The 97,199-nt window shown below is 73.6% G+C and carries 84 protein-coding genes, 1 tRNA gene and 4 pseudogenes; 42 read left to right on the top strand and 47 right to left on the bottom strand.

Annotated elements, in window-relative coordinates:
* The first annotated feature begins 119 nt into the window (after positions 1 to 119).
* Positions 120 to 386, top strand: coding sequence for a ferredoxin (locus tag ACW69E_RS03860; RefSeq protein WP_457496726.1), 267 nt, complete (start codon positions 120 to 122; stop codon positions 384 to 386).
* 61 nt (positions 387 to 447) lie between these two features.
* Entirely contained in the window at positions 448 to 1,503 is a 1,056-nt protein-coding gene (locus ACW69E_RS03855; protein ID WP_457496725.1) for an Rv2578c family radical SAM protein, read from the top strand.
* A gap of 83 nt (positions 1,504 to 1,586) precedes the next feature.
* On the opposite strand, the gene ACW69E_RS03850 is transcribed toward ACW69E_RS03855, so the two are convergent.
* The 8 genes from ACW69E_RS03850 to ACW69E_RS03815 are packed head-to-tail and all read right to left on the bottom strand — an operon-like array spanning position 1,587 to position 11,024.
* On the bottom strand, positions 1,587 to 3,317 hold the full coding sequence (locus ACW69E_RS03850; RefSeq protein WP_457496724.1) for an MFS transporter: 1,731 nt from the start codon (positions 3,315 to 3,317) through the stop codon (positions 1,587 to 1,589).
* Between the two features lie 29 nt (positions 3,318 to 3,346).
* Positions 3,347 to 4,654 (bottom strand): lipopolysaccharide biosynthesis protein RfbH, encoded by a 1,308-nt coding sequence (gene rfbH / locus ACW69E_RS03845; protein ID WP_457496723.1) that lies wholly within the window; start codon positions 4,652 to 4,654, stop codon positions 3,347 to 3,349.
* Positions 4,651 to 5,802: a nucleotide disphospho-sugar-binding domain-containing protein gene (locus tag ACW69E_RS03840; RefSeq protein ID WP_457496722.1), complete on the bottom strand. Its 1,152-nt coding sequence runs from the start codon at positions 5,800 to 5,802 to the stop codon at positions 4,651 to 4,653. The genes rfbH and ACW69E_RS03840 overlap by 4 nt, the downstream gene beginning before the upstream one ends.
* Before the next feature lie 54 nt (positions 5,803 to 5,856).
* Positions 5,857 to 6,873 carry a Gfo/Idh/MocA family protein gene (locus ACW69E_RS03835; RefSeq protein ID WP_457496721.1) on the bottom strand — a complete coding sequence of 339 codons (1,017 nt, stop codon included), beginning with the start codon at positions 6,871 to 6,873 and terminating at the stop codon, positions 5,857 to 5,859.
* Positions 6,870 to 8,318 (bottom strand): NDP-hexose 2,3-dehydratase family protein, encoded by a 1,449-nt coding sequence (locus ACW69E_RS03830; protein WP_457496720.1) that lies wholly within the window; start codon positions 8,316 to 8,318, stop codon positions 6,870 to 6,872. The genes ACW69E_RS03835 and ACW69E_RS03830 overlap by 4 nt, the downstream gene beginning before the upstream one ends.
* Positions 8,315 to 9,319: a dTDP-glucose 4,6-dehydratase gene (gene rfbB, locus ACW69E_RS03825; protein ID WP_457496719.1), complete on the bottom strand. Its 1,005-nt coding sequence runs from the start codon at positions 9,317 to 9,319 to the stop codon at positions 8,315 to 8,317. Before rfbB ends, ACW69E_RS03830 begins: the two co-directional genes overlap by 4 nt.
* Positions 9,316 to 10,380 carry a glucose-1-phosphate thymidylyltransferase gene (locus ACW69E_RS03820; RefSeq protein ID WP_457496718.1) on the bottom strand — a complete coding sequence of 355 codons (1,065 nt, stop codon included), beginning with the start codon at positions 10,378 to 10,380 and terminating at the stop codon, positions 9,316 to 9,318. The genes rfbB and ACW69E_RS03820 overlap by 4 nt, the downstream gene beginning before the upstream one ends.
* 44 nt (positions 10,381 to 10,424) lie before the next feature.
* Positions 10,425 to 11,024 (bottom strand): malonic semialdehyde reductase, encoded by a 600-nt coding sequence (locus ACW69E_RS03815; protein WP_457496717.1) that lies wholly within the window; start codon positions 11,022 to 11,024, stop codon positions 10,425 to 10,427.
* A gap of 236 nt (positions 11,025 to 11,260) precedes the next feature.
* Between ACW69E_RS03815 and ACW69E_RS03810 the strand changes: the two are divergent.
* Positions 11,261 to 12,265, top strand: a pseudogene (locus ACW69E_RS03810) (acyltransferase family protein); the annotation flags it as partial.
* Between the two features lie 81 nt (positions 12,266 to 12,346).
* Here ACW69E_RS03810 and ACW69E_RS03805 read toward each other — a convergent pair.
* Positions 12,347 to 13,477, bottom strand: coding sequence for a CaiB/BaiF CoA transferase family protein (locus ACW69E_RS03805; RefSeq protein ID WP_457496716.1), 1,131 nt, complete (start codon positions 13,475 to 13,477; stop codon positions 12,347 to 12,349).
* 109 nt (positions 13,478 to 13,586) lie between these two features.
* Positions 13,587 to 14,810, bottom strand: coding sequence for a cytochrome P450 (locus ACW69E_RS03800; RefSeq protein WP_457496715.1), 1,224 nt, complete (start codon positions 14,808 to 14,810; stop codon positions 13,587 to 13,589).
* Between the two features lie 168 nt (positions 14,811 to 14,978).
* Between ACW69E_RS03800 and ACW69E_RS03795 the strand changes: the two genes are divergently transcribed.
* The 6 genes from ACW69E_RS03795 (at position 14,979) to ACW69E_RS03770 (ending at position 21,648) form a co-directional block, all read left to right on the top strand.
* The gene (locus tag ACW69E_RS03795; RefSeq protein WP_457496714.1) at positions 14,979 to 16,100 is read left to right on the top strand and encodes an epoxide hydrolase family protein; all 1,122 of its coding nucleotides are present in this window, start codon (positions 14,979 to 14,981) and stop codon (positions 16,098 to 16,100) included.
* Positions 16,101 to 16,188: 88 nt separating this feature from the next.
* Positions 16,189 to 17,304 (top strand): winged helix DNA-binding domain-containing protein, encoded by a 1,116-nt coding sequence (locus ACW69E_RS03790; RefSeq protein WP_457496713.1) that lies wholly within the window; start codon positions 16,189 to 16,191, stop codon positions 17,302 to 17,304.
* 30 nt (positions 17,305 to 17,334) lie between these two features.
* Entirely contained in the window at positions 17,335 to 18,528 is a 1,194-nt protein-coding gene (locus ACW69E_RS03785; RefSeq protein WP_457496712.1) for a GDSL-type esterase/lipase family protein, read from the top strand.
* 59 nt (positions 18,529 to 18,587) lie between these two features.
* Positions 18,588 to 19,796, top strand: a complete 1,209-nt coding sequence (locus ACW69E_RS03780) for a cytochrome P450 (RefSeq protein ID WP_457496711.1) — start codon at positions 18,588 to 18,590, stop codon at positions 19,794 to 19,796.
* Positions 19,797 to 19,818: 22 nt separating this feature from the next.
* A complete protein-coding gene (locus tag ACW69E_RS03775; RefSeq protein ID WP_457496710.1) occupies positions 19,819 to 20,841 on the top strand; it encodes an MDR family NADP-dependent oxidoreductase in 1,023 nt (340 codons plus the stop codon).
* A 48-nt stretch (positions 20,842 to 20,889) separates the two neighbouring features.
* A complete protein-coding gene (locus ACW69E_RS03770) occupies positions 20,890 to 21,648 on the top strand; it encodes an SDR family NAD(P)-dependent oxidoreductase (RefSeq protein WP_457496709.1) in 759 nt (252 codons plus the stop codon).
* Positions 21,649 to 21,928: 280 nt separating this feature from the next.
* On the opposite strand, the gene ACW69E_RS03765 is transcribed toward ACW69E_RS03770, so the two are convergent.
* On the bottom strand, positions 21,929 to 23,437 hold the full coding sequence (locus ACW69E_RS03765) for an alpha/beta fold hydrolase (RefSeq protein WP_457496708.1): 1,509 nt from the start codon (positions 23,435 to 23,437) through the stop codon (positions 21,929 to 21,931).
* Positions 23,438 to 23,454: 17 nt separating this feature from the next.
* Positions 23,455 to 24,951: an MFS transporter gene (locus ACW69E_RS03760; protein ID WP_457496707.1), complete on the bottom strand. Its 1,497-nt coding sequence runs from the start codon at positions 24,949 to 24,951 to the stop codon at positions 23,455 to 23,457.
* A gap of 147 nt (positions 24,952 to 25,098) precedes the next feature.
* On the opposite strand from ACW69E_RS03760, the gene ACW69E_RS03755 reads away from it, so the two are divergent.
* The gene (locus tag ACW69E_RS03755) at positions 25,099 to 25,422 is read left to right on the top strand and encodes a 2Fe-2S iron-sulfur cluster-binding protein (protein ID WP_457496706.1); all 324 of its coding nucleotides are present in this window, start codon (positions 25,099 to 25,101) and stop codon (positions 25,420 to 25,422) included.
* Positions 25,422 to 26,669 carry an NAD(P)/FAD-dependent oxidoreductase gene (locus tag ACW69E_RS03750; protein WP_457496705.1) on the top strand — a complete coding sequence of 416 codons (1,248 nt, stop codon included), beginning with the start codon at positions 25,422 to 25,424 and terminating at the stop codon, positions 26,667 to 26,669. The genes ACW69E_RS03755 and ACW69E_RS03750 overlap by 1 nt, the downstream gene beginning before the upstream one ends.
* 58 nt (positions 26,670 to 26,727) lie before the next feature.
* Here ACW69E_RS03750 and ACW69E_RS03745 read toward each other — a convergent pair whose 3' ends face one another.
* Together ACW69E_RS03745 and ACW69E_RS03740 are read right to left on the bottom strand one after the other, a co-directional pair.
* Entirely contained in the window at positions 26,728 to 27,960 is a 1,233-nt protein-coding gene (locus ACW69E_RS03745) for a cytochrome P450 (RefSeq protein WP_457496704.1), read from the bottom strand.
* A 2-nt stretch (positions 27,961 to 27,962) separates the two neighbouring features.
* Positions 27,963 to 29,087, bottom strand: a complete 1,125-nt coding sequence (locus ACW69E_RS03740; RefSeq protein ID WP_457496703.1) for a hydrolase — start codon at positions 29,085 to 29,087, stop codon at positions 27,963 to 27,965.
* A gap of 475 nt (positions 29,088 to 29,562) precedes the next feature.
* Between ACW69E_RS03740 and ACW69E_RS03735 the strand changes: the two genes are divergently transcribed.
* Positions 29,563 to 30,036: a nuclear transport factor 2 family protein gene (locus ACW69E_RS03735; RefSeq protein ID WP_457496702.1), complete on the top strand. Its 474-nt coding sequence runs from the start codon at positions 29,563 to 29,565 to the stop codon at positions 30,034 to 30,036.
* A gap of 141 nt (positions 30,037 to 30,177) precedes the next feature.
* Here ACW69E_RS03735 and ACW69E_RS03730 read toward each other — a convergent pair whose 3' ends face one another.
* Positions 30,178 to 30,645: an SRPBCC family protein gene (locus ACW69E_RS03730; RefSeq protein WP_457496701.1), complete on the bottom strand. Its 468-nt coding sequence runs from the start codon at positions 30,643 to 30,645 to the stop codon at positions 30,178 to 30,180.
* Between the two features lie 211 nt (positions 30,646 to 30,856).
* Between ACW69E_RS03730 and ACW69E_RS03725 the strand changes: the two genes are divergently transcribed.
* The 4 genes from ACW69E_RS03725 (at position 30,857) to ACW69E_RS03710 (ending at position 33,436) form a co-directional block, all read left to right on the top strand.
* The gene (locus ACW69E_RS03725; protein ID WP_457496700.1) at positions 30,857 to 31,642 is read left to right on the top strand and encodes an SDR family NAD(P)-dependent oxidoreductase; all 786 of its coding nucleotides are present in this window, start codon (positions 30,857 to 30,859) and stop codon (positions 31,640 to 31,642) included.
* A 98-nt stretch (positions 31,643 to 31,740) separates the two neighbouring features.
* Entirely contained in the window at positions 31,741 to 32,259 is a 519-nt protein-coding gene (locus ACW69E_RS03720) for a flavin reductase family protein (RefSeq protein WP_457496699.1), read from the top strand.
* 59 nt (positions 32,260 to 32,318) lie between these two features.
* Positions 32,319 to 33,278 carry an MBL fold metallo-hydrolase gene (locus ACW69E_RS03715; protein ID WP_457496698.1) on the top strand — a complete coding sequence of 320 codons (960 nt, stop codon included), beginning with the start codon at positions 32,319 to 32,321 and terminating at the stop codon, positions 33,276 to 33,278.
* Between the two features lie 35 nt (positions 33,279 to 33,313).
* Positions 33,314 to 33,436 carry a hypothetical protein gene (locus tag ACW69E_RS03710; RefSeq protein WP_457496697.1) on the top strand — a complete coding sequence of 41 codons (123 nt, stop codon included), beginning with the start codon at positions 33,314 to 33,316 and terminating at the stop codon, positions 33,434 to 33,436.
* A gap of 92 nt (positions 33,437 to 33,528) precedes the next feature.
* Here ACW69E_RS03710 and ACW69E_RS03705 read toward each other — a convergent pair.
* The 3 genes and pseudogenes from ACW69E_RS03705 to ACW69E_RS03695 form a co-directional block, all read right to left on the bottom strand.
* A pseudogene (locus ACW69E_RS03705) lies at positions 33,529 to 33,804 on the bottom strand (nuclear transport factor 2 family protein); the annotation flags it as partial.
* A 239-nt stretch (positions 33,805 to 34,043) separates the two neighbouring features.
* Positions 34,044 to 36,842, bottom strand: coding sequence for an AAA family ATPase (locus ACW69E_RS03700; RefSeq protein ID WP_457496696.1), 2,799 nt, complete (start codon positions 36,840 to 36,842; stop codon positions 34,044 to 34,046).
* 398 nt (positions 36,843 to 37,240) lie between these two features.
* The gene (locus ACW69E_RS03695) at positions 37,241 to 39,016 is read right to left on the bottom strand and encodes a S8 family peptidase (protein WP_457496745.1); all 1,776 of its coding nucleotides are present in this window, start codon (positions 39,014 to 39,016) and stop codon (positions 37,241 to 37,243) included.
* A gap of 764 nt (positions 39,017 to 39,780) precedes the next feature.
* Between ACW69E_RS03695 and ACW69E_RS03690 the strand changes: the two genes are divergently transcribed.
* The 4 genes from ACW69E_RS03690 to ACW69E_RS03675 all read left to right on the top strand — a co-directional run bounded on the left by ACW69E_RS03690 (position 39,781) and on the right by ACW69E_RS03675 (position 42,944).
* Complete coding sequence (locus ACW69E_RS03690) at positions 39,781 to 39,963, top strand: hypothetical protein (RefSeq protein WP_093657563.1); 183 nt, start codon at positions 39,781 to 39,783, stop codon at positions 39,961 to 39,963.
* 103 nt (positions 39,964 to 40,066) lie between these two features.
* Positions 40,067 to 40,852, top strand: coding sequence for a hypothetical protein (locus ACW69E_RS03685; RefSeq protein WP_457496695.1), 786 nt, complete (start codon positions 40,067 to 40,069; stop codon positions 40,850 to 40,852).
* Positions 40,849 to 41,784: a DUF6895 family protein gene (locus ACW69E_RS03680; protein WP_457496694.1), complete on the top strand. Its 936-nt coding sequence runs from the start codon at positions 40,849 to 40,851 to the stop codon at positions 41,782 to 41,784. The genes ACW69E_RS03685 and ACW69E_RS03680 overlap by 4 nt, the downstream gene beginning before the upstream one ends.
* Before the next feature lie 5 nt (positions 41,785 to 41,789).
* Positions 41,790 to 42,944: a serine hydrolase domain-containing protein gene (locus ACW69E_RS03675; protein ID WP_457496693.1), complete on the top strand. Its 1,155-nt coding sequence runs from the start codon at positions 41,790 to 41,792 to the stop codon at positions 42,942 to 42,944.
* On the opposite strand, the gene ACW69E_RS03670 is transcribed toward ACW69E_RS03675, so the two are convergent.
* Entirely contained in the window at positions 42,899 to 43,462 is a 564-nt protein-coding gene (locus ACW69E_RS03670; RefSeq protein ID WP_457496692.1) for an ATP-binding protein, read from the bottom strand. The two genes, ACW69E_RS03675 and ACW69E_RS03670, sit on opposite strands and share 46 nt — an antisense overlap.
* 101 nt (positions 43,463 to 43,563) lie before the next feature.
* Here ACW69E_RS03670 and ACW69E_RS03665 point away from each other — a divergent pair, with 101 nt between their 5' ends.
* Positions 43,564 to 44,409 (top strand): helix-turn-helix domain-containing protein, encoded by an 846-nt coding sequence (locus ACW69E_RS03665; protein WP_457496691.1) that lies wholly within the window; start codon positions 43,564 to 43,566, stop codon positions 44,407 to 44,409.
* On the top strand, positions 44,406 to 44,576 hold the full coding sequence (locus ACW69E_RS03660; protein WP_457496690.1) for a DUF397 domain-containing protein: 171 nt from the start codon (positions 44,406 to 44,408) through the stop codon (positions 44,574 to 44,576). The genes ACW69E_RS03665 and ACW69E_RS03660 overlap by 4 nt, the downstream gene beginning before the upstream one ends.
* 62 nt (positions 44,577 to 44,638) lie before the next feature.
* Here ACW69E_RS03660 and ACW69E_RS03655 read toward each other — a convergent pair whose 3' ends face one another.
* From ACW69E_RS03655 to ACW69E_RS03645, 3 genes are all read right to left on the bottom strand, one after another.
* Positions 44,639 to 45,937 carry an RNA polymerase sigma factor gene (locus ACW69E_RS03655; RefSeq protein ID WP_457496689.1) on the bottom strand — a complete coding sequence of 433 codons (1,299 nt, stop codon included), beginning with the start codon at positions 45,935 to 45,937 and terminating at the stop codon, positions 44,639 to 44,641.
* 15 nt (positions 45,938 to 45,952) lie between these two features.
* Positions 45,953 to 46,372 carry a YciI family protein gene (locus ACW69E_RS03650; RefSeq protein ID WP_457496688.1) on the bottom strand — a complete coding sequence of 140 codons (420 nt, stop codon included), beginning with the start codon at positions 46,370 to 46,372 and terminating at the stop codon, positions 45,953 to 45,955.
* Between the two features lie 166 nt (positions 46,373 to 46,538).
* Positions 46,539 to 47,345 carry an aminotransferase class IV family protein gene (locus tag ACW69E_RS03645; RefSeq protein ID WP_457496687.1) on the bottom strand — a complete coding sequence of 269 codons (807 nt, stop codon included), beginning with the start codon at positions 47,343 to 47,345 and terminating at the stop codon, positions 46,539 to 46,541.
* Positions 47,346 to 47,519: 174 nt separating this feature from the next.
* Here ACW69E_RS03645 and ACW69E_RS03640 point away from each other — a divergent pair, with 174 nt between their 5' ends.
* Positions 47,520 to 47,864 (top strand): MerR family transcriptional regulator, encoded by a 345-nt coding sequence (locus tag ACW69E_RS03640; protein ID WP_101255192.1) that lies wholly within the window; start codon positions 47,520 to 47,522, stop codon positions 47,862 to 47,864.
* Positions 47,865 to 47,890: 26 nt separating this feature from the next.
* On the opposite strand, the gene ACW69E_RS03635 is transcribed toward ACW69E_RS03640, so the two are convergent.
* Both ACW69E_RS03635 and ACW69E_RS03630 read right to left on the bottom strand, forming a co-directional pair.
* On the bottom strand, positions 47,891 to 48,397 hold the full coding sequence (locus ACW69E_RS03635; protein ID WP_457496686.1) for a hypothetical protein: 507 nt from the start codon (positions 48,395 to 48,397) through the stop codon (positions 47,891 to 47,893).
* Between the two features lie 199 nt (positions 48,398 to 48,596).
* Positions 48,597 to 49,436: a class I SAM-dependent methyltransferase gene (locus tag ACW69E_RS03630; protein WP_457496685.1), complete on the bottom strand. Its 840-nt coding sequence runs from the start codon at positions 49,434 to 49,436 to the stop codon at positions 48,597 to 48,599.
* Between the two features lie 181 nt (positions 49,437 to 49,617).
* Between ACW69E_RS03630 and ACW69E_RS03625 the strand changes: the two genes are divergently transcribed.
* Together ACW69E_RS03625 and ACW69E_RS03620 are read left to right on the top strand one after the other, a co-directional pair.
* Positions 49,618 to 50,163, top strand: coding sequence for a GNAT family N-acetyltransferase (locus tag ACW69E_RS03625; RefSeq protein ID WP_457496684.1), 546 nt, complete (start codon positions 49,618 to 49,620; stop codon positions 50,161 to 50,163).
* 359 nt (positions 50,164 to 50,522) lie between these two features.
* Complete coding sequence (locus ACW69E_RS03620; RefSeq protein ID WP_457496683.1) at positions 50,523 to 51,515, top strand: hypothetical protein; 993 nt, start codon at positions 50,523 to 50,525, stop codon at positions 51,513 to 51,515.
* A gap of 49 nt (positions 51,516 to 51,564) precedes the next feature.
* Here ACW69E_RS03620 and ACW69E_RS03615 read toward each other — a convergent pair whose 3' ends face one another.
* Positions 51,565 to 52,245 (bottom strand): enoyl-CoA hydratase-related protein, encoded by a 681-nt coding sequence (locus ACW69E_RS03615; RefSeq protein ID WP_457496682.1) that lies wholly within the window; start codon positions 52,243 to 52,245, stop codon positions 51,565 to 51,567.
* 270 nt (positions 52,246 to 52,515) lie between these two features.
* Between ACW69E_RS03615 and ACW69E_RS03610 the strand changes: the two genes are divergently transcribed.
* The gene (locus tag ACW69E_RS03610; RefSeq protein ID WP_457496681.1) at positions 52,516 to 53,904 is read left to right on the top strand and encodes a PP2C family protein-serine/threonine phosphatase; all 1,389 of its coding nucleotides are present in this window, start codon (positions 52,516 to 52,518) and stop codon (positions 53,902 to 53,904) included.
* 66 nt (positions 53,905 to 53,970) lie between these two features.
* Here the strand turns inward: ACW69E_RS03610 and ACW69E_RS03605 are convergent, their stop codons facing one another.
* Entirely contained in the window at positions 53,971 to 54,639 is a 669-nt protein-coding gene (locus ACW69E_RS03605) for a lytic polysaccharide monooxygenase auxiliary activity family 9 protein (protein WP_457496680.1), read from the bottom strand.
* Between the two features lie 222 nt (positions 54,640 to 54,861).
* On the opposite strand from ACW69E_RS03605, the gene ACW69E_RS03600 reads away from it, so the two are divergent.
* Positions 54,862 to 55,515: a class I SAM-dependent methyltransferase gene (locus ACW69E_RS03600; RefSeq protein ID WP_457496744.1), complete on the top strand. Its 654-nt coding sequence runs from the start codon at positions 54,862 to 54,864 to the stop codon at positions 55,513 to 55,515.
* A 40-nt stretch (positions 55,516 to 55,555) separates the two neighbouring features.
* Here ACW69E_RS03600 and ACW69E_RS03595 read toward each other — a convergent pair whose 3' ends face one another.
* Complete coding sequence (locus ACW69E_RS03595) at positions 55,556 to 57,112, bottom strand: AAA family ATPase (protein WP_457496679.1); 1,557 nt, start codon at positions 57,110 to 57,112, stop codon at positions 55,556 to 55,558.
* Positions 57,113 to 57,272: 160 nt separating this feature from the next.
* On the opposite strand from ACW69E_RS03595, the gene ACW69E_RS03590 reads away from it, so the two are divergent.
* The 5 genes and pseudogenes from ACW69E_RS03590 to ACW69E_RS03570 all read left to right on the top strand — a co-directional run.
* Entirely contained in the window at positions 57,273 to 57,770 is a 498-nt protein-coding gene (locus ACW69E_RS03590) for an archease (protein WP_457496678.1), read from the top strand.
* Between the two features lie 217 nt (positions 57,771 to 57,987).
* Positions 57,988 to 58,428 (top strand): DUF2267 domain-containing protein, encoded by a 441-nt coding sequence (locus tag ACW69E_RS03585; RefSeq protein ID WP_457496677.1) that lies wholly within the window; start codon positions 57,988 to 57,990, stop codon positions 58,426 to 58,428.
* Between the two features lie 61 nt (positions 58,429 to 58,489).
* Positions 58,490 to 59,914 carry an RtcB family protein gene (locus tag ACW69E_RS03580; protein WP_457496676.1) on the top strand — a complete coding sequence of 475 codons (1,425 nt, stop codon included), beginning with the start codon at positions 58,490 to 58,492 and terminating at the stop codon, positions 59,912 to 59,914.
* 790 nt (positions 59,915 to 60,704) lie between these two features.
* Positions 60,705 to 60,887: a hypothetical protein gene (locus ACW69E_RS03575; RefSeq protein WP_457496675.1), complete on the top strand. Its 183-nt coding sequence runs from the start codon at positions 60,705 to 60,707 to the stop codon at positions 60,885 to 60,887.
* 199 nt (positions 60,888 to 61,086) lie between these two features.
* Positions 61,087 to 61,218, top strand: a pseudogene (locus tag ACW69E_RS03570) (DNA-binding protein); the annotation flags it as partial.
* Positions 61,219 to 61,436: 218 nt separating this feature from the next.
* Here ACW69E_RS03570 and ACW69E_RS03565 read toward each other — a convergent pair.
* The 5 genes from ACW69E_RS03565 to topA form a co-directional block, all read right to left on the bottom strand.
* Positions 61,437 to 61,510, bottom strand: a tRNA-Thr gene (locus ACW69E_RS03565).
* 82 nt (positions 61,511 to 61,592) lie between these two features.
* Entirely contained in the window at positions 61,593 to 63,197 is a 1,605-nt protein-coding gene (locus ACW69E_RS03560) for an alpha/beta hydrolase (RefSeq protein ID WP_457496674.1), read from the bottom strand.
* Between the two features lie 75 nt (positions 63,198 to 63,272).
* Positions 63,273 to 64,535 (bottom strand): DNA polymerase III subunit delta', encoded by a 1,263-nt coding sequence (locus tag ACW69E_RS03555; RefSeq protein ID WP_457496673.1) that lies wholly within the window; start codon positions 64,533 to 64,535, stop codon positions 63,273 to 63,275.
* A gap of 203 nt (positions 64,536 to 64,738) precedes the next feature.
* Complete coding sequence (gene tmk, locus ACW69E_RS03550; protein WP_457496672.1) at positions 64,739 to 67,876, bottom strand: dTMP kinase; 3,138 nt, start codon at positions 67,874 to 67,876, stop codon at positions 64,739 to 64,741.
* Between the two features lie 132 nt (positions 67,877 to 68,008).
* Positions 68,009 to 70,858 carry a type I DNA topoisomerase gene (topA, locus tag ACW69E_RS03545; RefSeq protein ID WP_457496671.1) on the bottom strand — a complete coding sequence of 950 codons (2,850 nt, stop codon included), beginning with the start codon at positions 70,856 to 70,858 and terminating at the stop codon, positions 68,009 to 68,011.
* A gap of 393 nt (positions 70,859 to 71,251) precedes the next feature.
* On the opposite strand from topA, the gene ACW69E_RS03540 reads away from it, so the two are divergent.
* The 3 genes from ACW69E_RS03540 (at position 71,252) to ACW69E_RS03530 (ending at position 72,681) form a co-directional block, all read left to right on the top strand.
* Entirely contained in the window at positions 71,252 to 71,725 is a 474-nt protein-coding gene (locus ACW69E_RS03540) for a TM2 domain-containing protein (protein ID WP_237881243.1), read from the top strand.
* A gap of 5 nt (positions 71,726 to 71,730) precedes the next feature.
* Positions 71,731 to 72,219, top strand: a complete 489-nt coding sequence (locus ACW69E_RS03535; RefSeq protein WP_457496670.1) for a DUF2752 domain-containing protein — start codon at positions 71,731 to 71,733, stop codon at positions 72,217 to 72,219.
* A gap of 216 nt (positions 72,220 to 72,435) precedes the next feature.
* Positions 72,436 to 72,681: a TM2 domain-containing protein gene (locus ACW69E_RS03530; protein ID WP_457496669.1), complete on the top strand. Its 246-nt coding sequence runs from the start codon at positions 72,436 to 72,438 to the stop codon at positions 72,679 to 72,681.
* A gap of 119 nt (positions 72,682 to 72,800) precedes the next feature.
* Here the strand turns inward: ACW69E_RS03530 and ACW69E_RS03525 are convergent, their stop codons facing one another.
* The 6 genes and pseudogenes from ACW69E_RS03525 to bldG form a co-directional block, all read right to left on the bottom strand.
* Entirely contained in the window at positions 72,801 to 72,998 is a 198-nt protein-coding gene (locus tag ACW69E_RS03525) for a hypothetical protein (protein WP_457496668.1), read from the bottom strand.
* 108 nt (positions 72,999 to 73,106) lie between these two features.
* Positions 73,107 to 74,687, bottom strand: a complete 1,581-nt coding sequence (locus tag ACW69E_RS03520; RefSeq protein ID WP_457496667.1) for a DUF7059 domain-containing protein — start codon at positions 74,685 to 74,687, stop codon at positions 73,107 to 73,109.
* 169 nt (positions 74,688 to 74,856) lie between these two features.
* A complete protein-coding gene (locus tag ACW69E_RS03515; protein ID WP_457496666.1) occupies positions 74,857 to 75,435 on the bottom strand; it encodes a small secreted protein in 579 nt (192 codons plus the stop codon).
* A gap of 410 nt (positions 75,436 to 75,845) precedes the next feature.
* Positions 75,846 to 78,180 (bottom strand): annotated as a pseudogene (locus ACW69E_RS03510) (sodium-translocating pyrophosphatase); the annotation flags it as partial.
* A 494-nt stretch (positions 78,181 to 78,674) separates the two neighbouring features.
* Positions 78,675 to 79,106, bottom strand: coding sequence for an ATP-binding protein (locus tag ACW69E_RS03505; RefSeq protein WP_457496665.1), 432 nt, complete (start codon positions 79,104 to 79,106; stop codon positions 78,675 to 78,677).
* A 130-nt stretch (positions 79,107 to 79,236) separates the two neighbouring features.
* Positions 79,237 to 79,578, bottom strand: coding sequence for an anti-sigma factor antagonist BldG (gene bldG / locus ACW69E_RS03500; protein WP_093657489.1), 342 nt, complete (start codon positions 79,576 to 79,578; stop codon positions 79,237 to 79,239).
* 162 nt (positions 79,579 to 79,740) lie between these two features.
* Between bldG and ACW69E_RS03495 the strand changes: the two genes are divergently transcribed.
* Complete coding sequence (locus ACW69E_RS03495; RefSeq protein WP_457496743.1) at positions 79,741 to 82,206, top strand: DEAD/DEAH box helicase; 2,466 nt, start codon at positions 79,741 to 79,743, stop codon at positions 82,204 to 82,206.
* Here the strand turns inward: ACW69E_RS03495 and ACW69E_RS03490 are convergent.
* The 7 genes from ACW69E_RS03490 to ssd all read right to left on the bottom strand — a co-directional run bounded on the left by ACW69E_RS03490 (position 82,130) and on the right by ssd (position 87,336).
* Positions 82,130 to 82,510: an Rv3654c family TadE-like protein gene (locus tag ACW69E_RS03490; RefSeq protein WP_457496664.1), complete on the bottom strand. Its 381-nt coding sequence runs from the start codon at positions 82,508 to 82,510 to the stop codon at positions 82,130 to 82,132. The genes ACW69E_RS03495 and ACW69E_RS03490 overlap by 77 nt on opposite strands.
* Positions 82,494 to 82,841, bottom strand: coding sequence for a TadE family type IV pilus minor pilin (locus tag ACW69E_RS03485; protein ID WP_457496663.1), 348 nt, complete (start codon positions 82,839 to 82,841; stop codon positions 82,494 to 82,496). Before ACW69E_RS03485 ends, ACW69E_RS03490 begins: the two co-directional genes overlap by 17 nt.
* A complete protein-coding gene (locus ACW69E_RS03480) occupies positions 82,828 to 82,965 on the bottom strand; it encodes a DUF4244 domain-containing protein (RefSeq protein WP_241713936.1) in 138 nt (45 codons plus the stop codon). Before ACW69E_RS03480 ends, ACW69E_RS03485 begins: the two co-directional genes overlap by 14 nt.
* 234 nt (positions 82,966 to 83,199) lie before the next feature.
* Positions 83,200 to 84,087, bottom strand: a complete 888-nt coding sequence (locus ACW69E_RS03475) for a type II secretion system F family protein (RefSeq protein ID WP_457496662.1) — start codon at positions 84,085 to 84,087, stop codon at positions 83,200 to 83,202.
* A complete protein-coding gene (locus tag ACW69E_RS03470) occupies positions 84,084 to 84,917 on the bottom strand; it encodes a type II secretion system F family protein (protein WP_457496742.1) in 834 nt (277 codons plus the stop codon). The genes ACW69E_RS03475 and ACW69E_RS03470 overlap by 4 nt, the downstream gene beginning before the upstream one ends.
* Before the next feature lie 80 nt (positions 84,918 to 84,997).
* Positions 84,998 to 86,185 (bottom strand): TadA family conjugal transfer-associated ATPase, encoded by a 1,188-nt coding sequence (locus tag ACW69E_RS03465; RefSeq protein WP_457496661.1) that lies wholly within the window; start codon positions 86,183 to 86,185, stop codon positions 84,998 to 85,000.
* A gap of 50 nt (positions 86,186 to 86,235) precedes the next feature.
* Positions 86,236 to 87,336, bottom strand: coding sequence for a septum site-determining protein Ssd (ssd, locus tag ACW69E_RS03460; RefSeq protein WP_457496660.1), 1,101 nt, complete (start codon positions 87,334 to 87,336; stop codon positions 86,236 to 86,238).
* A gap of 452 nt (positions 87,337 to 87,788) precedes the next feature.
* Here ssd and ACW69E_RS03455 point away from each other — a divergent pair, with 452 nt between their 5' ends.
* On the top strand, positions 87,789 to 88,625 hold the full coding sequence (locus ACW69E_RS03455; protein ID WP_457496659.1) for an HAD family hydrolase: 837 nt from the start codon (positions 87,789 to 87,791) through the stop codon (positions 88,623 to 88,625).
* 425 nt (positions 88,626 to 89,050) lie between these two features.
* Here ACW69E_RS03455 and ACW69E_RS03450 read toward each other — a convergent pair whose 3' ends face one another.
* Positions 89,051 to 89,875, bottom strand: a complete 825-nt coding sequence (locus tag ACW69E_RS03450) for an oxidoreductase (RefSeq protein ID WP_457496658.1) — start codon at positions 89,873 to 89,875, stop codon at positions 89,051 to 89,053.
* A gap of 104 nt (positions 89,876 to 89,979) precedes the next feature.
* Here ACW69E_RS03450 and ACW69E_RS03445 point away from each other — a divergent pair, with 104 nt between their 5' ends.
* Positions 89,980 to 90,981: an ATP-binding protein gene (locus ACW69E_RS03445; RefSeq protein ID WP_457496657.1), complete on the top strand. Its 1,002-nt coding sequence runs from the start codon at positions 89,980 to 89,982 to the stop codon at positions 90,979 to 90,981.
* A 118-nt stretch (positions 90,982 to 91,099) separates the two neighbouring features.
* Here ACW69E_RS03445 and ACW69E_RS03440 read toward each other — a convergent pair whose 3' ends face one another.
* Entirely contained in the window at positions 91,100 to 92,350 is a 1,251-nt protein-coding gene (locus ACW69E_RS03440) for a hypothetical protein (protein WP_457496656.1), read from the bottom strand.
* 805 nt (positions 92,351 to 93,155) lie between these two features.
* Here ACW69E_RS03440 and acs point away from each other — a divergent pair.
* From acs to ACW69E_RS03420, 4 genes are all read left to right on the top strand, one after another.
* Complete coding sequence (gene acs / locus ACW69E_RS03435; protein WP_457496655.1) at positions 93,156 to 95,120, top strand: acetate--CoA ligase; 1,965 nt, start codon at positions 93,156 to 93,158, stop codon at positions 95,118 to 95,120.
* Positions 95,121 to 95,307: 187 nt separating this feature from the next.
* Complete coding sequence (locus ACW69E_RS03430) at positions 95,308 to 95,790, top strand: phage holin family protein (protein WP_457496654.1); 483 nt, start codon at positions 95,308 to 95,310, stop codon at positions 95,788 to 95,790.
* Positions 95,791 to 95,930: 140 nt separating this feature from the next.
* Positions 95,931 to 96,821: an alpha/beta fold hydrolase gene (locus tag ACW69E_RS03425; RefSeq protein WP_457496741.1), complete on the top strand. Its 891-nt coding sequence runs from the start codon at positions 95,931 to 95,933 to the stop codon at positions 96,819 to 96,821.
* An 82-nt stretch (positions 96,822 to 96,903) separates the two neighbouring features.
* On the top strand, positions 96,904 to 97,098 hold the full coding sequence (locus tag ACW69E_RS03420; protein ID WP_093657465.1) for a hypothetical protein: 195 nt from the start codon (positions 96,904 to 96,906) through the stop codon (positions 97,096 to 97,098).
* Positions 97,099 to 97,199 lie beyond the last annotated feature (101 nt).

Genomic DNA, 97,199 nt, shown 5'->3' with positions numbered 1-97,199 from the left:
ACAGTTGCGGGTGGACGCCGGTCCGCCCTGGCGGCGAACCGGCGTTCCCTGCCCTGCTCCGCAGGAGCTTCGTTTCCTCCCCGCCCTAAAGGACGGGGTATCCACGAAGGAGAGCCCCGATGACAACGACCGGAAAGGGCGGGAAGGTGGAGGGGAAGGCGGAGGAGATGTGGCGGATCGAGGTCGACGGGAGTGCCTGCGCGGGCACCGGGCTGTGCGTGGGCGCGGCCCCGGAGCACATGCGGCTCGACGGCGGCCGGGCCCGTCCCGTCGCACGGGACACGGCTCCGGACCAGCGGGTCGCGGACGCCGCGGAGACCTGCCCGATGGAGGCCATCAGGGTCCGGGACGCCGCCACGGGCGAGGTGCTCGCGCCGGAGTTCTGACCGGCGCGGCACGACGGAGAGCGGAACGGCCCGCGCGGCGCGGGCGGCACTGGGAGAGGGCATGCGCTGGGACAACCTGAGCCTCGGCGGCGACGACGGGGACGACCGGGAGGCCGCGGCCCTTCCGCTCTTCGAGCAGGAAGCGGTGGTGACCCGGACCTTCGACACCCCGGAGTTCTCCGGGATGACCTTCCACGAGGTCCGGGCCCGCACCGTCCTGAACCGGGTGCCCGACGTGCCCGGCACCCCGGGCGGCTGGACCCTCAACCCCTACCGCGGCTGCTCCCACGCGTGCGTGTACTGCTTCGCCCGCGCCAGTCACGGCTACCTGGGCCTCGACGGCGGACTCGACTTCGACACCCAGGTCGTGGTCAAGGTCAACGCGCCCGAGCTGGTGCGCCGCGAGCTGGCCAGGCGCGGAAGGCCCGGCGACCACGTCGCGATGGGCACCAACGTCGACTGCTACCAGCGCGCCGAGGGACGCTACCGGCTGATGCCGGGCATTCTGGCCGCCCTGCGCGACCACCGGGTGTCCTTCTCCATCCTGACCAAGGGCACCCTGATCCTGCGCGATCTGGAGCTGCTGCGCCAGGCCGCCGAGCACGCCACGGTGGAGACCGTCGTGTCGGTCGGCTTCACCGACCCCGGGCTGTGGCGTGCCCTGGAACCGGGCTCCCCCTCCCCGCAGGCCCGGCTGGAGGTGTGCCGCAGGCTCAACGAGAGCGGCGTCCCCTGCGCGGTGATCATGTCGCCGATCGTCCCCTACCTGAGCGACTCCCCCGACCGGCTGCGGGCGACGGTGCGCGCCGTGGCCGAGTCCGGGGCGGTGTCGATCGCGCCGGAGGTGATGTACCTGCGGCCGGGGTCGCGCGAGTGGTTCATGGCCTGGCTCGCCGAGCACCACCCGGGCCTGGTCGGCCGCTACGAGGCCCTGTACGCCGGCGGCGCGTACGCTCCGCGCTGGTACCAGCGCAAGGTCCTGGAGCGGGTCGGCGAGCTCTCCGCGGAGTACGGCTGCCCCCCGCCGCGCACCTTCCACACCGGCAAGCCCCCCGAGCGGCCGCCGGCGCGGAAGCCGCCCGGGGACACGGGGCCGACCCAGCTCACCCTGCTGTGACACCGGCCGCGGCGGGCGGCACGGAACGACGGACGGCTCCGGGACGTCAGGTCCCGGAGCCGTCGTACGTGTGCGCGGCCGGCTCAGCCGCCGGCTCCCTGGAAGGTCTGCCGGGTGCGGGGCAGGACGAAGGCCACCGCGAACGCGACGGCGAACAGCCCCGCCATCACCCACAGGGCCCGCTCGAAGGCGGAGTCGTAACCGCGCCGGGCCGCCTCGGCGCCGGCCTCCCGGACCGCCTCCCCGACCCCACGGGGGTCGGACGCCGACTCCGCCAGCCGGTCGACCTCGCGGTCCAGTTCCCGGCAGCTGGCCGGCACCTCCGCGGGGTCCTCCGACACCGAGCGGTCGACCCCGCAGGCCCGCAGGCCGGCCACGATCCTGTCCTGGCCGTCGGCGGCGACCCCGGCCGCCGCCAGTTCGGCGCGCAGCGCCGGTGCCAGCCCGTCGGCCTGGGAGTTGACCTGACCGCCCAGGAGGCCGAAGAAGACCGTGCCGATCACGGCGATGCCGAGGGCTCCGGAGAACTGCTGGACGGCGGTGAAGGTACCGGACGCGGAGCCGGACTCGTGCGGTTCCGCCGAGGTGTTCACCGTGTAGTAGAGCGACGACATCCCCAGGCCCATGCCCACTCCGACGACGGCCAGCGACGGGGCGAACCAGAGGGCGCCCACCTCCCCGGAGGCGAGGTTCACCGTGGCCCAGAGCCCGACGACGCCGGCGAACATGGTCGCCGTGCCGATGTGGATGAGCGCGCGGCCCAGCTTGGCCGCCAGGCCGATGCGGCCCACGACCAGCGCGACGACCGCCGAGCCGAGCACCTGGGGCAGGCTCGTCATGGCCGCCTTGAGCGGCGAGTACCCCAGGCCGGTCTGCACGTAGAGGGTGAAGACCAGGGTGAAGCCGATGACGGCGCAGAACATCAGCGACCCCGCCACCAGCGCGCCGGAGAAGGCCCGCTTGCGGAAGAGGCCGGGGATCACCAGCGGGTCGCCCCCCTGGCGCTGCCGGTGCGACTCGTACCGGCCGAAGACCCCGAAGAGGACCAGGCCCGCGGCCATGGAGGCGAAGGTCCACAGCGGCCAGCCGAGTTCGCGGCCCTGGACGACGGGGAACACCAGCAGCAGCGCCGCGGAGGCGACGATCAAGGCGCCCACCAGGTCGAGCCGGGAGGCGGTCCGGCCCGGGGACGCGGGCAGCAGTCTGGCCGCGGCGAAGAAGCACGCCACTCCGAGCGGCAGGTTGACCAGGAAGATCATCCGCCATCCGGTGCCGAAGAGGTCGGCGCTGAGCAGCCAGCCGCCCACGATGGGGCCGGCGATGTTGGCGAGGCCGACGATCGGGCCGATGCTGCCGAAGGCCAGCGGCAGCTCCCGCGGCGGGAACAGCTCCTTGATCAGCCCCAGCCCCTGCGGGATCATCACCGCGCCGCACAGTCCCTGGAGGACCCGGAAGAGGACCAGCCAGTCCGGGCCCTGGGCCAGACCGCACAGGATCGAGCAGATGGTGAAGCCGGCGACGCCGACGAGGAACATCCGCCGGCGTCCGAAGATGTCGCCGAGCCGCCCGCCGATGATGAGTCCCGCCGCCATCGCGAGCGTGTAGCCCGCGGTCAGCCACTGGATCATCGTGGTGCTGCCGCCGAGGTCGGCCCGGATGGAGGGCCCGGCGATCGTGGTGATCAGGGCGTCGAGAATGTCCATCATGGTGGCGACCAGCACGACGGCGAACGCGTACCAGCGCCACCGGTAGGGCGGGGGGCCTTCCCCTCCGGTCTCTGCCGGCGCCGGGGCGGCGTGGGTGTCGGAAGCCATGGTTCTCCTCAATCGGCGTGAGTGCCGGTTCAGCTGTGTTCGTGGACGAACTCGCGGATCGACTCCACGACGTAGTCGAGCATTTCGTTGGTCAGCCCCGGATAGACACCGATCCAGAAGGTGTGCTCGGTGACGATGTCCGCGTTCGTCAGGTCGCCGACGACGCGGTGCGGCTGGTCGAGGTAGGCGGGGTGGCGGGTGAGGTTGCCGGCGAACAGCCGCCGGGTGCCGATCTTCCGGCTCTCCAGGAAGTCCGCCAGGTCGGCCCGCCGGTACGGGGCGTCCGGCTCCACGGTGATGAGGAAGCCGAACCAGCTCGGGTCGCTGCCGGGGGTCGCCTCGGGGAGCAGCAGGCCCGGTACGCCTTCGAGGCCGTCGCGCAGCCGCCTCCAGTTGGCCCTGCGGGCGGCGCAGAAGTCGTCGAGCTTCCTCAGCTGGCTGAGCCCCAGGGCGGCCTGGATGTCGGTGGACTTCAGGTTGTAGCCCACGTGGGAGAAGATGTACTTGTGGTCGTAGCCGTACGGCAGCGTGCCCATCTGGTACGTGAACCGCTTGAAGCACTTGTTGTCCTCGCCCGGTTCGCACCAGCAGTCGCGGCCCCAGTCGCGCATGGACTCCACGATGCGGGCGAGCGCGAGGTTCGAGGTGAGCACGCAGCCGCCCTCGCCCATCGCGAGGTGGTGGGCGGGGTAGAAGCTCACGGTCGTCAGGTCGCCGAAGGTGCCGGTGAGCCTGCCGCCGTAGAGGGAGCCCACGGCGTCGCAGTTGTCCTCGATGAGGAAGAGCCCGTGCTTCTCGGCCAGCGCCGCCACCTCGGCGACGGGGAAGGGGTTGCCGAGGGTGTGGGCGATGATGATGGCCCTGGTCCGCGGGCCGATGGCGGCCTCGATGCTCTCCACCGTCGGGTTGTACGTGCCGAGTTCGGCGTCGACGAAGACCGGCACCAGGCCGTTCTGCAGGATCGGGTTGACGGTCGTGGGCCAGCCCACCGCCGCCGTGATCACCTCGTCGCCCGGGCGCAGGCGCTGGTCCTCCAGCTGGGGCGAGGTGAGCGCGGAGACGGCCAGGAGGTTCGCCGACGAGCCGGAGTTGACCAGGTGGGCCTTGCGCCGCTTCAGCTTCCGGGCGAAGGCCGACTCGAATCTGCGCGAGCTGGTGCCGGCGGCGATGCGCATGTCCAGCGCCGCCTCGACCAGTGCCGCGCGGTCCTCCTCGTCGAGGACCGCGCCGGAGGGCCAGATCTCCGTCGTGCCGGGTGTGAACCCCGGACGCGGGGCCCGCTCGTGGTGGTACTTGCGGACCTGCTCCAGGATCAGCTGCTTGGTGTCGCCGCTCATTTCTTCCCCCCGTCGGGTGTCAGTCCAGCGATGACCGGCACGACCTGGCCGGGAGATGGCAGGGCGAGGATCTGGTCGCGCAGGGCGTGGGTCCGTTCGCGGTACGAGGAGTCCTCCAGGAGGTTCCGGCAGGCCTCCAGCACCTGGTCGGGATCGAGTTCCTCCAGCGCGATCCGCTGCGCGGCGCCGAACGCGTCGAGCCGGCGCGCGCTGTCGTACTGCTCCACGGTGTGGGGCACGAGCACCTGCGGGATTCCGGCGCGCAGGGCCGCCATGACCGTCCCGGCGCCGCAGTGGTGCACGATGAGGTCGCAGGCCGGCAGCACCGAGTCCAGTGAGAGCCAGCCGGCGCCGATCACGCGGTCCGGCAGCGGGGAGAGCTGCTCGACCACCGCGTCCTCGACGGCGAGCAGCAGGTCCACGTCGAGCGCGGACAGCGCGCGCAGCAGGTTCCGGAACAGCTCGACGCGGCCGGGGACCGGCACGGTGCCGAGCGTCAGCAGCAGTCGCGGCCGGTCGCGCTTGTCGAACACCCAGGGCGGTACGGTGCCGGGCGTGCTGTAGGGCACGTACCCCATCGGCTGCGCGTTCGGCCGCGGTTCGCCGGGGTGGACGCCCGGGGGGCAGGTGTCGAGCACCAGATCGGGGACCGGCAGCGCGTCCAGGCCGAGCTGCGCCAGCTCGGGGGCGAACTCCCGCTCACCGCACTCGTCGATCACCCGCGGATATCCCAGGCCGATGCCGTGCTCGGCGAACGGGACGCCGTGCACACCGGCCGCGGCCGCCGCGGAGTAGGAGTGGGGCTCGCCGATCACGACGTCCGGCTTCCACTCCCTGACGATCCTGAGCATCCCGTCGACGGTGCGCGCCCCGAGCCGGCCGAAGGCCCGGCCGGTGTGTGCGAGCAGCTCCTCCTCGGTGTCCGGCAGCACGACCGGCGCGCCGGAGCGGTCGAAGAGCATGACGTCCTTCATGGGCAGCGGCCCACAGTTCGGGACGAAGGGCAGGCCGGAGCCGCAGACCGTCTCCGCCATGTTCTCCGGGGCCGCCACGAGCACGTCGTGTCCGGCCGCCCTGAGGGCCCAGGCCATGGGGACGACAGGGAAGTAGAGACCGAACGATGGGCTGGTGCTCATCAGGATTCTCATGCCGGAACGGTAGGAGCGGCCGCCGGAGCCCGGCTCGAGTCCGGCTTGCCCGGATCACACCGACCGGTAGGTCGGTTCCGGCGGACCGTCCGCCCGGCGGGCCGCCCGCCGGACCTCGTCCACCAGGCGGGCCAGGGCGACCGAGTCGTGCGGCCACCGGTCCCACGGCCCCGGGCCCTGCGCCCGCACGGCGTCGGCGAAGGCCCGCACGGCCGCCGCGCACTGGTCCTCGGCCTCCAGCTCCAGGTCCCGGCGGCCGTCGGACCGCTCCAGTCGCGCGGTGGGACGGTGGTCCGGCGGCGGGGTGAAGGCCCGGTCGAGGTGGAGGCGGCCCTCGCTGCCCCACAGCGTGTACGCGGAGCGGTAGGAGTGGACCATGCCGAAGGTCAGCTGCGCGGTCACTCCGGCGGGGTTGCGCAGCAGGACGGCGCCGGCGGTGTCCACCCCGCGGCCGGGGTCCCGCAGCAGGCCGGCGCCCAGCACCTCCCACCGGGGGCCGAGGAGGAACTGGGCGGCGCGCAGGGGGTAGACGCCGACGTCGAGCAGCGCCCCGCCGCCCAGGTCCGGCCGGTAGCGGATGTCGTCGGCCGGCCGCGGCGGTATCGCGAAGGCGGCCTCCAGGCAGCGCGGTTCACCGATCGCGCCGTCCTCGACCAGCCGCCGCAGCCGGGCGTGCGCACCGTGGTGGAGGAACATGATGTTCTCCATGAGCACCAGGCCCGACGAGCCCGCCAGATCCGCCAGGGCCGCCGTGTCCGCGGCGCGGGTGGCGACCGGTTTCTCCGCCAGCACGTGCTTGCCCGCCCGCAGGGCGCGCTCCACCCACTCGGGGCGCAGGGCGGCGGGCAGCGGTACGTAGACGGCGTCGACGTCGTCGCGCCGCAGCAGCCGCTCGTATCCGCCCACCGCCGCGCAGCCGTACCGCTCGGCGACCCGTCCGGCCCTGGCCGCGTCGCGGCTGGCGACCGCGGCGACGTCCGCCCCGGGCAGCGAGGCGATCGCGGGCAGGACCTTCCGGACGGCGATGTCGGCGCACCCCAGCACGCCGATCCGCACGGGACGCCCCGTCACCGCAGGGCGCTCATGCAGGCGAGCAGGGTACGCGCGTGCATGTTGACGTACTGCCCGTGCCGCAGCAGGCCGGCGAGCTGGCCGACCGTGACCCACGCGTACTCCGGCGGCAGCCGGCCGGGCAGGGAGTCGTCCGCCTCGACGACCATGTAGCGGCTCTCGGCGTTGCGGAACCTCCCGCCCTCCTCGGAGTGGACCGCGTCGAAGCGGATCCGCTCCGGGCCGGCGTTCACGACGTGGTCGAAGAAGTGCGGCCGGTCGGCCGGGTCGTAGTTGCCCGGACGGCACTGGACCGTGGGCCCCAGCTCCACCGCGTTGACGAAGCCGCCCTCCACCTTGACGTGCGCCAGCGCGTGCAGCACCCCTGCGAACTCCCTGACCAGGAAGGCGGCCACGCCACGTCCGGCCGGTTCCAGCAGCGGCTGGGTCCAGCCGCTCACCTCGCGGCTGCCGGCGCGCACCGACACGGCGACCACCTTGAAGTGCCTGCCGTCCTCGCGGACGATCTCGTCCTCGGTGCGGTGCCAGCCGGGGACGTCGCGCAGCGGCACCCGGGTGGCCTCCGTCTCGTGGTGGTCGGCGCGCAGCCCGGTGAACCAGCTCAGCACCTCGGCCGTGGTGGACAGCGCCCCGGCCGCGGGGTCGAAGGACGCGGCGAGCGCGGAGCGGAACGCGTCGCCCTCCCCCTCCGTGCCGGGCGCGGCGGCCGGCAGGCACGACAGGACGGTGCGCGAGTCCATGTTGATGACGTTGTCGCGGGTCATCAGCGTGTTGATCTCGCCGAGGGTCAGCCAGCAGAAGTCGTCGTGGAGGGGCACCTCGACACCGGGGTCGAGTTCGACGACGACGTTGCGGTTGTTCTTGCGGTAGAACCACCAGCCGTGCTCGGACTGGAGGACGTCGGCGACCACCCGGCCGCGCTCCGGCCCGGTCACGTACTCCAGGTACCGCACGGGCGCGCCCCGGTGGACCCGGGTGTAGTTGCTGCGTGTGGCCTGGATCGTGGGGGAGAGCTGTACCAGGCCGGAGTTGCCCGGCTCCATCTTCGCCTGCATCAGGAAGCGCAGTACGCCGTCGGTCTCCTGGGCGACGATGCACAGGATCCCGACCTCGGGCTGCCGGATGACGGGTTGGTACCACTCGGGGACCGGTCCGCCGCCCGTCCGTACGTGCAGGCCCTCGACGGTGAAGAACCGGCCGGTGCGGTGCACCAGGTTGCCGGTGTCCTCGGCGAAGTGCCAGGCGTCCATCCGCGCGAACGGGATGCGGTGGACCTCGAAGCCGTGGGCCCTGCGCCGCTCCTCCAGCCACTGGTCGAAGCGTCCGGTGGCGACCGGGCCGCCCCCGACCGCGGCCGCCGAGAGCGCCAGCCGGGCCGGCAGCGTGGCGTCCTCGCGGGGCTTGAGGGCGGCCGGCGGCGCGGCGGTCGCCGCGGCGGCGCTCACCGGACGCTCCCGGTGAGCTCCGGCCGCTCCTCGCCGACACCGGCGTCCGGCCGCCACCAGGACCGGTTGTCCCGGTACCAGGCGACGGTGTCGGCGAGCCCCTCCTCGAAGGAGACGGTCGCCGTGTAGCCGAGTTCCTCGCGGATCTTGGTGTCGTCCAGCGCGTAGCGCATGTCGTGTCCCTTGCGGTCGGCCACGTGGCGCACGAGGTCGGGCGAGGCGCCGCACAGGCTCAGGAGGCTTTCGGTGATCTGCCGGTTGGTGCGCTCGTTGCCGCCGCCGACGTTGTAGATCTCCCCGGCGCGGCCCCGGGTGAGCACGAGCTGGATCGCCCGGCAGTGGTCGGACACGTGCAGCCACTCCCGGATGTTGGAGCCGTCCCCGTACAGGGGCACGTGGCGGCCCGTCAGGAGCCGGGTGACGAAGTTCGGGATGAGTTTCTCGATGTGCTGGTAGGGCCCGTAGTTGTTGGAGCAGCGGGTGATGGACAGGTCCAGGCCGTGGGTGCGCCAGTAGGCGCGGGCGATCAGGTCGCTGGCCGCCTTGGAGGCCGCGTACGGGGAGTTGGGCCGCAGCGGCCACTCCTCGGTCCACGAGCCGTGCTCGATCGAGCCGTAGGTCTCGTCGGTGGAGACGTGCACCACCCGCTGGACCCCGGTGCGCACGCACGCCTCCAGGAGTGTCTGGGTGCCGCCCACGTTCGTCCGTATGAACTCGGACGCGGCCTCCAGCGAGCGGTCCACGTGCGACTCCGCGGCGAAGTGCACCACGGCGTCGTGGCCGGGCAGCAGGTCGAGCAGGAGCGGCAGGTCGCAGATGTCGCCGCGGACGAAGGCGAGCCGCGGGTGGCTGCCGGGCAGGTTGGCCCGGTTGCCCGCGTAGGTGAGTCGGTCGAGGACGGTCACGTCGGCGTCCTCGAAGCCGGGGTAGCCGCCCGCCAGCACGGTGCGCACGTACTCCGAGCCGATGAAGCCGGCCGCGCCGGTCACCAGGATCCTCATCCCGCCGCCACCTCCACCCGTGTGTGGTCCCCGACCAGGAGCCGGTTCTGGCCGGTGGGCGCGGCGAGGGTGACGGCCGCCGACCGGCCGATCAGCGAGCTGCGCAGGCGTACCTGCCGTACGGTCGCCCCGCTGAGCGCGATGGAGTCCTCGACCCCCGCCGTGCTGATCACGCAGTCGGCTCCGAGCGAGGTGTACGGCCCGACGAAGCTGTCCTCCACCAGGCTGCCGGCGCCGACGATCGCCGGGCCGACGATCCGGGAGCGCACGACGCGCGCTCCCTCCTCGACCACGACCGGGCCGACGATCTCGCTCTCGGCGTCGACCGTCCCGGCGACCGACCCGGTGATCTTCGCCAGCAGTTCGCGGTTGCACTCCAGCACGTCCTCGGCACGGCCGGTGTCCTTCCAGTACCCGGAGTTGACCCGGGCGCGCACCTCGTACCCCCGTTCCACCAGCCACTGGACGGCGTCGGTGATCTCCAGTTCGCCGCGCGCGCTGGGCCGGATCGCGTCCACCGCCCGGTGGATCAGCGGTGTGAAGAAGTAGACGCCGATGAGCGCCAGGTCGCTGAGCGGCACGCGGGGCTTCTCGACCAGCCGGGTCACCCGGCCGTTCTCGTCCACCTCCGCGACGCCGAAGGAACGGGGGTCCTCGACCTTGTTCACCATGACCTGTGCGGTGGGACGCCACCTGAGGAAGTCCTCGGCGATGTCGGCGATTCCGCCCGGAAGCATGTTGTCCCCCAGGTACATCACGAAGTCGTCGTCACCGAGGAACTCCCTGGCGATCATGACGCAGTGGGCGAGGCCACGGGGCGCGTCCTGGCGGATGTAGGAGATCCGCACCCCGAAGGACGATCCGTCGCCGAGCGCCGCGCGGATCTCGTGCCGGCGCTCGCCGACGATGACGCCGACCTCGGTGATGCCCAGGGCGCGGAGGTTCTCCACGACGTGGACGAGCACCGGTTTGTTGGCGATGGGGATGAGTTGCTTGGGCATGGAGTAGCTGAAGGGACGCAGGCGCGTGCCCGCACCCCCGGACAACACCAGGGCTTTCATGGAGCCATCTCCTCGGCAGGCAGCACCCGCGGTGGGTGCCTAGCTCAGACGGTGGTGAAGACCTCTTCGTAGTCGAGGCGCGGAAGGCGCTGGAACCAGGCGTTCTCACCGGGCTTGCCGATGTTCACCACGGCGATGACGTTGTGCTTGCCGTCACCGAAGAACTCCTTGTCGATGGCCTCGCCGTCGAATCCCACCATGGGGCCGGCGGCCAGCCCGGCGGCGCGCAGCCCCAGGATGAAGTAGCCCAGTTGCAGGGTGGCGTTGGACTTGGCGGCGCGCTCGCGGATCTCGTCGTCGGCGAAGACGGTGTCCTTGAGCTCCGGGACGAAGGGGAACAGGCGCGGCAGCTCCTGGTGGAAGTCCAGGTCGGCGGCGAGGATCGCCACCAGGGGGGCGGTGCGGGTCTTGTCCTGGTTGGGCGGCGCCATCTTCGACACCAGGCGCTCGCGCGCCTCGTCGGAGCGGACCAGCACCACACGCAGCGACTGCAGGTTGAAGGCGGTCGGCGCGTACTTCACCAGGTCGTACACGGCCTGCACGGCCTCGTCGGAGACCGGTTCGTCGGTGAAGGTGTTGGCGGTCCGCGCCTCACGGAAGAGCAGGTCCTGGGCTGCGGAGTCGAGCACGAGCTGGCTGGGCATGGTCGGGCCCCTTCTGGTCGGTGGGTCGGTCCGGCGGGCGGCTCCCGTACGGCCTGCCGACCGGTCCTGTGTCCCGGTCGGCCCCGCCGGCCCACCGTGGGTCCGGCGGCTAGAGGCCCGATGGAACCCGCCTCGCGCCGTGCCGTTGAGCGGTGCTCCAACTCCCCTCGAGCCCGCTGCCGGACGCTCCGGCGACCACCGCACCGGTGGTGAGTCAAGTGAAAGGGAGGAGCGCGATGTCCGCGCCGACCCGGATTCCCGAAGCCGAGGCCGTACGTCCCCGGCTGCCCTCGCTCACCAGTCTCCGCTTCTTCGCCGCGATGCTGGTCTTCTTCTGCCACGCGGGCTTCGTCGCGTTCTTCAACCAGCCCGCCTACCGCGACGACTTCGTCTCCCTCGTCAACAAGGCGGGGGCCGTGGGCGTCTCCTTCTTCTTCGTGCTCAGCGGGTTCGTGCTCGCCTGGTCGAGCCGCGAGGGGGACACCGTGCCGCGCTTCTGGCGCCGCCGGCTCCTCAAGATCTACCCGCTGCACGTGGCCACCTTCGTGCTGGCGATGGCGGTCACCGCGTGGTCCACCGCGACCTGGGGCACCTCGCTCATGAACCTGTTCCTGGTGCAGACGTGGGCCCCCCGGGCCGATGTCGCGGCCATGGTGAACATACCGAGCTGGTCCCTCTCCTGCGAGCTGCTCTTCTACCTCTCCTTCCCGTGGCTGTTCCGCGCGCTGCGCGGGATCCGGCCGGAGCGGCTGTGGTGGTGGGCCGGCGGTGTGACGGCGGCCGTCTTCTGCGTGCCGCTGGTGGCACGGGCCCTGCCCGCGTCGCCTCTGATGCCCCGCATGGGCGGCCCCGTCGGCGATCCGGTCTCGCAGTGGGAGACCTGGTTCGTCTACGCGTTCCCGCCGGTGCGGATGCTGGAGTTCACCCTCGGCATCCTGCTGGCCCTGATCGTGCTGAACGGCCGCTGGGTGCGGATGCCGGTGACGGGGCTGCTGGCGCTCACCGCGGTCGCGTACGCCGTCGCGCTGGGCGCGCCCTTCGGTCTCGGCCTGGTGGCCGTGAGCATCATCCCGGTGGCCCTGCTGATCCCCGCCACGGCGCAGATCGACATCGAGGGCCGGGCCTCGGTCCTGCGGAACCGGAAGCTGGTGTGGCTGGGCGAGATCTCCTTCGCCTTCTACATGGTGCACTCGGTGGTAATGGCCCTGTTCGGCGAGCTGATCCCGCAGGGCGCCCTGGGCACCTGGGCGACGACCGGCCTGATCGCGCTCGATCTGGTCGTCAGCGTCCTGGCCGCCTGGGCGCCGTACGGACCTCGGATCTCAGTCCGGTTCCGCGGCCGTCAGTCCGTCGATCTCCTCGGGACGCAGCCCGCACTCCAGCAGGACCTCCCGGGTGTGCTCGCCGGGTGCGGGCGCGGGCCGCGGCCGGCCGGGTGCCGTGCGGGCGAAGCGCGGAGCGGGCGCGGGCTGCCAGGCCTCTCCGTCCGCCAGGTAGGTGCCGCGGGCCCGGTGGTGCGGGTGCGCGGCCGCCTCCGAGACCGTCAGCACCGGTGACACGCAGGCCTCGCCGTCCGAGAAGCGTTTCGCCCACTCGTCACGGGTGCGTGTGGCGAAACGGGCCGCCAGCCGCTCCCGCAGCCGGGGCCAGTTCTCCGGGTCGAAGCGGTCACCGAACTCCTCGGCCTCCAGGCCGAGTCCGTCGAGCAGCGCGTTGAAGAACCGTTCCTCCAGCGCTCCGACGGCCACATGGCGGTGGTCGGAGCAGCGGTAGACGCCGTAGAACGGGGCGCCGCCGTCGAGCAGGTTGCGGCCCCGCTCCTCGCTCCACCGGCCGGCCGCCGTCATGCCCATGAGCATGCCGAGTGTGGCGGCCGTGCCGTCCGCGATGGAGGCGTCGACCACCTGTCCGAGCCCGGAGGCCCGGCGCTCGTGCAGGGCCGCCAGGACGCCGCAGACGAGCAGCAGACCGCCGCCGGCGAAGTCCCCCAGCAGGTTCACCGGGGGCACCGGCGGTCCGTCCGCGGGCCCGATGGCGTGCAGCGCGCCCGACAGGGCGATGTAGTTGATGTCGTGGCCGGGGGCCGAGGCCAGCGGCCCCCGCTGGCCCCAGCCGGTCATCCGGGCGTACACCAGACCCGGGTTGACCTCGGCGCAGCGCTCCGGCCCGATGCCCAGACGCTCGGCGACACCGGGACGGAACCCCTCGACCAGGACGTCCGCCCCCTCCACCAGGCGCAGCAGCGCCTCCACGGCGCGGGGGGACTTCAGATCCAGCGCCACCGACCGGCGCCCGCGGTCGAGCACCCTGTGCCAGTCCCCGAAGGAACGGGCCCCATCGGCGCGGTCCACCCGCACCACGTCGGCACCGAGGTCCGCCAGCATCATGCACGCGAAGGGCGCGGGCCCGATGGCTGCGATCTCCACGACTCTCAGCCCTCTCAGCGGGCCCATGCGCACTCCTTACCTGCCGGGTGGCGTTCGTGACGGCGTGACGGCGTGACGGCGTGACGGCGTGGCGGCGTGACGGCGTGGCGGGGTGGACGGAGGCCGGGGCACCGGCTCAGAACTCGACGGGCAGTTCCCAGACGCCGTAGATCACGGCGCCCTCCTTGGTCCTGATGTCCTTGTAGGGGACCGCGAGCCGCAGGTCGGGAAGCCGCTGGAACAGCTTGCTCCAGACGATCTCCAGTTCCAGCCGGGCGAGGTCGGCGCCGATGCAGTGGTGCAGGCCGTGTCCGAAGCCCAGGTGCTTGCGGCTGCCGCGCTCCAGGACGAGCTTGTCGGGCTCCTCGTAGACCTCGGGGTCCCGGTTGCCGGTGAAGGCCACGCACAGGATGCCGTCGCCCTTGGGGATGGTGACGCCGCCGATCTCGATGTCCTCCATCGCCACCCGGGCGATGGCGGCGTCACCGATGGTCAGGAAGCGGATGACCTCCTCCAGCGCGGTGGGCACCAGCGAGGGGTCGGCCTTGATCTTGGCCAGCTCCTCTGGGTGCTCCAGCAGGCAGGCCGTGCCGATCGAGATCATGCTGGCGGTGGTCTCGTGCCCGCCGTTCATCAGCAGCCGGCACAGGTTGACCAGATCCCGGGTCTCGTACTCCTCGCCCGACTCCCGGTACTCCACGATGGCCCTGCTCAGCAGGTCGTCGCCCGGGTTCTTCTCCTTGAGGGCGATGAGGTTCTCCAGGTAGTGCCCCACCTCGACCATGGCGGCCTGGCGCTGCTGGGTGCTGCTGTCGCCGGCCAGCAGCACCGCACCGTGCTTCTGGAAGAACTCGTGGTCCTCGTAGGGGATGCCCAGCAGCAGGCAGATCACCGTCATGGGGATCGGCAGCGACAGCTGGTGGTGGAGGTCGGCGGGCGAGCCGCTGGCTATCAGCCGGTCGATGGTCTCGTCGACGATCTTCTCGATCTGCGGACGGAGCATCTGGGTGCGCCGGTTGGTGAAGGTGACGGCGGCCTTGCGGCGCGTACGGGTGTGCTCCGGCGGGTCGTACCCGATGAACGAGGTCTCGGTGCGGAAGACCTCGGGGATGGGGAAGTAGAAGGGGAAGTTCTCCTCCCGGCGGGAGGAGCTGACCCGCGGGTCGGTGAGCAGCTGGCGGATGTTGTGGTAGCCGGTGACCAGCCAGGCCTCGCGGCCGGTGGCCAGCTTGGCCTTGGCGATGGGCCGCTCCGCCGCCAGCTGCGCGTACTGCTCCGGCGGCGAGAACGGGCACTTCCGGTCCCAGGGGAACGGTGCGTCCAGGCCGCTCGGCTCGGCCTCGGTGGTCGGTGTCGTCATCGCGATTCCCTTCTCGTCGGTCCGTGGGGAGGCTGGCAGCCGCGTCTGGAGACGAACCGGAAACGCGCTCGAGCCGCCCGCGCCCGACCCGGGCTCGACCGGCGGTCCAGAGACCGTCCCTAGCCTGTCCGCGTTCCGGTACGCCGCAGCGCTCAGGAGGCATGTCGCATGAGTCCGGCAATCACTCCCTTCCGCGTCGAGGTGCCCGAGGAGGACCTCGACGACCTCCGCGAGCGGCTGGCCAGGACCCGCTGGCCCGAGGCGGAGACCGTGGAGGACTGGTCGCAGGGGGTTCCCCTGTCGTACGCGCGGGAGCTGTGCGAGTACTGGCGCACCGGCTACGACTGGCGGGCCGCCGAGGCCCGGCTCAACGCCGTGCCCCAGTTCCGCACCGAGATCGACGGCCTGGACATCCACTTCCTGCACGCGCGCTCGCCCCACCCGGACGCCATGCCGCTGCTGATGACGCACGGGTGGCCCGGCTCTGTGGTGGAGTTCCTCGACGTCATCGGGCTGCTGACCGACCCGGAGGACCCCGCGGACGCCTTCCACGTGGTCTGCCCCTCGCTGCCGGGGTACGGCTTCAGCGGCAAGCCCTCCGGCGCCGGCTGGACGGCGGAGCGCACCGCCGCCGCCTGGGCCGCGCTGATGGCGCGCCTGGGTTACGGGCGCTACGCCGCCCACGGCGTGGACTGGGGATCGTTCATCACCTCCATCGTCGGGGAGACCGACGCGGAGCACCTGGCGGGCATCTACCTGGCGATGCCGTTCGCACGTCCCCCGCAGGAGCAGGTGGAGCTGTCCGAGCGCGACATCGCCGGACTGGCGGCCCTGAAGGAGTTCCAGCAGAGCGAGGGCGGCTACTCGGTCATCCAGACCACCCGCCCGCAGACCGTCGGCTACGGTCTGACGGACTCGCCGGCCGGGCAGCTGGCCTGGATGGCGGAGAAGTACTGGGCGTGGAGCGACCACGACGGCGAGCTGGAGAAGGCGATCCCCCGGGACCGGCTGCTGGACGCGGTGTCCGTGGGCTGGTTCGCGGCGACGGCGGCCTCGTCGGCCCGGCTGTACTGGGAGAGCCAGAACAAGATGGCGCTGGCCCCCGTCCACGTCCCCACCGGCGTCTCGATCTTCCCCAAGGACGGCCGGATGCCGCGCCCCTGGATCGAGGGCCGCTTCACGGACCTGCGCAGCTGGAAGGATCACGAGCACGGCGGCCACTTCCCCGCCCTGGAGCAGCCGGAGGTGCTCGCCTCCGAACTGCGCGCCTTCTTCCGCCCGCTGCGCTGACGGAAGGGATCAGCCGGGGAGGAACCCCGAAGACCCCGGCAGGCCGCCGAAGGACGCCGGGCAAGACCACCGAGGAAGTCCTAGAGGCATGCCGACACCCCCCGTACTCAGCCAGCGCGCCCTGGGCCGCGCCCTGCTCGCCCGCCAGTTCCTCCTCGAACGCGGGGAGGCGAAGGTCACGGACGCCGTCGAGCATCTGGTCGGCCTGCAGGCGCAGGCTCCCTACGCGCCCTACTACGGGCTGTGGACGCGTCTGGCGGACTTCCGCACCGACGACCTGGTCGACGCGATCACCGAGCGGCGGGTGGTGCGGATCGCGCTGATGCGCAGCACCGTCCACCTGGTCACCCCGCGCGACTGCGCGGCCCTGCGCCCCTGGATCCAGCCGGCCCTCGACCGGGAGCTGAACACCGCGTTCCGCAAGGCCCTGGACGGGCTGGACCGCGACGCCGTGGCCGCCGCCGGCCGCGAACTGCTCGAGGAGCGGCACCTGACCACGCAGGAGCTTGGCGCCCTGCTGCACGAGCGGTGGCCCGACCGCGAGGCCCGCGCCATGACGTACGTGGTGCGCAACACGGTGCCGCTGGTGCAGGTGCCGCCGCGCGGCATCTGGGGCGTGGGCGGTCTGACCCGGTACGCCACGGCCGCCTCCTGGCTCGGCGACGCCGGCCGGGGCCCCGGCGCCGCCCCCGAGGACCTGGTGCTGCGCTACCTCGCGGCCTTCGGCCCGGCCTCGGTCCGGGATCTGCAGACCTGGGCCGGCCTGGTACGGCTGCGCCCCGTCGTCGAGGCCCTCCGGCCGGGGCTGAGCGTCTTCCGGAACGAGGACGGCGTGGAGCTGTTCGACCTGCCCGACGCCCCCCGGCCCGACCCGGACGTGTCGGCACCGGTGCGCTTCCTGCCCGAGTACGACAACCTCCTGGCCTCGCACGCCGACCGCACCCGGGTGGTCTCGGACGAGCACCGCCGCCTGGTGATGACGCGCAACGGGATGCGGGCCACCTTCCTCGTCGACGGTCTGGTCAGCGGCGCCTGGAAGCTGGAGCGCGGGCGCGGCGCCGCCACCCTGACCGTGGAGCCCTTCACGAAGCTCTCCCGGAAACACCAGTCCGCCGTGTCCGCGGAAGGCGCCCGGCTCCTGCGGTTCGCCGCCGCGGACGCCGGCGCCGACGCCCGCGAGATCCGGTTCGTCCCCGTCGAATGACGGCCTCCCTCCCCCAGGAGACCACCCGCCATGACCGAGCTCATCGACGTCCCCCTCACCGGCGGCCCGGTCGCCGTCCGCGGCGCCCTGGACCTGGAGCGCACCGCGGCGGGCCTGCTGCCGCACCGCCTTCCGGCCCGGGCCCGCGCCCAACTGCACGACCCGCACTTCCGGATGGTGGAGGCGCAGCCCGCCGGGGTGCGCCTGGTCTTCCGCACCGCGGCCACCGTGCTGCGCCTGGAGGTGCTGGCGACCAAGACGGTCCTGCCCGGCGAGGCGGCCTTCCCCGACGGGGTGTACGAGCTGTTCGCCGACGGCGAGCCCCTCGCGCGGGCGAGCGTGCGCGAGGGGAACCGGCTGCACCTGAACCCGTTCACCGGCCGGGCCGAGACCGTCCCGGGCTCCGCCGGCGCCGTGTCGTTCACCGGCCTGCCGGCGCGGGAGAAGGAGATCGAACTGTGGCTGCCGCAGGCGGAGGTCACGGAACTGATCGCCCTGCGTGCCGACGCCCCCGTCCTCCCGTCCGCCCCCTCCCGCCGGCCGGTGTGGCTGCACCACGGCAGCTCCATCAGTCACGGGGCCGACCAGCCGGCCCCCACCGGGGTCTGGCCCGCGGTGGCGGCCTCGCTCGGCGGGGTGGAGCTGGTGAACCTCGGCCTGGCCGGCCACGCGATGCTCGACCCGTTCACCGCCCGAGCGATGCGCGACACCCCGGCCGACCTGATCAGCCTCAAGGCCGGCATCAACATCGTCGGCACCGACTCCATGCGGCTGCGGGCGCTGACCCCGGCCGTGCACGGCTTCCTCGACACCATCCGCGACGGGCACCCCGACACCCCCCTGCTGGTGGTCTCGCCGATCCTGTGCCCCGAGGCCGAGGAGCGCCCCGGGCCGCTGCTGCCGCGGCCGGGGGACGAACCGTTCCGCTTCCACGCGCTGGGCGACCCGGCGGAGGTCCCGGCCGGACGCCTCACCCTGGGCGTGGTACGCGCGGAGCTCGCCCGGATCGTCGCCGAGCGCTCCGCCGAGGATCCCAACCTCCACTACCTGGACGGCCGTGAGCTGTACGGCGAGAAGGACGCCGCCGAGCTGCCCCTGCCGGACGCCCTGCACCCCGACGCCGCCACCCACCGGCTCATCGGGGAGCGCTTCGCCGCGCTGGCCTTCGGCGCGTCCGGGCCGCTTCGAGCCGGAGGCGATCGGGCGTCGAGGCCGGGCTCCTAACGTGCTGACCGTCCACAGGCCCGTGGACGGTCAGCACGCCACGACACGGAGGTAGCCCCGTGCCCGCTCCGGAGGAGCCGACGACCTTCCCCTTCCCCGGCTCGACCTACCGGGGCCCGGATCCGCGCTTCGCGCGCCTGCGCGCCGAGTGCCCCGTGGCCAGGGTGGACACGGCGGGCGGCGGACACGCCTGGCTGGTGACCCGGCACGCGGACGTACGGGCGGTTCTGGAGGACGAGCGGTTCAGCCGGGCGGCGGTGTACGCGCCGGGGGCTCCGCGGTTCGACGGCCTGTTCCAGGCTCCTCCGGGGATGATCGTCTCCCTGGACCCCCCGGAGCACACCCGGCTGCGGGCCCTGGCGGAGCTGGCGTTCTCCCCCGAGCGGATCGAGGGCATGCGCCCCAGGGTCCGCGAGCTGGTCGACGGGCTGCTGGACGGGCTGGCGGCCGAGGGGCGGCCGGCCGATCTGGTGGCGCGGTTCGCCACCCCGCTGGCGCTGACGGTCATCTGCGAGCTGCTGGGCGTGCCGCTGGAGGACCGCGAGCGCTTCCACACCTGGGTGCGGCAGTTCGCGGCGGTGGACGGTCCCGAGGAGGAGGCCCTGGAGGGCCGGGAGCGGCTGGGCTCCTACATGGCCGGCCTCGTCGCCCGGAAGCGGGAGCAGCCCTGTGACGACGTGCTCTCCGCCCTGGCCGCCGCGCGGATCGGGGACGACCGGCTCAGCGAGGAGGAGCTGGTGGTCTTCGGCTACACCCTGCTCGGCGCCGGCTTCGACTCGACCGCCGGCCAGCTCGCCCTCACGGTGCTCACCCTGACCGCCCACCACCCCGAGACCTGGCGGCACCTGGGCAGGCACCCCGAGCGCATCCCCACGGCGCTGGAGGAGCTGCTGCGGACGGTCAACCTCTTCGCCACGGACACCTCGGGCCTGCCCCGCATCGCCACCGAGGACGTGGCGGTCGGGGACGTCACCGTGCCCGCCGGGGACGCCGTGTTCCTGGCCTTCGCCTCGGCCAACCGCGACGAGGCCGTGTTCCCCTCCCCCGACCGCATCGACTTCGAGCGTGCCGAGAACCCCCACCTGGCCTTCGGGCACGGAGCCCACCGCTGCCTGGGAGCCCCCCTCGCGCGGCTGGAGCTCTCCGTCGCGATCGAGGCGCTGGCCGCCCGTTTCCCCGGTCTGCGGCCGGCCGTGTCCGAGACCGAACTGCGCTGGCGGACCGGTGACGTGAACACCGGTCTGCTCTCCCTTCCCGTCAACTGGTGAAACGAAATCCCGAGGAGCAACCATGAGCAGTGAGGTCATCCCCGCGACGAGCCGGGAGGTACGGCTCGTCTCCTATCCCGACAACAACGTGACCGCGGACCACTTCACCCTGGTGGAGAGCGAACTGGCCGCTCCCGGCGAGGGTCAGGTGGTGGTGCGCAACGAGTGGATGTCGCTGGGGGCCGTCTACCGCGACCAGATGGTGCCCGAGACCGACCTGCCGATCCCGGTCTTCCAGCTCGGGCAGCCCATGTGGGGCCGCACCGTCGGCACGGTCGTCGCCTCCGGCAGCCCCGACCTGGCCGTCGGCGCCCTGGTGGAGCACTTCCACGGCTGGCGCGACTACGCCACCGGTTACGCCCAGGAGTTCTTCCCGCGGGACCGCGCTCTGCTGCCCTCCCCCGAGTACTTCCTCTCCCAGGGCCCCACCGCGTGGCGGGGCGTGGTGGACATGGCGCAGGTCTCCGAGGGCGACGTCGTCTTCGTCTCCGGGGCGACCAGCGGTGTCGGCTCGCTCGCCGGCCAGCTCGCCAAGTGCCGCGGCGCCAGGCTGGTGATCGGCAGCACGGGCTCCAAGGAGAAGATCGACTACCTGGTGGAGGAGCTCGGCTTCGACGCCGCCTTCGACTACCACGACGGGCCGGTCCTCGACCGGCTGCGGGAACTGGCTCCCGACGGCATCGACGTCTTCTTCGACAACGTCGGCGGCGAGCAGTTCGAGGCCGCGGTCCAGGCCGCGGCCCCGCACGCCCGCTTCGCCCTGTGCGGCGCGCTCTCCGGGCAGCTGGGCACGGGCGACGGCGGCAGCCCCCGCCTGGACCTGATGGCGGCGTTCCCCAAGGAGCTGGTGCTGCGCCCGTTCGCCACCCTGCACACCCCCGACCAGATCGCCGACTGGAACCGGCAGTTCAGCGCGCTGCTGCGCGAGAAGCGCATCGTCTTCCCGCACACCGCCGTCGAGGGCGGGGTGGCCGGGCTGCCCGCGAACTTCGGGGCTCTGCTGGACCGGAAGTTCAGCGGCACGGTCGTCGCGAAGCTCACCTGACCCGTCCCGCTCCGAACGGACCCGAGCGGACCAGAAGAGAGGAAACCCATGTCGGACAAGCCTTTCGCCGACCAGACCGTGGTCGTCACCGGCGGCGGAACGGGCATCGGCCGGGCCACCGCGCTGGCCTTCGCCGAGCTCGGCGCCTCCACCGTGGTGATCACGGGCCGGCGGGCGGACCGCCTCGCCGAGGTCGCCGCGCTCCACCCGGCCGTCGTCCCGGTGACCGCCGACGTCGCCGACGCGGCGGGTGCGGACGCGGTCGCCGGGGCCGTGGAGTCCCGCGGCGGCGCCCTGGACGTCCTGGTGCACAACGCGGGCGTCTTCCGCTTCACCCCCCTGGACCACCTCGCCGCGGACACCGTCCGCGAGGTGACGGACATCAACCTGGTCGGTCCCGTGCTGCTGACCGGGCGGCTGCTGCCCCTGCTGCGCTCTCCCGGGGGCAGCATCGTGCTGGTCTCCAGCCGGGCGGGCCACAACCCCACTCCCGGCGGTTCGGTGTACGCGGCGAGCAAGGCCGCCGTGCACAGCCTGACCCGCAGCTGGGCGGCCGAGCTGGCCCCCCGGGGCGTCCGCGTCAACGCCGTGGCGCCCGGTTTCGTCCGCACCGAGGCCTACGCGGCCAACGGCCTCTCGCCGGAGCAGGTGGAGGGCCTCTTCGAGCACGCCAAGGGGGACATCCCGCTCGGCCGGGTCGGCGAGGTCGACGACGTCACCCCCTGGATCACCCGGCTCGCCGACCCGGCGAGCGACCTGGTGACCGGGCAGATCATCACGCTCGACGGCGGCATGGACCTCACCTGAGGACCGCACGGCGAAAGCGCCGGGAAGGGGCGCCCCGAAGGCTTCCGGGGCGCCCCTTCCCGGCGTTCCGGCGTTCCGGAATCCCGCTGTCCCGCTGTTCCGGCGGCGGGCGGCTCCCGCGCGGTGCGGCCCGGGCGGGCAGGGCGGCGGGGCGGACCGGGCGGGCGGTTCCGGGCCCGGCCGGCCGGGCCCGGAACCGGCAGGGCCCGGAACCGGCAGGGCCCGCGTCCGCGGGAGCGCGGACGCGGGCCGGGCGGAACGCGGCCGGGCGCGGGGCGGGCTATCCGGCGTCCGCGGGGACGCCGGGCCGCGGGGTCCGTCCCGGGCAGGAGGTGCGGGCCGGCGGCAGCTCGCCGTCGGCCAGGTAGCGGTGGACGACCGCGTCCACCGCGGGGTTCGCGCCGAGCACGTACACCTCGTGCTCGCCGGAGTCCTCCACCGTGACCAGGTGGTGGCCGAGCAGCCCGGCCATGGCGACGCCTCCGGCGTAGTGGTCCATGGGGTCGCCGTCGGCCTGGACGACCAGGCCCACCGGGTAGCCGTCGCGCGTGATCCTCGTCGGCTCCTCCGGGGCCCGGAAGGTGCGGAAGGCCCCCACCCACGGCTGGGCGCGCAGCACGCCGTATCCGTAGGGGAACCGCCCGCGGAAGTCCCGCATGTCGTCGCGGTAGACACCGAGGTCGGAGGGCCACTCGTGCTCCAGGGTGACGGCCTCCAGCACCCCGGTGCGCAGGTCCCCCTCGTTGTCGGTGGGCCTCCAGGTGCCCTGCTCCGACAGCAGGAGTCCGGCCTTCTCCGCGTCCCCCGAGCCGGCCGCGGTCCGCAGGTCGCCGACCAGCCGGCCCAGTTCGGCCCACTGGCCGCGGTCGCTGGCGCGGGTGCCCACGGCGCCGTCGAACAGCGTCCGCAGCCGGATCCCGTCGGGCAGTTCCCGCAGGAGGCCGACGACCTCCTCCACGGTCTCCAGCACCTGCTCCGGGGCGGTGCCGAGCCCGAAGTGGCCGTTGCGCTCGCCGGTCCAGGAGGCCCACCGCTCGACGTTCCGCCGGACCGCGTCGCCCTGCCAGAGGAACTGCTCGCGCCACGTCCACTCCGGATTGACGCAGGAGTCCAGCACGCTGCGGTCCAGACGCTCCGGGAACATGCTGCCGTAGACGGCGCCGACGTAGGCCCCGTACGCGTAGCCCACGAAGGAGAGCCTCTCCTCGCCGAGGACGGCGCGGATCACGTCCATGTCCCTGGCCGTGTTCCGGGTGCTGATGTGGGGGCGCAGGTCCCCGCCGGCGCGTTCGCAGGCCAGCTCCCGCAGCCGCATGTCCTCGGCGAGCGCCTCGAAGGCGGAGTCCGGTGGACGCGAGTCGAACGGGGCCCTGGGCAGGACCACCTCGGCGTACAGCGGGGTGGACGCGCCGGTGCCGCGCGGGTCGAAGCCGATCAGGTCGTAGACCTCGTGCACGGGGGTGCCGGCGAACCGGGCGGGCAGGTCCCGCCCGAGGCCCCAGTCCCCTCCCGGACCCCCGTTGGCGAAGAGCAGGATGCCGCGCCGCCGCGCGGGGTCCGCGGCCCTCAGCCTGCTCAGCGCGATCGTCAGGCGCTCGCCCCCGGGGTCGGCGTAGTCGCGGGGCACCTCGACGGTCGCGTACTCCAGTGGCGGGGCTCCGTCCGCCCCGTGCCGGGCGGGGCGCCCTCCGGCGGGCTCGGCCGACCACAGCGGTTCCTGGGCGCGGAACTCCCGCAGTGCCGCGGTCGGTGTCTCGGTCGGTGTCTGTCGGGGCCGCTTCGTTCCCACGGAAACCTCCACTCTCGTCAGGAGGCCAGGCTGCCGTCCCCGCCTCGAGACGACCTGGAAGACTCCCGGACCGGCCCCCGGGCCGGGACCGCGAGCGCGACGAGGAGGCCCGCGAAGGCGAAGAGGGCGGCGCCTGCCAGGGCCAGCCCGTAGCCGGAGGCGAGGGCGTGGCGGGCCGCGGCGGAACCCGCCTCGGCCCCCGCGGAGGCGGTGCGGGCCGAGGCCGCCGTGGCCAGGATCACCAGACCGAGCGCGCTGCCGAGCTGCCGGGTGGTGTTGAGCAGCCCGGACGCCAGGCCCGCCTGGTGGGGCGGCAGTCCGGCGGTGGCGGCACTCGTCGTCGCGTTGAGCACAGCGCCCATCCCGAAGCCGAGCAGCAGGGCGGGGCCGAGCAGGTCGAAGACGTAGACGGCCGTCTCGTCCGCGCGGGAGAGCCACAGCAGCCCGGCGACGGAGAGCGACAGGCCGCACAGCAGGATCGGCCGGGGCCCGGTCCTGGGCACCACGGAGGAGACGCCCCAGCCGCCCACCGCGATGCCGAGCGACAGCGGCAGGTACGCCAGTCCGGTCCGCAGCGGGGAGTAGCCGAGCACGTGCTGGAGGACGAGCGTGAAGAAGTAGAAGGTGCTGAAGAGCGCGGCGATGCTGCAGAAGGCCACGGCGTTGGCCGTGGCGACCGGGCGGTTGCGGAAGATGCCCAGCGGGACCAGGGGGTGCGCGGCGAGCTTCGCCTGGATCAGCAGGAAGAGCGCGACCAGCGCCACTCCGGCGGTCAGGGCGGTGAGGACCTGCGGGGACCGCCAGCCGTGGGTGTGCGACTCGGCGATGGCGTACACCACCGCCATCAGCCCGAGCGTCACCGTCACGGCGCCGGGGACGTCGAGCCCGCGGCCCCTGTCCGGCCGGCGGGTCTCGGGCACCACCCAGCGGACGACGGCGAGCAGCGCCAGCCCCAGGGGGACGTTGACGAGCAGGATCCAGCGCCAGGAGAACCACTCGGTGATCATGCCCCCGACCAGGACGCCGACGGCCCCTCCGGCCCCCGACACCGCGCTCCACATGCCGAACGCCTTGGCGCGGGCGGCGGGTTCGGTGAAGTTGGCGCCGAGCACGGTCAGCGTCGCGGGAGCCATGACGGCGGCGCCCAGCCCCTGGAAGCCGCGGGCGAGCACCAGCGTCGCGGGCCCGTCCGCCAGCCCGCCCACACAGCTGGCGAGGGTGAACAGCCCGGCTCCGGCCAGGAAGACCCGGCGCTGCCCGAAGAGGTCGGCCAGCCGGCCGCCCAGCAGCAGGAAGCCGCACACGGCGATGGTGTAGGCGTTGTTCACCCACTGGAGCTGGAACCCGCTGCGCTCGAAGCGGAGTTCGTCGCTGATGACCGGGAGGGCCACGTTCACCACCGACGCGTCGAGCACGTTCATGAACTGCCCGAGGCAGCAGGCGGCCAGGATGAGGCCGAGGCGCGGCGGGGCCTTGGCGGAGACGGCTGGGTGACGCGTCGTCGATGCGCTCATACGGCGACGCTGGCCCGTGGGCGTCGACGGCCGGTCGCGCCCCGGTTGAGCCGTGCGGGGTGCTGTCCAGGGCGTCTCCAGCGGCCCCCCAGCGCCCGTTGCGACAGTCCGTGCGTACACCCGGACCGCGCGCCACGAGGAGGCTCCATGGCCAAGATCACGTACAGGCATCCCGACGGCACCGAGACGGTCGTGGACGTCTCCGCCCCCAACACGGTCATGCGCGCCGCGAAGATCGGCAACGTCGAGGGCATCGAGGCCCAGTGCGGCGGCTCCGCGCAGTGCGGCACCTGCCACGTCTACGTCGACGAGGCCAACACCCTGCCGCTGCCCGAGATGCACGAGTCCGAGGACGACGTCCTGTACGGCACGGCCAGCCCGCGCCGCGAGACCAGCAGGCTGAGCTGCCAGCTCCCGGTCTCCGACGAGATCGACGGCCTGGTCGTGCACCTGCCGGAGACCCAGGTCTGATGGCCGGGCAGTCGGTCGTCGTCGTCGGGGCGGGCCAGGCCGGCTCGGACCTCGCCGCGGCCCTGCGCGGCGGCGGGTTCACCGGGCCCGTCCACCTCGTGGGGGACGAGGACGCGGTGCCCTACCAGCGTCCCCCGCTGTCCAAGGGCTTCCTGGCCGGCTCGGCCGGGGAGGCGGACGTCGGGCTGCGGCCCGCCTCCTTCTACGCCGACCAGGGCATCGACCTGGTGCTGGGCGACCGCGTGGTGGAGATCGACCGCGACCGGCGGGCCGTCGTCCTGGCCTCCGGGCGCCCGATCCCCTACGGCCGGCTGGTGCTGGCGGTCGGCGCGCGCCCCCGGCGGCTCCCGGTCCCCGGAACGGGCCTGGACGGCGTCCTGGCGCTGCGCTCCCTGGCGGACGCGCGGGAGCTGCGCCGCGGTCTGCGGGAGGGCGCCCGCCACGTGGTGGTGGTCGGCGGGGGCTTCGTCGGGCTGGAACTGGCCGCCACCGCGCGGGCGCTGGGCCACGAGGTCACGGTCGTCGAGGCGCTGCGGCGCGTCATGACGCGGGCCGTGAGCGACCCCATGGCCCGGTACCTGACCGAGGAGCACCGGCGCCGGGGCGTCCGCGTCCTGACCGGGCGCGAGGTGACCGCGCTGCACGGGGACCGCGAGGGCCACGTGCGGGTCGTCGAACTCGACGGCGGCGAGCGCATCCCCGCCGATCTGGTCGTCGTGGGCATCGGTGTGCTGCCCCGCACCGAGCTGGCGGCCGACGCGGGTCTGGCCGTCGGCGACGGCATCCTCGTCGACGAGCTGCTGCGCACCAGCGATCCGGCCGTCCACGCCATCGGCGACTGCGCCCGCTTCCCCGTTCCGGGCCGGACGCGCCGCCTGCGGCTGGAGTCGGTGCAGAACGCCTCCGACCAGGCCCGCTGCGTGGCCTCGGTGATCTGCGGGCGGCCCGCCCCCTACGCCGCCGTGCCGTGGTTCTGGTCGGAGCAGTACGAGGCCCGGCTGCAGATCGCCGGCGTCACCGAGGGCCACGACCGCACGGTGGTGGCCGGGGACCCGTCGGGCGGGCGCTTCTCCGTCTTCTGCTTCCGCGGGGGGCGGCTGCTGGGCGCCGAGTCGGTGAACCGCCCCGCCGACCACATGATCACGCGGCGGCTCCTGGCGGAGGGCGGCGCCCTGCCGGCCCCCGAGGAGGTCGCCCGGCCGGAGTTCGACCTCAAGGAGTACCGGCGCCTCCACCAGCCGGCGTGAACGGCTCGCGGCCGGGACCCGTCCTCCGGGTCCCGGCCGCTTCCGTCTTCCGCGACGGTCACTCCCCGCCCCACGCCACCGGCAGGGACAGGAGGCTGTGGTTGACGTTGCCGGGTTCCCAGCGCAGCTCCTCCTCGGGCACGGCCAGGCGCAGGTCCGGGAAGCGGCGGACGAGCGCCTCGATGGCGATGTTCAGCTCCAGCCGGGCGAGCGGCGCCCCCAGGCAGCGGTGGACGCCGTGGCCGAAGGCGATGTGCCGCTGGCTCTCCCGACGGGAGAAGTCGAGCCGGCCGGGATCGGCGAAGACGGCGGCGTCGCGGTTGGCGGACGACAGGATGACGAAGACCGGGTCCCCCTTGGGGATGGTGACCCCGGCGACGGTCACGTCCTCCACGGCCAGCCGCGGGAAACCGGAGGTGTCGGTGGCGAAGAGGTTGACCCCGCGCAGCAGCTCCTCCACCGTGTCCGGGACCTCCTCGGGGTGCTCGTGCAGCCTCCGCCACTGCTCCGGGTGGTGGGCTATCAGGGCGAGGACGGAGTTGGCGAGCTGGCAGGCGGTGGTGTCGAAGCCGGCGCCGAGCAGCGCGTAGCCGAAGACCACCAGTTCCTGCTCGCTGAGCCGGTCGTCCTCGTCGCGGGCCGCGATCAGGGCCGACAGCAGGTCGTCGGCCGGCTCCTCCCGCTTGGCCACGATCATCTGGGCCATGTACATGGCCAGGTTGGCCGCGCCCTGCCGCGCCTGCTCCGGCGGGCCGGAGACGGACGCGAACTGCCGCGCCCACAGGTGGAAGTCGTCCCGGTCCCGCACGGGCACCCCGAGCAGCTCGCAGATGACCGTCAGGGGCAGCGGCGAGCACAGGCCCGCCACCAGGTCGGCCGGCGAGCCCGCGGCCGCCATGCCGTCCAGCAGTCCGTCCACCAGTTCCCCGATGCGCGGGCGCAGCTCCTCGATGCGCCGGACGGTGAAGGCCTTGGTCACCAGCTTGCGCAGCCGGGTGTGCTCCGGCGGGTCCATCGAGGCGATCATCTCCGGCGGGGCCTTGAGGAACCCGGGGAACTCCGGCGCGCCCGGCCCGTACATCGCCGCCCGGCTCAGCCCGGGCGCGGTCAGCGCCTCGCGCGCCGCCTCGTAGCCGGTCACCACCCAGGTGTGCCCGCCGCCCTCGACGGGCACCCGGGCCACCGGCTCCCGGGCCCGCAGCCGGTCGTACCCGGGCGCGGGACCGCGGTAGGTCGACCCGGCGAACGGGAAGACCGAGGTCTCCTCGACGGTCTCCTCGGCAGTGGTCATGTTCACGCCTCCGGACCGAGGAGCGCGGCCGCGTAGTTCTTCCGCGCGGCCGTGTCGTACTTCAGGGCGACGTGGCTCGCGGCGGCGTTGACGTCCCGCCAGTACCGCTGGAGGGCCAGGCCCTCGCCGAAGCCGCTGGAGCCGCCCGCGGCGACCAGGAGACCCACGGCCTCCACGGCCAGCTCGGCGGCGAAGGTGGCGTTGCGCTCGTTGCGCGCCATGAGCTCGGGGGTGAACCGCCGCTCGTCGATGACCTCGGCGTTCTGCGCGACCAGGCAGCGGGCCGCGTCGATCATGCCCCCGGCGCGCGTCAGGTGCAGCTCGGTCGAGTGCGTACGGCGCTTGCCGGTCAGCACGTCGACGGCGGCGTTCAGCGCGCCGGCCGCGGCGCCGACCACGGGGGCTATGAAGGTGAGCCCGCCCACCGCCTGGAAGGGCACGTTGTGCGAGTCCACGCGGGAGGTCCCGTTGCGCCCCGAGAGCATGTCCGTGCGGTCGAAGGAGAGGTGGTCCGGCACGAGCAGGCCGTCCACCGCGAGCGTGTGGCTGCCGGTCGCCCGCATGCCGACGCTGTCCCAGGTCTCGCGGACGGTGTACGTCCCCCGCGGCAGCGCGAAGAAGCGCAGCCGCGGCGGTCCGTCGCCCCCGGGGACCGCGGCGCAGACCAGGGCCCAGTCGGCGAAGTCGATCCCGCTGACGTAGTTCCACTGCCCGCTCAGCAGCCAGCCCCCCTCCGCCGCCGCGGCCCGGCCGGCGGGCATGAGGGCGGTGGCCACGACGATGTCGGGGCTCTCCCCCCATATGGCGCGGTGGCCCTCCTCCGGCAGGTGCGCCGCGAAGCGGGCCGAGTAGGCGCTCAGCGAGGCGCACCAGGCCGTGGCGGGGCAGCCTTCGCCGACAGTCGTGACCGCGCGGGTCAGCTCCGTGAACGTCCCCTCGGCGCCGTTCCACCGCGCCGCCACGAAGTGGCGGGCGAAACCGGCCTCCCGGATCGCCTCGACCACCTCGGGCGCGAGCTTGCGGGTGCGGTCCGCTTCGGCCGCGTGCTGGGACGCCAGCAGGCGCACCTTCTCCGCGGTCGCTCCCTCGGTGTCCGGCTGTGTGTCGGTCTGCGTGTCGGCGGGCATCCTGGTGACCTCCTGTGGTGGGGATCCGTCCGCTGGGCGCCCAGCGTCGTCCCGCGCGCTCGAAGCGTGCTGCACCGCCGCTGGACCTGGGCGTCCCGGAACCGCCCGGTGCCGCGTCAGTCAGGGTTTGCCCGGTAGCGAGGCTCCCCCGGCCTCCGACCGGGGGTACCCCCAGGTGCTGGGGCCTCCCCAGGCCCGCAGGGCCGAGGGGACGCGATCGCAAGGCGGCCGAAAACCGCATGTACTTGTCCTACCTGGGCTTTCGGCCAACGCGGCATGGGGGCACCCCCGGCCGGAGGCTGGGGGAGTGCGTGCCTGGGGGCGCCCCCGGCCGGAGGCCGGGGGAGGCGGCGAGCGGGGTGGACCCTGGCCGACGCGGCACTAGCCGCCCGCGACACGGGGTCGAGCGGTGCCCCGGAACCTGGCGGCCCCCGCGCATGACCGGATGCGCGGCGCAGGGCAAGAGGGAGTCGCCGTGTCACAGAAACTGCGTACCGCCAGGCCGCCCCGGGTCTCCGCCGATCTCCGCGCGGAGGTCCAGGACTTCTACGCGTACCAGATGCCGTTGCTGGAGGACCGCAGGATCGAGGAGTTCGCCGGGACCTTCACCGAGGACGGCGTCTACGCGCACGCCAAGGACGGCTGGGAACTGGTGGGCCGGCAGAGCCTGGTCTCCGAGATGCGCGCCGCCGTACCGCACTACGGCACGTCCGTCTTCCGGCACTGGTTCGACAAGATGGTGATCGAAGCCGTCGGCGACGACACGCTCAGGGTCGTCTTCCGCGCCCTGGTGAGCGTCACCGACGAGGAGGGGCGGGTGTCCTTCGAGCCCAGCTCCACCATCGAGGACGTCCTGGTCCGGCGCGGCGGGGAGCTGTACACCAGATCCCGCACCGTACGGCACGACATCCCCGACCCGGCGGGCTACTGGTCCGAGCGGCTGGGCTGAGCCCGCCGCCCGCCCACCGCCCGCCCGTCCGGGGCACGGCCGGGCACACCGGCCACGACCGGGCACGACATGCCGGAGGGCCCTGTCCGCGACGGTGCGGACAGGGCCCTCCGGCATGTGGCGTCCCGTACGGGGCGGGGGTCAGAACAGCTTTCCGAAGCGCTCCAGGGTCTCGCCCGGGCTCGGGCCGTCCAGCGCCCGGAAGATCCGCTCGGCGCCCTCGCCGTGCTTGTGCAGCTTCACGTGGGCCAGCTCCACCTTGGTGGTGTCCGCGTCGACCGGCGTGAAGTCGACCTCGATCTCGCTGGCGCGCTCGTCGTCGGAGATGGACTGCCAGTTGCCGTCGATCCGCCAGGTCATCACCAGCCGGCGCGGCGGGTCCCACTCCAGGATGCGGCCCCAGGCGATCTCGTTGCCCTCCACGTCCCACTCGTAGTAGCGGCCGCCGACGCGCGGCTCGAAGGCGAGGCCGGCGCGCTCCTTCTTCAGCAGGACGTGGGACGGGGGCCACCAGTCAGCGGGGCGCCCGGTGAAGACCTTGAAGCTCTCCTCGGCCGTGGCCGCCACGGTCACCGACTTCCGCACGTCCGGGATCGTCTGCTCGGGCATGGGCTCCTCCTCGCTCCTGGGACGGCGCCTGGGGCGGCGCCTGGTCGCGCACAACGGACGGGCCCACCCTCACCGGCGGTGCTCGACCGGGTGTCGAGCACCGCTGGAACAGGAGGGCCCCGCACCGCTTCGAGGAGGAGTCGAGAGGCCCGCAAGGTACGCCGGTCACGGTCGTCGTCACCCAAGCCCCCTACGGATACGGGAGAGCACGATGACAGACGCGGAGCGACGGGTCGCCTTCGTCACCGGTGCCACCAGCGGCATCGGACTCGCCGTGACCGAACTGCTGGCCCGCCAGGGCGTCGCGGTGTTCGGCGTGGCGCGTGCCGAGGAGAGCGTGAAGGCACTGGTGAAGCGGTTGCGCGCGGAGGGCCTGGAGGTGTCCGGCACGGTCTGCGACGTCTCCTCGAGCGAGCAGGTGCGCCGGGCCGTGACCGCGGCGGTGGCCGAGTACGGCCGGATCGACATCCTGGTCAACAACGCCGGCCGGGGCGGCGGCGGCGTCACCGCCGAGATGTCCGACGACCTCTGGCTGGACGTGATCGACACCAACCTCAACGGCACCTTCCGCGTCACCCGCGAGGTGCTGAGCACCGGCCGGATGCGCGAGGGGGGCTGGGGCCGGATCATCAACATCGCCTCCACCGGCGGCAAGCAGGGCGTGGAGCTCGCCGCGCCGTACTCCGCCTCCAAGCACGGGGTCGTCGGCCTCACCAAGGCCGTCGGCAAGGAGCTGGCGAAGACCGGGATCACCGTGAACGCCGTCTGCCCCGGCTATGTCGAGACCCCCATGGCCCAGCGGGTGCGCCAGGGCTACGCGGGCCACTGGGGCGTGACGGAGGAGGAGGTCCTGGAGAAGTTCCAGGCGAAGATCCCGCTGGGCCGCTACTCCACCCCGGAGGAGGTCGCCGGCCTGGTCGGCTATCTCGCCTCCGACATCGCGGCCTCCATCACCGCACAGGCGCTCAACGTCTGCGGCGGCCTCGGCAACTACTGACCCGCCCACCCGCCGCGACCGGCCGACCGGTGGCCGGCGGGCGACCAGCCAACGACAGCGCGAACCGGGGACGGGCGCGCAGAGACGGAGCCGGGATCATGACCGACACGGGCACCACACTGCTTGCCGGGCCCGAGCCCGACATCAGCTCCTTCCGCACGGCGATGGGGTGCTTCCCCACCGGCGTCACGCTGCTGACCCAGGGCAGCGGGGCCTCCCTCTCCGTGATGACCCTCAACAGCCTGACCTCCGTGTCCCTCGACCCGATGCTGCTGCTGGTCTCGGTGAAGCGGGACGGCAGGATGCGGCCGCGGGTGGCGGCCGGCGGCGGTTTCGCCGTGAACGTGCTGGCCGAGGAACACCGTCTGCTCTCGGGGGAGTTCGCCCGGCCGGACCGGCCCGCGGGCGAGGAGGCCATGCGGCGCGTCGGCGCGGTCGAGGGGATCACGGGCAACGCGGTCGTCCCCTCGGCGTCGGCCTCCTTCGAGTGCCTGCTGCACGCCGAGCACGAGGCGGGCGACCACGTGCTGCTCGTCGGGCGGGTGGTGGCGCTGCGCTCCGAGCCCGGCGCCCGCCCCCTGCTGTTCCACCGGGGCCGGTACGCCTCGCTCGGCTGAGCGCCCGGCCCCCGGCACACACCCCGAATCACGGCCCGAGACGAACGGACGGAGAACCGATGGCCACGCCCACGGCAGCGACCAGGAGCACCGCGTACCCGACCGCCGGCGCCCCCTTCCTGGAGGAGGTCGCCGACGGTGTCCACGCCTTCGTCCAGCCGCCGGGCGGCTGGTGCCTGAACAACGCGGGCCTGGTGACGGGCCGGCCCGGCGGCGAGGGCCCGCCCGTCCTGATCGACACCGCGGCCACCGAGGCCCGCGCCCGGCTGCTGCGCCGGGAGGTGGAGCGGGTCGCCCCGGACGGGCCGGGCATCGTCGTCAACACCCACTTCCACGGCGACCACACCTTCGGCAACAGCCAGTTCACACCAAGGGCGGTGGTCGTCGCGCACGAGGGCACCCGCACCGACAGCGCCGAGGCGGGGCTGGGGCTGTGCGGGCTGTGGCCGGACGTGGAGTGGGGCGAGGTCCCGCTGACCCTGCCGACGCTGACCTTCCGCGACGGGCTCACCCTCCACGCCGGGGGCCTGCGCGTGGAACTGCTGCACCTGGGCCCCGCGCACACCGCCGACGACACGGTGGCGTGGGTGCCCGAGCGCGGCGTGCTGTTCACCGGCGATCTGGTCTGGTCGGGGGTGACGCCGTTCGTGCTGATGGGCTCGGTGACCGGTTCGCTGCGGGCGCTGGAGCGGATGCGGGCCCTCGCCCCGCGCGTGGTGGTCCCCGGCCACGGGCCGGTGGGCGGGCCGGAGCTGCTGGACGCCACCGAGGCGTATCTGCGGTGGCTGCTGCGGATCGCGGAGGACTCCGTGCGCGACGGGATCCCCCCGCTGGAGGCGGCGCACCGCGCGGACCTGGGCGGCTTCGCCGAGCTGCTCGACCCCGAGCGCCTGGTCGGGAACCTGCACCGCGCCCGCGCGGAGCTGGAGGGGCTGCCGCCGGGAGCACGGATGGACGTGGCCGGCCCCTTCGGGGAGATGGTCGCGTACCACGGAGGACTGCCGGACTGCCACGCCTGAGGCGGCGTGCCGGATCCGGTGGGGAGGAGATGACGATGATCACCGATGCGCCGGAGCGTGAGCCCCTGGACCACGACTTCTGGGACATCCCCGTTCCCCTGCTGGCCGGAGAGGAGGACGACGCGTCCGAGCCGCACATCTGGCGGGGCATCGACTGACGGTCCGCCCGAAGGCCCCGGAACGGGAAAGCGGTGCGTGCACCGCACGGCGTCACGGCGGTGAAGGTCGGCTGGAAGGAGACCTTCCCCTCGCGGTCGGTCTGGGTGACGAGCGTGTAGTACGACACCCGCAGGGTGTCCTCGTCCCCGGGGTCGGTCTCGATCAGCAGGTGGTCGAACCAGTGCCGGACGGCGATGTCCCGGTAGCGCGGCAGGTTCGCTCGCATGCCCGCGACCATCCGCTCCCGGCCCTGCGCCCGCTCGCCGTTGGCGTGCACCACCACGCCGTCGTCGGTGAAGGTGTCCGCGAAACCCTCGATGTCCAGGGCGTCCACGCGGCGCATCTGCCGCGCGTAGAACGTCTGCACCTCCGCGTAGAGGTCCCCGGTGACCTTGCTCCTGGTTGCCTGGACCGCCTGAGACACGGCGACTCCCTTCGATGACGGCCTGCCCCGCCGAAGGCCGGCGGCGCGATCGCCACCACGCTGCCGCGCCCGGCTTCAGCACCGCTGGAGACCGGCTCGCACGGCCGCCCGGCTCGCACGCTACGGCTCGTACGGGCCACGCGGGCCGGGCCACGCGGGCCGCGCCACGCGGGCCGCGCCGGTCACTCGTCGCGCACCACCACGGCGAGCTGCGCCCGGCCGCGGACGCCGAGCTTGCGGTAGATGCGGGTCAGCCGGGCCTCGACGGTCTTGACGCTGAGGAAGAGCCTGGCCGCCGCCTCCTGGTTGCTCGCCCCCTGCCCGACGAGCAGGGCGAGCCGCCGCTCCGCCTCGGTGAGCCCCTCGGCGAGCCCCTCGGTGAACCCGGCCGGCCCGCCGGGGAACGGGTCGGCCCCGCCGCGCGGCGGGGCGCCGCCGGCCAGCCGCGCCCATGGCCGGGCCCCGGCCCGGTCGAACACCCCGGCCGCCTCGCGCAGTACGGCCTGCGCGGCCGCCCGGCGCCTGCGGCGGCGCTCGGTGCGCGCCAGCGCCAGCAGGGTGCGTCCGGCCTCGATGGGCAGCCCGTGCGCGGTGAAGCGGTCGGCGGTCTCCCGCAGCAGCTCCGCCCCCGCGTCCGGATCACCGGTGGCCGCCAGGTACTGGCCGCGGACCCGGTCCAGCGCCGTCAGCACGGTGGTGCGTCCCAGCCGCCGCGCCACCGGGGTGACCTCCGCCAGCAGGTCGGCGGCCCTCTCCGGCTCCCCGCCGGCCACGTACGCCTCGGCCAGCTCCTCGTGCCAGCGCAGGACGGACGGGTCGATGGCCAGTGCGGCGATCGGCAGGTCGCGGATGCCGCCGAGCGTCTCCAGGGCCAGGGCGGTCTCGCCCATGGCGAGCTGTACGCGCCCGAGCGCGTACAGGGAGCAGTGCACGAAGACCTGATCGCCCTCCTCCTGGGAGGCGCGCAGGCTGCGGCGGGCGTAGTCGGCCGCGCGCCGGAAGCTGCCGCCGGCGGTCTCGGCCATCGCCGCGCTGTACCACAGCGGCCCCGGGGAGAAGCCGGCCTCCAGCGCGATGGACACCGCGCGGCGGGCGTGGGCGAGGGCCGCGGCGCAGTGCCCCTGGCGGGCCTCCACCTCGGCCAGCGAGCGCAGCGCCACCACCAGATCCTCGGTGGTTCCCAGCCGTTCGAGCTCGGGCAGCATGGCGAGCAGGCCCTCGCGCGCCTCGGTGAGCCGGTCGTCGAACAGGGCGTGGCGGCAGGCGAGCAGCCGCGGTCCGTTGCGCAGCGCGGGCGGGAGCCCCTCCCGCCACACGGTCAGGGCCTCCTCGGTGTGCGCCTCGGCCTCGGGCTCCCCCAGGGCGCGGCTGATGCGGGCGCGGGCGGTGGCCGCCAGTACGGCGGTCTCCCCGTCCCCGGCTGCCAGGGCCAGGCGGTACGCCTCCTCGGCGGTGGCGCGGGCCGCGACGCTGTCGCCGTCGGCCAGTTGCTGCTTCCACACCAACCGGACCAGCACGGCCGCGCGCATCGACGGGTCGTCACCGGCGTCGGCCAGGGCGTGGGAGAAGGTCTCGTCCAGGTCGCTCAGGCTCTGGAAGGCGGTGTCCAGGATGGCGAGCCGGGCGCTCAGCCGGGCGGCGGGCGGCACGTCGCGGGCGAGGATGGCGTCGGCGGCCCGTTTGGACAGGTCGGGCCGGGCGGCGCGGGCCGCGTCGGCGGCGGCCCCCAGCAGCCGCGCCACCTCCTCCTCCGGGTGCCCGGCGGGGGTGCGTTCGGCTGCGAGCAGGCCGAGTTCGGCCGCCAGGGCGCGGTCCCCGCGGCGGCGGCAGGCTTCCAGGGCCCGGTCGAGTTCCCCGGCGATCTCCGCGCCGGCGTCGCGGGGGTCGGAGGCCAGGGCCCGGTGGCGTACGGCCTGCACGGGGTCGCCGACGGCGCCGGCCAGGGCGGTGTGGCAGGCGGCCCGCTGCGTCCAGTCCGCCTCGGCGGCCAGGGTCGCGGGCACCACCTTGGCGGTGAAGGCGACCGTGCCGTCCTCGCCGACGGTGACCAGCCCGGCCCTCTCGGCGGCCGCGAGGTCCGCCTCGGCCGAGGCCCGGCCCGCCCTGCGCAGCACGGTCGTGGTCGGTCCGGTGGCCAGCGCGGCGAGCAGCAGGGTGGGGTGCGCCCCGGCGGGCACCTCGGCCAGCATGTGGCGGGCGGCGGCGCGGGCCTCGCCGCCCGGCGGCAGTTCGTCGGCGTGGTGGACGAAGGCGCGGGCGCCCGCCAGGGAGCGGCCGATGGCCAGGGCGAGCCTGGGGTTGCCGCCGCTGGCCCGGTGGATGCGGCCGGCCAGGCGGGCGGGGAGTTCGTGGTCGGCCAGCAGCGCGGCGATGTGGTCGGCGCCGAGCGGCGGGACGGGGACGACGCGGGGGCCGGTGTGGCCGAAGAGGTTCTCCGCGTGCAGCGGGCTGGTGTGCTGCCTCTCGGCCGCCAGGGCCCGCACCGCGGACGGTGCCTTGTGCAGGGCGAAGCGGAGCAGGGCGGAGCTGTCGGGGTCCAGCCACTGGGCGTTGTCCACCACCAGCAGCACCGGCCCCTCGGCGGCGATCAGGCGCAGCACCTGGGCCACGGCCAGCCGCAGGGCGACGCGGTCCTGTCCGGCGGGGGGCGCCTCCGTCTCGCGGCGGGCCACGGCGACGGCCGCGCGCTGGGGCCGGGGCAGCTCCCGCAGGATCTCCTCGGGCACGTCGTCCAGCAGTCCGGCCGCGCCGGCGCCGGGGATGTCCCGGTCCTCCTCCTCCGGGGCCAGCCACAGGACGGTCTCCCCCCGTGCCCGGCGTTCCTCCGTCCTGACCACGGCGGCGACCAGGGCCGTCTTGCCGATGCCCGGCGGGCCGGTGAGGGCGGCCCTGCCGTGGTCGCGCAGGGTCCGCTCCAGGTGGTCCAGCAGATCGCCGCGCCCGACCAGCGCCGGACGGGGGGTCTCCCGTTCCAGACCCATAAACCGCCTCCGGTCGTGTTCATGCCCGTGCCCCGCGAGGATACGGAGGGGACGGGCTACCGGTCGATGGTCTTCGGCGTGGACGTTCGACGGTTTTTCGACGGAGGTTCCGGCGGTCTTCCGTGCGGGTGCGGTGGATCGGGCGCCCGGAAGCCGTCAGGGCCTGCCGGCGGGTGCAGCGCCGGCAGGCCCTGGTTTCCCGGCCGGTGCGGACCGTCTCGGTGGCGGTCCGGATCAGCGGCCGGAGATCCCCGGTGGGGGCGGGGACCGTCGGTGGGAACCGTGCGGGGCCCGCCCCGTCAGGTGGACGGGCCCCGGTCCGGTGGCCGGCCGGGCCGGCCGGTCGCGGCCCGTTCGGGCCGGTTCCGGTCGGTCCCGTCCGGTGGCGGGCGGTTCGCTCAGAAGGTCAGGCTCCAGGAGTCGATGTAGCCGGTGTCTCCGGCGTAGACGTCCTTGACCCGCAGCTTCCAGGTGCCGTTGGCGAGCACCGAGGAGGCGTCGACGGTGTACGTGGCGATCACGTTGTCGGCGCTGTCGTAGGCGGATTCCTTGAGGGTGGCGTAGCGGCCGTCGGGGGCGACCAGCTCGATGACCAGGTCACCGCGGTAGGTGTGCTTGATGTCGACGTCCACCCGCAGGTCGGCCGGCGCGTAGCCGCTGCGGCCGCTCACCGCGATCGAGGAGGTGACACCGGTGGTGTTGTTGTCCGGGATGGCGACGTTGGTGCTGTTGGTGTAGGTGTCGCCGGCCGGGTCCTCCCCGCCGCCGCTGTCGCCGCCCGCGGCCGCGACGGTCGCTGCGGCGTCGGCCAGGCCGGCGCCGCAGCCGCCGCTGCAGGTGCCGGGCAGGGTGCGGGCCCTGGACTTGATCAGCTGCTCGATCTGGGCCGGGCTCAGCGAGGAGTTGGCCGACTTCATCAGCGCGGCCAGGCCGGCGATGTGCGGGGCGGCCATGCTGGTGCCCTGGTAGTAGGCGTAGGTCTCGCCGGCGGGCCGGGTGGAGCCGGAGTCCACCGTGGAGAGGATGCCGTTGGTCCGGACCGCGGTCTCGCCGCCGGGGGCGGTGATGTCGATGATCGAACCGTAGTTGGAGTAGGAGGCCCGGTTGCCCTCGCGGTCGCCGGCGGCGACGGTGACGACGTTGTCGCAGTTCGCCGGGACGAAGCCGGAGGCGTTGGTGTTGCTGTTGCCCGCCGCGACGACGACCGTGGTGCCGCGGCCCACCGCGCCGTTGATCGCGTTCTGGTAAGTGCTGGAGCAGGTGCCGCCGCCGCCCAGGCTCATGTTGATGACGTGGGCCGGGGTGGGGTTGGCCGGGACGCCGGAGACGGTGCCGCCGGAGGCCCAGATGATGGCGTCGGCGATGTCGGCGGTGGTGCCGCCGCACTTGGCGAGCACGCGGACGGGCTGGATCTTCGCGTTGTACGCGATGCCCGCGATGCCCTTGCCGTTGTTCGTCGCCGCGGCGATGGTGCCCGCGACGTGGGTGCCGTGCCAGGAGGAGGGGCTGTCGTAGGTGGCGCCGCACTCGCCGGCGTAGAACCAGTCGCCCTCGTCGGCGGGGTTGCCGTCGCGGCCGTTGCCGTCCCGCGCGTTGGTGGCGTTGGAGACGAAGTCGTAGCCGGAGACGATGCTGGCGGCGAGGTCGGAGTGGGCGACGTAGCCGGTGTCCAGGACGGCGACGACGGTGCCCCGGCCGGTGGACTTGTCCCAGGCGCCGGGCACGCGCATGCCGGCGGTGGACTCGAAGAGGTCCCACTGACTGCTGTACTGCGGGTCGTTGGGGGCCGCCATCGCGTACATGCGGGTGTTGGGCTCGGCGTAGGCGACGTCCGGGTCGCTCTCGAAGGCCTTGACGATCTCGTTGATCCCGGCCTGCGAGGTCTTGCCCTCCACCTCGTACAGGGCCGCGCCCGTGGCCAGGCGGCGCTCGAACTTCAGCTTCTGCCCGGTCTTCTTCCCCTTGGCCCTGGCCTCGGCCCTCGCCTCGGAGTCGGACTCGGCCGCGCTCGGGGAGGCGTTCGCGGCCTTGGTCCCGGTGCGGTTGTGGTAGGCGACGATGACGCCGTCCGCGGGCGCCTCGGGGAGTTCGGTGCGCTGCTCGCCGGCCTTGGGAGCGGTCTCCCCCGACTGCGGGGCCGCGGTCGCGACGGACGCGGTGGCGGCTCCGGTCATGAGGGTGGCGGTGGCCGCCAGCACGGATATCAGTCTTCGCCTTGGGGCCTTCACAGGGGGGTCCTTTCGAAGCTGCCCGGGCGGGCCGGGCAGTGGGGGTGCCTGGTGCGGGGGTTGCGCCGGGGTTCCGGGCGGGGTGGGGCATGACGTCGGTTCCGCCCGGAACTCCGGTGCCGCCGACCATAGGAACGCCCCGGCGGGCCCCGATACGGGGAAAACCCTTGCGTCCCCTCCCCGGTCCGCGGCGGAGCGGCCCACAGCGCGGGAAACGGGGGGTGTACGTCCGGAAAAGCCCGGATGCAACCACCGGGTCGCCTCCGTGACCGCCCGCCGGCCGCCGGGCGGATCCGCGGCGGCCCGCGCCCACCAGCGCCCGGATATCGGACACTTGGCAACGATTCCCGGAATACTCCGGCCGCCACCCCAGGCACGGGAGCGGACGGCCGCCGAAGGCGCGCCCGACCGCTCCTCCGCCGGCCCCGCGCGCGGCCCGGACGGCGGGCGCGGGCCGCACCTCGCCCACCTACTCCGTACGGGTGAATGCTCGGCCGCCTTTCCAGGCCCGCTCCCCCGAGGGCCGCCTGCACGCTCCGGCCCGTTTCCCGTGGTCAGCCGCCCCCTCCCGCCCCACACACGGAACACGGGCCCCGCAAAGCGGACCAAAATCGCATATGCGCATTCAGCGGTGCGTTCGTAACGTCGTATGTGAAGCCGCCCACACCGGGCGGTGACATCCACCTGGCATCCCACCGAGGAGGACCCAGATGCTCACCCACACCACGGGAACCACCCTTGCCCCCGCCGCTCCGGCGGAGCGGGACATGGTCGCCGACCTGATGACCACGCGCGAGGCCCCGGTCAGCGACGCGCCCGTGTGGGCGCCGGAGGCGATCGGCCTGCTGCTGCTCGCACTCCTGCTCTCCCCCAGGGAGCCGCGGGAGAAGTGACGCGACCGCTCCACAGCGGGATGCGACAGGAAGCGGCATGATGCGACAGAAACAAACGGAATCGGCATAACATGACATACCGCACAAGAGAGGTAGGTCACTGATGCCGAATCCGGACACCCCATCGCGCACGGACTACGCCGCAGCGGTGGAGAGTCTGGCCGACCGTGTCCTCGGTGCCCTGCGGGGCGCCGGGGATACGGCGGTGGTGGCCTCCCAGGTGGACGAAGCCCCCGACCCCAAGGTCGCGCTGGCGGCCGTACGGGTGCTGGGACCGGACGTGTTCGCCCCCGCGCTGCTGGCCGGGGTGCCCTTCGGGTCCGGCGACGCCCGGGCGGTGGCCGAGTCCCTGCGAATCTTTCCGCCCGCTCCTGACGCCACGCCCGAGGCCGCGTGGCGCGACTGGACGACCGTGCGGCTCCTCGCGCGGTACGGCGGTGGCTCCCCCGGCGAAACCCTCACCGACACCCCCGGCGACACCCCGGCCGACAACCCCGAGGACACCCTGGGCGTACGCGAGCCGGCACCCCCCGGCGGCGCCGGCTCCTCCTGGCGCGAGCTGTCCCTGAGCATGGCGCAGCTCTCCCCGCTCGCCCTGCCGAACCTCGACGGCCCCGTCCACGAGGCCGCCCTGGACCGGCCGCGCGACCTGAGCCGGGGCGCCGCCCGCGCGATGCTGCGCCGCGACTACCCCACCGCGGCCCGACTGGCGCGCTGGCTCGCCTGCGCGCTGCACCGCGGCGCACGCCCGGACCTGGACACGGCCGCCCTGGTGCGGCACCTCGAACTGCACTGCGGGGGAGGCGGGCGCACCGCGCTGGACACCGCCGTCGCCCGCGGCCTGCTCAACCGTACGCAGCCGCAGAGGCCGGGAGGACCGACCCCATGAGCACGCCCCGCACCACCGCCGAGGCCCCCGCCCCCGTGGGGCGGTCGGCGCACCGGGTGGCCACCCGCGCCCTCGGCTGGCTGCGCCGCCACTGCGAGCTGGGCACCCTGCCGCCCGGCACCACCTCGGACATGGCCGACCCCGACAGCATCTACAAGCCGCTGGGCGAGACGGCCCTGGCCGCCTCCCTGGTGCTGCGCGAGGGGCTGGCCTCCGCGAGCGAGGAGCGCACCGCCCGCGAGCTGCTCGACTTCGCCTGGTGGGAGCTGCGCGGCGGCGACATGCTCTACGAGCGGCAGTTGCGCTACATGATGATGGTCGACCCGCTGGAGCTGTACGCGCACTTCGTCCGCGCCGGCTACCGCCACCGGCGTCTGGAGGCGCTGCTGGACCACCTCGGCGGCCTGGTCACGATGGACGCCGTCGAGCAGGTGCCCAACCGCCGCCTCGCCGTCGCCAACGCCGCCCGTCTGACGGGCCTGGCGCGCGAGACCGACTGGAAGCGGCTGACCGACGCCACCTGGCTCGGCAACACCCCCGAGCCGTGGGTGATCGACTGGATGACGGCCTACTGCGTGACGCACACCGTCTTCCACATCACCGACTGGGGCGCCCGCCCGGGCGACCTGCCGCAGCACCTGGAGGAGTACCTCCAGCTCTGGCTGCCGGTGTGGCTGGACATCTGGCGGGAGGTCCAGGAGTGGGACCTCGTCACCGAGCTGCTGATCGTCGGAAGCTGCCTGCGCGAGCCGTACGCCGACCCCGTGCTGTGGGAGGAGCTGGCCTCGGTGCAGCACGAGGACGGGCTGATGCCGCGTGACGGCAAGGAGGTCGAGGGGGACGCCGCCCAGCGCTTCCGGGACCACCACCACCCCACCGTCGTCGCGGCCGTCGCCGGCACCCTGGCGCTCTCCCGCGCCGCCCAGCGGTGAGCCCGGTGTCCTCCGACACGGCCTCCCGCCCCGGCCCCGAACGGGAACCCGGCCCCGACACCTCTCCCGACACCGAAGCCGCCACCGGCGCCGGGCCGGACACCGCCACCGACACCACTGACAACGAAGTCCCCACCTCCCGGCCCGAGTCCGCGCTCTCCCTGCCCCTGGAGACGGTCGCCGCCGCCGCGCCCGGCCCCGCGGTGGCGGTCGTGGCGGTACGGGCGGGCGAGTCCAGGACGCTGTGCCGGGGCGCGTCCGCCGCCACCCGCTTCGAACTCGGCTCCGTGACCAAGACGTTCACCGCCCTGCTGCTGGCCGAGGCGGTGGCGCGGGGCGAGCTGGGCCACGACGACCCGATCGCCGGACGCCTCCCCCCGGCCGCCGTGCCCGAGGGCTACGGCGACCGGATCACCCTCGCCCACCTGGCCTCGCACACCGCCGGGCTGCCCGTGCTGCCTCCGGGGCTGCTGGCACGGGCCGTGCCCCGCTTCTACACCAACCCCTACGAGGGCTTCACCCCCGACCACCTGCTGCACGCCCTCTCCCAGACCCGGGTGCGCCACCCTCCCGGGCAGCGGGTGCGCTACTCCAACTTCGGCGTCGGGCTGCTGGGCCGACTGCTGTCGGACGCGGCCGGCGCCCCGTACGGCGAGGCGCTCGCCACCCGGATCCTCACACCGCTGGGCCTGGCCGACAGCACCTGCGACCCCGAGCTGCCCCAGGCCACCGGCCACTGGCACGGCCGCCCCCGCCCGCCCTGGCGCATCCCGGGCCTGCCGGGCGCGGGCGCGCTGCGCTCCAGCGCCCGCGACCTCCAGCGCTACCTGGAGGTCCTGCTCTCCCCGCCCCCGGAGGCGGACGAGGCCCTGCGCACCGCCCTCCACGACGTCACCCGCCCCCGGGCGACCATGCCCGGCGGCGACCGGATGTGCCTGGCCTGGAAGGCGCGCACCCACACCGCCCGCGACGGCGGCGACTTCGACCTGCTGTTCCACTCCGGCGGCACCCGCGGCTTCACGTCCTTCACCGGCTTCTGCCCGGCCGCCCGCGTCGGCCTGGCGGCGGTGACCAACAGCTCCCCCACCCTGCGCGGCACCTTCATCCGCACCGCCTACCGCACCCTGCGCGACCTCGCGGCCGAGATCCCCGCCCGCTGATCCCCGCCCGGTCGGGGACACCGGCGGCCGGTGCGCCCGACCCCCTGTACGCCGCACGCCTCCCAGCGGCAGTGCAGCTCGAACCAGACGGTCTTGCCGATCCCGCAGGGGCGCGGGTACGCGCCCCAGGCGTCGGAGAGGACTGCGACCAGGGCCAGGCCCCGGCCCGACTCGTCCTCCGGCGATGTACCGCGCGGGCGCGGCATGCCGTCGCCCGCGTCGCAGACCTCCACCCGCAGTCCCCGGTCGCCGAGCACGCAGCGCAGGGCGATCTCCCGGCCGGGCGGGGTGCGGGCGTGGCGGCAGGCGTTGGCCACCAGCTCGCTCAGCAGCAGTACGGCCGTCTCCGCCGTCGCGTCCGGCACCTTCCAGGCGCTCAGCCCGTCCCGCAGCAGGGCCCGCGCGCGTCCCGCGCTGCGCGGGTGGTTCGGCAGGCGCCATTCCGCCCGCTCCGGCAGGTGCCCGGCGGAGAGCGGAGCCCCGGGTGTTTCGGGTGCATCGGATCGGTGTGCGGTCATCGTGCCCTCGTACGGGTGGTCTTCGCTGCTCGGGCCTCACACGGTGCCGACCTCTGCCTAGCGTCTCCAGTGACCGGCCGGGTACGGAGCGTGCCGTACTCATGGCACACAAGGGGGAAGGTGGGAGACGATGTCCGAGGGAACCACCCAGCAGCCGCCGGGCCTGGCGTTACTGCGGCAACCAGATCAAGCGCTGGCGCACCTGCGCGGGGATCAGCCGCGAGGCGCTGGGCGACGAGGCGGGATACGGCTACGAGACGATCAAGTCCATGGAGCAGGGCCGTCGCAAGCCGACGGTCCGGCTGCTGGAGGTCGCCGACGAGATGTGCGACGCGCGGGGCCTGCTGGTGGCGGCCCAGGAGTACCTGAAGCCGGAGAAGTTCCCGGCGCGTACGCGGGAGTTCATGGACGCCGAGGACCGCGCCATCGCCCTGCATTCCCACCAGCCATTGCTCATCCCCGGACTGCTCCAGACCGGGGCATACGCACGGGCGCTGATCGGCAACCACTATCCGCCGCTGGACGACGAGACAGTCCAGGAGCGGGTCGCGGCCCGGCTGGAGCGGCGGGAGAAGCTCACCCGCAGGCCGACCGTGGCATTCGGCTTCGTGATCTACGAGGCCGCCCTGCGCACCCGCGTCGGCGGTGACGAGGTGATGCGGGAACAGCTCCACCATCTTCTGGAGATGGGCGAGTTGCGCAATGTCTCCGTCCAGGTGCTCCCCGTCGAGCGCGGGGTGTTCGGCGGACTCAGCGGGCCCATGGTGCTGTTGGAAACGGCCGAACACGAGTACTACGCCTATGCGGAGGGGCAGGAGACAGGTGCGCTCTACTCCGACCCGGAGAAGATCAGCGTGCTCGCCCAGCGCCATGGAATGGTCCGCATGCAGGCGCTCAGCGCCGAGGAGTCGGCGCGCTTCGTCAGGAAGGTGGCGGAGGAGCTATGAGGGACGGCCTGGTCTGGTTCAAGTCCAGCCACAGCGACTCGGGCGGCGGCAACTGCGTCGAGGTCGCCTTCGCCTGGCGGAAGTCCAGTCACAGTGACTCGGGCGGCGGCGAGTGCGTCGAGGTGGCCGCCTGGGCCGACTTCGTCGCGTACGCCGCCCGCGCGTGACCCACCGCCCGGCCGCCGGATGAGCCCGGCGGCCGGGCACACCGGGCTCATCCGGCGGCGGGTCAGCCGAGGGCGGCGAGTTTGCGTCGCAGTACCGTCCGTTCGCGTTCGTTGCCGCACAGCCGAATCGCGCGCTCCAGTTCGGCGCGCGCCTCGTCGGTGCGCCCCAGGCGGGCGAGGAGTTCCCCGCGGACGTTCGGCAGCAGGTGGGAGCCGGACAGCGCCTTTGCACCGGCCAGCCCGTCCACGATGGCCAGGGCCGCCGCCGGTCCCCGCGCCATGCAGACGGCCACCGCCCGGTTGAGGTCTACCACCGGTGAGGGCGCGAGCCGGCCGAGCGCCTCGTAGAGGAGCACGATCCGCTCCCAGTCCGTCGCCTCGACCGAGGGGGCGGTGGCGTGGCACTCAGCGATCGCCGCCTGCAGGCCGTAGGCGCCCAGGCCCCGGCCGGTCCGCTCGGCGCGGGCCAGGGCGGCCCGCCCCCGGCGGATCGCGGCGCGATCCCAGCGGCGGCGGTCCTGGTGCTCCAGCAGCACCGGCTCGCCGTCCGGCCCGGTGCGGGCGGGGAAGCGCGCGGCGGTCAGCTCCAGCAGCGCCAGCAGGCCGTGGACCTCGCCTTCGTCCGGCATCAGCCGGCTGAGCACCCGGGCCAAGCGCTGCGCCTCGCCCGCGAGGTCGAACCGGATCAGGTCCCCGCCCGAACTGGCCGAGGACCCCTCGGTGAAGATCAGGTAGACGACGCTGAGGACCGAGCCGAGCCGTTCGGCCCGCTCTCCGGCCGTCGGCGTCTCGAACGGCACCCGAGCCGCCTTCAGGGTCTTCTTCGCCCGGGTGATCCGGGCCTGCACGGTGGCGGTCGGCACCAGGAACGCCCTGGCGATCTCGTCGCTCGTCAGACCGCCGACCACCCGCAGGGTGAGCGCCACCCGCCCCTCGCGCGGCAGCACGGGATGGCAGGCGAGGAACATCAGCGCGAGGGTGTCGTCGTCGATGCGGTCCGGGTCCCACAGCACGTCACCGTCCTCCCGGGCCGGGTCGGGGGACGCACTCCCCGAGGCGCCCCCTGCGACGATGCCGCCCTCGCCCAGGCCGTGGGAGAGGGCGGCGTACCGCTCGCCGAGGGCGGAGCGCCGGCGGAACGCGTCGATCGCACGACGACGGCCGACGGTGAGCAGCCACCCCGCCGGGTCGCGGGGCGCGCCCTCGCGCGGCCAGTTCACCAGCGCCTCGGCCAGCGCCTCCTGGGCGCAGTCCTCGGCCAGCGCGAAGTCGCCGGTGTACCGCGCGAGCGCGCCGGTGATCCGCGCGGACTCGATCCGCCAGACGGCGGCGACGGCCTCACGGCCGGTGGGGTCGGCCATCTTCCGCAGTTCCCCTCAGAGCTGGCCGGTGGCCTCGCGCCACGCCCGCTCCTTCTGGATCCACTCGTTGTCCTGGGGGAACTCGTCGATCGTGGTGACCCGGCGGATCTCGGTCTTCAGACCCGGGCCGCTCATCGGCGACCGCCTGGCCCATTCGACGGCCTCCTCCTTGGACGCCACGTTGAGGATGTAGAAGCCGCCGAACAGCTCCTTGGTCTCGCCGTAGGGGCCGTCGGTGACCACGGGCGGCTCGGAGGAGTGGTCGACGACCACGCCCTCGGCGGCGTCGTCCAGGCCCTCCGCGGCGACCAGCACACCGGCCCGGATCAGCTCGTCGTTGTACCTGCCGATGGTCTCCAGCATCTGGCCGAAGTCGACGTCCGCCATTCCCGCGAGGGCCTCGTCGGTGGCGCGCATGATCAGCATGTACTTCATGGCTCTGTCTCCCTGGTGGTTCCGGGGCCTCTTCCTGCCCCTCTCACCCATAGGTCGAACGGGAACGGCGCGGATCAACACGGCCGCCGAATTCTTTCCGGGGAACTTCCGGCAGCGTATGGCACGCCCCTGTGCTCCCGGCGGCTCACCGCGCACGCCCCGGCGCTCACGGCGCGGTGGGCGGTTCGGCCCGGTAGGCGCGGTGGAGCAGGTCCGTGAAGGCCGGGGCGGCGGGCAGGGAGGCGGAGCCGATCCGGTGTACGGCGACCCCCGGCGTCCAGGAGTTCATGACGACGGCCCCGGCCAGTCCCGGCAGGTCGGCGAGGGTGACCTCCCGGACGCGCTGGGGGACGCCCAGGCGGTCGAGCCGCCGGCGCAGGACGCCCATCGTGACCCCGGTCAGTACGTCGGCCTCGGGCCACACCACCGCCGAGCCGTCCCAGAAGGCCAGGTTCCAGATCGTCGCCTCGCCGATCCGGCCCCGGCGGTCGGTGAAGGCGGCGTCGTCGAAGCCCTGCGCGGCGGCCCGGCGCAGCAGATACGTCTTGGCCGCCTCGCCGACGAGCTTGACCGAGGGCAGGAACCGCTCGTGCTCGAACGCCGCCAGGGCCAGCGGCCCTTCGGGCCCGGAGGCGGGCGGTCCGGTGCGGACCAACATCTCCGGTTCGGCGTCCGCCGCCGTGAACTCGCCCGCCGGGGAGTACACCACCGCCGTCATTGACACGTCCTGCGGACCGCCCTCCAGCGCCGCCCGCAGGCGGGACCGCACCAGGTCGCCGGGAAGCGCCCGGCCGTACAGCTCCAACGAGGCCGAGCGCAGCCGCGCCAGATGCAGGTCGAGCCCGCGGATCCGGCCGTCGCGCACCTGCATGGCGGTGAAGTGGGCGTGGCCCGCGAAGGCGAGCGGCGCCAGCTCTCCGGCGGTGGCCGTACGGCCGTCGCGGTGGACGGCGTAAGGGGTCGATGGGGTCATGTGCGTCGCTCCGAAGCTCGGGTCCCGGGAGTTCATGGGTTTCAGGGAATTCATGGGTTTCATGGGTTTCATGGGTTTCAGGAAGAGGGGCGGCGGGCGCGGAATGCCCGCTCGCGGGGCGACGTTAGGGCTTCACACCGGTGTGAAGGTCAACTCCCGGGAGGGGCGGGGCACATGCTGATCGGGGAGCTGTCCCGGCGCACGGGGGTCAGCACGCGGCTGCTGCGGTACTACGGGGAGCAGGGGTTGCTCACCCCCGAGCGCGGCCCGAACGGCTACCGCACCTACGGCGAGGACGCGGTGCTCACCGTGCGGCAGATCCGCGCCCTGCTGGACGCGGGCCTGACCACCGAGGTGATCCGCTCGGTGCTGCCGTGCGCCCGGGGCTCGGAGCCGGGCTTCGACTGGTGCGCGGATCTACGGGGCGCGCTGGAGCGGGAACTGGCCGCGTTGGACGAGCGCATCGGCGAGCTGACGCGCAGCCGCGACGCGCTCGCCGCCTACCTCGCACGCCCCTGAGAGCCCCGGGGCTGCCCGGACGCGGCTCACCGCCTCCGCAGCTCCCCCATGCTCAGGAAGAGAACCGCCGCGATACCGAGGAACAGACCTGCGCCCGCGTGGACGCCCCGCTGCTCCGATTCGACCAGCGCCTCGTACTCGGCGCGCGAGAAGATCTCCACCCACTCCCGCGTCGTCTTCTCGAACGCGTGGTAGCTGCCGTACTCGGCCTTCGGGGACTGCGGGCCGGGCCCCTGGGGCAGATCCACGAGCATCAGCACCGCGCCCCCGGCGACCAGCGCGCCCAGTCCCGCCTGCACCTTGCCGGGCAGACACCGCAAAGGCGACCACAGCCTGCGTGGGCGCCCCACGGAAACGAGGCTCCAGACCACCGCCGCCCCGAAGAGCAGGAAGGCCGACGCCCCGCTCGCCACCATCAGCCACCCGGACTCCGGCAGCAGGAGCCCCGGAGGGAGCGTCAGCAGCGCGCACACCAGCGACGCCGCCCCCAGAACGGCCGCCGTCCCACCGAGAATCCTGTAACCCCACCCCACGCCCCCAGCCTCGCACGACGAGCCGCGGGAGGCCCCGGCGTGATCCGCGAAACGGGCGTGGTGCGGTGCCTGCGGCCGCGTACGGCGGAGAAGTGTGTGTTCCAGACCCCGCGCCGGTGCCGCCTTCCGCCGATCCGCCATGCAGAGGTGGAGCGCCTGCAGCAGCTCCGACGCCGCGTACGAAAAGCGCCAACCGGCGTCACCGTCTGCGGGAGACCCCCAACTCGATGAGGTAACGCTTGGTCACCCGGCCCCCGTATCGCTCGTTGATCAGGTCGGCAATGGACGCCAACAGCCCGCGCCTGGCTGCTTCCGGGAGAGCCCGGTGGCCCGAGTAGGTCCGCAGCAGTTCCAGATACTCCGGCGTGGTGTACGTGAGATCCTGCTCGTAGCGACGGAAGACCGTGGGGCCGAAGCGACCGCTTCGCGCTACCTCCTCCGCATGGTCCGAGTTATCGACATCGGCGGCCGCAGGAGGCCGCAGCCCAGGCGGCGTCTCCGGATCGAAGCGCTCATAGCAGCGCTGGACCTCGATGAAGAATTTCTCGGTGCCGCCCATCACATGCTGACTGCGCACCACTGCGAGCGCCCCGCCTGGACATAGGGCATCGGCAGCTTTGGGCACTCGCACCGTCGGGTCGATCCAGTGGAACGCGGTCGCCGCGAGAACAGTGTCGAACGGCTCTGCCGGCAGCGGCCAGCTCTCGAACTCGGCCGTCACCACCTCCACAGCCGGAGCCCCGGCCAGGTTGCGACGGGCGATCGCGGCCATGTGCGGTCCTGCCTCGACGGCCGTGACCCGGCAGCCCCGATCGGCCAGCGGGACCGTGGCCTGGCCGGTCCCGCAGCCCACCTCCAGTACGCGACTGCCGGGACGGGCACCCGCGAGTTCCGCGAGGTCGTCGTACAGCTCCGGCGGATATCCCGGCCTGGCCCGGTCGTACAGTTCCGCGTCCTCGTCGAATATCCGTCTCAGACGCTCCCGTCGGGATTCCTCGGGATTGTCGTCGCGTCGCGTATACGTGGTGATTTCGGACATGCCGAGGAGGCTATGTGCTGCCCGCCCGCCATGAAGCGGAGTCGGATGACTGCTGCGGTCGCTTCGGACCCGACCGGATGCGATCCCCGCCGTACATGCGCACGGTGACCCCGGCAGCAACGAGTCCGGGGCCGTGGCCCCGGGTATGCTGCCTCGTCCTACGGAGCCAGGGGGGATCACCGTGAGCAGCAGCAATCCGCCGTTTCCCGACCGGATCGAGCTCACCGGGGAGGGGCTCGTCCTGCGTGACTGGACGGAGGCGGACGTGGCCGCGATGCCGGATCTGTTCGACCACCCCGACATCGCGTACTGGACGCCGATCGTCTCGCCCTTCGACGAGGCGGCCGCCCGCGCGCGGCTCGACCGGGCCCGGCGACTGCGGGCGGACGGCACGGCCGTACTGCTCGCGATCACCACCGACGGCCGCGCGCCGCTCGGCGAGGCGATGCTGCGGCGCGCCCCCGAGGGCACGGAGCTCGGCTACGCGGTCGGCCCGGCCCACCGGGGCCGGGGGCTGGCCGTACGGGCGGTGCGGGTGATGGCCGCGTACGCCTTCGAGCGGTTGGGCGCGGAGCAGGTGATCCTCGAGCTGGAGGCGGAGAACGCCGCCAGCGTCGCCGTGGCCGCCAAGGCGGGCTTCAGTCTGCTCGACGTGCCGCTGATCGAGGGGGAGGAGAAGGGGCGGCCCTACGTCCTCCAGACGTGGGGGCTTCGGCCGGCGCCGTGAGGCCGCCCGGGCGGGGGTGAGCGCGTCGGCGAGCCGACGTGGGGTGCGCGACCCGCCCGCCGAGCACCCTGCCCACGGACCGTCCGGCGGTGCGCCGCCCGCTCCGGAGGGCCGGGAATCCGGCCCGGAGCTCGGGTGCCGGGGGGCGGGATCCGGGATTCGAGCGCCTTCTCCAAGGAATGGGTGGGAGGTCTCCTCCCACCCTCCCACCCTGCGGTTTTCCACTCTCAGCGACCGGGTCGCCACACACCGCGTCGGCGGTGTAGCGTGCGGAACGACAAGAGAACGACCCCCGCCGGTGGGCCAACACCGGGCGAGGGTCTGACCATCCGGATCGAACGGACCTCGACCCCATGGCTATGGCCAACAGTAGCGCCGACGTGCGCCCGTACGCCCCTCCGATGGCCGCTCCCGGCTACGGAAAGCGCTCCGCTCCCGGACAACTCCCCCGTAAGCGCGGCGACTTCGAACATCTGCCGCCCCGTGAGGCGTCGGTGGCCGCCCATATCGACCGGCTGCCGGACGGCGCGGCGATCGACACCAAGACCCTCGCCCGCGAACTGCCCGCCTACGGGCAGCAGGCGGTGCGGTCCGCGCTGAACGCGCTGTCGCGGGCCGGGCATCTGCGGCGGGTGCGCGAGACCGTGGGCGAGGGCCGCACCCAGTGGGTGTACCGCACGTACTTCTCGCGGACGGCGCGGGACGACGCCTGGTGGGGGGCGTTCCTGCGGGAGGGCACGCCGCCCGGCGAGGCCCCCGGTACGGAACGGGAGCCGGAGCCGGAACCCGCACCGGAGGCCGGGGACGCCGGGAGCGCCGAGGACGTACGGCCGTCCCGGCGGGCGGAGGCGTACGAGGTGCTGGCCGGGCTCGGGCAGACCGATCCGCGTATGACGCTCTCGGCCGCCGAGTGCGCGGCCCTGGCCGACCCGGCCGCCGTCTGGCTGGAGCGCGGGGCGAGCCCGGTGCAGCTCCTGCTGGCGCTGACGTCCGGGCTGCCGGAGACGGTGCACTGCCCGGGGGCGCTGGCCCGGCGGCGGCTGGCCGACCGGCTGCCGCCCGAGGCGGCGGCCGTACCCGCCGTGCCCACGCCCGCACCCGCGTCCGTACCCGCGCAGGGCGCGGCGCCGCGCCGGGTGATGGAGTGCACCGGCTGCGGGCGGCCCGGCCGCCCCGAGGCGCTGCCCGGCGGGCTGTGCCGGGACTGCCGGGGGCTGCCGGAACCGGCTCCGGCCGGGCCGCCGGCCGCCGAGGTGCGCGCCCGGGTCGAGCGGCTGCGGGCGGGCCTGCGCGCCCCGGCCGTACGGGACCGGGCCGTACGGGACCGGGGCCCGGTCCCGGTCTTCGGCTGAGCGGCCGCTCGACCGCCCGGCCGCCCGGCCGATCGACCCGGGCGCCCGCTCAGCCGCCCAGGCTGAGCGGGATCTCCTCGGCGCGCAGCTCCGCGACGGCCGGACCGTACATCCGGGACTTGATGGTGCCCAGGGTGGGGCTGGCCTTGGCGGTCAGGGAGGCGGCGATCTCGAGCGCGGTGGACCGGACGGCGTCCTCCTCCACCGCGCGGTCGACGATCCCGGCGGCCAGCGCGTCCTGCCCGCCGTAGCGGCGGGCGGTGGTCATGGACTCGTGGGCCGTCTGCGGGGTCAGCCGGGCCTGGATGAGGGCGGACATGCCGGGGGTGAAGGGGATGTGGATGTCGGCCTCGGGCAGGCACCAGAAGCCCCGGTCGGCGCGCATCACGCGGAAGTCGTGGGCCAGGGAGAGCATCGCGCCGGCGGCGAAGGTGTGGCCCTGGAGCGCGGCCACGGTGATCAGCGGCAGGGTCAGCACCCGGGCGAAGAGGTCCTGGACGCTCGCGGCGTACTCGGCGGCCTTGTCGGTGTTGGCCAGCAGCCATTCCAGGTCGAGGCCGTTGGAGAAGAACTTGCCGGTCGCCGCGGTGACCAGGGCGCGCGGCCCCTCGGCCTTCTCCACCTCGTCCAGCAGGGCGTTGACGGAGACGAGCCAGTCGGGGTGGAAGCGGTTCTCGCCGTCTCCGAGGTCGAGGACGAAGACGTCGCCTTGGCGGTCGAGCGCGGGCATGGCTGCTCCTTCGGGCGGGAGTGGAACCGGCCGTGTCCTGTCGTGATCTTCCCGAACAAGAACCTACTGACCGGTAACGACGATGGCCGCATGCTACCCAGCCACTCCCCCCGACCACATCCCCGGCACCGGGCCGCCGGACCCCACTCATCGGACAAAAGGGTCTTAGCATATGCCCTGTGGGGTGTCACCGGAGAGGAAACAGGTCCTCTCCCCCGGCGGGTGTCCGGGCCGGGCAGCGTGCCCGGCCCACAGCGACAAGGAGACTCGATGGAGCAGGGTCAGGGCGCACAGCGGCACGGGGAGCGGTCCCGCACCGGGACGCAGGCCGCCCCGTGGGCCGGTGACGCTCCGCAGACCGGCCCCGCCCCCCGGGCCGACCCCGGCCGGGAGGCCGAGGCCGCCGAGTTCGCCGAGCAGATCCGGTCGCTGACCCGCGCCCAGCAGCGGCTGCAGAGCCTGCTCGACGCAGTGCTGGCCATCAGCAGCGAACTGGAGCTGCCCGTGGTGCTGCGCCGCATCGTCACCACCGCGATGGAGCTGGTCGACGCCCGCTACGGCGCGCTCGGCGTACTGGACGAGAGCGGCGAGAAGCTGGAGCAGTTCATCCCCGTCGGGCTGAACGAGGAGGAGGAAGCCGCGCTCGCCGGTGTGGAGCTGCCCCGGGGCCACGGCCTGCTCGGGCACCTGATCCACAACCCCGAGCCGCTGCGGGTCGAGCACATCGGAGCCCATCCCAACTCCTCGGGCTTCCCGCCCGGGCACCCGCCGATGCGCACCCTGCTCGGCGTGGCGATCAGCGTGCGGGGCGAGATCTACGGCGACCTGTACCTGACCGACCGGCGCGACGGCCTCCCCTTCGACGCCCAGGACGAGAACATCGTCATCGCGCTGGCGGGCGCCGCGGGCGTGGCGATCGAGAACGCCCGCCTCTTCGAGCAGGTCCGCTCCGGTGCCGAGAACTTCCAGCGTCTGCTGCTGCCCCGGCTCCCCGACCTCCACCCGTTCAGCGGATCGGCCGTCTACCGGCCCGCGACGGCCCCCGGGCAGCTCGGCGGCGACTGGTACGACGTCATCCTGCTGCCCGACCGCTCCTGCGCGGCCGTCATCGGCGACGTCGTCGGGCACGACCTGAAGGCCGCGGCCTCCATGGCCCAGACCCGCAACATGCTCCGCGCGCTGTTGTACGACCGGCGCACCCCGCCGAGCCTGGTCCTCTCCCAGCTCGACCGCACCCTCCACGCGATCACCGAGAGCTCCGTCACCACCGCCTGCCTGGCCCGCATCGAGCCGGAGGGGGACGGCTGGTGCCTGCACTGGAGCAGCGCGGGCCACCTGCCGCCGCTGGTGATCACACCGGACCGCAGGACGGTCTACCTGCACGCCGATCCCGGTGTGCCGCTCGGGGTGGACACCCAGCAGCCCCGCCCCGACCACACCCACCCACTGCCGGGCGGGGCCACGGTGGTCCTCTTCACGGACGGGCTGGTGGAGCACCCCAGGCGCCCTTTGGACGTGTGCATGGACGAGCTCGCCGAGGTCGCCGCCGCCCACGCCGGCGAGCCGCCGGACAAGCTGTGCCGGATCCTGGCCGACAACCACACCAGCGACGGCCACGACGACCTGGCCCTCCTCGTCCTGCGCACCCCGGAGGCCTGAGGGCGGCCCGGTCCGGTGTCCGCGCGGACACCGGACCGGGCCGCCCGTGCGGCGAGGGGCTTCGGATCAGCCGAAGTCCACGTCGCTGCAGATGTAGTAGACCTGGTCGGCGTGCGAGGCCTTCCAGATCGTGTAGACGACGTGGTGCCCGCTGCGGCCGGGGGCGCTGACGTCCACCCTGATGTCCGAGGCGGGGGCGTACCTGCCGGTCGTCTCGATCAGCTCCAGGTCGCCCCAGCCCAGGCGCTGGGTGGTGGGGTCGAAGCCCTGGCGGGTGACGTAGATCTGCAGGTAGTCGGCGCCGTGCTGGGCCTGGTCGCGCAGGTGCACGGTGAAGTCGCGGCCGACGCTCGTCTTCTTCCACCGGCCGGGGACGTCCATCGCGCGGTAGCGGCCGTCGCTGGTGTGCCCGGCGCTGCACAGCTGGCCGTCGGGGACGAACGCCCGGTGGTTGCCGCCGACGTTGTCGCGGTAGAGGCCGTTCCAGTTCCACATGGCGTTGGTGTCGGTCTGCCATGCCTGCCAGCACATCGGGTCCTCCCGCTGCATGGCCGGGTTCTGGAAGTCGCTGCCCCAGCGCAGCCAGCAGCCGTAGTTGCGGGAGGCGGGGTCGATGACCGAGCCGTGGGCGGAGGCGGTCCCGGCCCACGGGAGCATGCCGAGCAGTACGGCGGCCAGCACGGCGAGGAGGCGGGCCGTCCAGCGGCCACCTAAGACGCGCTCATGACAATTCATCGCGAACACTTCGCTTTCACGCTGTGAGGGGATGCGGGGGTGCGGCCTGGGAGCGCTCCCAGGCCGTCATTCGTGCGTTCCCCCGTGGCAACCGGACCGAAACACATTCGACAGTAATTCGACAGAAATCCACTTCCGCGCCGCCGGACGCGGCCACTCGCGCCACGGCACCACCGACACAGCCGACACAGCCGACACAGCCGACACAGCCGACACCGTGGCATCGTCGGCGCCGTTCCCTTCGACCACAACGACCACTACCACCGGCTGCTGCTGCGGCAGATACCGCCCGGCTGCCGTACCGCCCTCGACGTCGGCTGCGGGACCGGGCGCTTCGCACGGCTGCTCGCGGGGCGGGGGATCGAGGTGGACGGGATCGACGCGTCGGCCGAGGTGATCGGGACCGCCCGCGCGGCATCGGCCAGCCTGCCGCCGCGGTACCGGCCGGACTTCCGCCACATGGATGTCACCCGCACCGAACCGCCGCCCGGACGCTACGACTTCATCTCCTGCCTGGCCGCCCTCCACCACATGCCGTTCGGCACCGTCACCGCGCTGCGGGACGCGCTGGCACCCGGCGGCGTCCTGGCCGTGCTGGGCTGCTACCGGGAGGCGACCCCGGCCGACCGGGCCTGGAGCCTGGCCGCCGTCCCCGTCAACGCGGCTGCCCGGATCACGGTCGCCGCACGGGAGACGGCCCGCCCGCGCCGCGGCCGCGCTGGCCCGCCGTCCGCCGGGGCGCCGGTGAGGCGGCCGGAGGCGACGCTGGAGGAGATACGGCGGGAGGCAGCCGTACTGCTGCCCGGCGCGGCCCTGCGCAGGCTGCTGCTCTGGCGGTACCTGCTGGTCTTCCGCAAGCCCGGCGCGGACGGCTGACCGGCCGGCAGCCCCAGCGGCGGCCGGGCGGTCCATCGGCCTACGAGCCGCCGGAAGCGCCCCCTTCACCTCCCCCGTACAGCCGGTCGAGGCCGACGAGCAGCACCTCGCCGGCCGCCTCCGCCGCGCGCAGGGCGGGGGTGAAGCCCGCCCCGGAGTAGCAGGCGGGGAGGGTGCGCGCGGTGTCCTCGCCGTGGGCGGCGAGATGGGCGATCAGCCGGCGCAGCCGCTCCAGGTGGGTCACGTCCAGCACCTCGTCCCAGCGGGCCAGCCCGACCGACAGCAGCGCGCCGGGGCGCTCCCCGGCCGGCCCCCGCACCACCACCTCGGCGGCGGGGGCGGCCTCCGGCGGCGGATGGGCCGGGGAGCCGTGGAACGCCGTGGCGGGCGCCTCCCCGAAGATGCCGGGGCCGGCGTACCGCACCGCCCAGTCCCGGCACAGCCGGGCGAAATGCGGCGCCGCCACCCGCGCCCCGAAGGCGGGACGCGCCCGGCGCCACAGGCCGGCGGGATCCTCCCGCTCCGCCGACGGGCGCCGCGGCCGGACGACCGCGTACTCGAAGGCGAGCAGCGGCTCGGCGATCCGCAGCCGGGTGACGTTCGGGCGCAGGGCGTCGGGTTCGGTGCTCAGCAGGCCGCTCTCGTGCAGCAGTTCCAGGCAGCGGGAGACGTCGGGCAGCGGGATCTCCACGCGCTCGGCGATCTCGCCGGCCGTGGAGTGACCCGAGGCGACGGCGGCGAGCACGGAGTGGCTCAGGGCGCGGTCGAGGTGGTCGGTCTCCTCCAGCAGCAGCAGCCGCGCCTCGCGGTACAGGGGCGTGCCCGGGTCCAGGACCGTCCGGCACACCCAGGCGCCGAAGTCGTCCGGCCCGCCGGGGGTGTCACCGCGGACGTGGTCGTACCGGTAGGCGGGGGTGCCGCCCACCACGGCGTGCACCAGGAACGCCAGGCGGGGGTCGTCCAGGCCCCACATGCGCGCGGCCTGCCGGAAGTCCGGCGGGCGCACCTCCATCTCCAGATCCGCCAGCCCGTGCAGCGGCGAGGGGCCGCTGAACAGCCGGCGCATCACCGGCAGGTCGCTGCCGCACAGCAGCAGCCGGGGCCGGGCCCCGCCGTCCTCCCCGCCCGCCCCGGCCGCCGCGCCCGCCGCGCTCCGGCGGTGCAGGGCGGCGCAGATCACGGACGGCAGCGACGGGCTCTGCCGCACCAGCCGGGGGAACTCGTCGACCACCACCGGCAGCGGCCGGCCCTCCCCCAGCTCCAGCAGGGCGTCCACGGCCGCCTCCCAGTCGCGCGGGCGGGCGCGCCCGGGCGCGTCTGCGTACTCGGCGGCCCCGGCGAACTCGGCGATCCGCTCGCCCAGCATGCGCAGGGACTCCGACCGCACCGCCTCCTGCGCGCCGAACCAGAAGCCGCCGGCGGCCTCGGTGAGCGCCCGCAGCAGATGCGTCTTGCCCTGCCGCAGACGTCCCGAGACCACGCCGAGGCCGGGTCCGGGGCGGGGGTCGGAGGCGAAGGCGGTGAGCGCCTCCCACTCGGCGTCGCGGCCGAGGACCGTATCCGGCTTGGCGTACCGGAGGGCGTCGGTGCGGGACACGGGCCGCTCCCATCGGTCGGTAGCGCTCCTCCTCCCATTACACCTCCGGCCGCCGGGCGCCGCGACGCGCGTACATCCGCCCGCGGGGCGAGGATGGGAACGGACGACGGGCCGGAAGGGAGCCGGGCAGCCGGGGCCGGGAGCCGAGGAGGGCGGATCCATGGCGCGAGCGGAGGACTCCGCGCGGTACGGCGGGCCGCGCGACGCACCGCACGGAGGACCGCACGGCGGCCACCAAAGTGGCCCCCGTGGCGGGCACCGCTCCGTCCCGCACACCGCCGACCTGCGGGTGGAGGCGTGGGCCCCGACCCGCGAGGAGTGCCTGGCGCACGCGGTGCGCGGCGTCTGCGAGTCGTTCGTGGACCTGTCGGGGGCCGTCGGCCGGCGCCGCCGGGACGTCGAGGTGCGGGCGGAGACGGACGAGGACCTGCTGGTGGCCCTGCTGGACGAGGTGGTGTACCGGCTCGACGCTGAAGGCGAGGTGCCGGTGGACGCGGAGCCGGCCGCCGTGCCCGGCGGGATGCGGGCCGTACTGCACATGGCCGACGTCGGCACGCTCGCGGAGACGGGCGCGGCGCCCAAGGCCGTCACGCTGCACGGGCTGAGCTTCGGCCGCGGCGGGCACGGCTGGGAGTGCTCGGTGACGCTCGACGTGTGAGCGGACCGGCCGGGCGGGCGGGACGGGCGGGGCGGGTGCTCCGGGGCGGTGCCTCCGGACGCGGGGCCGGTACTCCGAGCGGGTGACCGCATGAGTCCGCCGCAATACCATGGACCCCAGGAAAGGGACGAAAAGGTCATATCCGGCCACCGGTTCCGTACGGCGTACCTCGGCGCCCCCACGGCGCCACGACCTCGTTCTCCGAGGGGGAAGATCCATGTCCGCCACTCACGCGGCCGAGTTCGAGCACGTCATCCACACCGCGAACATCTGGCTGAAGGCGGTGTCCGAAGCCCTGGGAACCCAGGACCGGCACCTGGCCAACCGCGTTCTGCGCACCTGGCTGCACACCCTCCGCGACCGGCTCACCGTCGACGCGGCCGCCCACTTCGCCGCCCAGCTCCCCGAACTGCTGCGCGGCGTCTACTACGACGGCTGGGTCCCCAGCGCCGCGCCGGTCAAGTACGACCGCGAGGCCTATGTGAACCGCTTCGCCCAGGAGGCCCTGGTGAGCACCGAGGCCGTCCCCCGGATCGTCCCGGCGGTGACCGAGGCCGTACGCGCGCACCTGTCGCCCGGCCAGCTGGAGCGGGCGCTCGACCAGCTCCCGCACGACGTCCGCACCGTCCTCGAACCCGCACCGGTCCCGGCCGGCTGAGCGCGTACCACTGCTCGCCGGCGCGGACGGCCCGGCCACCGGAACGCACCCGGAGGGGACCGTGGACATCACCCTGACCGAGGAGAGCCCGTTCCGCTTCCGCATCGAGCGGCGGGGCGCGATGCGCGTGCCGGGCACCGTGTTCGCCACACGCGAGCTGCTGCCCGAGGCGGCGGGCGACCAGGCGCTGGAACAGGTGGCCAACGTGGCCACCCTCCCCGGCGTCGTCCGCGCCTCCTTCGCCATGCCCGACGTCCACTGGGGGTACGGCTTCCCGATCGGCGGGGTGGCCGCCACCGACGTCGACGACGCCGGCGTGGTCTCGCCCGGCGGCGTGGGCTTCGACATCTCCTGCGGGGTGCGCCTGCTGGCCGCCGGCATCGACCGCGGGGAACTGGAGCCCCGCCTGCGGGAACTGATGGACGTCCTGGGCGACACCGTTCCGCGCGGCACCGGCCCCGGCGGACTGTGGAAACTCTCCGGGCGCCCGCAGATGGACGAACTGCTGGCCCGGGGCGCCCGGTACGCCGTCGAGCAGGGCCACGGCGTGCCGCGCGACCTGACCTTCTGCGAGGACTACGGCGCCCTGGAGGACGCCGACCCCTCCCAGGTGGGGGCGCGGGCCGTGGAGCGCGGCCTCCGGCAGGTCGGCAGCCTGGGCTCGGGCAACCACTTCCTTGAGGTGCAGGCCGTGGACCGGGTCCACGACGAGAAGGCCGCCGCCGCCTTCGGACTGCGCCCCGGCGAGGTGTGCGTGATGATCCACTGCGGCTCCCGGGGCCTGGGCCACCAGGTTTGCACCGACCACGTCCGCGTCATGGACCGCTCGCTGCGCCGCTTCGGGATCAGTCTGCCGGACCGGCAGCTCGCCTGCGCGCCGGTCGTCTCCCCGGAGGGGCGGGCGTACCTGGGGGCCATGGCCGCCGCCGCCAACTACGGGCGCGCCAACCGCCAGCTGCTCACCGAGGCCGTGCGCCGCGCCTTCGCCTCGGCGGCGGGGGCGGAGGTGGATCTGGTCTACGACGTCTCCCACAACATGGCGAAGACCGAGACCCACGAGGTGGACGGCGTACCGCGCCGCCTGTGCGTCCACCGCAAGGGCGCCACCCGCGCCCTGCCGCCCGGCCACCCGGACCTGCCCGGAGAACTCTCCGGCGCCGGGCAGCCGGTACTGATCCCCGGCACCATGGGCACCGCCTCCTACGTCCTGGTCGGCGAGAGGGGCAACGACGCCTTCCACTCCACCTGCCACGGCGCCGGCCGGGTCTGGAGCCGTCACCAGGCACTGCGCCGGGTCCGCGGCGAGGAGCTGCGCGGCCGGCTGGAGGCCGGCGGCATCGCCGTCCGCCCCTCCTCCTGGCGCGGACTGGCCGAGGAGACCCCGGAGGCCTACAAGGACGTCGACGCCGTCGCCGCCGCCACCGAGGGCGCGGGCCTGGCCCACCTGGTCGCCCGCCTGGTCCCGCTGGGCGTCGTCAAGGGGTGAGGGACTGGCCCGGGCCCGGCGGTCACCGCACGGGCCACCGGGCGAGCCCCCGGGCCGCCGGAAGGCGGGGGCGGGACGTGCCCGCTTCGCCGCCCACCCGGGCGAACGCCGCGACGACAAGCGGTCGGGCCTCGACTTCCCGCCGCCCGGACTCCCCGACCCGATCCGCTTCCCACCGAGGAGCCTCGGATAACGGCGAACGTATTACACGGAACGCAAAAGTCTGCCGAGATGCAAGTGCACGTGCAGATGCACATGCACTTGCACGTGAACTCGACTATAGTGCGCGGGAGTTGGAGTGATCGGCCAGTAGTCGTCCACATGTCCGCAGGAGGTGTCGATGACCCTCGCGTGCACCGGTACGGCGCTCGGGGCGCACACTGAGGCAGCCCGGCGCAGCCGCACCCGGAGAGCGTGTTCCCTTCCGCCCGCGTCCATCGGCGGTGCGCTGTACGACGGCGGCATCGCTCCCGGCGGCTGACCCGGCCGACCGAGCGAGAAGGCCCCATGGCCACGCCGGCCGGGGAGCCGAACGTAACGCGCGAACTCCCGGCCGCCGGCGAACCCCGGCCTCTTCGGCACCTGCGCGGACCACGCGCCCCCGCCGACGGGGCTCCGCCGTCCTCGGCGCGCCATGCACAGGCGCGATGGAGACCGAGGCGGATTCCGCACCCCTTACGCGCCAGAGAGCCCGCGCCCCGACCCCAGGTTTCCTACGCCACCGGGTCGGGTGGGGCTCTCTGCGCGGTGACCTCGCAAGCCCGCGAAGAACCTGGAAGGAACACCAGTCATGCAGCATAAGCGCAACGGCGTCTCCGCCACTCGGCGAGCCGGGGCCGCCCTGCGGCGCCTCGCCCGATGGGGGTTACGGCGCCGCCGCATCGCCGCCGACCACCTCCTGCGGGGCATCTGTTCCGGTATCGGAACCGCCGCAGTGGGACTGGCCGTGGTCTGGCTCCAGTCCCACCACTGACAGCACTCGGGTCAGGGACCGCGGCCCGCCGGCGGTCCCTGACCCGTCCACCGGCCTCCACGGGAGGCCCGAAATTCCTTCCCTGCGGGATGAGGAATGAATTAATCGACGAGCCGGGCCGGACGGAGGCCGCCGACCCGGTTGCGCTCCCTCGCCGGACGTCACCGGCCAAACGGCCGCACTGCCGCGTGGCCACCGCCTCAGAGACCACAAGTACGCCATCGTGGCCGCCACCGCGCTGGCCTCACCCTCCCCCGTGACCGTCCTGACCTCGGACCCCGAGGACCTCCTGATGCTGTGCGGCCCTGGCATCCCTGTGGTCAAAACCTGACACGGTGCCACGCCGGGCGGGCCATTGCTTCCGGCTCCCTGCTGATCGACACAGCTCTGTCCGGTCATCCGGGCAACCGTTGCCGGTGCGCCGAAGACGTTGTCTCTCCGTACGGCCCTGACCAGCCCCACCAAGGCGGCCCGCGCCCGGCGCCGTCGCCGCATCCGCTGAACGACGAAGGACCAGCCAGAAACATTCCTGGCTGGTCCTTCGGAGTGAGCCGCCTAAGGGAATCGAACCCTTGACCTACGCATTACGAGTGCGTCGCTCTGGCCGACTGAGCTAAGGCGGCGATGTGTGCGGCGAACCGCAGCGCGCCCAAGTCTACACAGTGCCCGGGGGTGCCCCGCACCGGATCCGGTGCGGGGCGGGGATCAGGAGCACTTCTTGCCGTCGGCGGGGACCTTCCCCCGCAGCAGGTAGTCGTTGACCGCCGAGTCGACGCAGTCGCTGCCGCGCACGTACGCCGTGTGGCCGTCGCCCTCGTACGTCAGCAGGGTCGCCGAGGAGAGCTGCTCGGCCAGGCCCTGGGACCACTTGTAGGGGGTGGCCGGGTCGCGGGTGGTGCCGACGACCAGGATGGGGGCGGCGCCCTCCGCCTCGATGCGGCGGGGCTCGCCGGTGGGCGGGTGCTGCCAGTACGTGCAGTTCAGGGCCGCCCAGGCGAAGTTGCGGCCGAAGACCTCGGACGCCTCGCGGAAGTCCGGAACGGCCTTCTCCGCCTCGGCCGGGTCCTTGAAGGGGGCGGGCAGGTCCAGGCAGTTCACGGCGGCGTTGGCGTACATGATGTTGCCGTAGCCGCCGTCGGCGCCGCGTTCGTAGTAGTCGTCGGCCAGCGACAGCAGCTCCGCGCCGTCGCCCTTCTGCGCGGCGGTGAGCGCCGAGCGCAGCTTAGGCCAGTAGTACTCGGTGTACATGGCGTTCAGCACACCGATCGTGGCCAGCGACTCGGTCAGTTTCCGCGACTCGCCCGTGGCGATCGGCCTGTCGTCCGTCTTGTCGAAGAAGGCGCTCAGGCGCTCGCCCGCCTCCTTGACGCTCCCGTTGCCCAGGGGGCAGTCGTCGAGCTTGACGCAGTCCTCGGCGAAGGCGGTGAAGGCGGTGTCGAATCCCGCGGTCTGGTCGAGGTTGAGCCGCTCGGAGGTGAGCGAGGGGTCCATGGCGCCGTCCAGGACGAGCCGGCCGACGCGGGAGGGGAAGAGTCCGGCGTAGGTGGCGCCGAGGTAGGTGCCGTAGGAGGCGCCGACGTAGGTCAGCTTGTCGTCGCCGAGCACCTGGCGCAGGACATCCATGTCGCGGGCGGCCTCGACGGTCGAGACATGGCCGAGCAGATCGCCCTTCCGCTTCTCGCATCCCTTGGCGAACTTCTCGAAGGCCGCAGCCAGTTCGTCGATCTCGCCCTTGTCGTCAGGGGTGGCGTCGGTGCGGACGTACTCGTCCATCTCCTTGTCGGTCAGGCACTCGATGGGCTCGCTGCGGGCCACGCCGCGCGGGTCCATGCCGACGATGTCGTACCGGGCGCGCACCGGGGCCGGGTAGCCGACGCCCGCCGCGAGCTGGACGTAGTCGACGGCGGAACCGCCCGGGCCCCCCGGGTTGACGTGCAGGGCGCCCAGCCGCCTGCCGGGACCGGAGGCCTTCTTGCGGGTGACGGCGAGTTTCAGGTCCTCGGACTTCTCCGGCGCGGCGTAGTCCAGCGGCACCCTCAGCTCGGCGCACTGGAAGCCGGAGACACCGCAGTCCTTCCAGCTCAGCTTCTGCTCGTAGTACGGCTTCAGATCCGCCGGAACAGCCTCGGGCAGCGGCTGGAGCGGCTTGGCCGGGCTGACCGCGCGGTCGTCCGAGGGGCGTGACGACGAGTGGGAGGGCTCGGAGCCGCGCTCGGGCTCCGGATCATCCGAACCGGAGCAGCCCGACAGCAACAGCGCGGCCGTCGCGAACGCGACGCCACCGGTACGGAGCAGACGCCTGGTGTCCATGACCTTGGAGCGTATACGGGCCGGAGCCGCCAGAGGGTGAGCCGCCGCCGGAGTCAGCGGTGGCCGAGGAGGAGGTCAGCCCGCGCGGAGCGCCACCGCCATCGCCTCAACGGCCAGCAGCGGGGCCACATTGCGCTCGATGGCGCGGCGGCACTCCAGCACCGCCTCCATGCGGCGCAGCGTCTGCTCCGGACGGGTGGAGGCGGCGATCCGCTCCACCGCGTCGCGGACGTCCTCGCCCGCGATCATCACCCGCGAGCCGAGCTGGCGGACCAGCACGTCGCGGTAGAAGGCGGTGAGGTCGAGCAGGGCGAGGTCGAGGGAGTCGCGCTGGGCGCGGGTGGCGCGGCTCTTCTGCCGCTTCTCCAGGTCCTTCATCACCCCCGCCGTACCGCGCGGCAGCCGCCCGCCCTCGGCGGCGCCGAGGGCGGCGCGCATCTCCTCGGTCTCCTTGGCGTCCACCTCCTCGACGCCCTCCCTGGCGTCCTCGCCGGCCGCGTCGACCAGTTGCTGGGCGGCCCGGAGCGCGTCGCCGATGTCATCCATCCGGGTGGGCAGGGCGAGGACGGCGGCGCGGCGCGTACGGGCCCGCGCGTCGGTGGCCAGACGCCGGGCCCGGTCGATGTGGCCCTGGGTGGCGCGGGCGGCGGCCACCGCCGCCTCCGGTTCGATGCCGTCGCGCCGGATCAGCATGTCGGCGACGGCGTCCACCGGCGGTGTGCGCAGCACCAGATGGCGGCAGCGGGAGCGGATGGTGGGCAGGACGTCGTCGGCCGAGGGCGCGCACAGCAGCCACACCGTGCGGGGGGCGGGCTCCTCGACGGCCTTGAGGAGGGCGTTGGCGGCCTGTTCGGTGAGCCGGTCGGCGGTCTCGTGGACGACCACCTGCCAGCGGCCTCCGGACGGGGAGAGCTGCGCACGGCGTACCAGGTCGCGGGTGTCGTCGACACCGGTGCTGAGCCCGGACGCGCGGACCACCTCGACGTCGGCGTGCGTACCGACCAGCGCCGTGTGGCAGCCGTCGCAGAAGCCGCAGCCGGGCGCACCGCCGAGGGCGCGGTCGGGGCTGACGCACTGCAGGGCGGCGGCGAAGGCGCGGGCGGCGGTCGCCAGGCCGGAGCCGGGCGGGCCGGTGAACAGCCAGGCGTGGGTCATCGCCGAGCCGGAGAGCCCGGCCTGCCCCGGCGCCTCCGGCGACCCGGACCGCCCGGACGTCTCCGCCCGGCCGCCCTCCTTGCCGGAGGCGGCGGCGGTGACGTACGCGTCGGCGTCGCGCGCCGCCGCGGTGAGCTGCTCCACGACCCTGTCCTGTCCGACCAGGTCGTCCCATACCGCCATGTCCCGTCGCCCTCCCTCCGCGCGCCGCCCGGTCCTCCGGTGCCGTCCGCTGCTCGTCACCGCCGCGTGCCGTTCGGCGCCGGTGGACGCCGAACGGCGTCCCCGCCATTGTTCCGCACGGCTGTGACAGCCGCGGACGGCCGGCTCGCGCCGGGGTGCAGCCCCGCAGGACCCCGCGGAGTCCCGCAGGGCCCCACATGGCGTCAGTCCCGGCGGCCGCGGCGGCGGCCGTCCTCCTCGTCCTCGGTGAACTGCTGGTGGGGGCCGAGGAGTTCGTCGGCGAGGGTGGGCAGGTCGTCCATCGGCGTCTCCTCCGCCCACTCGGGGCGGCGGGGGCGGCCGGTCTCGTCGACCTGCGGCAGCTCCCGGGTGCGCTCCTCCCCGGCGGCGGGCGGGGCGGCCGGGGGCTCGGCGCCGGGCTCGTCCTTGCGCAGCGACCACGAGGGCGCCTGCTCCCCGGGCCTCACCCGCGGCAGCGGGGCGGTCTCGTCCCCGGGGGCCGCCGTCGCGCCCGCCGGGGGAGCAGGGGGAGCCTGCTGCGGCAGGACGACCGTCTCCTCCGCGTCCGGCGAGATCCTCGGCAGGACGGTGGTCTCGTCGGCCTCGCCCCCACCGTTCCCGGCACGGGCGCCCGGCCCGGGGCCCTCGTCCTTGCGCAGCGAGTGCCTGCGCCCCGCCTCCCGGGACTCCCGCTCCCGGCGGGCCGCCTCCTCCGCCTCGGCGGCCCTGCGGGCCTGCTCGGCGCGGAGCAGGGCCTCCTCGGCCTTGCGCTGCTTCTCCAGCCGGCGCTCCTCGGCCTCGGCCCGCAGCCGGGCCTCCTCCTCGGCCAGCCGGCGCCTGCGCTCCTCCTCCTCGCGGCGGGCACGCTCCTCGGCCTCGCGGCGGGCGCGTTCCTCCTCCGCCCGGCGGCGGGCCTCCTCGGCGCGCTGCCGGGCCTCCTCGGCCCTGCGCAGCTCCTCGCGGCGCCGGGCTTCCTCCTCCTCGCGCTTCCTGCGCTCCTCCTCCTCGGCGCGCAGCCGCTCCAGACGCTCCTGGCGCTCGCGCTCCAGGCGCTCCTCCTCGGCCTTGCGCGCGGCCTCCTCCTCCGCACGCCTGCGGGCCTCCTCCTCGGCCCTGCGGCGCGCCTCCTCACGGGCGGCGATCTCGGCCTCGGACAGCGGCAGCATCCGGTCGAGGCGGTGCCGCACCACCGTGGTGACGGCCTCGGGCTCCAGCCCCGCGTCCACCACCAGATAGCGGGTGGGATCGGCGGCGGCCAGTGCGAGGAAGCCGGAGCGGACCCGCCGGTGGAACTCGGCGGACTCCGACTCCAGCCGGTCGGGCGCCTCGGTGAACCGCTCACGGGCGGTCTCCGGGGAGATGTCCAGCAGGACGGTCAGATGGGGCACGAGCCCGCCGGTGGCCCAGCGGGAGATCCGGGCGACCTCCGTCGGCGACAGGTCGCGCCCGGCGCCCTGGTAGGCGACGGAGGAGTCGACGTAGCGGTCGGTGATGACGACCGCGCCGCGCTCCAGGGCGGGGCGTACGACCGAGTCGACGTGCTCGGCCCGGTCGGCGGCGTAGAGCAGGGCCTCGGCGCGGTGCGACAGACCGGCCGAGGAGACGTCCAGCAGGATCGAGCGCAGCCGCTTGCCGATCGGGGTCGCGCCCGGCTCGCGGGTGACGACGACCTCGTGGCCCTTGGAGCGGATCCACTCGGCCAGCGCCTCCACCTGCGTGGACTTGCCCGCACCGTCGCCGCCCTCCAGGGCGATGAAGAAGCCGGTGGGCGAGGGGGCCTGGAGCGGCTCGGAGCCGCCGCCGAACGCCTCGCGCAGATCGCGCCGCAGCGGCACGCCCTGCCGGTCGTCGAGGCGGACCAGTACGAGGGCCGCCACCGGCAGCAGCAGCGCGCCGACCAGCATCAGTGTGAAGGCCGCGCCGCCGTGGGCGAAGACGAAGTCGCCGCTGTCGACCCGGTGCGGGCCGATGAGGGCCGCCAGCACCGGCGCGGCGACGGCCGCGAGCCCGACGGCGACGTGCACGGACGCGTGCAGGTGGTCGGTCGTCCGGGCGCGGCGGGGCTCCTCGGTCTCCTCGTCCAGGAGGGTGTGCCCGGTGTTCGCGGCGACCCCGGCGGACAGGCCCGCGAGCAGGAGCAGCAGCAGTACGGCGGTGGTGTCGGGGGTCAGCCCGGCCGCGAGCAGGGCCAGGCCCGCCAGGGCGACGGACAGGGCGAGCAGCCGCCTGCGGGACAGCGTGGGCAGTACGCGCGGGGCCCTGCGCACCCCCGCGGCGGTGCCGCCGGTCAGTGCCAGGACGAACAGCCCGAACAGGACCGGGCCGCCGCCCAGGTCCATGGCGTGCAGCACCGCGAGCGCGGCGGCCGCGGCGACGGCGGCGGCCACGCAGGCGCCGGTCAGGACGAGCAGCGGGGCGGCGCCGGTGCGGCCCCTGTCCACGGCCTTGCGGACGGTCCTGCCGTCGGCGCCCTTCTCCGGCCTGCCGGTGCGGGGGCGGCGCAGTCCCTCCAGCGGGGAGCGGGGACGCGGGGTGCCGCCGCCGGGCAGGTGCAGGAAGTACAGCAGGGCGATCGACGCGGCGAACAGGCCGGCCGCGGCGTACGACGCCAGTGCCGCCTGGTGGGTGGTGAACCACTCGATGCCCGCGCCCAGCAGGTTGCCGACCAGGGTGACGGCGACCAGTCCCGCGGCGGCCGCCGGGATGGCCAGGAAGCCCGTGCGCAGCCACAGGCGGCGCAGCGCGTCGTGGTGGTCCGGCAGGGGGCGCACCGCCGCGCCCTCGGGGGGCGGCGCGGGAAGCAGCGTGGGCGCGGCGCTGTCCTTGGCCACGCCCCGGACCCGTTCGGCGACCCCGGTGAGGAAGACGGTGACCAGCAGGAACGCGAACGCCTGGTCGGGCGTCCAGTCGATCCACAGTGGCGCGACGATCATCAGCGCCAGCCGTACGCCGTCCGCGCCGATCATGGTCCAGCGGCGGTCGAGCACGCCGCCGGAGTCCGCGATGAGGGAGGAGAGGGGGCCCAGCAGCACCGCGCCGAAGAGCAGGGTGGCCAGCAGCCGGACGGCGAAGACGGCCGCGACGGCGAGCGCCACGCCGCGGTAGCCGCCGCCCAGGACGGGGGCGCCTCCCATGGCCGGTACGGCGACGGCCGCCTGGAGGGCCAGCAGCACCAGGACCAGCAGGGCGAGGGCGTCGCCGACCCCGCCGGCGAGCTGTGCGCCCCACAGCCGGCGCAGGGGGGCATGCCTCAGCAGGGCCCGTACGGCGCGCTCGCGGGAGTCCGCGGCCAGGGCGTCGGAGGTGGGGGACACGACCGGTGGCTGCTCTGCACGCGTCATCCCGCCAGCCTATCGGTCGGGGGTACGGGGGCGGCGGTGCGGCCGGGGAAGCGGCCGGGGAAGCTGTTACGGACGAACACGTGCGGAAGGTTCCCGCACGCGCCGCCCGTATGCCTGCCCGCCCTCGCGGGCCTACTCCGTGTCGGCCGCCGCGGTCTTCCCGGCGGCCGTCTTCTTGGCCGCGGCCTTCTTGGTGGTGGTCTTCTTCGCCGCCGTCTTCTTGGCCGCCGTCTTCTTCGCGGCCGTCTTCTTGGCCGCGGCCTTCTTGGCGGTCTTCTTCGCCGGCCCCTTGGCGCGCTTCTCCGCCAGCAGCTCGTACGCGCGCTCCGGCGTGATCGTCTCCACATCGTCGTCGCGGCGCAGTGTGGCGTTGGTCTCGCCGTCGGTGACGTACGGGCCGAAGCGGCCGTCCTTGACCACCACCGGGCGCTCGCTGGACGGGTCGGTGCCCAGCTCCTTCAGCGGCGGCTTGGCCGCGGCCCGGCCGCGCTGCTTGGGCTGGGCGTAGATCGCCAGCGCCTCGTCCAGGGTGATGGTGAAGATCTGCTCCTCGCTCTGGAGCGAGCGGGAGTCGGTCCCCTTCTTCAGGTACGGCCCGTAGCGGCCGTTCTGCGCGGTGATCTCCTGGCCGCTGTCGGGGTCGGTGCCGACCACGCGCGGCAGGGAGAGCAGCTTCAGGGCGTCGTCGAGGGTGACGGTGTCCAGGGACATCGACTTCAGCAGCGAGGCCGTGCGCGGCTTGACGGCGTTCTTGCCGGTCTTCGGGGTGCCCTCGGGCAGCACCTCGGTGACGTACGGCCCGTAGCGGCCGTCCTTGGCCACGATGGGGCGGCCCGTCTCCGGGTCGGTGCCCAGCTCGAACTCGCCGCTGGGCTTGGCCAGCAGCTCCCGGGCGTACTCCACCGTCAGCTCGTCCGGCGGGAGGTCGGCGGGCACGTCGGCGCGGCGGCCGGTCTCGCCCTCGGCGGCCGGCGGCTCCTCGACGTAGGGGCCGTAGCGGCCCACCCGCAGCACGATGCCCTCCCCCACGGGGAAGGAGGAGACGCCGCGGGCGTCGATCGCGCCGAGGTCGGAGACCAGCTCCTTGAGGCCGCCGAGGTGGTCGCCGTCGCCGTTCCCGGCCGCCGCGGCGGCGGCGCCCTCGGCGCCCGGCTCGTCGGTGCCGAAGTAGAAGCGGCGCAGCCACGGCACGGCCTCGGCCTCGCCGGCGGCGATGCGGTCGAGGTCGTCCTCCATCTTCGCGGTGAAGTCGTAGTCGACCAGGCGGCCGAAGTGCTTCTCCAGCAGGCCGACGACGGCGAAGGAGAGGAAGGAGGGGACGAGCGCGGTGCCCTTCTTGAAGACGTAGCCGCGGTCGAGGATGGTGCTGATGATCGACGCGTAGGTGGAGGGACGCCCGATCTCGCGCTCCTCCAGCTCCTTGACCAGCGTGGCCTCGGTGTAGCGGGCCGGGGGCTTGGTGGCGTGGCCGTCCGCGGACATCGCGGTGGCGGTCAGCGGGTCGCCCTCCTCGACGCGCGGCAGGCGGCGCTCGCGGTCGTCGAGGTCGGCGCCGGGGTCGTCGGCGCCCTCGACGTAGGCCTTGAGGAAGCCGTGGAAGGTGATGACCTTGCCGGAGGCGCTGAACTCGGCGTCCCGGCCGTCCCTGCCGCGGCCGCCGACCCTGACCGTGACGGACTGCCCGGTGGCGTCCTTCATCTGGGAGGCGACCGTACGCTTCCAGATCAGCTCGTACAGCCTGAACTGGTCGCCGGTCAGGCCCGTCTCGGCGGGGGTGCGGAAGCGGTCGCCGGAGGGGCGGATCGCCTCGTGTGCCTCCTGCGCGTTCTTGACCTTGCTGGCGTAGGTGCGGGGGCGCTCGGGCAGGTAGTCGGCGCCGTAGAGCTGGGTGACCTGGGCGCGGGCGGCGGCGACGGCGGTGTCGGACAGGGTGGTGGAGTCCGTCCGCATGTAGGTGATGAAGCCGTTCTCGTACAGCTTCTGCGCCACCTGCATGGTCACCTTCGCGCCGAAGCCGAGCTTGCGGCTGGCCTCCTGCTGGAGGGTGGTGGTGCGGAAGGGTGCGTACGGCGAGCGGCGGTACGGCTTGGACTCCACCGAACGGACGGCGAAGTCGGCGCCCTCCAGGGCGGCGGCCAGCGCGCGGGCGGCGGCCTCGTCCAGGTGCAGGACGCCCCCCTTGTCACCGGATCCGGAGCCGGATCCGCCCTTGAGCCGGCCGTCGGGGCCGAAGTCGCGGCCCTGGGCGACACGGCGGCCGTCCACGGCGCTCAGCCGGGCGGTGAGGGAGGCCGGGTCGGCGGCGTCGCCGGAGCGGCCGGTGGCGAAGGTGCCGGTCAGGTCCCAGTACTCGGCGGAGCGGAAGGCGATGCGCTCGCGCTCGCGCTCGACGACCAGGCGGGTGGCGACGGACTGCACACGGCCCGCCGACAGGCGCGGCATGACCTTCTTCCACAGCACCGGGGAGACCTCGTAGCCGTAGAGCCGGTCGAGGATACGGCGGGTCTCCTGGGCGTCGACCAGGCGCTGGTTCAGCTCGCGGGTGTTGGAGACGGCGGCCCGGATGGCGTCCTTGGTGATCTCGTTGAAGACCATCCGGCGCACCGGGACCTTGGGCCTGAGCACCTCCTGGAGGTGCCAGGCGATGGCCTCGCCCTCGCGGTCCTCATCGGTGGCCAGGAACAGTTCGTCGGACTCCGCCAGGAGCTGCTTGAGCTTCTTGACCTGATCCCTCTTGTCGCTGTTGACGACGTACAGCGGCTCGAAGTCGTGGTCGACGTTGACGCCGAGCCGGGCCCAGGACTCGCCCTTGTACTTGGCGGGGACCTCGGCGGCTCCGTTCGGCAGGTCGCGGATGTGCCCGACGCTGGCCTCGACCACGTAGCCAGGACCGAGGTAGCCCTTGATCGTCTTGGCCTTGGCCGGCGACTCGACGATCACGAGTCGGCGCCCGCCGTCTGCGGTCTTGCTGGTCGGGGACAACTTCTTCTCGCTCTTCTCCGGTCGGTGGTCCCGCTTCGTCGGGTCGGTCTGCTCTCGGCGTGTTTCACGCTTCCGTGCGGCTGCGCTCTCGCTGCGGAGTGTGACGGTACCTCCCGCCCCCGTGTCAAACGGGAAAAGTCCGCAACGCCACTCGAACGGTAACCCGATGAGATAACCATCTCCCCGTGTTCGCCGGATCCGCCGTCCGGGTCCCGGCGCCGTGCCCGCCGGAGCGCGGCGGTGGGTGGTCGCCCGGGCCCGCGGCCGTCCGGCGGAGCCTTCACCGCTCGGTTACTCGAACGGTAACCCGACGGCCGCCATTCCTGCGCCCCCGCACCGGCTGGCAAGATGTGGCCGTCTGTACGTCCCAGCCACACACCGGGGGAACCTCCCATGTCCGACCCCAGCCAGCAGAACCCGTACGGCCAGCCCCAGCAGCCGCAGAACAACCCCTACGCCCAGCAGCCGGGCCAGCCCGGTCAGCCCGGTCAGCCCGCGTACGGCTATCCGCAGCAGCCGGGCCAGCCCGGGTACGGCTACCCCCAGCAGCCCGGCCAGCCGGAGTACGGCTACCCGCAGCAGACCCCGCCGCCCGCGGCGGGCGGCTACACCGGCGACCCGAACGCCCCGTACGGCTACGACCCCTACGGCCGTCCCTACTCCGACAAGTCCAAGGTCGTGGCGGGCGTCCTCTCGCTCTTCCTGGGCGGCTTCGGCATCGGACGCTTCTACACCGGCCACACCGGCCTGGCCCTCGGCCAGCTGTTCACCTGCGGCGGCTGCGGTATCTGGTCGCTGATCGACGGAATCATGCTGCTCACCCAGGACAGCCCCACCGACGCACAGGGCCGCGTGCTGCGGAGCTGACCGCGATGACCAAGGTGACCGGGAGGACGGAAACGGAAACGGGAGCGGAAGGGGCCGGGGAGGCGGGCGGGAGCCGGGGTACCGGAGTGCTCGCCCGGGCCGCGCGCACCCTGCGCACCCATCCCGCCGCGCCGCCGCTGGGCTCGCTCGCGGCCGGACTGGCCGGTGCGGCCTACCTGTGGGGGACCAACCCGCACCAGGCCGGGCAGTGGCTGCCGCGCTGCCCGCTCAACGCGGTGACCGGACTGCTGTGCCCGGCGTGCGGCGGCACCCGCATGACGTACGACCTGATGCACGGGGACGTCGTCGCCGCCTTCCACGACAACGCCCTGCTGCTGACCCTCGGTATCCCGGCCGCCGCGTACTTCGGCGGGCGCTGGCTGGTGGAGGGGCTGCGCGGGCGCCGCTACCGGCCGAAGCTGGGGAAGGTCGGCACGACTGTGGTGCTGGGGACGGCCGTGGTGTGGGCGGTGGTGCGCAATCTGGTCGGCTGAGCTCCGGCCGGCGGTCCCCGCCCGTCGCCCGCGGGGCTCGGATGCCGGACGTTTTCGCAGGTAGGTGACGTGCCATCGGATCACTGTTCGATCACGACCGCGGGTTCGCCGCAACCCTCGCCGGACCTCGGTGGTCTGGGATTCCGCCACGGCACGTCTGGTGCATGACATCAGCGGCCGTGGCGTGTCCCCGTCTGAAGCACGAAGGAGCCACCCATGGCGTTCTCCGGCACCGCGCCCAACGGCCAGCCGTACTCCGACAAGTCCAAGATCACCGCTGGTCTGCTGCAGATCTTCCTGGGTGGCCTGGGCATCGGCCGTTTCTACACCGGCCACACCGGCATGGCGATCGCCCAGCTGCTGACCTGCGGCGGTCTGGGCTTCTGGTCGCTGATCGACGGAATCCTCTTCCTCACCAGCAACGACCGCACCGACAAGCAGGGCCGCGTCCTGCGCGGCTGACGGCCGGCCGGTGACCGGGCGCCGTCAGGGCGCACGCGACCCGGCGGCCCGTGCCTCCCGTCGTCGGGAGGCACGGGCCGCTCCCGTTACGCGGGGCCCGGGCTTCGGAGCCGGACGGCTCACAGGCGTGTGAACGCCCAGAACCCGGCGGCCAGGAAGGCCGCGCCGAACACCGAGGCGAGCACGGCCGCGGTGGCCTGCTCGGCCCCCTCGGCCACCGGCCGGCGCAGCCGTACGCGCACCGAGGTCCACAGCAGCAGTCCGGCGCCGAACAGGGTGAAGGCCGCTCCGGCGAAGACGGCGGGTCCGCTTTCCATGCGGAGCACGGTGGCACCCGCGGGGATCGCGACGGGGAACGCCGGGTGAACGCCGTTCGGACAGCCGGGCGAGCTCTGGCCAAACGTACGGCCCGCCCGCCCCGGCCCCTACTCCCCTCCCGCGGGCAGCAGGAAGCCCTGCTCGACCAGGAGGCGGATGGACTCCGGGGTCCGGTCGCGCAGTCCCACCGGGTCCTCGCCGAGAAGCTGGGCGATGGCGTCGACGATGCGGCCGGCCGGAAGCGATCCGTCGCACACGCCGGCGAAGCCCGCCCCGACCGTGTCCACCCTCGTCGCGCGCCGCATACCGCGGTTCTGACGGAGCACCACGTACTCGGGGTCGTCCGCGCCGGGCCTGCCGATCTGCTCCTGGGCGACCTCGTCGGCCAGTACGAAGCGCGTGGCGAGCAGGGCCGCGTCGTCCGCGGCGCGCAGGAAGTCCCGGCGCTCGAAGTGGGCGCGCACCTCCTCGCCGAGCGGCTGCTCCACCGGGTGCGGCCACTCCTCGACGGTGACCGACGGGCTCCGGGCGCCCGACTTGCGCAGGGTGATCCAGCCGAAGCCGACACCGGTGGTGCCCCCGGCCTCGAACTCCTCCAGCCAGGCGTCGTAGTGCGCGGCGTAGGCGGCCGGGTCGCCCAGGTGTTCGCCGGCGTCGCGCAGCCACAGTTCGGCGTACTGGGCGGTGTCCTGCACCTCACGCTGCACGATCCAGGCGTCGCAGCCCTCGGGCACCCAGGAGGCCAGCCGCTCCCTCCAGTCACGGCCCTCGATGTGCCGCCAGTTGGCGAGCAGCTGGCAGTAGCCGCCGTCGGCGAGGTGGGCGGCGGAGCGCTCGACGAGGGTGCGGCACAGGTCGTCGCCGCCCATGCCGCCGTCGCGGTAGGTCAGGCGGGTGCCGTCCGCCGTGCGGGGGGAGATGACGAAGGGCGGGTTGGAGACGATCAGGTCGTAGGGCGCCTCGCCCTCGACCGGCTCGAAGAGGGAGCCCTCGCGCAGATCGGCCTCGGGCGCTCCGGAGAGGGCGAGGGTGAGCCGGGTCAGGCGCAGGGCACGGGGGTTGAGGTCGGTGGCGGTGACGGAGCCGGCGTGCCCGGAGGCGTGCAGTGCCTGGACGCCGGAGCCGGTGCCCAGGTCCAGGGCGCGGGCCACTGGGGTGCGCACGGTGATGCCCGCCAGGGTCGTCGAGGCGCCGCCGACACCGAGGACGAGCCGCGATCGGCCGGCCGTGCCCGCAGCCGCGCCCGTACCGGCGCCCTCGGCCGTACGGATGCCGCCGGCGCCGCCGACAGCGCAGCCGAGGTCGGAGACGATCCACCAGTTCAGCCCCTCCGGCCCGGCGTACGGGCGGACGTCCACGGTGGCGGAGACGGCGTCGCCGCCCGCGTCCGTGTCCGCTCCGGCGTGGCGGCGCAGCCAGCCGTCGGTGAGCGCCTCGTCGGCCGGGAGCGCCGAGCGGGCCCGCTCGTAGGGCACCGGATGCTGGAGCAGGAACAGCCGCACCAGCGTCTCCAGCCGATCGCCGCCGCGCGTGGCGCGCAGCGCGGGGACGGTCTCGTTGCGGGCCAGGGCCGCGTAGGCGGGGGCGCCGAGCAGTTCCAGCAGCCCGTCGGGGGTGAAGCCGGCGGCGAGGAAGGCGTCGCGCAGCCGGGGGAGGGCGGGTCCGGGGGTGGGGAGGCGGTCACTCACCTCCCCATTGTCACGCGGAGCGCCCCGGCGTACCCAGGCCCCCGCGCGCGTCCTGCTCCCGGGGCACTTCCGGGCTGCTTCCGGACCGTCTCCGGGCCGCTTCCGGCATGCCGGGCTACCCGGCCTACCGGGCCTCCCCCGTCCCTCTGCCTTCCGCCACCGTCTTCCGCTAAGCCGCCGAGGCGGACGGCGCCGGCGACGGCCTCCGGCAGCCGTTCTGACCCGCTATCGCCTCCTGGAGATCGCCCTGCCGGAACTCGCCCAGCGCCTTCTCCACCTCGCCGAACTGCTTGGGAAGCTTGTCCATCTCCCCGGCGATGTCCTGCAGCCCGTCGGCGAACTCCGACTGGTCCTTCTCGTTCAGTGCCTCGGCCCGCTCACGGAGGTCCGCGTACGTGGCCGAAAGCGCGTCGAGCCGCTTGATCGCGTTCTTCTGAATCCGGGAGCCGTCCTCCAGCGGCGGAACACCCGCCTTGCGCACGGCGGTGGACAGGGCCTTGTAGGCGGTGGAGAGATCACCGAAGGCCTCCGCGTCGGTCTCCTTGATCTCCTCGGGGGTCTTGTCCCCCTCGGTGATCCGTGCGAGTGCCCGGTTGGCGCCGTCGATGGTCTTGTTCTGCTTCTGCAGCGAGCCGCAGTACTCCTGGGCCCACCGCTCGGCCTCCTCGTTGCCCTCGTCGCCGCACCCGCTCAGGGCGAGCACGAGCACCGCGGTACCGGACAGCGCGGCAGCAAGCTTCTTGTTCACTCCGGATCGATCCCTTCGTGGGTGTTCGGCCCGGAACATACACGCAGGAGGTTCACCGGCCGTGGACCGGTGGGGTGAATAGTTCACATTAAAGGTTTGGATACCCATTTGTGTTGAGCGCATCTCACATGGTCCGCCCCCGGCACATGGCGGTGGGCGGCGCCCTGGAGCGCCGCCCACCGCCCACCACCATGTGCCGGGGGCTTCCCCTGCGAAGCCCCCGGCCGGCCCCGCTACGGCCCCGCTAGGGCGCTGCTAGGGCGCTGCCACCGGGGCCCCGGGCTCGGAGGGACCTGACGACCCCGACGGGCCCTGCGCGCCCGGGGAGCCGGAGGGGCCCGGCGCTCCGGAAGTACGTCCGGCGGTACCGCCGACGTCCTTCCCGCCGCCTTCACCCTCCTCGCCGCCTTCGCCGCCGACCGCGATACCGCGCCGCTTGGAGACGTAGACCGCCCCGATGATGACGCCGAGGGCGAGGACCGCGATGGCGGCCCGCGCTCCGGGACTGGCGTCGTCGCCGTAGCTGAGCTGCACCACGGCGGGCGCGATCAGCAGTGCCACCAGGTTCATCACCTTCAGCAGCGGGTTGATCGCTGGCCCCGCGGTGTCCTTGAACGGGTCGCCGACCGTGTCGCCGATGACCGTCGCGGCGTGCGCCTCGCTGCCCTTGCCGCCGTGGTGGCCGTCCTCTACCAGCTTCTTGGCGTTGTCCCAGGCCCCGCCGGAGTTGGCGAGGAAGACCGCCATCAGCGTGCCCGCGCCGATGGCGCCGGCGAGGAACGAGCCGAGCGCGCCGACGCCGAGCGTGAAGCCGACGGCTATGGGCGCCATGACGGCCAGCAGGCCGGGTGTGGCCAGCTCGCGCAGCGCGTCCTTGGTGCAGATGTCCACCACCCGGCCGTACTCGGGCTTCTCGCTGTAGTCCATGATCCCGGGCCGCTCGCGGAACTGGCGCCGCACCTCGAAGACCACCGAGCCCGCCGACCGGGAGACGGCGTTGATCGCCAGCCCGGAGAAGAGGAAGACGACGGAGGCCCCGAGGACCAGGCCGACCAGGTTGTTCGGCTGCGAGATGTCCAGGCTCAGACCCAGCTCCCCGGCCCGGGCGCCCACGTCCGACACCGCGCCGGCGATCGCGTCGCGGTAGGAGCCGAAGAGGGCCGCGGCCGCCAGCACCGCGGTGGCGATGGCGATGCCCTTGGTGATGGCCTTGGTGGTGTTGCCCACCGCGTCGAGGTCGGTGAGCACCTGAGCGCCCGCGCCCTCGACGTCGCCGGACATCTCGGCGATGCCCTGGGCGTTGTCGGAGACCGGGCCGAAGGTGTCCATCGCGACGATGACGCCGACGGTGGTGAGCAGGCCGGTGCCCGCCAGGGCGACGGCGAACAGCGCCAGCATGATGGAGGCGCCGCCCAGCAGGAAGGCGCCGTAGACGCTGAGCGCGATCAGCAGCGCCGTGTAGACGGCGGACTCCAGGCCGATGGAGATACCGGAGAGGATCACGGTGGCGGGACCGGTCAGCGAGGTCTTGCCGATGTCGCGCACGGGTCGGCGGCTCGGTTCGGTGAAGTAGCCGGTGAGCTGCTGGATCAGCGCGGCGAGCACGATGCCGATGGCGACCGAGACCAGGGCGAAGACGCGCGGGTCTCCGTCGTGGCCGGCGATGGCGGTGTCGGTGACACCCTCCAGCTCGCCGAAGCTGCCCGGCAGGTAGGCGAACGCCGCGACGGCCACCAGGACCAGGGAGATCACCGCGGAGATGAAGAAGCCGCGGTTGATGGCGGTCATGCCGCTGCGGTCGGCGCGGCGCGGCGCGACCGCGAAGACGCCGATCATGGCGGTGAGGACGCCGATCGCCGGGACGAGCAGGGGGAAGGCCAGCCCGTAGTCGCCGAAGGCGACCGTGCCCAGGATGAGCGCGGCCACCAGGGTGACGGCGTAGGACTCGAAGAGGTCGGCGGCCATGCCCGCGCAGTCGCCGACGTTGTCGCCGACGTTGTCCGCGATGGTGGCGGCGTTGCGCGGGTCGTCCTCGGGGATGCCCTGCTCGACCTTGCCGACGAGGTCCGCGCCCACGTCGGCGGCCTTGGTGAAGATGCCGCCGCCCACCCGCATGAACATCGCGATCAGGGCGGCTCCCAGACCGAAGCCCTCCAGCACCTTGGGCGCGTCGGCGGCGTAGACGAGCACCACGACGGCGGCCCCGAGCAGACCGAGGCCGACGGTGAACATGCCGACGACCCCGCCCGTACGGAAGGCGATCTTCATCGCCCGGTGGGATACCTCGGTCAGGTCCTTCGCGGGTTCTCCCTCAGCGGGGGTCGCCTCCCGGGCTGCGGCCGCGACCCGTACGTTGCTGCGTACGGCCAGCCACATGCCGATATAGCCGGTGGCCGCCGAGAAAGCGGCGCCGACCAGGAAGAACGCCGAGCGTCCGATTCGCTGGCCCATACCGTCGGCCGGGAGCAACATCAACAGGAAGAAGACCACGACGGCGAATATGCCGAGGGTGCGCAACTGCCGTGCGAGGTAGGCGTTCGCGCCTTCCTGTACGGCGGATGCGATCTTCTTCATGCTTTCGGTGCCCTCGCCTGCGGCGAGCACTTGACGTACCAGTACCACGGCGACCGCCAGGGCCGCCGCGGCGACGAGCGCGATCACCAGCACCAGGCCGCGATTGCCGCTGGTGAGCACGGCGTCGGCCAGTTGTAGCCGGTTCTGGAAAGGGGTGTGGTGCCCCGCCATTCGTCCTCCTTGACGTTTGGCACATGGGCGCGCGCAAGCACGCTCAGGCGTCCTGCTGCAAAGATGTGGACGGATTGTAGGGAGCTGCTTCGGCTCACAACAGAGTGCGGTATTTCCTGCCGGTCCGCACCCGCAAAGATCGAATAGCGGGCACCGGAGATAATTCCCCTGAACGGCCGGGATATTCCTCTCCGGTGGCGCGGAAGAAAAGATCTCGGAATACCCGGAGATCACCCGGACGGACCTCGGATACGGATATACGCAGGTCGGCCGCGGCGGAGCGGGAACAGCCGGGAGCGGGGCGGTCCATGGCCGGACCCGGAGCAAGCCGGACGTGGAGTGGGCCGGGGCGAGACGGGCGGAGTGGTCCGGACGGGGCCGGACATGAGCCGGACATGGGACAGGCGCCCCGGGAAGGGGCGCCTGGGTCGGCCCGGGAGGGCCGGGGAGACGTGGAGCCGGCAGTCTCACGCGGGCGGACCCGCGCGGGAAGGTCAGTCGAGCGGCTCGGGGTTGGTCGGCCAGCTCATGCGGATCAGGCCGCCGCGCTCGTCGGCGGTCACCTCGACGTCGTCCACCAGCCCGCTGATCACCGCGAGCCCCATGTCTACCTCGTCGTCGCCCTCGGCGCCGTCCCCGCTCCCGGGGGAGGCGTGCGCCCCGCCCAGCGCCGCCTGGGGAACATCGTCACCCACCTCGATGCGGAAGACCTTCTCGTCCTCGGTCAGCGCCACCCGGACGGGTGTACCGAGTCCGTGGCCGACATGGAGGCCGACCGCTCTGCTGCACGCCTCGCCCACCGCGAGCCGTACCTCGTCCAGTACGGCGTCGTCGACACCGGCCCGGCGCGCGACGGCGGCCGCCACCAGACGCGCCGTCCTCACATGCTCGGGCAGCGCACTGAAGCGCAGTTCGACGGTGGCCATGCCATCCCCCTCGGTAATGCCTGCGGTCACCCGGTGACCTGGTGCCTGACGGCCGTTCAGGGGCGCCGGACCGGTCAGGTGCCGGTCCGGCGCCCCTGAGCGCCTTGCGCGAGCTCGTTCGGCCCGACTCTCAGTCGGTGGCCGCCACGGCCTCGTCGACCGAGGTGTGGATGGGGAACACCTTGGTCAGGCCGGTGATACGGAAGATCTTGAGAATGCGCTCCTGGTTGCAGACCAGGCGCAGAGATCCCTCGTGGGCGCGTACGCGCTTGAGTCCGCCGACGAGCACACCGAGGCCGGTGGAGTCGAGGAAGTCAACGCCCTCCATGTCCACGACCAGGTGGTAGCTGCCGTCGTTCACCAGCTCGACCAGCTGCTCGCGCAGCTTGGGCGCGGTGTATACATCGATCTCGCCACCCACCGAGACGATCGTGCGATCGCCGACGGTACGGGTCGACAGGGACAGGTCCACAGATCCTCCAGCACCTTGCTATCGAGCGGTCCGCCCCCTTGGCGCCTCCACACCGGAAGGTGAGGACGGGCCATCCCCACCGGACGTGGGGAGGTCGTCTCCCCGCCGAAGGTAGAGGACGGATCGGCAGCCGCAGAAGCATTCAATCACTTACCCGGGGGCCTGCACGACGCCTTGCGACCATTGTCCGTCGCGCCGGTGACACACTCGATTCCGATGGCCACCGACCACCGTGCGACGTCCGCAGGCACACGCCCCCCGTCCCCGTCTCCCCGAACGGTCCTCGAAAGCCTTGCCGCGGGGGCGGACCGGGCCGTGCGCATCACCCATGTGGAGCACCTGCCCCCGCGGAACGGTCGTCATGCGGACTGGCCTGCTCAGATTCGGCCGGAAGTGGTCGATGCGATCCGCGCCGCGGGCATCGACCATCCGTGGGAGCACCAGGCCCGTGCCGCCGAGCACGCGCTGCGGGGGGAATCCGTTGTGGTCGCCACCGGCACGGCGTCGGGCAAGTCGCTGGCCTACCTGGCCCCGGTGCTCAGCGTGCTGCTGGAGGGCGCGCAGGCCCCGAACGGGCGCGGCGCCACCACCCTCTACCTCGCTCCGACCAAGGCACTGGCCTCCGACCAGCGGCGGGCCGTGAGCGAGCTGGCCGCACCGCTGGGCAGCGCCGTCCGCCCCGCGGTCTACGACGGGGACACCCCCGCCGAGGAGCGCGATTGGGTGCGCCGGTACGCCAACCACGTGCTCACCAACCCCGACATGCTGCACCGCGGGATACTCCCCGCCCACCCCCGATGGGCCTCCTTCCTGCGCGCTCTGCGCTATGTGGTCGTCGACGAGTGCCACACCTACCGCGGCGTGTTCGGCTCCCATGTCGCCCAGGTCCTGCGCCGACTGCGGCGCGTGTGCGCCCGCCACGGCTCCGAGCCGGTCTTCCTGCTGGCCTCCGCGACCGCCGCCGAGCCGGGTGAGGCGGCCGCCCGCCTCACCGGCCTGCCCGTCACCGAGATCACCCAGGACGCCTCCCCGCGCGGCGAGGTGGTCTTCGCCCTCTGGGAGCCCCCGCTGACGGAGATGCACGGCGAGCGCGGCGCCCCCGTGCGGCGGACCGCCACCGCCGAGGCCGCCGACCTCCTGACCGACCTCGCCGTCCAGGGCGTGCGGACCGTCGCCTTCGTACGCTCCCGGCGCGGCGCCGAGCTGATCTCGGTGATCGCCCGGGAGCGGCTGTCGGAGGTGGACCGCGCCCTGGCGGGGCGGGTCGCCGCCTACCGGGGCGGCTACCTGCCGGAGGAACGCCGCGCCCTGGAGCGCTCCCTGCACTCCGGTGAACTTCTCGGTCTGGCCGCCACCACCGCGCTCGAACTCGGCATCGACGTGTCCGGCCTCGACGCCGTGATCCTGGCCGGCTACCCCGGCACCCGTGCCTCCCTGTGGCAGCAGGCCGGACGCGCCGGACGGGCGGGCCAGGGCGCCCTGGCCGTCCTCGTCGCCCGGGACGACCCGCTGGACACCTACCTCGTCCACCACCCGGACGCGATCTTCCGCCGCCCCGTGGAGTCCACCGTCCTGGATCCGGACAACCCATATGTCCTCACCCCCCATCTGTGCGCCGCGGCGGCGGAGATACCGCTCACCGAGGCGGACTTCGAGTTGTTCGGGCCGTCCGTGCCCGAGCTGATGCCGCTCCTGGAGCGGCGCGGACTGCTGCGCCGACGGGGGACCGGCTGGTACTGGACCCGCCGCGAGCGGGCCGCCGACCTCACCGACATCCGCGGCCAGGGCGGCCGGCCCGTCCAGGTGGTGGAGGAAGGCACCGGGCGGCTGCTGGGCACTGTCGACGCCGCGGCGGCCCACACCACCGTCCACGACGGCGCGGTCCACCTCCACCAGGGCCGCACCTATGTGGTCCGCCGCCTCGACCTGGAGGACTCGGTCGCCCTGGTGGAGGAAGCGAGCCCGCCCTGGACGACGATGGCCAGGGACACCACCTCGGTCTCCGTGCTGGAGACCGAGACCGAGATCCCGTGGGGCCGGGCACGACTGTGCTTCGGCTCCGTCGAGGTCACCAACCAGGTCGTCTCCTATCTGCGCCGCAGGCTCGTCACCGGCGAGGTGCTCGGCGAGTCCAAGCTGGACCTGCCGCCGCGCACCCTGCGCACCCGCGCGGTGTGGTGGACGGTCACCGAGGACCAGCTCGACGACGCCCGGATCGGCCCCGAGGTGCTGCCCGGCGCCCTGCACGCCGCCGAGCACGCCTCCATCGGCATGCTGCCGCTCTTCGCCACCTGCGACCGCTGGGACATCGGCGGCGTCTCGGTGCCGCTGCACCCCGACACCCTGCTGCCGACGGTCTTCGTCTACGACGGGCACCCCGGCGGCGCCGGCTTCGCCGAACGCGCCTTCCACACCGCCCGCGACTGGCTGACCGCGACCCGCCGGGCCATCGCCGCCTGCGAGTGCGACAGCGGCTGCCCGTCGTGCATCCAGTCACCCAAGTGCGGCAACGGCAACGACCCCCTGCACAAGCGGGGCGCGGTACGGCTCCTCACGGAGTTGCTGCGGCAGGCCCCGCCCGAGCCCTCACCCCGGCCGAGTACGGACCCGCCCGCACCCGCACCGTGAGGTCGGCGATCTCGTCCCGCACGCGGCAGCGCACCACCTTCGCCCGCTGCGCGGCGGCCACCCGCCGCGCGGCGTCGCATGCCTCCCGCGCGCCCCGGAGAGCGTGGTCGGCCGCCGCGAGCGCCGCCGCGTCCGCCGCCGCGCCCGCGCGATGGCGCGTGACGACGGCCTGTCCCAGTGCCAGTACGCCCACCGCCACCGTGCAAAGCATCAGTCCGCACAGCGCGGCCCATACCGTGGCCGACCCCCGCTCGCCGGAGCGGACACCACCGCCAGGCGGCCGGCGATCACCCCGGTTCCGCATACGCCACCGCCTCGGCCTCCAGTTCCACACCCAGCGGGCCGGGGCCGGCCGCCCTCGCCGTGACCCGTACCCGCACCAGCTCGCCCTCCCGGGACGTCCGCAGCCCCGCTCCCCGCGGGGCGACCTCCCGTACGGCCCGGTGGATCCTCTCGGGCGGCTCGCCCCTCGCCGCCGCCCGCGCTCCCGCACCCGCCGCGTCCACACAGCGGACCTGTGCGACCACCGCCGCACCGCCCCACAGCAGCAGCCCGAGCAGCGCGACCAGGGAGGGCACCACCACGGCGGTCTCCGCCGTGACATAGCCCCGGTCCCGCCCCTCAGAAGCCCGCATCGAGCGCCCTCTCGATCAGCTGCCGCATCGCCGTGGAGACCGGGCCGCTGGTGACGATCTTGTAGAGCACCGCCGCGAAACCCGCGGCGGCGATCGTGCCCACCGCGTACTCCGCCGTGCTCATCCCCGCCTGTGCGTTCCGGCCCCGGGCGCCGCGCGCCCTCCGGCCGATCCACGCCGCCATCCGCGTCTGCCCGCTCCTTCCCCGAAACGCCTGTGCCCGTACCGCCTGTGCCCGTACCGCTCGTGCCCGCACCGCTCGTCCTTCCGTCGATCGTCCCCACATGACCCGTCTCTTCCGTCTCGCCGTCCGTCCCGTCGTCCGCGTCCGCCACGGGCGCGGCCCGTACCGCGCGGTTCACAGCAGCGACCGCGCCAGACCGATGACCACCGGAACCACACCCGCCAGCAGGAAGGCGGGCAGAAAGCACAGCCCCAGCGGCCCGGTGACCAGGACCGCGGCCCGCCGTGCCCGTTCGGTGGCCGCCCGGGCCCGCTGTGCCCGGCACTCGGCGGCCAGACGGCCCACCGGTTCCACCGCGGGCACGCCGGTCGTCGCCGCCCGCTCCAGGCACCGGGCCAGTTCCGCCGCTCCCGGCAGTTCGCCCAGCCGCGTCCAGACGGCCACCGGGTCTCCACCGAGCCTCAGTTCGGCCGAGGCCCGCACCAGCCCCTCACCGAGGGGGCCGCCCACCGATCCCCCCACCGCACCGGCCGCCTCACACGGTCCCGACCCGGCCGCCAGACAGGCGGCCAGCAGTTCCGCGGTGATCGGCAGTTGTCCGGTCACCGCCGACTCGGCACCCACAGCCTCCCCTCTGCCCTTTTTGCTCGCATATGCTCTCTTCGCGGCACCCCCTCGCGCCCTTCTGTCGCGCAGCAGACGCCGCACTCCGTACGCCGCCGCCACCCCCAGCAGACAACCGACCAGACCTCCGAACAGGGCGACCAGCAGGGCGACGGCCCCGGCCATCGCGGCCGCCTCCCGGGCCGAGGAGCGCCACACGCCGGTCACACGCAGCGCCTTCCGAACCCCGGCTGCAGCACCGGCCCCCACTCCGGCGCGGGCCCCCAGCAGCTCCACCGGCCTGCGGCGCAGGCGCCGTGCCCGGCCCGCCGCCGGCACCCCGCCGACCAGGCACAGCGCGACGGCCGACAGGGACAGCGCGGACAGCGGCGGCGACGGAAGCGACGGGGAGAACTCCGCGCACGTTGTCCACACGCTGTGGACAAAACCACCGCTCATCTCCGTCCGCTCTCCTCCGCGCTCCGGACGATCCGGGAGACCCACGCCAGCCCGGCCCACTCCAGCAGCCCGGCGCCGGCCAGACAGGCCCACCCGGCCGGACTGTGAAGCAGCACGTGCAGCGGTCTCGCCCCCATCGCACCGCCCAGCAGCAGCCCGAAGAGCGGCAGCAGGGCCAGGACGAGCGCCGTGGACCGCGGACCCGCCAGCTGGGCGCGCAACTCCTCACGCCGGTCGCGCTCCGCCCGCAGTGAACCGGCCACCCGCTCCAGCCCGTCCGCGAGGCCCGCGCCCCCGTCCACCGCCACCTGCCAGCAGGCGGCCATCCCACCGAGCCCTTCCGCCCCCTCCTGCCGGGCCGCCCGCCGAAGCGCCCCCGGCACGTCCCCTCCGAAACGGGCGGCCGCCAGCACCACCGCCCCGGTGTCCCCGAAGCCGGGCATGCCGGTCACCAGCAGAGCCCGCTCGGGCGTGCGGCCCGCCCGCAGCTCACCCGCGACCGCCGAGCACAGGGCGATGACGGCGGCCTCCCTCGCCGCCCCCGCGCGGCGCCGTTCCCGTACGCGCAACCGACGGGCGAGCAGCGGCGCCGCCACAGCACCGGCCAGCAGCGGCAGCACCGACTCCCCCAGCAGAGCCAGCAGGGCACCGCCCACCGGACACCACCCCGCGGGACCCACCCGGGCCCCGAGTCCGCACGCCGCCCGGACGGCGGCCTCCACGGCACCGGCTCCCGGGCCGCCCCACCGAGGCACCGGCTCGGCGCCGTCGGAGCACAGCAGCCGCGCCCTACGCACTCCCTCACCGGAGCGGCCAAGGAGCCCGCTCATCGCTCCGGCGCACACCAGCGCCGCGCACACCGAACCCGCGTACACCACCTCGGGCTGCGCCGCCTGCGCCCCGGCCGCCGTCACAGCGCACCACCGCCCCGTGCGCACAGCCGCTCCAGCCGCGACCAGCCCCGCTCCCGCACGAAGCCGTCCGGCCCCCGGACGGCGGCGGGCACCGTCACCACCAGGCCGTACCGGTCCTGCTCCAGCACATGGATCTCGGCGATCCGCCTCCGGCCCCGGCGATCCCGCACCAGATGGACCACCACGGACAATGCCGCAGCGAGCTGGCTGTGCAGCGCCGTCCGGTCGAGCCCCGCCGTGGTGCCCAGCGCCTCCAGCCTGGCCGGTACGTCGGCCGCCGCGTTGGCGTGGACCGTCCCACAGCCCCCCTCGTGGCCTGTGTTGAGCGCGGCCAGCAGATCCGTCACCTCCGCGCCGCGCACCTCGCCGACGACGAGCCGGTCCGGCCGCATGCGCAGCGCCTGCCGCACCAGATCCCGCAGGGTGACACGGCCTACGCCCTCCTGGTTGGCCGGACGCGTCTCCAGCCGCACCACATGCGGATGGTCGGGGCGCAGCTCGGCCGAGTCCTCGGCCAGGACGATCCGTTCCCTGGGCCCCACCAGTCCCAGCAGGCTCGACAGCAAGGTCGTCTTCCCCGACCCCGTCCCACCGCTGACCAGGAACGACAGCCTGGCGTCAAGGATCGCCCCCAGCAGCGCCTCCCCGCCCGGGGGCACCGTGCCGGCCGCCACCAGCTCCGGCAGGGCGAAGGCCCGCGGGCGGACCACCCGCAGGGACAGGCATGTGCAGCCGACCGCCACCGGGGGCAGCACCGCGTGCAGCCGGGTGCCGTCCGGGAGCCGGGCGTCCACCCAGGGGTGTGCGTCGTCCAGCCGCCGTCCCGCCGAGGTGGCCAGCCGCTGGGCGAGTCTGCGCACCGCCGCCGCGTCGGGAAAACGGACGGCGGCCCGCTCCACTCCGCCGCCGCGGTCCACCCAGACCTCGTCCGGAGCGGTCACCAGGACGTCCGTGACCTCCGGCTCGGCCAGCAGCGGCTCCAGCGGACCGGCACCGACCATCTCCGACCGCAGCGCCTCCACCACGCCCAGCACCGCGCTGTCCCCGAGCAGCCGCCCCTGGGCCCGCAGCGCCGCCGCGACCCGGGCGGGCGTGGGTTCCGCGCCGGATTCCGCCAGCCGCAGACGCACCGCGTCCACCAGCGTCCGCGGAGCCGGCGCCCCGCCGTGGACATCCGCCCTCACGTGTGCGTCCGCTTCCCCGCGCGTCCCTCTCAGAGCCTCCGTACGCGCGCTCACGCGGTCACGCTCCCCCGGCCGCCGGCGGGCCGGGCCCCGCCCTCCGGCAGGGCGCGGGCCCAGAACTCCGCACAGAACCGGGCCAGCGGACCTCGCGTGTCCGCTCCGGGCGGCCGCCCCGCGTCCACCGCGGCCGGCAGTCCTGTCTCGGAGGGCATTTCGCCGGCGAGGCTCAGCCCCAGCAACCGGGCGATCTCCTCGCCGTCCAGCCCCGGCCCGAAGGGGCCTCGCACCACCGCCCGCAGGTCCCGCAGCACCAGGCCGGCCCGGGAGGCGACCCGCTGCGTCGCCGCGACGGCCCGCAGCTCGGCGGGTACGACCAGCAGGCCGAGGTCGAGTTGCGCCAGCACCTCGGCGACCGTCTCGTCCAGCCGCCGCGGCAGGTCGACCACGACCACCCCGCCGCGCCGTCTGGCCGCCCCCAGGACCGCGCGCACCGCCTCCGGCGGGACGGCCGCGCTCTCCCCCCTGTCCCAGCTGAGCAGCCGCAGACCGTGCAGCCTGGGCAGGGACTCCTCCAGAGCCGCACCGCCGACCCGGCCGCGCGAGTCGGCGAACGCGGGCCAGCGCAGGCCCTCCGCCCGTTCCCCTCCGAGGAGGATGTCGAGACCACCGCCGAGCGGATCGCCGTCGACGAGCATGGTGCGGTGCCCGGCACGCGCGGCCGTGAGGGCCAGCGCACAGGCCAGGGTGGACGCCCCGGCACCGCCACGGCCGCCCATCACCCCGACGGTCAGCGCCTGCCGCCCCACTCCCTCGGCCGCATCGGCGATCCGGCCGGTGAGCCACGACTCGCCGTCGGGCAGGAGCACCACATGCTCCGCTCCGATCCCCACGCCGCGCCGCCAGACACCGGGGTCGTCCAGATCCCGGCCGATGAGCAGCACTCCCGGTCGGCGCGCGGGCGCACGCGCCGACCGGTACAGCGCATCGGCCCGGTCGTCACCGACCAGCACCAGCGGGGCGCTCTCCCACCGCCCCGGGCCCGGCGGCGCCCCGTGCTCCACCTCCGCCTCGGCCCCGGCCGCCGCGCACAGACGCAGCAGATCGTCCAGCAACTTCTCGTCCTCGGTGACGATCAGGATGCTTCCGGTCACGTCCCGTTCCCCTTCCGGATTCTCGCTCTCCAGTTCGCGGCGGATCCGCGAACTGCGCGCTCAATCACCGTGCCGGGGAACGGAAAAACTCGATGATCTTGGTCTAAATACGTGGACAACTCGGCAGTTGTGAATAACTCGCTCACCCAAACGAGCGACTCCGCATGAGCAGACTGACGAATACGGAGAGTGACCGACCACAGAAGGGGGAGTCGGCGCCACCGCGGACCGCGGGAGGGGAGAGAGAGGGGGCCGGCAGCGCGAAAACGCGTCCGGACATGCGACGACCCCCGCCGGGGGGGAGAGCGGGGGTCGTCTCCACGGCCGACTCGGGGGGGGAGGAGCCGGACCGGGGTAGCACGGTCGCGAACGATCCGTGACTTCCATGGTGTACCCGAGAGCCTTCTCAGGCAAACCCACGCGCCCTACCTTACGCCGAATGGTGGGCGCATATGCTCAACCTCGTGGAAAACCACTCGCTGCCGCGCACCGCTGCCTTCTTCGACCTGGACAAGACGGTCATCGCGAAGTCGAGCACGCTCACCTTCGGCAAGTCCTTCTACCATGGCGGGCTGATCAACCGGCGCGCCGCGCTACGCACCGCGTACACGCAGTTCGTGTTCCTCGCCGGGGGCGCCGACCACGACCAGATGGAGCGGATGCGCGCCTACCTGTCCGCGATGTGCCGCGGCTGGAACGTCCAGCAGGTCAGGGAGATCATCGCCGAGACCATCCACGAGCTCATCGACCCGATCATCTACGACGAGGCCGCCTCCCTCATCGAGGAGCACCACCTCGCCGGACGCGACGTCGTGATCGTGAGCACCTCCGGCGCGGAGGTGGTCGAGCCGATCGGCGAGCTCATAGGCGCGGACCGCGTCGTGGCGACACGCATGGTCGTCGAGGACGGCTGCTTCACCGGCGAGATCGAGTACTACGCGTACGGCCCGACCAAGGCGGAGGCCGTGCGCGAGCTGGCGGAGTCCGAGGGGTACGACCTCTCGCGCTGCTACGCCTACAGCGACTCGGCCACCGACATCCCCATGCTGGAGGCGGTGGGCCACCCGCACGCCGTCAACCCCGACCGGGCGCTGCGCCGCGAGGCGGTGTCCCGGGACTGGCCGATCCTGGCCTTCCAGCGCCCGGTGCGCCTCAAGCAGCGGGCGCCCTCCCTCACCATGCCGCAGCGCCCCGCGCTGGCCGCCGCGGTGGCGGTGGGCGCGGCGGCGGCCACCGCCGGCCTGGTCTGGTACGCCGGCCGGCGGCGCGCCCGTCTTCACACGGCGTGAGCACCGCCGCCCTCCGGTGCGGCCCATGGCCCTCTTATGCGCCTCTACGGCGACTCCTGTGCACCTACGGGGCATTTGAGGGGTAAAGCAAAGCTCTGCGGTGAGAGGTTCCACTTCGTCCCCGAGTGGGGTACAAAGGAGTCAACGGCCCGCGAGACCTGGCCGATCCCACCCGAAAGGGAGGGTCGGCGCGGACGAAGGCCCCACGGACCGAGCATGAAAGCCGGGAACCCACGCGCAGCAGACCCGCGATAGGGCCGGCCGCACCAGGGTCGGGCGAAGTCCCCCCTGATGACGGCGATACCGTGCACGCCTGGTACCCCGGCGGACGTGCCAGCGGCGACACCGACCTCGCGCCGGTGCCGCCGCATCACTGTGCGGGGACCTTCGGCGGCGCCCCCGCGGACCCGCCGGGCCCCCCGGCGTCAGGCCGCCCCGCGCTGAAGGGCCTCACAGACCGCGGTGCTCTCCCGCGCGCCCAGCTCCACCGCCCTGCCGCAGTGACCGATCCATCCCGCCACTCCCTCCGGGGTGCCGGAGACGTATCCCCTCAGCGCCTCGGCATAGGAACCGGCGCCCTGCTCGGCGTGACCGACCTCCGCGGGGCAGACGGACTTCGGGTCCAGACCGCCGCCGATCAGCACGATCCGCTCCGCCGCCCGGGCGACCAGGCCGTTGTGCGTACCGAAGGGCCGCAGGGCCATCAGCTCGCCGTGCACCACCGCCGCCACCACCAGTGCGGGCGCGGAGGTGCCCGCGACGACGAGCTGCGCCAGGGCGTCCAGCCTGGCCGATACCTCGGCGGCGTCCGGCAGCGCCGGCCCGGACGCAGGCGCCTCCTCCACCGGCTCGCCCGCCAGCCGCGGCCGGCCCACCCGGTCGTCCTCCGCCCCGCCGCCCGCCGCCACCAGATGGAGCCTGGCCAGCACCCGCAGGGGCGACTGCCGCCACACGTCCAGCAGTTGGCCCGCCTCCGCGGTCGCCCGCAGGGCCGCACCGACCGTGCGCGCCTCGGCGTCCGCCCCGAAGTCGCTGCGGCGGCGCACCTCCTCCAGCGGCCAGTCGGCGCCGTCGAGCGCCGCCGAGGCGCGGGCGCCCCGCAACACCGCCTCGGCGGTGACCTCACTGCTGCGCCGCCGCATCACCCGGTGCCCGTACACCCGGTCCACGGCCTTGCGCACCGATTCGACGGAGTCGGCCACGCCGGGCAGCGAGCCCAGCGCGGCGAGGGGATCAGCAGTCGTAGACATGCCTAGACCCTACGCACCCCCGACGGCGTGAACGCCCCACGATCGAGTGGTCTTCTTCACGCGGCCCCCCTCCGCACCGCGGGTGTCCCACTACGCTTCCGACCATGAAAATCGCTTTCGTAGGAAAGGGCGGCAGCGGCAAGACGACGCTGTCCTCGCTGTTCGTCCGTCACCTCGCCGCCCAGCACCTCCCCGTCGTCGCCGTGGACGCCGACATCAACCAGCATCTGGGCGTCGCGCTGGGCCTGGACGAGGAGGAGGCGGCCGCCCTGCCCGCGATGGGCGCCCACCTGCCGCTGATCAAGGAGTACCTGCGCGGCACCAACCCCCGGATCGCCTCGGCCGGGACGATGATCAAGACGACTCCGCCCGGTGAGGGGTCCCGGCTGCTGCGGATCACCGAGGACAACCCCGTGTACGACGCCTGCGCCCGCCGCGTCCGGCCCGGCGGCGTCCCCGAAGGCGGCGACGTACGGCTGCTGGCCACCGGTCCCTTCACCGAGGCGGATCTGGGCGTGGCCTGCTACCACTCCAAGGTCGGCGCCGTCGAGCTGTGCCTGAACCACCTGGTCGACGGGCGCGGGGAGTTCGTGGTCGTCGACATGACGGCGGGCTCGGACTCCTTCGCCTCCGGGATGTTCACACGCTTCGACATGACGTTCCTGGTGGCCGAGCCGACCCGCAAGGGCATGGCGGTCTACCGGCAGTACAAGGAGTACGCCCGGGACTACGACGTCCAGCTGCGCGTGGTGGGCAACAAGGTGCAGGGTCAGGACGACCTGGACTTCCTGCACGCGGAGGCCGGGGACGACCTGCTGGTGACCGTCGGGCACTCCGACTGGGTGCGCGCGATGGAGAAGGGCCGCGTTCGGCCCTTCTCCGAGCTGGAGGACGCGAATCACAAGGCGCTGCGCATGATGCAGGAGACGGCGGACGCCTCGTACGGGCTGCGCGACTGGGAGCGCTACACCCGGCAGATGGTGCACTTCCACCTGAAGAACGCCGAGAGCTGGGGCAACGCGAGGACGGGAGCCGACCTGGCGGCCCAGGTCGATCCCGCCTTCGTACTCCGCGAGGAGCCGGCCCCCGCCTCCCGGACCGCCTGAACCGGCTCCCGTCCCGCCTCCCCGGCCCCGGCCGGCGCGTCGCGCGGCCGGCCCGCCCGGTGCCTCGGGCGCGCCGGCCGCACCGCGCGTACGGGGATACCGGAACCGGGGGCCGGGCCTACGCGCCGGAGGGCCGGGAGGGGGCCGCCGTCGAGGGGGCGGTCAGGAACTTCTTCCAGCCGCCCTCGGGCGCCTGCCCCACCCCGAGCGTGCGGAGCCTCTCCAGAATCCGCGGATCCTGGGCGTCGAGCCAGTCGACGAGCTGCCTGAAGGAGACGCAGTGCACGTCGGCCATGGGGCACACCTTCTTGATGACGTCCTCGACGGCCTTCATGTAGACGCCGCCGTTCCAGCCCTCGAAGTGGTTGCCGATGATCAGCGGCGCGCGGTTGCCGTCGTACGCGCGGTCGAAGCCCTCCAGCAGGCCGTCGCGCATCTGGCGCCCCCAGGCCTCACGCTGCGCCGGATCGCCGTTGACCGTACCCGACTGGTTGGCCAGGAAGTTGTAGTCCATCGCGAGCGTCTCGAAGGAGCGCCCGGGCATCGGCACCTGCTGGAGCGGCAGGTCCCACAGGCCGCCCTCCTTGCCGGGCCAGACCTGGGTGCCGTTGCCGGAGGAGTCGTAGCGGAAACCCATCTCCTTCGCGGCGGGGAGCAGGTTCTCGCGGCCCTCCAGACAGGGGGTGCGGCCGCCGACCAGTTCCCGGTCGTAGTCGAAGGGGAGGGGCTCCAGGTCCTTCCAGCCGGTCGTGGTCTTCCAGTTCTTCACGAACCACTTGGCCTGTTCGATCTCGCTCTTCCACTGCTCGGGCGTCCAGCTGCCGACGCCGTTCGCCCCGCAGAAGTGGCCGTTGAAGTGGGTGCCTATCTCGTTCCCCTCGAGCCAGGCGCCGCGGAGCTGCTCCAGTGTGGCCCGTATGTTCTCGTCCTTGAGGTAGCCGATGTCCGAGGCGCCGCGGCCGCGGCCGGGGGGCTCGTAGCGGTGGGCCTCGTCCTCGGGCAGTACGTACACGCCGCTGAGGAAGTACGTCATGTGCGCGTCGTACTTCCTTCCCACCTCGCGGAAGCGCGAGAAGAGCTTCTTGCTGTCCTCTCCCGCGCCGTCCCAGGAGAAGACGACGAACTGCGGGGGCTTGTCGCCGGGCTTCAGGCGCCCGAACTCGGGCTGGTTCGGCTGAGCGCCTATGTAGGCGGTGGAGCCGTCGCCTATGAGCGTGGCCCTGCCCGCGGGCTTCGCCTTCCGACCGTCCTTGTTCGCACGGCCCTCGTCCTTCGACACGCCCGGGGACGAGCTCGAGCAACCGACCGCCAGCACGATCAGTACGGCCGCTCCCGCAGCGCCTCTGGTCAGCCTCCGCGCGACTCCCATGTTCTCCACCTCATCGCCTCCGTCGTCGCTTCCGTGCTCTTCCGGCCGATGCGTCCGGCCTGCGACCAACCTCACACGCACGGTGAGAGGCGCAAGCGAGGGGAGCGGTTCCTATGACTTATTCACCCCCGGGTGTGAACAGTGAGCCCGATTGCTTCGCCCCCTCCCCTGACCCCTCGAGCGACATTACGATTCCTTTATCGAAACTTTGTGTATTCATGTACTTACCGAGAGTGACGCGATCTCTTACTGGAGGCGATTGTGTACGCCTGCACCACCCCGCCCCCGGGAATCCCTCCGAACGTCCCACCGACGCCGGCCCCACCGGGCCCGCGCCCCCCGGGAGACGGAGCCCCGCAGGGCCGAAGCGCCGGAGGCGCTCCGCCCGGCCGGCGCGGTGCGGCAGCCCGGGCATTCGGCGGGCCCATCCGTGTGCGGCCGGGCGACCGTCCGAGGGTTCGCCGGAGCCGCATGGAATGTACTTCCACATCGGCGAGGCGCAGGCGTACGCACTGGATGATCCGGACAACGGGGGCGGAGGTGGGACACCGGCCTTCACTCCCCGTGCGGCCCGGCGCGGCGGTCGTCCCGGCGGATCCGCGCTCGACGGGAAAACGGCGGTCGGCAGCGGGGCGAAGATCGCGGAAGCAAGCCGTTCGACCGCTCACCGACCGCTCACCGACAGGCGTCGACCCCTGAGCGCAAGAGGTCTACACCACTTGACGGACAACCCTTGTCAGGGGGCGACAAGGGCTGGTCTGCTATGACGCGGGACACACCAGACACCCTGGGAAAGGGAGATGTCGTGAGCAACGAAAGCCTGGCCAACCTGCTCAAGGAGGAACGGAGGTTCGCGCCGCCCGCCGAGCTGGCAGCGAACGCCAACGTCACCGCGGAGGCGTACGAACGGGCGAAAGCGGACCGGCTGGGCTTCTGGGCCGAGCAGGCCCGCCGACTGAGCTGGGAGACCGAGCCGACCGAGACCCTGGACTGGTCCAACCCGCCCTTCGCCAAGTGGTTCAAGGACGGCCGGCTCAACGTGGCCCACAACTGCGTCGACCGCCATGTCGAGGCAGGTCTGGGCGACCGGGTCGCCATCCACTTCGAGGGCGAGCCGGGCGACACCCGCGCGATCACCTACGCCGACCTCCAGCGCGAGGTCTCCAAGGCCGCCAACGCCCTGATCGAGCTGGGTGTGCGGACCGGCGACCGGGTCGCGATCTACATGCCCATGATCCCCGAGACGGTCGTGGCGATGCTGGCCTGCGCCCGCATCGGCGCCCCCCACTCCCTGGTCTTCGGCGGCTTCTCCTCCGACGCCCTGGCCACCCGCATCCAGGACGCCGACGCCCGCGTCGTCATCACCGCCGACGGCGGCTACCGGCGCGGCAAGCCCAGCGCCCTCAAGCCCGCCGTCGACGAGGCCCTGGCCCGGCCGGGCACCGAGAACGTGCGCAACGTCCTGGTCGTCCGCCGCACCGGCGAGGAGACGGCCTGGACCGAGGGCCGGGACGTGTGGTGGCACGAGCTGGTGGACCGCCAGTCCGAGCAGCACACCCCGCAGGCCTTCGAGGCCGAGCACCCGCTGTTCATCCTCTACACCTCCGGCACCACGGGCAAGCCCAAGGGCATCCTCCACACCTCCGGCGGCTACCTCACCCAGACGGCCTACACCCACCACGCCGTCTTCGACCTCAAGCCCGAGACGGACGTCTACTGGTGCACCGCCGACGTCGGCTGGGTCACCGGCCACTCGTACATCGTCTACGGTCCGCTGGCCAACGGCGCCACCCAGGTGATCTACGAGGGCACCCCCGACACCCCGCACAAGGGCCGCTGGTGGGAGATCGTCGAGAAGTACAAGGTCACGATCCTCTACACCGCCCCGACCGCCATCCGCACCTGCATGAAGTGGGGCGACGACATCCCGGCGAAGTTCGACCTGTCCTCGCTGCGGGTGCTGGGCTCGGTCGGTGAGCCGATCAACCCCGAGGCCTGGGTCTGGTACCGCCACAACATCGGCGGCGACCGCACCCCGGTGGTGGACACCTGGTGGCAGACCGAGACCGGCGCCATCATGGTCAGCCCGCTGCCCGGCGTCACCGAGGCCAAGCCCGGCTCGGCGCAGGTGCCGCTGCCCGGCATCGCAGCCACGGTCGTGGACGACGAGGCCAACGAGGTGCCCGACGGCTCCGGCGGCTACCTCGTCCTGACCGAGCCGTGGCCGTCGATGCTCCGGACGATCTGGGGCGACGACCAGCGGTACCTGGACACCTACTGGTCCCGCTTCCAGGACCGCTACTTCGCGGGCGACGGTGCCAAGAAGGACGAGGACGGCGACATCTGGCTGCTGGGCCGGGTGGACGACGTGATGCTGGTCTCCGGCCACAACATCTCCACCACCGAGGTCGAGTCCGCCCTCGTCTCGCACCCGAAGGTCGCCGAGGCGGCGGTCGTCGGCGCCACCGACCCCCAGACCACCCAGGCCATCTGCGCCTTCGTCATCCTGCGCGGCAGCGCCGCCGAGGACGAGGGACTGGTGGAGGAGCTGCGCGCCCACGTGGCCAAGCACCTCGGCCCGATCGCCAAGCCCAAGCGCATCCTGCCGGTCGACGAGCTGCCCAAGACCCGCTCGGGCAAGATCATGCGCCGGCTGCTGCGCGACGTCGCCGAGAACCGGGACCTGGGGGACGTCACCACCCTGACCGACTCCACGGTGATGACCCTCATCCAGTCCAAGCTGCCGGGCGCCGCCTCCAGCGAGGACTGATCCGGCACCGGACCCTCCACCAGGGGCGCCCGGCACCGCACACGCGGTGACCGGGCGCCCCTGTCCGCTGTGGCGGCCCGCGCACGGGCGGCTCGCCGACACCGTGTGCGGCGGCGGGCACCGCGGTCCGGCATGATGCAGACCCTGGCTCAGAGCCATCGACCGTCACGACGAGAGGAAGTATGAGATGAGCCCAGCCGACGACGGCCGCAGCATCGGTCAGCTGGTCGCCTCGGCGACGACCGAACTGTCCGCACTGGTCCACGAGGAGATCGCGCTGGCCAAGGCAGAGCTGCGGCAGGACGTCAAGCGCGGCGCGATCGGCAGCGGCGCGGCCGTCGCCGCGGGCGTCCTCGCGCTCTTCTCACTGCCGGTCTTCAGCTTCGCCGCGGCCTACGGCATCCACAACCTGGGGCTCGGTCTCGCCTGGTCGTTCACCGTCGTGGGAGGCGTGTACCTGCTGCTCGCGCTCGTACTCCTGCTGCTGGCCAAGGCCAAGCTGTCCAAGATCAAGCCGCCCGAGCGCTCGATCGCCTCGGCCAGGCGGTCGGCGGCCGTACTGTCGGGCGTCAAGCCTCACCCCCGAGCCGTTCCGGGCGCGCGGAGGGAGCCCAAGTCCGTCGAGGCGGAGCCCATGGCCGTCGAGCACGTGACACGCTCTTCCACATGACGGACAGCATGGACGGCACGGGTGACACGGGCACGGCGGACACGGCGGACACGGCGGAGATGAGCGACACGGCAGACAGGACAGGCGCAGCGGGCACGGCGGGCGCGAACCACTCCGGCACCCCCTCCTCCGTCATCCGGATGGACGGCCCCTGGACACACCGGGACGTCGCCGCCAACGGTGCGCGCTTCCACATCGCCGAGATGGGCGAGGGCCCGCTGGTGATGCTGCTGCACGGCTTTCCGCAGTTCTGGTGGGCCTGGCGGCACCAGTTGCCCGCCCTCGCCGAGGCGGGCTACCGCGCGGTCGCGATGGACCTGAGGGGCGTGGGCGGCAGCGACCGCACCCCCCGCGGCTACGACCCGGCCAACCTCGCGCTCGACGTCACCGGCGTGATCCGCTCCCTGGGCGAGCCCGACGCCGCCCTCGTCGGCCATGACCTGGGCGGTTACCTGGCGTGGACGGCGGCGGTGATGCGCCCGAAACTGGTCCGGCGCCTGGCCGTGGCGTCGATGCCGCACCCGCGCCGCTGGCGCGCGGCCATGCTGGGCGACCTGCGGCAGACGGCGGCCGGGGCGTACATCTGGGGCTTCCAGAGTCCCTGGGTTCCCGAGCGGCGTCTGGTGGCGGACGACGGAGCGCTGGTCGGCCGCCTGCTGCGGGAGTGGTCCGGGCCCCGGCTGCCGGAGGACGAGACGGCCGAGGTCTACCGGCGGGCGATGTGCGTACCCTCCACCGCGCACTGCTCGATCGAGCCGTACCGGTGGATGGTCCGCTCGCTGGCACGCCTGGACGGGTTCCAGTTCAACCGCCGTATGAAGCGGCCGGTCCGTGTCCCCACCCTCCACCTGCACGGCTCGCTCGACCCGGTGATGCGCACCCGCAGCGCGGCGGGCTCGGGCGAGTACGTGGAGGCCCCGTACCGCTGGCGGCTGTTCGACGGGCTGGGCCACTTCCCTCACGAGGAGGATCCGAAGGCGTTCACGAGCGAACTCGTCGACTGGCTGAAGGACCCCGAACCGGACCGATGATAAGAGCACGTGACGCCCGCATAGGCCAATTGACGGACCATTGGGCGGTTACCGACCTTGAGGCCCGGGCAGAGTCCGGAGTATGGGTTGGACGCACGACTACCGTGACGTGTCACGCGACATCCGGGAACAGAGCAGCGCGCAGGGCTCGCCCCCGCGCTCCGCGCGGGACCACCGCGATCTCGGCGATCTCCGCGATCCCCAGCTCGGCATCCCTCACATCCTGCGCCGCCGTGCCCGCTGGGTGGGTGCGCGGCTGCGCCATACGCGCGGCTGACGCCGCCCACCGCACATCCGCCACGCCGACCGGTCCCTCTCCGGCCGGTTCTACTCCGGTCCCCTGCCGCCGTCCGGCCGCCGAAGCCGTGGCGGACGGCG

The sequence above is a fragment of the Streptomyces sp. SS8 genome (genome assembly GCF_054072955.1).
The sequence above is the reverse complement of the archived record's forward strand: the minus strand, read 5'-3'. Positions and strand labels throughout refer to the sequence as shown.

Bases quoted from the DNA above. Each gene is read 5' to 3' on its own strand.
- ACW69E_RS03605 (WP_457496680.1), bottom strand. From the start codon at position 54,639: ATGAATTGTCATGAGCGCGTCTTAGGTGGCCGCTGGACGGCCCGCCTC.
- ACW69E_RS03750 (WP_457496705.1), top strand. From the start codon at position 25,422: ATGGCCGGGCAGTCGGTCGTCGTCGTCGGGGCGGGCCAGGCCGGCTCG.
- ACW69E_RS03445 (WP_457496657.1), top strand. From the start codon at position 89,980: ATGAAAATCGCTTTCGTAGGAAAGGGCGGCAGCGGCAAGACGACGCTG.
- ACW69E_RS03700 (WP_457496696.1), bottom strand. From the start codon at position 36,842: ATGGGTCTGGAACGGGAGACCCCCCGTCCGGCGCTGGTCGGGCGCGGC.
- ACW69E_RS03800 (WP_457496715.1), bottom strand. From the start codon at position 14,810: ATGACGACACCGACCACCGAGGCCGAGCCGAGCGGCCTGGACGCACCG.
- ACW69E_RS03680 (WP_457496694.1), top strand. From the start codon at position 40,849: ATGAGCACGCCCCGCACCACCGCCGAGGCCCCCGCCCCCGTGGGGCGG.
- ACW69E_RS03790 (WP_457496713.1), top strand. From the start codon at position 16,189: ATGCCGACACCCCCCGTACTCAGCCAGCGCGCCCTGGGCCGCGCCCTG.
- ACW69E_RS03485 (WP_457496663.1), bottom strand. From the start codon at position 82,841: ATGCGGGCTTCTGAGGGGCGGGACCGGGGCTATGTCACGGCGGAGACC.
- ACW69E_RS03490 (WP_457496664.1), bottom strand. From the start codon at position 82,510: ATGCGGAACCGGGGTGATCGCCGGCCGCCTGGCGGTGGTGTCCGCTCC.
- ACW69E_RS03640 (WP_101255192.1), top strand. From the start codon at position 47,520: ATGCTGATCGGGGAGCTGTCCCGGCGCACGGGGGTCAGCACGCGGCTG.
- ACW69E_RS03860 (WP_457496726.1), top strand. From the start codon at position 120: ATGACAACGACCGGAAAGGGCGGGAAGGTGGAGGGGAAGGCGGAGGAG.
- ACW69E_RS03450 (WP_457496658.1), bottom strand. From the start codon at position 89,875: ATGTCTACGACTGCTGATCCCCTCGCCGCGCTGGGCTCGCTGCCCGGC.
- ACW69E_RS03555 (WP_457496673.1), bottom strand. From the start codon at position 64,535: ATGGCGGTATGGGACGACCTGGTCGGACAGGACAGGGTCGTGGAGCAG.
- ACW69E_RS03815 (WP_457496717.1), bottom strand. From the start codon at position 11,024: ATGCCCAGCCAGCTCGTGCTCGACTCCGCAGCCCAGGACCTGCTCTTC.
- ACW69E_RS03430 (WP_457496654.1), top strand. From the start codon at position 95,308: ATGAGCCCAGCCGACGACGGCCGCAGCATCGGTCAGCTGGTCGCCTCG.
- ACW69E_RS03630 (WP_457496685.1), bottom strand. From the start codon at position 49,436: ATGTCCGAAATCACCACGTATACGCGACGCGACGACAATCCCGAGGAA.
- ACW69E_RS03785 (WP_457496712.1), top strand. From the start codon at position 17,335: ATGACCGAGCTCATCGACGTCCCCCTCACCGGCGGCCCGGTCGCCGTC.
- ACW69E_RS03720 (WP_457496699.1), top strand. From the start codon at position 31,741: ATGACCGACACGGGCACCACACTGCTTGCCGGGCCCGAGCCCGACATC.
- ACW69E_RS03440 (WP_457496656.1), bottom strand. From the start codon at position 92,350: ATGGGAGTCGCGCGGAGGCTGACCAGAGGCGCTGCGGGAGCGGCCGTA.
- ACW69E_RS03655 (WP_457496689.1), bottom strand. From the start codon at position 45,937: ATGGCCGACCCCACCGGCCGTGAGGCCGTCGCCGCCGTCTGGCGGATC.
- ACW69E_RS03590 (WP_457496678.1), top strand. From the start codon at position 57,273: ATGGCGCGAGCGGAGGACTCCGCGCGGTACGGCGGGCCGCGCGACGCA.
- ACW69E_RS03805 (WP_457496716.1), bottom strand. From the start codon at position 13,477: ATGGGCCCGCTGAGAGGGCTGAGAGTCGTGGAGATCGCAGCCATCGGG.
- ACW69E_RS03855 (WP_457496725.1), top strand. From the start codon at position 448: ATGCGCTGGGACAACCTGAGCCTCGGCGGCGACGACGGGGACGACCGG.
- ACW69E_RS03645 (WP_457496687.1), bottom strand. From the start codon at position 47,345: ATGACCCCATCGACCCCTTACGCCGTCCACCGCGACGGCCGTACGGCC.
- ACW69E_RS03525 (WP_457496668.1), bottom strand. From the start codon at position 72,998: ATGGAAAGCGGACCCGCCGTCTTCGCCGGAGCGGCCTTCACCCTGTTC.
- ACW69E_RS03710 (WP_457496697.1), top strand. From the start codon at position 33,314: ATGATCACCGATGCGCCGGAGCGTGAGCCCCTGGACCACGACTTCTGG.
- ACW69E_RS03475 (WP_457496662.1), bottom strand. From the start codon at position 84,087: ATGAGCGGTGGTTTTGTCCACAGCGTGTGGACAACGTGCGCGGAGTTC.
- ACW69E_RS03775 (WP_457496710.1), top strand. From the start codon at position 19,819: ATGAGCAGTGAGGTCATCCCCGCGACGAGCCGGGAGGTACGGCTCGTC.
- ACW69E_RS03575 (WP_457496675.1), top strand. From the start codon at position 60,705: ATGCAGCATAAGCGCAACGGCGTCTCCGCCACTCGGCGAGCCGGGGCC.
- ACW69E_RS03535 (WP_457496670.1), top strand. From the start codon at position 71,731: ATGACCAAGGTGACCGGGAGGACGGAAACGGAAACGGGAGCGGAAGGG.
- ACW69E_RS03540 (WP_237881243.1), top strand. From the start codon at position 71,252: ATGTCCGACCCCAGCCAGCAGAACCCGTACGGCCAGCCCCAGCAGCCG.
- rfbB (WP_457496719.1), bottom strand. From the start codon at position 9,319: ATGAGGATCCTGGTGACCGGCGCGGCCGGCTTCATCGGCTCGGAGTAC.
- ACW69E_RS03455 (WP_457496659.1), top strand. From the start codon at position 87,789: ATGCTCAACCTCGTGGAAAACCACTCGCTGCCGCGCACCGCTGCCTTC.
- ACW69E_RS03755 (WP_457496706.1), top strand. From the start codon at position 25,099: ATGGCCAAGATCACGTACAGGCATCCCGACGGCACCGAGACGGTCGTG.
- ACW69E_RS03740 (WP_457496703.1), bottom strand. From the start codon at position 29,087: ATGCCCGCCGACACGCAGACCGACACACAGCCGGACACCGAGGGAGCG.
- ACW69E_RS03665 (WP_457496691.1), top strand. From the start codon at position 43,564: ATGGCACACAAGGGGGAAGGTGGGAGACGATGTCCGAGGGAACCACCC.
- ACW69E_RS03420 (WP_093657465.1), top strand. From the start codon at position 96,904: ATGGGTTGGACGCACGACTACCGTGACGTGTCACGCGACATCCGGGAA.
- ACW69E_RS03685 (WP_457496695.1), top strand. From the start codon at position 40,067: ATGCCGAATCCGGACACCCCATCGCGCACGGACTACGCCGCAGCGGTG.
- ACW69E_RS03725 (WP_457496700.1), top strand. From the start codon at position 30,857: ATGACAGACGCGGAGCGACGGGTCGCCTTCGTCACCGGTGCCACCAGC.
- ACW69E_RS03850 (WP_457496724.1), bottom strand. From the start codon at position 3,317: ATGGCTTCCGACACCCACGCCGCCCCGGCGCCGGCAGAGACCGGAGGG.
- tmk (WP_457496672.1), bottom strand. From the start codon at position 67,876: ATGACGCGTGCAGAGCAGCCACCGGTCGTGTCCCCCACCTCCGACGCC.
- ACW69E_RS03585 (WP_457496677.1), top strand. From the start codon at position 57,988: ATGTCCGCCACTCACGCGGCCGAGTTCGAGCACGTCATCCACACCGCG.
- rfbH (WP_457496723.1), bottom strand. From the start codon at position 4,654: ATGAGCGGCGACACCAAGCAGCTGATCCTGGAGCAGGTCCGCAAGTAC.
- ACW69E_RS03840 (WP_457496722.1), bottom strand. From the start codon at position 5,802: ATGAGAATCCTGATGAGCACCAGCCCATCGTTCGGTCTCTACTTCCCT.
- ACW69E_RS03610 (WP_457496681.1), top strand. From the start codon at position 52,516: ATGGAGCAGGGTCAGGGCGCACAGCGGCACGGGGAGCGGTCCCGCACC.
- ACW69E_RS03745 (WP_457496704.1), bottom strand. From the start codon at position 27,960: ATGACCACTGCCGAGGAGACCGTCGAGGAGACCTCGGTCTTCCCGTTC.
- ACW69E_RS03760 (WP_457496707.1), bottom strand. From the start codon at position 24,951: ATGAGCGCATCGACGACGCGTCACCCAGCCGTCTCCGCCAAGGCCCCG.
- ACW69E_RS03650 (WP_457496688.1), bottom strand. From the start codon at position 46,372: ATGAAGTACATGCTGATCATGCGCGCCACCGACGAGGCCCTCGCGGGA.
- ACW69E_RS03530 (WP_457496669.1), top strand. From the start codon at position 72,436: ATGGCGTTCTCCGGCACCGCGCCCAACGGCCAGCCGTACTCCGACAAG.
- ACW69E_RS03730 (WP_457496701.1), bottom strand. From the start codon at position 30,645: ATGCCCGAGCAGACGATCCCGGACGTGCGGAAGTCGGTGACCGTGGCG.
- ACW69E_RS03505 (WP_457496665.1), bottom strand. From the start codon at position 79,106: ATGGCCACCGTCGAACTGCGCTTCAGTGCGCTGCCCGAGCATGTGAGG.
- ACW69E_RS03615 (WP_457496682.1), bottom strand. From the start codon at position 52,245: ATGCCCGCGCTCGACCGCCAAGGCGACGTCTTCGTCCTCGACCTCGGA.
- ACW69E_RS03560 (WP_457496674.1), bottom strand. From the start codon at position 63,197: ATGGACACCAGGCGTCTGCTCCGTACCGGTGGCGTCGCGTTCGCGACG.
- ACW69E_RS03770 (WP_457496709.1), top strand. From the start codon at position 20,890: ATGTCGGACAAGCCTTTCGCCGACCAGACCGTGGTCGTCACCGGCGGC.
- ACW69E_RS03715 (WP_457496698.1), top strand. From the start codon at position 32,319: ATGGCCACGCCCACGGCAGCGACCAGGAGCACCGCGTACCCGACCGCC.
- ACW69E_RS03660 (WP_457496690.1), top strand. From the start codon at position 44,406: ATGAGGGACGGCCTGGTCTGGTTCAAGTCCAGCCACAGCGACTCGGGC.
- ACW69E_RS03620 (WP_457496683.1), top strand. From the start codon at position 50,523: ATGGCCAACAGTAGCGCCGACGTGCGCCCGTACGCCCCTCCGATGGCC.
- ACW69E_RS03695 (WP_457496745.1), bottom strand. From the start codon at position 39,016: ATGACCGGAGCCGCCACCGCGTCCGTCGCGACCGCGGCCCCGCAGTCG.
- ACW69E_RS03470 (WP_457496742.1), bottom strand. From the start codon at position 84,917: ATGAGCGGGCTCCTTGGCCGCTCCGGTGAGGGAGTGCGTAGGGCGCGG.
- ACW69E_RS03690 (WP_093657563.1), top strand. From the start codon at position 39,781: ATGCTCACCCACACCACGGGAACCACCCTTGCCCCCGCCGCTCCGGCG.
- ACW69E_RS03480 (WP_241713936.1), bottom strand. From the start codon at position 82,965: ATGAGCACGGCGGAGTACGCGGTGGGCACGATCGCCGCCGCGGGTTTC.
- ACW69E_RS03820 (WP_457496718.1), bottom strand. From the start codon at position 10,380: ATGAAAGCCCTGGTGTTGTCCGGGGGTGCGGGCACGCGCCTGCGTCCC.
- ACW69E_RS03795 (WP_457496714.1), top strand. From the start codon at position 14,979: ATGAGTCCGGCAATCACTCCCTTCCGCGTCGAGGTGCCCGAGGAGGAC.
- ACW69E_RS03425 (WP_457496741.1), top strand. From the start codon at position 95,931: ATGGACGGCCCCTGGACACACCGGGACGTCGCCGCCAACGGTGCGCGC.
- ACW69E_RS03670 (WP_457496692.1), bottom strand. From the start codon at position 43,462: ATGACCGCACACCGATCCGATGCACCCGAAACACCCGGGGCTCCGCTC.